The 81,537-nt window shown below is 72.1% G+C and carries 74 protein-coding genes (1 of these 74 cut by a window edge); 39 read left to right on the top strand and 35 right to left on the bottom strand.

What is annotated here, in order from left to right; translation table 11 throughout:
- Positions 1-41 precede the first annotated feature (41 nt).
- Positions 42-1,031 carry a YihY/virulence factor BrkB family protein gene (locus DTB53_RS04415; protein ID WP_042498371.1) on the top strand — a complete coding sequence of 330 codons (990 nt, stop codon included), beginning with the start codon at positions 42-44 and terminating at the stop codon, positions 1,029-1,031.
- 61 nt (positions 1,032-1,092) lie between these two features.
- Here the strand turns inward: DTB53_RS04415 and DTB53_RS04410 are convergent, their stop codons facing one another.
- On the bottom strand, positions 1,093-2,508 hold the full coding sequence (locus DTB53_RS04410; protein WP_042496330.1) for a D-alanyl-D-alanine carboxypeptidase family protein: 1,416 nt from the start codon (positions 2,506-2,508) through the stop codon (positions 1,093-1,095).
- Between the two features lie 133 nt (positions 2,509-2,641).
- Here DTB53_RS04410 and DTB53_RS04405 point away from each other — a divergent pair, with 133 nt between their 5' ends.
- The 3 genes from DTB53_RS04405 to DTB53_RS04395 all read left to right on the top strand — a co-directional run bounded on the left by DTB53_RS04405 (position 2,642) and on the right by DTB53_RS04395 (position 6,165).
- Positions 2,642-2,887 (top strand): SCO4848 family membrane protein, encoded by a 246-nt coding sequence (locus DTB53_RS04405; protein WP_003966825.1) that lies wholly within the window; start codon positions 2,642-2,644, stop codon positions 2,885-2,887.
- A 33-nt stretch (positions 2,888-2,920) separates the two neighbouring features.
- A complete protein-coding gene (locus DTB53_RS04400; RefSeq protein WP_042496327.1) occupies positions 2,921-4,339 on the top strand; it encodes a metallophosphoesterase in 1,419 nt (472 codons plus the stop codon).
- Between the two features lie 272 nt (positions 4,340-4,611).
- Positions 4,612-6,165, top strand: coding sequence for an ABC transporter substrate-binding protein (locus tag DTB53_RS04395; protein WP_003966823.1), 1,554 nt, complete (start codon positions 4,612-4,614; stop codon positions 6,163-6,165).
- Positions 6,166-6,175: 10 nt separating this feature from the next.
- Here DTB53_RS04395 and DTB53_RS04390 read toward each other — a convergent pair whose 3' ends face one another.
- The 9 genes from DTB53_RS04390 to DTB53_RS04350 all read right to left on the bottom strand — a co-directional run bounded on the left by DTB53_RS04390 (position 6,176) and on the right by DTB53_RS04350 (position 12,861).
- Positions 6,176-6,922, bottom strand: coding sequence for a TetR/AcrR family transcriptional regulator (locus DTB53_RS04390; RefSeq protein ID WP_012379385.1), 747 nt, complete (start codon positions 6,920-6,922; stop codon positions 6,176-6,178).
- A 10-nt stretch (positions 6,923-6,932) separates the two neighbouring features.
- A complete protein-coding gene (locus DTB53_RS04385) occupies positions 6,933-7,367 on the bottom strand; it encodes a thiol-disulfide oxidoreductase DCC family protein (protein ID WP_012379384.1) in 435 nt (144 codons plus the stop codon).
- Positions 7,364-7,804 (bottom strand): hypothetical protein, encoded by a 441-nt coding sequence (locus DTB53_RS04380; RefSeq protein ID WP_012379383.1) that lies wholly within the window; start codon positions 7,802-7,804, stop codon positions 7,364-7,366. Before DTB53_RS04380 ends, DTB53_RS04385 begins: the two co-directional genes overlap by 4 nt.
- 123 nt (positions 7,805-7,927) lie before the next feature.
- Positions 7,928-8,527, bottom strand: coding sequence for a hypothetical protein (locus DTB53_RS04375; RefSeq protein WP_012379382.1), 600 nt, complete (start codon positions 8,525-8,527; stop codon positions 7,928-7,930).
- A gap of 141 nt (positions 8,528-8,668) precedes the next feature.
- Positions 8,669-9,436, bottom strand: a complete 768-nt coding sequence (locus DTB53_RS04370; RefSeq protein ID WP_003966818.1) for a succinate dehydrogenase iron-sulfur subunit — start codon at positions 9,434-9,436, stop codon at positions 8,669-8,671.
- Positions 9,436-11,190, bottom strand: a complete 1,755-nt coding sequence (gene sdhA, locus DTB53_RS04365) for a succinate dehydrogenase flavoprotein subunit (RefSeq protein ID WP_003966817.1) — start codon at positions 11,188-11,190, stop codon at positions 9,436-9,438. The genes DTB53_RS04370 and sdhA overlap by 1 nt, the downstream gene beginning before the upstream one ends.
- Positions 11,191-11,220: 30 nt before the next feature.
- A complete protein-coding gene (locus DTB53_RS04360) occupies positions 11,221-11,703 on the bottom strand; it encodes a succinate dehydrogenase hydrophobic membrane anchor subunit (protein ID WP_003966816.1) in 483 nt (160 codons plus the stop codon).
- Positions 11,704-11,708: 5 nt separating this feature from the next.
- Complete coding sequence (gene sdhC, locus DTB53_RS04355; protein ID WP_003966815.1) at positions 11,709-12,089, bottom strand: succinate dehydrogenase, cytochrome b556 subunit; 381 nt, start codon at positions 12,087-12,089, stop codon at positions 11,709-11,711.
- Between the two features lie 166 nt (positions 12,090-12,255).
- The gene (locus DTB53_RS04350) at positions 12,256-12,861 is read right to left on the bottom strand and encodes a 2-oxo-4-hydroxy-4-carboxy-5-ureidoimidazoline decarboxylase (protein ID WP_012379381.1); all 606 of its coding nucleotides are present in this window, start codon (positions 12,859-12,861) and stop codon (positions 12,256-12,258) included.
- Between the two features lie 459 nt (positions 12,862-13,320).
- Between DTB53_RS04350 and DTB53_RS04345 the strand changes: the two genes are divergently transcribed.
- From DTB53_RS04345 to DTB53_RS04335, 3 genes are all read left to right on the top strand, one after another.
- Positions 13,321-14,931, top strand: coding sequence for a beta-N-acetylhexosaminidase (locus DTB53_RS04345; RefSeq protein WP_003966813.1), 1,611 nt, complete (start codon positions 13,321-13,323; stop codon positions 14,929-14,931).
- A gap of 177 nt (positions 14,932-15,108) precedes the next feature.
- Positions 15,109-15,921 carry a DUF4328 domain-containing protein gene (locus DTB53_RS04340; RefSeq protein ID WP_236586419.1) on the top strand — a complete coding sequence of 271 codons (813 nt, stop codon included), beginning with the start codon at positions 15,109-15,111 and terminating at the stop codon, positions 15,919-15,921.
- Between the two features lie 160 nt (positions 15,922-16,081).
- Positions 16,082-16,660 carry a hypothetical protein gene (locus DTB53_RS04335; RefSeq protein ID WP_003966811.1) on the top strand — a complete coding sequence of 193 codons (579 nt, stop codon included), beginning with the start codon at positions 16,082-16,084 and terminating at the stop codon, positions 16,658-16,660.
- A gap of 366 nt (positions 16,661-17,026) precedes the next feature.
- Here the strand turns inward: DTB53_RS04335 and DTB53_RS04330 are convergent, their stop codons facing one another.
- The gene (locus DTB53_RS04330) at positions 17,027-17,524 is read right to left on the bottom strand and encodes a universal stress protein (protein ID WP_012379379.1); all 498 of its coding nucleotides are present in this window, start codon (positions 17,522-17,524) and stop codon (positions 17,027-17,029) included.
- 207 nt (positions 17,525-17,731) lie between these two features.
- Here DTB53_RS04330 and DTB53_RS04325 point away from each other — a divergent pair, with 207 nt between their 5' ends.
- From DTB53_RS04325 to DTB53_RS04300, 6 genes are all read left to right on the top strand, one after another.
- Positions 17,732-18,067: an SAV_915 family protein gene (locus tag DTB53_RS04325; RefSeq protein ID WP_003966809.1), complete on the top strand. Its 336-nt coding sequence runs from the start codon at positions 17,732-17,734 to the stop codon at positions 18,065-18,067.
- A 38-nt stretch (positions 18,068-18,105) separates the two neighbouring features.
- A complete protein-coding gene (lysA, locus tag DTB53_RS04320; RefSeq protein ID WP_030702567.1) occupies positions 18,106-19,440 on the top strand; it encodes a diaminopimelate decarboxylase in 1,335 nt (444 codons plus the stop codon).
- A gap of 302 nt (positions 19,441-19,742) precedes the next feature.
- A complete protein-coding gene (kdpF, locus tag DTB53_RS04315) occupies positions 19,743-19,832 on the top strand; it encodes a K(+)-transporting ATPase subunit F (RefSeq protein WP_018955984.1) in 90 nt (29 codons plus the stop codon).
- A gap of 8 nt (positions 19,833-19,840) precedes the next feature.
- Positions 19,841-21,505: a potassium-transporting ATPase subunit KdpA gene (gene kdpA, locus DTB53_RS04310; RefSeq protein ID WP_012379377.1), complete on the top strand. Its 1,665-nt coding sequence runs from the start codon at positions 19,841-19,843 to the stop codon at positions 21,503-21,505.
- A complete protein-coding gene (kdpB, locus tag DTB53_RS04305; protein ID WP_012379376.1) occupies positions 21,502-23,616 on the top strand; it encodes a potassium-transporting ATPase subunit KdpB in 2,115 nt (704 codons plus the stop codon). Before kdpA ends, kdpB begins: the two co-directional genes overlap by 4 nt.
- Positions 23,617-23,622: 6 nt before the next feature.
- A complete protein-coding gene (locus DTB53_RS04300; RefSeq protein ID WP_012379375.1) occupies positions 23,623-24,294 on the top strand; it encodes a potassium-transporting ATPase subunit C in 672 nt (223 codons plus the stop codon).
- A gap of 355 nt (positions 24,295-24,649) precedes the next feature.
- Here DTB53_RS04300 and DTB53_RS04295 read toward each other — a convergent pair whose 3' ends face one another.
- The 3 genes from DTB53_RS04295 to DTB53_RS04285 form a co-directional block, all read right to left on the bottom strand.
- On the bottom strand, positions 24,650-25,825 hold the full coding sequence (locus tag DTB53_RS04295; protein ID WP_042496319.1) for a UDP-N-acetylglucosamine--N-acetylmuramyl-(pentapeptide) pyrophosphoryl-undecaprenol N-acetylglucosamine transferase: 1,176 nt from the start codon (positions 25,823-25,825) through the stop codon (positions 24,650-24,652).
- 485 nt (positions 25,826-26,310) lie between these two features.
- On the bottom strand, positions 26,311-26,943 hold the full coding sequence (locus tag DTB53_RS04290; RefSeq protein WP_012379373.1) for a DUF4276 family protein: 633 nt from the start codon (positions 26,941-26,943) through the stop codon (positions 26,311-26,313).
- Positions 26,940-28,358, bottom strand: a complete 1,419-nt coding sequence (locus DTB53_RS04285) for an AAA family ATPase (protein ID WP_012379372.1) — start codon at positions 28,356-28,358, stop codon at positions 26,940-26,942. Before DTB53_RS04285 ends, DTB53_RS04290 begins: the two co-directional genes overlap by 4 nt.
- 552 nt (positions 28,359-28,910) lie before the next feature.
- Here DTB53_RS04285 and DTB53_RS04280 point away from each other — a divergent pair.
- Complete coding sequence (locus DTB53_RS04280; RefSeq protein WP_012379371.1) at positions 28,911-29,669, top strand: RNA polymerase sigma factor; 759 nt, start codon at positions 28,911-28,913, stop codon at positions 29,667-29,669.
- Complete coding sequence (locus tag DTB53_RS04275; RefSeq protein ID WP_012379370.1) at positions 29,669-30,787, top strand: hypothetical protein; 1,119 nt, start codon at positions 29,669-29,671, stop codon at positions 30,785-30,787. The genes DTB53_RS04280 and DTB53_RS04275 overlap by 1 nt, the downstream gene beginning before the upstream one ends.
- A 304-nt stretch (positions 30,788-31,091) precedes the next feature.
- Here DTB53_RS04275 and DTB53_RS04270 read toward each other — a convergent pair whose 3' ends face one another.
- The gene (locus DTB53_RS04270) at positions 31,092-32,123 is read right to left on the bottom strand and encodes a L,D-transpeptidase family protein (RefSeq protein ID WP_075025233.1); all 1,032 of its coding nucleotides are present in this window, start codon (positions 32,121-32,123) and stop codon (positions 31,092-31,094) included.
- A gap of 241 nt (positions 32,124-32,364) precedes the next feature.
- On the opposite strand from DTB53_RS04270, the gene leuE reads away from it, so the two are divergent.
- Positions 32,365-33,057: a leucine efflux protein LeuE gene (gene leuE / locus DTB53_RS04265; RefSeq protein WP_012379368.1), complete on the top strand. Its 693-nt coding sequence runs from the start codon at positions 32,365-32,367 to the stop codon at positions 33,055-33,057.
- Between the two features lie 29 nt (positions 33,058-33,086).
- Here the strand turns inward: leuE and DTB53_RS04260 are convergent, their stop codons facing one another.
- A complete protein-coding gene (locus DTB53_RS04260) occupies positions 33,087-33,548 on the bottom strand; it encodes a MarR family winged helix-turn-helix transcriptional regulator (protein WP_003966800.1) in 462 nt (153 codons plus the stop codon).
- 179 nt (positions 33,549-33,727) lie between these two features.
- Between DTB53_RS04260 and DTB53_RS04255 the strand changes: the two genes are divergently transcribed.
- From DTB53_RS04255 to DTB53_RS04235, 5 genes are read left to right on the top strand one after another with little or no spacing between them, the layout of a single operon-like run.
- Positions 33,728-34,693: a glycosyltransferase family 2 protein gene (locus DTB53_RS04255; protein WP_012379367.1), complete on the top strand. Its 966-nt coding sequence runs from the start codon at positions 33,728-33,730 to the stop codon at positions 34,691-34,693.
- Between the two features lie 3 nt (positions 34,694-34,696).
- Entirely contained in the window at positions 34,697-36,091 is a 1,395-nt protein-coding gene (locus DTB53_RS04250; protein WP_042496315.1) for a polysialyltransferase family glycosyltransferase, read from the top strand.
- Between the two features lie 58 nt (positions 36,092-36,149).
- Positions 36,150-37,559 (top strand): tetratricopeptide repeat protein, encoded by a 1,410-nt coding sequence (locus DTB53_RS04245; protein WP_012379365.1) that lies wholly within the window; start codon positions 36,150-36,152, stop codon positions 37,557-37,559.
- The gene (locus DTB53_RS04240) at positions 37,556-39,961 is read left to right on the top strand and encodes a tetratricopeptide repeat protein (RefSeq protein WP_012379364.1); all 2,406 of its coding nucleotides are present in this window, start codon (positions 37,556-37,558) and stop codon (positions 39,959-39,961) included. Before DTB53_RS04245 ends, DTB53_RS04240 begins: the two co-directional genes overlap by 4 nt.
- Positions 39,962-39,994: 33 nt before the next feature.
- Positions 39,995-41,074 carry an acyltransferase gene (locus DTB53_RS04235; protein WP_012379363.1) on the top strand — a complete coding sequence of 360 codons (1,080 nt, stop codon included), beginning with the start codon at positions 39,995-39,997 and terminating at the stop codon, positions 41,072-41,074.
- 130 nt (positions 41,075-41,204) lie between these two features.
- On the opposite strand, the gene DTB53_RS04230 is transcribed toward DTB53_RS04235, so the two are convergent.
- Complete coding sequence (locus tag DTB53_RS04230; RefSeq protein WP_075025234.1) at positions 41,205-42,542, bottom strand: polysialyltransferase family glycosyltransferase; 1,338 nt, start codon at positions 42,540-42,542, stop codon at positions 41,205-41,207.
- Entirely contained in the window at positions 42,539-43,522 is a 984-nt protein-coding gene (locus DTB53_RS04225; RefSeq protein WP_012379361.1) for a glycosyltransferase family 2 protein, read from the bottom strand. The genes DTB53_RS04230 and DTB53_RS04225 overlap by 4 nt, the downstream gene beginning before the upstream one ends.
- 208 nt (positions 43,523-43,730) lie before the next feature.
- Here DTB53_RS04225 and DTB53_RS04220 point away from each other — a divergent pair, with 208 nt between their 5' ends.
- The 4 genes from DTB53_RS04220 to DTB53_RS04205 are packed head-to-tail and all read left to right on the top strand — an operon-like array spanning position 43,731 to position 48,395.
- The gene (locus tag DTB53_RS04220) at positions 43,731-45,116 is read left to right on the top strand and encodes a DUF6716 putative glycosyltransferase (RefSeq protein ID WP_012379360.1); all 1,386 of its coding nucleotides are present in this window, start codon (positions 43,731-43,733) and stop codon (positions 45,114-45,116) included.
- A 38-nt stretch (positions 45,117-45,154) separates the two neighbouring features.
- Complete coding sequence (locus DTB53_RS04215; RefSeq protein ID WP_042496309.1) at positions 45,155-46,405, top strand: N-acylneuraminate cytidylyltransferase; 1,251 nt, start codon at positions 45,155-45,157, stop codon at positions 46,403-46,405.
- 12 nt (positions 46,406-46,417) lie between these two features.
- On the top strand, positions 46,418-47,350 hold the full coding sequence (locus tag DTB53_RS04210) for an N-acetylneuraminate synthase family protein (RefSeq protein WP_003966790.1): 933 nt from the start codon (positions 46,418-46,420) through the stop codon (positions 47,348-47,350).
- 10 nt (positions 47,351-47,360) lie between these two features.
- A complete protein-coding gene (locus DTB53_RS04205) occupies positions 47,361-48,395 on the top strand; it encodes a hypothetical protein (protein ID WP_003966789.1) in 1,035 nt (344 codons plus the stop codon).
- Between the two features lie 18 nt (positions 48,396-48,413).
- On the opposite strand, the gene DTB53_RS04200 is transcribed toward DTB53_RS04205, so the two are convergent.
- Both DTB53_RS04200 and DTB53_RS04195 read right to left on the bottom strand, forming a co-directional pair.
- On the bottom strand, positions 48,414-48,851 hold the full coding sequence (locus DTB53_RS04200; RefSeq protein WP_012379358.1) for a hypothetical protein: 438 nt from the start codon (positions 48,849-48,851) through the stop codon (positions 48,414-48,416).
- Between the two features lie 43 nt (positions 48,852-48,894).
- Positions 48,895-50,001, bottom strand: coding sequence for a hypothetical protein (locus DTB53_RS04195; protein WP_012379357.1), 1,107 nt, complete (start codon positions 49,999-50,001; stop codon positions 48,895-48,897).
- A 316-nt stretch (positions 50,002-50,317) separates the two neighbouring features.
- On the opposite strand from DTB53_RS04195, the gene DTB53_RS04190 reads away from it, so the two are divergent.
- The 7 genes from DTB53_RS04190 (at position 50,318) to DTB53_RS04160 (ending at position 58,906) form a co-directional block, all read left to right on the top strand.
- Positions 50,318-51,553, top strand: coding sequence for an amidohydrolase (locus DTB53_RS04190; RefSeq protein ID WP_003966786.1), 1,236 nt, complete (start codon positions 50,318-50,320; stop codon positions 51,551-51,553).
- 174 nt (positions 51,554-51,727) lie between these two features.
- Positions 51,728-52,777: a BMP family lipoprotein gene (locus DTB53_RS04185; protein WP_012379355.1), complete on the top strand. Its 1,050-nt coding sequence runs from the start codon at positions 51,728-51,730 to the stop codon at positions 52,775-52,777.
- A gap of 353 nt (positions 52,778-53,130) precedes the next feature.
- Entirely contained in the window at positions 53,131-54,714 is a 1,584-nt protein-coding gene (locus DTB53_RS04180) for an ABC transporter ATP-binding protein (RefSeq protein ID WP_003966784.1), read from the top strand.
- Positions 54,711-55,829, top strand: a complete 1,119-nt coding sequence (locus DTB53_RS04175) for an ABC transporter permease (RefSeq protein ID WP_003966783.1) — start codon at positions 54,711-54,713, stop codon at positions 55,827-55,829. The genes DTB53_RS04180 and DTB53_RS04175 overlap by 4 nt, the downstream gene beginning before the upstream one ends.
- A complete protein-coding gene (locus DTB53_RS04170) occupies positions 55,826-57,088 on the top strand; it encodes an ABC transporter permease (RefSeq protein WP_012379353.1) in 1,263 nt (420 codons plus the stop codon). Before DTB53_RS04175 ends, DTB53_RS04170 begins: the two co-directional genes overlap by 4 nt.
- Entirely contained in the window at positions 57,085-57,513 is a 429-nt protein-coding gene (locus DTB53_RS04165; protein WP_003966781.1) for a cytidine deaminase, read from the top strand. Before DTB53_RS04170 ends, DTB53_RS04165 begins: the two co-directional genes overlap by 4 nt.
- A gap of 115 nt (positions 57,514-57,628) precedes the next feature.
- Complete coding sequence (locus tag DTB53_RS04160; RefSeq protein WP_012379352.1) at positions 57,629-58,906, top strand: thymidine phosphorylase; 1,278 nt, start codon at positions 57,629-57,631, stop codon at positions 58,904-58,906.
- 201 nt (positions 58,907-59,107) lie between these two features.
- Here the strand turns inward: DTB53_RS04160 and DTB53_RS04155 are convergent, their stop codons facing one another.
- Positions 59,108-62,461, bottom strand: a complete 3,354-nt coding sequence (locus DTB53_RS04155) for a S8 family peptidase (RefSeq protein ID WP_012379351.1) — start codon at positions 62,459-62,461, stop codon at positions 59,108-59,110.
- A gap of 201 nt (positions 62,462-62,662) precedes the next feature.
- On the opposite strand from DTB53_RS04155, the gene DTB53_RS04150 reads away from it, so the two are divergent.
- The gene (locus DTB53_RS04150; RefSeq protein WP_012379350.1) at positions 62,663-63,046 is read left to right on the top strand and encodes an STAS domain-containing protein; all 384 of its coding nucleotides are present in this window, start codon (positions 62,663-62,665) and stop codon (positions 63,044-63,046) included.
- A 50-nt stretch (positions 63,047-63,096) separates the two neighbouring features.
- Here DTB53_RS04150 and DTB53_RS04145 read toward each other — a convergent pair whose 3' ends face one another.
- The 3 genes from DTB53_RS04145 to DTB53_RS04135 all read right to left on the bottom strand — a co-directional run bounded on the left by DTB53_RS04145 (position 63,097) and on the right by DTB53_RS04135 (position 66,480).
- On the bottom strand, positions 63,097-64,125 hold the full coding sequence (locus DTB53_RS04145) for a sigma-70 family RNA polymerase sigma factor (protein ID WP_012379349.1): 1,029 nt from the start codon (positions 64,123-64,125) through the stop codon (positions 63,097-63,099).
- Positions 64,126-64,301: 176 nt separating this feature from the next.
- A complete protein-coding gene (locus tag DTB53_RS04140; RefSeq protein WP_003966776.1) occupies positions 64,302-65,018 on the bottom strand; it encodes a L,D-transpeptidase family protein in 717 nt (238 codons plus the stop codon).
- A gap of 154 nt (positions 65,019-65,172) precedes the next feature.
- On the bottom strand, positions 65,173-66,480 hold the full coding sequence (locus DTB53_RS04135) for an MFS transporter (RefSeq protein ID WP_012379348.1): 1,308 nt from the start codon (positions 66,478-66,480) through the stop codon (positions 65,173-65,175).
- 62 nt (positions 66,481-66,542) lie between these two features.
- Here DTB53_RS04135 and DTB53_RS04130 point away from each other — a divergent pair, with 62 nt between their 5' ends.
- Positions 66,543-67,496 carry a LysR family transcriptional regulator gene (locus DTB53_RS04130; RefSeq protein ID WP_012379347.1) on the top strand — a complete coding sequence of 318 codons (954 nt, stop codon included), beginning with the start codon at positions 66,543-66,545 and terminating at the stop codon, positions 67,494-67,496.
- 26 nt (positions 67,497-67,522) lie between these two features.
- On the opposite strand, the gene DTB53_RS04125 is transcribed toward DTB53_RS04130, so the two are convergent.
- Positions 67,523-68,284, bottom strand: coding sequence for an alpha/beta hydrolase (locus DTB53_RS04125; protein ID WP_012379346.1), 762 nt, complete (start codon positions 68,282-68,284; stop codon positions 67,523-67,525).
- A 103-nt stretch (positions 68,285-68,387) separates the two neighbouring features.
- Between DTB53_RS04125 and DTB53_RS04120 the strand changes: the two genes are divergently transcribed.
- Entirely contained in the window at positions 68,388-69,542 is a 1,155-nt protein-coding gene (locus DTB53_RS04120) for an adenosine deaminase (RefSeq protein WP_012379345.1), read from the top strand.
- A gap of 134 nt (positions 69,543-69,676) precedes the next feature.
- Positions 69,677-69,979 carry a hypothetical protein gene (locus DTB53_RS04115; RefSeq protein ID WP_003966771.1) on the top strand — a complete coding sequence of 101 codons (303 nt, stop codon included), beginning with the start codon at positions 69,677-69,679 and terminating at the stop codon, positions 69,977-69,979.
- Between the two features lie 147 nt (positions 69,980-70,126).
- Here DTB53_RS04115 and DTB53_RS04110 read toward each other — a convergent pair whose 3' ends face one another.
- The 5 genes from DTB53_RS04110 to afsQ1 form a co-directional block, all read right to left on the bottom strand.
- On the bottom strand, positions 70,127-70,333 hold the full coding sequence (locus tag DTB53_RS04110) for a PspC domain-containing protein (protein ID WP_012379344.1): 207 nt from the start codon (positions 70,331-70,333) through the stop codon (positions 70,127-70,129).
- 94 nt (positions 70,334-70,427) lie between these two features.
- Entirely contained in the window at positions 70,428-71,000 is a 573-nt protein-coding gene (locus tag DTB53_RS04105) for a VanZ family protein (RefSeq protein WP_012379343.1), read from the bottom strand.
- A 96-nt stretch (positions 71,001-71,096) separates the two neighbouring features.
- Positions 71,097-71,729, bottom strand: coding sequence for a GerMN domain-containing protein (locus DTB53_RS04100; protein WP_012379342.1), 633 nt, complete (start codon positions 71,727-71,729; stop codon positions 71,097-71,099).
- Positions 71,726-73,255 carry an ATP-binding protein gene (locus DTB53_RS04095; RefSeq protein ID WP_012379341.1) on the bottom strand — a complete coding sequence of 510 codons (1,530 nt, stop codon included), beginning with the start codon at positions 73,253-73,255 and terminating at the stop codon, positions 71,726-71,728. Before DTB53_RS04095 ends, DTB53_RS04100 begins: the two co-directional genes overlap by 4 nt.
- The gene (afsQ1, locus tag DTB53_RS04090) at positions 73,252-73,929 is read right to left on the bottom strand and encodes a two-component system response regulator AfsQ1 (protein WP_006127084.1); all 678 of its coding nucleotides are present in this window, start codon (positions 73,927-73,929) and stop codon (positions 73,252-73,254) included. The genes DTB53_RS04095 and afsQ1 overlap by 4 nt, the downstream gene beginning before the upstream one ends.
- Before the next feature lie 182 nt (positions 73,930-74,111).
- Between afsQ1 and DTB53_RS04085 the strand changes: the two genes are divergently transcribed.
- Entirely contained in the window at positions 74,112-74,918 is an 807-nt protein-coding gene (locus DTB53_RS04085) for a SigE family RNA polymerase sigma factor (RefSeq protein WP_003966765.1), read from the top strand.
- A 237-nt stretch (positions 74,919-75,155) separates the two neighbouring features.
- Here DTB53_RS04085 and DTB53_RS04080 read toward each other — a convergent pair whose 3' ends face one another.
- Entirely contained in the window at positions 75,156-75,866 is a 711-nt protein-coding gene (locus DTB53_RS04080) for a uridine kinase family protein (protein ID WP_003966764.1), read from the bottom strand.
- Positions 75,867-75,928: 62 nt separating this feature from the next.
- Here DTB53_RS04080 and DTB53_RS04075 point away from each other — a divergent pair, with 62 nt between their 5' ends.
- Complete coding sequence (locus DTB53_RS04075) at positions 75,929-76,348, top strand: hypothetical protein (RefSeq protein ID WP_003966763.1); 420 nt, start codon at positions 75,929-75,931, stop codon at positions 76,346-76,348.
- A 75-nt stretch (positions 76,349-76,423) separates the two neighbouring features.
- Here the strand turns inward: DTB53_RS04075 and DTB53_RS04070 are convergent, their stop codons facing one another.
- The 3 genes from DTB53_RS04070 to deoC are packed head-to-tail and all read right to left on the bottom strand — an operon-like array spanning position 76,424 to position 79,723.
- On the bottom strand, positions 76,424-77,341 hold the full coding sequence (locus tag DTB53_RS04070; protein WP_012379338.1) for an aldehyde dehydrogenase family protein: 918 nt from the start codon (positions 77,339-77,341) through the stop codon (positions 76,424-76,426).
- Positions 77,334-78,770 carry an aldehyde dehydrogenase family protein gene (locus DTB53_RS04065; RefSeq protein ID WP_003966761.1) on the bottom strand — a complete coding sequence of 479 codons (1,437 nt, stop codon included), beginning with the start codon at positions 78,768-78,770 and terminating at the stop codon, positions 77,334-77,336. Before DTB53_RS04065 ends, DTB53_RS04070 begins: the two co-directional genes overlap by 8 nt.
- 5 nt (positions 78,771-78,775) lie before the next feature.
- Positions 78,776-79,723 carry a deoxyribose-phosphate aldolase gene (deoC, locus tag DTB53_RS04060; RefSeq protein ID WP_003966760.1) on the bottom strand — a complete coding sequence of 316 codons (948 nt, stop codon included), beginning with the start codon at positions 79,721-79,723 and terminating at the stop codon, positions 78,776-78,778.
- 134 nt (positions 79,724-79,857) lie between these two features.
- On the opposite strand from deoC, the gene DTB53_RS04055 reads away from it, so the two are divergent.
- Positions 79,858-80,496 carry a PH domain-containing protein gene (locus DTB53_RS04055; RefSeq protein ID WP_012379337.1) on the top strand — a complete coding sequence of 213 codons (639 nt, stop codon included), beginning with the start codon at positions 79,858-79,860 and terminating at the stop codon, positions 80,494-80,496.
- 79 nt (positions 80,497-80,575) lie between these two features.
- Here the strand turns inward: DTB53_RS04055 and DTB53_RS04050 are convergent, their stop codons facing one another.
- A protein-coding gene (locus DTB53_RS04050; protein ID WP_012379336.1) for a phospho-sugar mutase crosses the window boundary here: on the bottom strand, positions 80,576-81,537 show its 3' portion. Its footprint extends 682 nt past the window's final position; the window shows 962 of its 1,644 coding nt (coding positions 683-1,644); its start codon lies beyond the right edge, outside the window; the stop codon is at positions 80,576-80,578.

Raw genomic sequence — 81,537 nt, 5'->3', positions numbered from 1 at the left:
GGCCGCCGATGTTCCGGGCCCAGGAGGGTACGCGTGACGTCATGGACTGGCTGAAGAGACTCCCGGTGATCGGGCCCCTGGTCGCCCGGCTGATGGAAACGCATGTGTGGCGGTCCTACGAGCGGCTGGAACGGGTCCACTGGGCCAGGCTCGCGGCGGCGATCACCTTCATCAGTTTCCTGGCCCTGTTCCCGCTGATCGCGGTCGGCGCCGCCGTCGCCGCCGCGCTGCTGAGCGACGAGCAGGTCGACACGATCAAGGACAAGCTCGCCGACCAGGTGCCCGGCATCTCCGACCAGTTGGGCGTCGACGGGCTGATCGCCAACGCGGGCACGGTCGGTCTGGTGGCCGGTGCGCTGCTGCTGTTCACCGGCGTCGGCTGGGTCGGCTCCCTGCGGGAGTGCCTGCGCGCGGTCTGGGAGCTGGACGAGGTCCAGGAGGCCAACCCCGTCGTCGCCAAGGTGAAGGACGCCGTGCTGCTGGTCGGCCTCGGCGGCGCGGGGCTCGCGACCCTGGCGGTCTCCACCGTCGGTTCGACGGCGGTCGGCTGGACCGCCGACCAGATCGGCATCCCCGAGAACGGGGCCGGCGGCGTTCTGCTGCGGGTGGCCGCCCTGGCCGTCGCGGTGGTCGCGGACTTCCTGCTGCTGCTCTACCTGCTGACGCTGCTGCCCGGGGTCGAGCCGCCCCGGCGGCGGCTGATGGTCGCGGCCCTGCTCGGGGCGGTCGGCTTCGAACTGCTCAAGCTGCTGCTAGGCAGCTACATGCGGGAGGTCGCGGGCAAGAGCATGTACGGCGCGTTCGGGGTGCCGATCGCGCTGCTGCTGTGGATCAACTTCACCGCGAAGCTGCTGCTGTTCTGCGCCGCCTGGACGGCGACCGGGAGCAAGGACGAGGAGGTCCGCGCGGACACCGAACAGGACCCCGGCCCGGCCCGCGCGGACGACACCGGGAAGGCCGGGACGGCCGGGGAGGCCGGGCGGGGACCGGGTGGAGCCGCCCCGGAGCCCGGCGGCTCCACCCGCGTCTAGGGAGTGTCCGCACCGTGTCGTCGGCCGCCCTTCGGGCGACGACGGCAGTCCGACGACGGACCTAGGACTTGTCGGTCGCCGCGCCCGGCGTGCTCGGGGAAGCCGGAGCGCCCGGTGCGGCGGACGCCGCCGAGGCGGCCGGCTCGGACTGTTCGGCCGGCTCGGACTGTTCGGCCGGTGCGGCCGGATCGGCGGGTTCCACCGGGTCCGCCGCCGACGCGGTGCGGCGGGCCCGGCCGGTCAGCGGCCAGCGACGGTTGACGAGGAACACCCCGCCGGCCAGGAACACCAGCAGGCCGCCGATGATCGCCAGGGCGATCCCGACCCCGCTGGATCCGTCCGAGGCCGGCGACGCGTGCGAGGCCTCCGCCTGACCGCCCGAGCCCTGGTCGGCCCCGGCGGCGGGCGCCGCGCCCTTGCCGCCGGTCGCGGCGCCGACGCCGGTGTCCACGGACTTCGGCGGCACCAGCTCGCCGACCGGGGCCACCTTGCCGCTCGCCGCGAAGCCCCAGTCGAGCAGGTGGGCGGCCTCCTTGTAGACGGCGTGGCTCTCCTCCGCCGACGGGTTCATGACCGTGACCAGCAGGACCTTGCCGTTGCGCTCGGCGACGCCGGTGAACGTGTTGCCCGCGTGGGTGGTGTAGCCGTTCTTGACGCCCGCGATGCCCTGGTACGGGTCCACACCGATGTCGCCGGTGATCAGCCGGTTGGTGTTCTGGATCTCGAAGGATTCGCGCTTCTTCCCCTTCTTCTCCTCGCCGGGGAAGTCCGCCGACGCGGTCGCCGCGTACTCCCGGAAGTCCTTCTTCTGGAGTCCGCTGCGGGCGATCAGGGTCAGGTCGTAGGCGCTGGAGACCTGGCCCGGCGCGTCGTACCCGTCCGGCGAGACCACCCGGGTGTCCAGGGCCTGGAGCTCCTCGGCGTGCTTCTGCATCGCCGACACCGTCTGCGGGACGCCGCCGTACATCTCCGACAGCACGTGCACCGCGTCGTTGCCCGACCGCAGGAACACCCCGAGCCACAGGTCGTGCACCGTGTAGGTGTGGTCCTCCTTGATCCCGACCAGGCTGCTCCCCTCACCGACCCCGGACAGTTCGCCCTCCGTCACCTTGTGGGTCAGGGTGGTGGGCTGGAGGGCGGGCAGGACGGTGTCCGCGAAGAGCATCTTCAGGGTGGAGGCGGGCGGCAGCCGCCAGTGCGCGTTGTGCGCCGCCAGGACGTCCCCGTTCTCCGCGTCCGCGACGATCCAGGACCGGCCGGTCAGCTCCTTGGGCAGCACCGGCGCCCCCGGGCCCAGATTGACCTGGGTGCCGGCCTTGCCGAGCTGCTCCCCGCCGAGGCTGGACATCGTGCTGGGCGGCTTGGGCTGTTTGTCGTCGCTCTTGTCCTTGTCGGCCGCCGCGGCGGGACTCAGGACGAAACCGGACAACAAGGCGGCGGAGGCGACCGTGAGGGCGATCTTTTTCAGAGCAGGCACGGTCGGAAACGTACAGGGCGAAGGTGTGGATGCGGACCCGGACCGGCTGACCCGCCGCAGGGAACGCCGGGACGGCCCTGTTCGGACGCCACCCCGGGGAAGGGGGCGGGGAGGCGGCGGCGATACTGGACCCATGAAGCTCAGCCGCCGCGTGTCCTGGTTCCTGCTCGCGTTCGGGGTGTGGAGCTGGTTCATCTGGATCACTTTCGTCAAGAACCTGTGGCAGGACGGCAGCGGGCTCGCCTTCGACGACGCGGGCGAACCGACCGGGTACTTCTGGGTGCACCTGCTGCTCGCCATCACGTCCTTTTCTCTGGGGACGGCGGTCGGCGTGATCGGGTTGCGCGGAGTCCGGGCTTTGCGCGACACGCGCGCATGACGACGGGAACGTGGGGAAGCTCGGATGGCAGCAGTGGTCTTCGCTCTGGTGGGGCTCGTGGTGCTGGCGCTGCTCGGCGCCGTGCACCGGTACCTGTGGCGTCGCTTCGTCGGTGACACGACGGCCCCGGGCAGCGCGCTGCGCCGGGCGGGCACGGTCGCGGCCTTCGTGCTGCCCCTGCTGAGCGTCGGGGCCATGACGTCCGGCCGGGTGGGAGCCCCCTTCTGGCTCCAGCAGGTGCTGGCCTGGCCGGGCTTCCTCTGGCTGGCCTGCCTGCTCTACCTGACGCTGGCGCTGCTCGTGGGCGAGGTCGTACGCCCCCTCCTTCTGCGGGGCCTCGCCCGGCGCGACGGAAGGCCGGGCACGGCGGAAAGCGGAACGGCCTCCGGAGCACCCGCCGGCCTCCCGGGCGAACCCCGTCCGCTTGCCGGGGAACTGGTTCCGTCCGGTTCGGCCGGTGCCCCCACCCGCTCGGAGGCCGTGACGCGTACGGCCGCGGACCCGGTGACGGAACCGGAAACGGAACCCACCGCCACCGCTCCGGCCACCTCCGCCGAAGCCCCTGTCCCGGCCGCGGTCGCCGAAGCTCCGGCCCCCGCCACGGACGCCCAGGCCCAGGCCCCCGGACCCTCCCGCCGCCTCTTCGTCTCCCGGGTCGTCGGCGGCGCGGCGGCCGCCGCCGGACTCGCCACCGTCGGGTACGGCACGTACGGCGTGCTGCGCGGGCCCAGCGTCCGGCGGGTCACCGTCCCGCTGGCCAAACTGCCCCGCTCCGCCCACGGCTTCCGGATCGCCGTGGTCAGCGACATCCACATCGGGCCGATCCTCGGCCGCGCCCACACCCGCAGGATCGTCGACACCATCAACGCGACCTCGCCCGACCTGGTCGCCGTCGTCGGCGACCTCGTCGACGGGTCCGTCGCGGACCTGGGCTCCGCCGCCGAACCGCTGGCCGCCCTGCGCGCCCGGCACGGCAGCTACTTCGTCACCGGCAACCACGAGTACTTCTCCGGCGCCGAGCAGTGGGTCGACCACGTCCGCGAACTGGGCCTGATCCCGCTGGAGAACGCCCGGGTCGAGATCGGGGGCTTCGACCTCGCGGGCGTCAACGACATCGCGGGCGAGACCGAGGGGCAGGGGCCCGACTTCGGCCGGGCGCTGGGCGACCGGGACCGCGGCAGGGCCGCCGTCCTCCTCGCCCACCAGCCCGTCGTCATCCACGACGCCGTCGAGCACGGCGTCGACCTCCAGCTCTCCGGCCACACCCACGGCGGACAGCTCTGGCCGGGCAACCTCCTCGCCGGGCTGGCCAACCCCACCGTCGACGGACTCGAACGCTACGGCGACACCCAGCTGTTCGTCTCGCGCGGAGCGGGCGCCTGGGGCCCGCCGGTCCGGGTGGGCGCCCCCTCCGACATCACCGTCGTGGAGCTGGCCTCCCGTCAGGCGTAGCCGCGTTGCGGGTGCGACGGCCCGGAAGCCTCGCTTCCGTCGTCATGAAATCCACACCGAAGAGTCACCGTCAGCTACGGAAACCCGCAGGTAGGAAGCGCGAAACAGCCTTTTCGGACAGAGGTTCGGGGGCGTGTCCAATAAAAGGCTGTGAGTGCCCCATTTACTCTTCCAGATGTGAAAATCGTGTGATTGGGTAAGCGCGAACATGCGGCGATGTGCGCGTCACAAACGCGACCGCCGAGGTGGGGCTGGTAAGGGAGAGCACGGCAATGCGGTCGGTCCGGGTGCGGATTCTCGCGATTCTCGCGGTATTGGTGATAGCGGGCGTCGGTGCCTGGCAACTGCTCCCGTCGGGGGAGGCGAAGACCGACGCGATCACGGTCGGGACGTCGGACGTCGTCACCAGCCTCGACCCGGCCGGCGCGTACGACGCGGGTTCCTGGGCGATCTACAGCAACATCTACCAGTCCCTGATGACCTTCAAGCCGGGTGCGGTCACGCCGGAGCCGGACGCCGCCGAGAGCTGCGGATTCGTCGGACAGAAGCTCCAGACGTACCAGTGCAAGCTCCGCGACGACCTGACCTTCTCCAACGGTCGCAAGATCACTGCCGAGGACGTCAAGCACTCCTTCGACCGGATCTTCACGATCAAGTCGGACGTCGGTCCCGCGGGTCTCTTCCCCACGCTCGACTCGGTCTCGACCGAGGGCCGCACGATCACCTTCAACCTGTCCGGCAAGGACGCGACCTTCCCGCAGAAGATCGCCACCGGTGCCGCCGCGATCGTCGACCCGACCAAGTACCCGAAGGACAAGCTCCGCCAGGGGAACCAGGTCGACGGCTCCGGCCCGTACGTCCTGAAGTCGTACGAGTCGGGGAACAGCGCCGAACTGGTGCCCAACCTGAAGTACAAGGGCGCGCTCAAGAAGACCGGTGAAGCGGTCACGATCCGCTACTTCAAGACCTCCGAGGACCTCCAGACGTCCTGGGACAGCGGCGACGTGGACATCGCCCACCGCCAGCTCCCGTCCGAGACGCTCGCCGAGCTGAACGTGAACGACCCGGACGTGCGGGTCACCGAGGCGGCCAGCGCCGAGATCCGCAACATCATCTTCAACGTCCGCGACGACTCGCCGTTCGCGGACAAGAAGGTCCGCCAGGCCGTCGCCACGCTCCTCGACCGGGGCCCGCTGGTCCGGAAGGTCTACCAGGGCACGGTCGACCCGCTGTACTCGCTGATCCCCACCGGCTACATCGGGCACAGCACCCCCTTCTTCGACACCTACCCCTCCTCCGACCCCAAGCGCGCGGCGCAACTGCTGGAGCAGGCCGGGGTGGAGACGCCGGTCCCCGTCAAGTTCGCCTACCGCGAGGGCGACATGTACACCAAGGAGACCGCCGAGCTGCGCCGTCAGATGGAGAAGGACGGGCTGTTCGACGTCTCGGTCGAGGCCGTGGAGTGGACGAAGTACCAGAAGGGCTACGCGGCCGGTAAGTACGACATGTACACCGTCGGCTGGTTCCCCGACTTCCCGGACCCCGACACCTTCAGCCAGCCGCTCGTCGGCACCGGGAACGTCCTGCACAGCGGTTACTCCAGCAAGAAGATGGACCAGCTGATCGCCGCCACGCAGCAGTTCAGCGACCGCAGCCGGACCTCGAACGACTTCAAGGACATGCAGTCGCTGGTCGGCGAGGACGTCCCCCTGCTGCCGCTCTGGCAGAAGAAGGACTACGTCGTCGCCAAGTCCGATGTCGCCGGCTCCCAGTACCTCTCCGACGGCACCGGCACCTGGCGCCTGTGGGAACTGAGCTGGATCTGATCCGGACGGATCAGTCGGACGGATCGGCCGGCCGGGGCTTCGCCCCGGCCGTCTCCGTGCCCGGCAGGAACTCCACCAGCAGGCCGTGGATCTGGCGCACCAGCGGTCGCAGCACCCGGAACCGGGAGAGCGAGATCGCCCGGGCGGCGATCGGCGCGGTGCGCTCGACCAGCCGGCGGCTGCGCTCGGCGCCCTCGCTGCGGTCGTACACCCAGAACAGCACCAGCCCCATCTGCATCAGCCACATCAACTGCGGCAGCAGCGGCGCCAGCTCCGGATCGCTCTTGACGTCCGCCCCGGCGATGCAGCGCTCGTGGATGGAGATCGCCGCGTCGCGGGCGGCCGCCGAGTCCTCGGAGAACGGGGAGAGCGGGCTGTCCGGATCGGCGGCGTTCTTGAAGAACTGGGCGGCGAAGCGGTGGTACGGCTCCGCCACGTCCAGCCAGCCGAGCAGGACGCCCCTGATGCGCCGGGTCAGATCTCCGTCGCCCTCCAGCACGGGCAGGACCGCCGCCGCGTGTTCCCCGGCGATCCGGTCGTAGAAGCCCTGGACCAGGTGCTCCTTCGAGGAGAAGTAGTAGTAGGCGTTCCCGACCGAGACGCCCGCCTCCTGGGCGATGGCCCGCATGGTCGTCCGGTCGTAGCCGCGCTCCGCGAAGAGCCGGAGCGCCGTTTCGAGAATCAGCGTGCGGGTCTGCTCGCTCTTGGCGGCCTTCGCCGGCCTCTTCTCCTGCACGTTCTTCTCTTCCTTCACCACGGGCCCAAGGTTATCGGGGGCCCCACGCGCCACCGGGCGGGGCCGCGCATTCGACGGCCCCGGGTGCGCAGGGCGGGATGACCCGGGAGCGGTAGCGGGCGGCGGCCAGTACGGTGCCCCGGGCGAAGGGACGCCCCGCGGGGGTGGTCAGCCAGTGGGCCCTGGAGCGGTACTCGGCCAGCGCCCACAGGCAGACGATCCAGGCGGAGGTCTCCCGGTAGACCTGCCCCAGGTCGCCGACCGCGGTGATCTCGGTGAGCGTCGCCGCGTGGTCCAGCTCCGGGAACCGCCGCCGCGCCTCGGCCGACCCGGCCGGTACGAGATCCAGCGGTACGAGCTGCCGCTGGCGCTGGAGCCAGTGCCGCAGGTGCACGCAGAGCGGGCACCGCGCGTCGTAGAGCACGGTGAGCCGGCGCACGGGGGCGGTCGCGGTCACCGGACTCACCGCCCCGGCGCGGGTGCGGGCGCGGCCCACGGTCCCTGGGGCCCGGGAGGCGTCCAGGCCCCGGGCGGCACGGGCGGGGTCTGCTCGCGCTCCAGGGCGCTGCGGCGGCGGATGCGGCTGAGCACCCACACATTGCCCAGGTGCATGACGCCGAGCACCAGCAGCACCACGCCCACCTTGACCGAGAGCGCCTCGAACAGCTCACGGGCGTCGGCCACTCCGTCGGCGTATCTCAGGTAGAGGGTGACGAACCCCAGGTTGACCAGGTAGAAGCCGACCACCAGCAGATGGTTGACGGCGTCGGCGAGCTTCTCGTTGCCGCGCAGCACGTCGGCGAGGAAGATCCGCCCGTGGCGGCTGAGCGTGCGCGCGACCCACACGGTGAGCGCCACGCTGATCAGCAGGTAGATGACGTACGCGACCACAGTGAGGTCCATGCCCCACCCTCCCTTGAACGCGTTCAAAAGTGCTTGCGGGCATGACTGTAGACCCCTTCTTGAACATGTTCAAGAAGGGGTCTGCAGGGGTGTGGCCCGAAGGGGCCGGGTCAGCCCGGGGGCTCAGGCGCTCAGGGAACGGGCCTGGTTGAGCTGGCCCATGACCGCGGGGAAGGTGTGCGGACCCATGGCCGGGATCATCGTCGAGTGGTGCCGGCCGCCACTGGTCACCGTGACCTGGACGAAGCCGGTGGTCCGCTTCTCCTTCATCAGCAGGAACAGCAGGCCGATCAGGCAGAACAGCGCGAAGACGATCGCCAGCACGACCGCGTGCGTCGGGATCTTCTCCTCCGTGCGCGACATGTCCGTGGCCGTCCAGACCGCGCCCTTGAGCGGCATCACTCCGGACGGGGTGACGATCGTGTCGCTCATCACCGTGATGTCGCCGATCGTCAGCATCGGGACACCGCCCTGGCCGGGCGCTCCCTGGGGCACCGGGAAGAACTGGCCGGGCATCGTCGGCTGGGCGTGCTGCGGGTATCCGTAACCGGGACCTGGCTGCGCCGCGGACTCCGGCAGCGGCTGCGGATAGCCGTACGCCGGCGGGGCGCCCGGCGCGGGGAATCCGTACCCCTGCCCGTCGGCCACCGTCGGCTGGTGGCCCGGCTGCTGGGGCGGGCCCCACTTGTACGCGTCGTCCGCGTACGGATTCGGCTCGCTCACGACGATCCCCGTTCTCTGTCGGTCTTCAGCTCCGCTGAACCGTACCGCCCGTGCGGCCCCGGCGCAGCAACAGGCCCCGCCCCCGGCAGCGGTGAGGCTGCGGGGACGGGGCCTGTCGGCGTAACCGGCGCTACGGGCGGGTCAGAAGCGACGCGTGATGAGCGCGCGCTTCACCTCCTGGATCGCCTTGGTGACCTCGATGCCACGCGGGCAGGCGTCCGTGCAGTTGAACGTGGTGCGGCAACGCCACACGCCGTCGCGGTCGTTGAGGATCTCCAGGCGCTGCTCGCCGGCCTCGTCGCGCGAGTCGAAGATGAAGCGGTGCGCGTTGACGATCGCCGCCGGGCCGAAGTACTGGCCGTCGTTCCAGAACACCGGGCACGAGGACGTGCACGCGGCGCACAGGATGCACTTGGTGGTGTCGTCGAACCGCTCGCGGTCCTCGGGGGACTGCAGGCGCTCGCGGGTCGGCTCGTTCCCCTTGGTGATGAGGAAGGGCATGACGTCGTGGTACGCCTGGAAGAACGGGTCCATGTCGACCACGAGGTCCTTGAGGACCGTGAGGCCCTTGATGGCCTCCACCGTGATCGGCTTGTCCGGGTTGATGTCCTTGATCAGCGTCTTGCAGGCGAGCCTGTTCTTGCCGTTGATCCGCATCGCGTCGGAGCCGCAGATCCCGTGGGCGCAGGAACGGCGGAACGTCAGGGTTCCGTCGATCTCCCACTTGATCTTGTGAAGGGCGTCGAGGACACGCTCCTTCGGGTCGATCTCGATCTGGAAGTCCTGCCACTGGACCTCGTCCGACACCTCGGGGTTGAAGCGGCGGATCCGGAACGTGGCCGTGATGAACGGCGAGTCGGCGAAGCCGGCCTCGGCGTTGTCGGTCTTGTCCAGGGTCGGGGTAGCCATCAGTACTTACGCTCCATCGGCTGGTAGCGGGTCGTCACGACCGGCTTGTAGTCGAGCCGGATCGACTCGGCGCCGTCGGCGGCCACCTCGCGGTACGCCATGGTGTGGCGCATGAAGTTGACGTCGTCGCGGTTGGGGTAGTCCTCGCGGTAGTGACCGCCGCGGGACTCCTTGCGGGCGAGCGCGGAGACCGCCATGACCTCGGCCAGGTCGAGCAGGTTGCCCAGCTCGATGGCCTCCAGCAGGTCGGTGTTGAACCGCTTGCCCTTGTCCTGGATCGACACGTCTCGGTAGCGCTCGCGCAGCTCGGCGATCTTGGCGACCGCCGTCTTGATGGTCTGCTCGGTGCGGAACACCATCACGTTGGCGTCCATGCACTCCTGGAGCTCCGTGCGCAGGTCGGCGACCCGCTCGGTGCCCGTCGAGTTGCGCAGCCGCTCGACCTGGTCCTGGACCAGCTGGGCCGGGTTCTCGGGAAGCTCGACGAAGTCGTTCTTCACGGAGTACTCGGCCGCGGCGATGCCCGAACGCCGCCCGAAGACGTTGATGTCGAGCAGCGAGTTGGTGCCCAGGCGGTTGGCGCCGTGCACCGAGACGCAGGCGACCTCGCCGGCGGCGTACAGGCCCGGGACGACGGTGGTGTTGTCGGCCAGCACCTCGCCCTCGACGTTGGTCGGGATGCCGCCCATGGCGTAGTGCGCGGTCGGCTGGATCGGGATCGGGTCCGTGTAGGGCTCGATGCCGAGGTACGTACGCGCGAACTCCGTGATGTCCGGGAGCTTGGCGTCCAGCTGCTCCGGCGGCAGGTGCGTCAGGTCCAGGTACACGTGGTCACCGGCCGGACCGCAGCCGCGGCCCTCGCGGATCTCCGTGTAGATGGAGCGCGAGACGACGTCACGGGACGCGAGGTCCTTCATGACCGGCGCGTACTTCTCCATGAAGCGCTCGCCGTCCTTGTTGCGGAGGATGCCGCCCTCACCGCGGGCGCCCTCCGTCAGCAGGATGCCCATGCGCCAGATGCCCGTCGGGTGGAACTGGAAGAACTCCATGTCCTCCAGCGGCAGACCGCGCCGGTAGCAGGCGGCCTGGCCGTCACCGGTCAGGGTGTGGGCGTTCGACGTCACCTTGAAGAACTTGCCGGTGCCGCCGGAGGCGTAGACGACCGACTTCGCCTGGAAGACGTGGATCTCGCCGGTCGCCAGCTCGTACGCGACGACGCCGGCGGACTTCTTGACCCCGTCGACCTCGGTGATCAGCTGGTCCAGGACGTAGAACTCGTTGAAGAACTCCACGCCCTCCTTGACGCAGTTCTGGTACAGCGTCTGGAGGATCATGTGGCCGGTGCGGTCGCCCGAGTAGCAGGCGCGGCGGACCGGGGCCTCACCGTGGCTGCGGGTGTGACCGCCGAAGCGGCGCTGGTCGATCTTGCCCTCGGGCGTGCGGCCGAACGGCAGGCCCATCTTCTCCAGGTCGAGGACGGCGTCGATGGCCTCCTTCGCCAGGATCTCGGCGGCGTCCTGGTCGACCAGGTAGTCGCCGCCCTTGATCGTGTCGAAGGTGTGCCACTCCCAGTTGTCCTCCTCCACGTTGGCGAGCGCGGCGGCCATACCGCCCTGCGCGGCGCCCGTGTGGGAGCGGGTGGGGTAGAGCTTCGTGAGCACGGCGGTGCGGCTGCGCTTGGTCGACTCGATGGCCGCGCGCATGCCGGCGCCGCCGGCGCCGACGATGACGGTGTCGTACTTGTGGATCTGCATGGTTTTCCTCTGGTCCCTCTGTCCCGGCGCCTAGCGGATGTTCGGGTCGAAGGTGAAGATCACCAGCGTGCCCAGCAGGACGGTGAACACCGTGGCGGTGTACAGGAGCATCTTCAGCCAGAAGCGGGTGTTGTCCCGTTCGGCGTAGTCGTTGATGACCGTGCGCAGGCCGTTGCCGCCGTGGAGCATGGCGAGCCACAGCATCGTCAGGTCCCAGACCTGCCAGAACGGCGAGGCCCAGCGGCCCGCCACGAAGGCGAAGCCGATCTTGGAGACGCCGCCGTCGAGCACCAGCTGGATCAGCAGGTGGCCGATGACGAGGACGGTCAGGAGGATGCCCGACAGGCGCATGAAGAGCCAGGCGTACATCTCGAAGTTGCCGCGCGAGGCCTTGGGCGTCTTGGCCGTCCGCTTGCGCGGGGGCTCGATCACCGGGGCCGGGTGGTCGACGTCGTACAGGCTCACGCCCTCGACATCGCCGATCGCGGCTGCGGAAGAAGTCTCGCTGGACATGGGCCTCAGCTCCCGAAGACGTCGCGTACGGCGTGACCGAGGACGGGGTACAGGGCCCCGACCATCAGCACGATCCAGATGCCCAGCACGGTCCAGAGCATCTGCTTCTGGAAGCGCGGGCCCTTGGCCCAGAAGTCCACGGCGATGATCCTCAGACCGTTCAGCGCGTGGAAGAGAATCGCGGCCACCAGGCCGTATTCGAGGAGCGCGACGATCGGCGTCTTGTACGTGGCCACGACTTCGTCGTAGGCCTCGGGGGAGACGCGGACGAGAGCGGTGTCCAGGACATGTACGAACAGGAAGAAGAAAATGAGGACACCGGTGACTCGATGAGCCACCCACGACCACATGCCTTCCCGGCCGCGGTACAGCGTTCCAGCCGGCACGGAAGAACCCTCCGGGAGCGGGGATTGGGGTCGGCCGGCTTGACTGTCGGTCTGACCCGGCCGGGTACGGTCCACCGGCCCTGGCCATCGTAGCGACGCATTGTCGGTTCGTTCGCGCCGGGGCCTCTCGTGTGATCAAAGTGGCAATCAAACAGGCACGTACGGGCTAGAGCGTCCCGTTCGGCCGGGGGTCCGCGGCCAGCAGTTCGACGATCCGGCTCCGGGCGAGTCGCCGGAGCTCCTCGGCGGTCACGGCCCGCTCCTCGTCCGTGTCGTGCGCCAGCCGGACCCGGATCCCGGCCAGCACCTGGTCCACGTGCTGGGAGGGCAGGTGGGCGTCCAGGCAGATCACGAAGGCGTGGCCGAACCGGCTCTCGTACGCCGCGTGCGCGGCCCGCAGGGCCAGGTGGGCGGCGCGGGGTGCGTCGTCGTGCAGGCAGGTGGCCGGCTCCGCGGCCAGGGCCTCCGCGATGTCCCGGGGCGCGAGGTCGTAGCCCGCCTCGTCGGACGCGGCCAGTAGAGCGCCGAGATCCGGGTAGGGGCGGTGGGCGGCCATCCGGTGGGCCCAGCGGAGACTGCCGCAGCACTCCAGGAAGGCCGCCTCGGCTGCGGCGAAGGGCAGGTTGTTGAAATGGGCCAGACCGACGGCGTGATCGGTCGGCGGTGCGACGGTGGGCGGCGCTCCCGGGCCTCCCGGGCCTCCCGGGTCTCCGTGGCTCCCGGGGTCTCCGGGGGCGTCGGCGGGGACCGGGAGGCGCGGCTGCGTGGGCACGGCGGGACGGCCGGCCGGGGGCGCGGATCGCTTCGGCAGGCCGGCGGGGGACTCGCTGGACCTGGACAGCGTGGACTCCTCGTATCAACGACGGCTATGACTCCGTGGCCCCGAAAGGAACCCTCTGCCCTGGGAAGACAGACCAGGACGTATCGAGGTTGCCCGGCGCGGGAGTGAGTTCCCGCGGGGCGGGAGTGAAGGGAGAGACGAATGTGTCGCAACGCTAGCGAGATCGGTCGGCGGCCGTCCGGTGGACCGCGGAAGAATCACCCGAACGGGAGAGTTTCGAAACGTGTGATGGACGCCTGACCTGCGTCGACCGGGGTTCTGTTCGATCCACCGGGGCTCCCGATGGGCGAGCCTCCGCCAAAAATGCCAACCTTGCACCCTCTTCACTGGTTTTGTCGTCTCTTCACTCGTTTCACCCGTTCTTGCCCCCTCAACGGAGGAATCTGCCCGATGTCGCCCACGCGTGGTGCCCTCGTCACCGGCGCGGCTGTCACGGCCGCGGCCGCCGTCGCCCTCACCGTCGTCGTCTGGCCGGAGGGGTCCGGCAGCGGACCGTCCGGCGAAACCGCGTCGCCCTCCGGCACCTCGGCCGAGGCCGTCGCCCCGTCGCCCTCCCGCAGCTACCCGATGTCCAGCACACCGAGCACGATCCCCGCGGTGCGCGAGCACACCCCGGCCCGGGGGCCCGGCTGGCAGCCGGGCAAGGACAGCACCGTCGTCATCGCCAGGGGCAGCCAGGTGCTCGCCGACGAGGCGGAGCTGCTCGCCAAGGAGCTGAAGATCCGCTACCGGGGCGCGGAACCGGCGAAGGCGGGAGACGTCGAGCTGGCGCTCGGCGACAAGGACGCGGGCCCCGCCGAGTCGTACACGCTCACCGTGCGCGACCGGAAGGCGAGGATCACCGGACCCGACGAATCGGGCGTCTTCTACGGCACCCGTACGCTCAAGCAGTCCCTCAAGGCGGACGGCACGCTCCCCGAGGGCGTCGTCAACGACCGGCCGGACCGGCCGCAGCGCGGACTCAACCTCGACATCGCCCGCAAGCACTACAGCGCGGAGTGGATAGAGGACCGCATACGCGAGATGGGCGACCTCAAGCTCAACCAGCTCGGCCTGCACTTCTCCGACGACCAGGCCTTCCGGATCGAGTCGAAGTCGCACCCCGAGGTGGTCTCCGACGAGGCCCTCACCCAGGACGAGGTCCGCCGCATCGTCGCCCTCGCCAACAGCCGGCACATCGAGGTCGTCCCCGAGATCGACTCGCCCGGACACCTCGGCGCGGTGCTGGCCGCCCACCCGGACCTCCAGCTGCGCAACACCGCGGGCGTGGAGTCGAAGGGCTCCATCGACATCTCGAAGCCGGGCGCGGCCAAGCTGATCGACGAACTCCTCGACGAGTACACCGAGCTGTTCCCCGGGCGCTTCTGGCACCTGGGCGCGGACGAGTACCAGGCGCTGACCGTCCGGAACCCGGCCGCCTCCTATCCGCAGCTCCAGCGCGCGGCGGAGAAGAAGTACGGGGCCGGGGCCTCGATCGAGGACCTGGCCACCGGCTGGCTGAACGACCGCGCGGACGTCGTCGTCCCGAAGGGCCGGACGGCCAAGGCCTGGAACGACGGACTGTTCCGCGACACCGAGGTCAAGGCCGACGAGAACATCGAGATCGAGTACTGGACCGGCAAGGAGATCGGCGCCCGCCCGCCGCAGGAGTACCTCGCCGCGGGCTACAAGATGCTGAACCTCAACGACGAGTTCCTCTACTACGTGCTCGGCGAGCCCAACGAGTTCGTCTACCCGACCGGCGAGCGCATCTACGAGCAGTGGACCCCGCTGGTCCTGCGCGGCACCGAACCCGTGGCGGAGCGCTACTCGCGGCAGATCCTCGGCGGCCGGTTCGCCGTCTGGGGCGACCTGCCGAACGCGCAGACCACCCAGCAGGTGGCGGACGGCATCAGGATGCCGCTGGTGGCGACCTCGCAGAAGCTGTGGGATCCCCGGAAACCGGCGCTGAGCTGGGCACAGTTCCAGGAACTGGCGGAGCGGACCGGCAGCGCGGGCTGAGGCCGGGGGGCGTTCCCCGACGGCGGACCGCAGCTCGTGGACAGCGCCACTGATCACGAGCTACGGTCCGCCGACCGCGCGCTCCGGGGGAGGACGTGAGGTCGCACACCGCCGACCCGTCCTTGGGGGGACTTCTCCGTGTCCGTGCTCTGTACCCGTTGCCGTACCAGAACGGCCGTGACCGACGGCAGACTGTGCACCTTCTGCTCGGGCACCCGGCCCCCGCCGCCCGGTGGTGCGACGATCCCGGCCCCCGCCGGCGCCCCTCTCCCCGGGCCCGTGCCCGCAGGCCGGGGCGCCGGTACCCGGCCGCGTTCGCCGGTCGGCCTGTCGTGGGCGGTGACCGCCCTGCTGGGCTGCGTCGTCGCGAGCGACCTGTTCGTCATCGGCGCCGGCCTGCACCTGCGCAGCCTGTGGGAGGAGGTGGCGGCGGACGAGACCCTCAACATCTACGCCGGGCCGGGCCTGCGCGCCCAGGAGCTGCACGACCTCGCGGGGACGGTCCAGACGGCGGCGTTCCTGGCCACCGCCGTCCTCTTCATCGTCTGGTTCCACCGGACCCGCCGGAACGCCGAGATCTTCGAGGCCGGCGTGCAGCGGATGGGCCCGGGCTGGGCGGTGGGCGGCTGGTTCGTCCCGGTCGCCAACCTCTGGTTCCCCTACCGCGTCGCGGCCGGCATCTGGGAGGCGAGCGTCCGGCCCCACCCCGACGGCGGATGGCGCACGGTTCCGAAGACGGTGCTGAACCTGTGGTGGGGCGGCTGGGTCGTCTCCCTCCTCGCCTCCCGGATCGCCGTGGGCCAGTGGAACCGGGCCCGGGAGCCGCAGCAGATCGCCGACGCGGCGGCCCTCGTCGCGGCCGCCGACGCGCTGGACCTCGTGGCCGCGGTGCTCGCCGTCCTCTTCGTACGCACGGTGACCCGGATGCAGGGGGAACGGGCCGCGCACGGCCCGGCCCCGGCCCCGGCGCTCTCCGGCGCTCACCGCTGACGGATGGGGCGGTGGGCTCCGGAGCCCACCGCCCCCCTGGGTCCTGTCGTCGAACTGCCGCCTGCCCCGCCCTTCGGGCGACGACGGCAGTTCGACGACAGGACCTAGTGACGATATTCAGCCATTCGGCGCAGTATCCGGTAGACCGAGGGAGACGTCGATGAGTCTGCTGGAACTGATCGAACGAGCCGACGAGCGTGCACTGGCCGCCGGGGCGCTGGCCTGCCTGGACCGGTGCCTGCCGCTGCTCGCGGAGCCCGGGGCGGAGCCGCTGCGCCCGCTCTGGGCGAGCTGCGAGAACGGACAGGATTGGGCCATTCGGCTGGCGGCGGCGAGGACGGGAATGGAGCACGAGCCCGTCACCGACGGCCCGGCCGCGCTCGTGCGGAGCATGCTCGGCGCCGCTCCTTCCGACTTCGACGCCGTACCGCTGCGGGAGTGGGCGGACGCCTGCTCGCTGGTCGCCCTGCGGATCCACGGGCGGCTCGACGCCCCGGACGGGGAGACGCCTCCGGACGAGGAGCAACTGCTCAAGGCGGCCCGCGGCGGTGAACCGGCCGCCCTGGGGCCGCTGGTCGCCGGGGAGCTGGAACGGCAGGTCCGCATTCTGGAGATCCTGGCGGAGACCACCGGCACGGCGGGCAGCGGCGCCGGACTCCGCAAGGCGCTGGACCTGTCCACGGAGGGCCGCCGGGTGCTGCGCGCCGTGATGTCACGACGGGCCCGCGGCCGGGGCTGACGACCCGCGCCCCGTGGAGCGGTCGCGCCGCGGACCGGAGGCGCCGCGGACCGGACACGCTGCGGCCCGAACGCCTCCAGGGCGGGGCGCTGCCCGCGGCCGGGGGGTCCGGCCCGGGGCGCTGCGTCCTCACGGCCCGGTGTCGCGTACGCCAGGGGCGTTGCGCTTCGGGCCCCGGTGTTCCGTGCCGCCCGTTCGTTCCGTTCTCACGGCCCCGGTGTTCCGTGCCGCCCGTTCGTTCCGTTCTCACGGCCCCGGTGTTCCGTGCCGCCCGTTCGTTCCGTTCTCACGGCCTCGGCGTTCCGTGCCGCCCGTTCGTTCCGTTCCCACGGCCCCGGCGTTCCGTGCCGCCCCCGTGTTCCGTTCTCACGGCCCGAGCGGCAGGGGCCAGTCGTCGCCCAGCACGGCGGCCAGTTCGGCTTCGAGCGGGTTCGGGGGGACCGCGAGCACGGGGCAGGCCGCGTGCTCCAGGCAGTAGCGCGCCACCGACGGGCGCAGGGCGCGCAGCCATCTGCCGCGCGTGCCCGCCCCGACGACCAGGAGGCCGTCGGCCGACTCGGCCGCCTCGACGAGCACCGCGCCGGGCTCGCCCCGTACCGCGAACCCCGACAGCGCGACGCCCGGCCCCCTGACGGCGAACGCGCCGTCGAGAAGCGTGCGCAGGTGCTCGACAGCGGCCTCCCGGTACTCGCGGAGCGCGGCGGTGCCGTAGGTGGCACGGCCGCCCAGCCCCCCGCCGGGCAGTTGCCAGGCCAGCACGGCGCAGAGATCCGCGTCGCGTTCCCGCGCCTCGGCGGTGGCCCGGTGCAGGGCTGCCAGGCTCCCCGGGGAGCCGCTCACGCCGACCACGATTCTCTGCCGCACCGTCCGGCCTCCCAGCCTCGTCCCGTTCCGTTCCGGAATTCCATTGAAGGGCGGCCCGGGGGAGTTGCGCGTCAGTGATGCGTATGAACCCGGCGATGCCCGTCAACATCGCGTCAGGCGGGAGGACTTCCCGCGCCGGGGCGGGCATAGCTTCGACGTCGTGCGGCCGGACGACGGCCGATCGTGGCTCCACCCGGAGGAAACCTCATGTGCCTCTTCTCGTACGACGACGACCCCGACCCCGATGAACGGGCCCGGGCCGTGCTCCTGTACGTGCCCGTCCGCCCGGAAGCCGCGGGACCCGCGCTGCGGATGTTCCGCACTCCGCTGGGCGAGCGCACCGCCGTCGGCTTCACCGGCCTCGACCTGCTGACCGCGGCCCTCGGCGCCGGCCAGAGCGCGATCAGGCTCGCCGAGCCCGCCCTGCGCGCCCTCACGGAGCCCCTCGGTGTCGACCGGCTCGTCGTCGACCCGGTCCTCTCGGCCCCGGCCGTCACCGCCGTGCCGGTGCGCGCGGCCCAAGAACCCGCCCGCGCCCGGTGACCCGCGCCCCGTCCCACGCCTCCCGAGGAGACGCCGCCATGCCCGCTCCCCTGCTCACGGAACCCCCGGCGGAACTCGACGATCTGTCCGTCTTCCCCGCCTCCACCGCCCGGCTCCCGCACGGCGACCTGAGCGTCGGCGGAGTCGCGCTGGCCGGGCTCGCCGGCCGCTTCGGCACGCCCGTGTACGTCCTGGACGAGGACGAGGTGCGCTCACGCTGCCGGACCTACCGGGCCGCCTTCCCCGACGCCCGGGTGCTCTACGCCGCCAAGGCGTTCCTCTCCCGGGCGATGGCGCGGTGGATCGACGAGGAGGGCCTCGGGCTGGACGTCTGCTCCGTCGGGGAGCTCGAACTCGCCCACGCCGCCGGCTTCCCGCCGGAGCGGATGGTGCTGCACGGCAACGCGAAGACACCGCACGACATCGAGACGGCGCTCCGGCTCGGGGTCGGGCGGATCGTCGTCGACAGCCCGTCGGAGATCGCCCGGATCGCCGCGCTGACCGGCCCCGGGGGGCGGCAGAAGGTGATGGTGCGGGTGGTGCCCGGGGTGTCGGCGGGCGGCCACGAGAAGATCCGTACCGGTACCGACGGGCAGAAGTTCGGCCTGTCCCTCACCGACGGGTCAGCCCAGCACGCCATCGCCCGGGTGCTGGGGCAGCCGCAGCTCGAACTGACCGGCCTGCACTGCCACATAGGCTCCCAGATCACCGACGCCAAGCCGTACGCGGTGGCCGTGCGGCGCCTGGTCGGACTCATGGCCCGGATCAAGGACAACCACGGCGTCACCTTCCCCGAGCTCGACCTGGGCGGCGGGCACGGGGTCGCCCACCGGCCGGGGGACCCCGCCCTCGACCTGACGGCCCTCGCGCGCCGCCTCGGCGCGGAACTCGCCACCAGCTGCGCGGCGGCCGGCCTGCCCGTGCCGAGGACGGTCATCGAACCCGGGCGGGCGATCGTGGCCCCGGCCGGGGTGGCGCTCTACCGCGTCCTCGCCGTCAAGCACACCGGGCCGAACCTGTTCGTGGCCGTCGACGGGGGCATGAGCGACAACCCCCGGCCCGCCCTGTACGGGGCCCGCTACGCGCCGCGCCTGATCGGCCGCTCCACCACGGCCGGGCCGGTCGCCGCCACGGTGGTGGGCCGGCACTGCGAGGCCGGCGACGTCCTCGCGAACGATGTCCTCCTGCCCGGTGACATCCGCTCCGGCGACCTGCTCGCGGTGCCGGTGGCGGGCGCCTACCAGGTCTCCATGGCCTCCTCCTACAACCTCGTCGGCCGCCCGCCGGTCGTCGCGGTGCACGACGGCACGGCGCGTCTGCTGATCCGGCGCGAGACACAGGAGGACCTGCGGCGCCGCGACGTCGGCGCCTGAGGGCCGCCCCAGTCCGGCGCGCGGCCGGCCCCCGGAGCACGGGGCCCGGCCGCGCGCCCGCCTGCCCGGCCGCGCGCCGACCGGCCGCGTCAGATCGGCGTCAAGGCTTTCCCGGTATTCGTATGGACCCCGTCAAGGCGGCTTATCGCCCCGACGAAGCCGGGGTTTGCTCGTATCGGCCGAACGGCCGATTCCCTTCCTCACGTCAATCAGGAGTTCGCGATGGCCGACCTGGCCTTCGTCGCCACCACGATCGCGGTGTTCGCGCTGGTGGCTCTCATAGCCCGGGGGGTGACCAAGCTGTGACCGTCGAAAACGTCGTCGGCCTCGTCGTGGCCGTGTCCCTGCTCGGATATCTCATTCTCGCTCTCCTTTACCCGGAGAGGTTCTGAGTACGGAAATGTCTTCCCAGGTCGCTGGTCTGCTCCAGCTCACAGCCCTGATCGCCGCCCTCGCCCTCGCCTACCGTCCGCTGGGCGATTACATGGCCAGGGTCTACTCCTCCGAGAAGCACTATCGGCCGGAGAAGTGGATGTACAAGGCGATCGGCGCCAATCCCGCCGCCGAGATGCGCTGGCCCGCCTATCTGCGCGGAGTGCTCGCCTTTTCGGCGATGAGCGTTCTCTTCCTGTATCTGATGCAGCGGGTGCAGGGCTCGCTGCCCGGCTCGCTCGGATTCTCCTCCATCGACCCGGACCAGGCGTTCAACACCGCCGCGTCCTTCGTCGCCAACACCAACTGGCAGTCCTACTACGGCGAACAGGCCATGGGCCACGTCGTGCAGACCGGCGGCCTCGCGGTGCAGAACTTCCTGTCCGCCGCCGTCGGCATGGCCGTGGCGGTGGCACTCGTCCGGGGCTTCGCCCGCTCCCGCACCGGGGAACTCGGCAACTTCTGGGCCGACCTGGTGCGCGGCACCGTCCGCATCCTGGTCCCCATCTCGGTGATCGGCGCGATCGTCCTCGTCGCCGCCGGGGCGATCCAGAACTTCTCCGGCATCCACCAGGTCGGACAGTTCGCGGGCGGTACGCAGGAGTGGAACGGCGGCGCGGTCGCCTCCCAGGAGGCGATCAAGGAGCTGGGCACCAACGGCGGCGGCTACTTCAACGCCAACTCCGCCCACCCCTTCGAGAACCCCAACCCGCTCTCCAACCTCTTCGAGGTCTTCCTCATCCTGCTGATCCCGTTCGCCCTGACGCGGACCTTCGGCCGGATGGCCGGATCGCTGAAGCAGGGGTACGCGATCCTCGGCGCGATGGCCGTCATCTGGATCGGCTTCACCGCCCTGATGATGTGGACCGAGTTCGCCCACCGCGGGCCCGCGTTCGAGATCGCCGGCGGGGCCATGGAGGGCAAGGAGGCCCGCTTCGGGATCGCCGGCTCGTCGATCTTCGCCGTCGCCACGACGCTGACCTCGACCGGCGCGGTGAACTCGTTCCACTCCTCGTACACCGGCTTCGGCGGCGGCATCACCCTGCTCGGCATGCAGCTCGGCGAGATCGCCCCCGGCGGTGTCGGCTCCGGCCTCTACGGCATGCTGATCATGGCGATCATCGCGGTGTTCATCGCCGGGCTGATGGTCGGACGCACCCCGGAGTACCTCGGCAAGAAGATCGGCACCCGGCAGATCAAGTTCGCCGCCTGCTACATCCTCATCACCCCGGCGCTCGTGCTCGGCTTCACCGCGGTCGCCATGGCCCTGCCGACCCCTGCCGACTCGATGACCAACTCCGGCGCGCACGGCTTCTCCGAGATCCTGTACGCCTACACCTCCGGCGCCAACAACAACGGCTCCGCCTTCGCCGGGCTCAACGCCGACACCCAGTGGTTCAACACGACCATCGGCATCGCCATGCTGCTCGGCCGGTTCCTCCCGATGGTGTTCGTCCTGGCCCTCGCCGGCTCGCTCGCCGAGCAGCAGCCGGTGCCGGAGACGGCGGGCACGCTGCGCACCGACAAGCCGCTCTACTCGGGGCTGCTCGTCGGCACGATCCTCATCATCACCGGACTCACCTACTTCCCGGCCCTGGCGCTGGGTCCGCTCGCCGAAGGGCTCGCCTCATGAGCACCGCCACCCCCACCCCCACACGCACGCCGCACGGAGACCTACCGCCGGCGGACGGCCACGGGACCGCCAACCGGGTCGGCAGCGGGCTGTTCGACCCCCAGCAGCTGCTGAAGTCCCTCCCGGACGCGCTGCGCAAGCTCGATCCGCGCGTGATGGTCAGGTCGCCGGTGATGTTCGTCGTGCTCGTCGGCTCGGTGGTCACCACCGTGCTGGCGCTCACCGACCCGACCGACTGGTTCGGTTGGGCGATCACCGCCTGGCTCTGGCTGACCACCGTCTTCGCCAACCTCGCCGAGGCCGTCGCCGAAGGCCGGGGCAAGGCCCAGGCCGACACCCTGCGCAAGGCCAAGACCGGCACCATCGCCCGCCGCGTCATCGGCCCCGACGAGGAGCGGGTCGCGGGGACGGACCTGCGGATCGGGGACCTGGTGGTCTGCGAGGCCGGCGACACCATCCCCGGTGACGGGGACGTGGTCGAGGGCGTCGCCTCCGTCGACGAGTCCGCGATCACCGGCGAGTCCGCCCCGGTCATCCGGGAGTCCGGTGGCGACCGCTCGGCCGTCACCGGCGGTACGAAGGTGCTGTCCGACCGCGTCGTCATCAGGATCACGACGAAGCCCGGCGAGACCTTCATCGACCGCATGATCAATCTCGTGGAGGGCGCCTCGCGGCAGAAGACGCCCAACGAGATCGCCCTGAACATCCTGCTGGCGTCCCTGACCGTCGTCTTCCTGCTGGCCGTCGTCACCCTCAAGCCCTTCGCGATCTACGCGGGTGCGGACGACCAGACCTCGCTGATCGTGCTCGCCGCGCTGCTGGTGTGCCTGATCCCCACCACGATCGGGGCCCTGCTGTCCGCGATCGGCATCGCGGGCATGGACCGCCTGGTGCAGCGCAACGTCCTGGCCATGTCGGGGCGTGCGGTCGAGGCCGCGGGCGACGTGTCGACCCTGCTCCTCGACAAGACCGGAACCATCACCCTGGGCAACCGGCAGGCGGCCGAGTTCCTCGCGGTCGAAGGCGTCACCGAGAGCGTGCTCGCGGACGCCGCGCAGCTCTCCTCGCTCGCCGACGAGACCCCGGAGGGCCGGTCGATCGTCGTCCTCGCCAAGGAGACGTACGGGCTGCGGGAGCGGACCCAGGGGGAGCTGACGGGCGCCGCCTGGGTGGAGTTCACCGCGCAGACCCGGATGTCCGGCGTCGACCTGGACGGGCGGAAGGTCCGCAAGGGCGCCACCGGCTCCGTCGTGGCGTGGGTGAGGGAGCGGGGCGGGAGCGTCTCCGAGGACGCACAGGAACTCACGGACCGGATCGCCCAGGCCGGCGGCACACCGCTGCTGGTGGCCGTGGAGGACGCGGACGGGGCACGGGTGCTCGGCGTCGTCCACCTCAAGGACGTGGTGAAGGAGGGCATGCGGGAGCGGTTCGCCGAACTGCGCCGGATGGGCATCCGTACGGTCATGATCACGGGCGACAACCCGCTGACCGCGAAGGCGATCGCCGAGGAGGCCGGGGTCGACGACTTCCTGGCCGAGGCGACGCCCGAGGACAAGATGGCCCTCATCAAGCGGGAACAGGCCGGCGGCAAGCTCGTCGCGATGACCGGCGACGGCACCAACGACGCGCCCGCCCTGGCCCAGGCCGACGTCGGCGTCGCGATGAACACCGGAACCTCGGCCGCCAAGGAGGCCGGGAACATGGTGGACCTCGACTCCAACCCCACCAAACTCATCGAGATCGTCGAGATCGGCAAACAACTCCTCATCACCCGGGGGGCGTTGACGACCTTCTCCATCGCCAACGACGTCGCGAAGTACTTCGCGATCATCCCCGCCATGTTCGCCGTGGCGTACCCGTCGCTGGACAGGCTGAACATCATGGGGCTCACCTCGCCCGAGTCCGCGATCCTCTCCGCCGTCATCTTCAACGCCCTGGTCATCGTGGCCCTGGTGCCGCTCGCCCTCAGGGGCGTCCGCTACCGCCCCGCGAGCGCCGACCGGATGCTCCGGCGCAACCTGGGCGTCTACGGGCTCGGCGGCATCGTCGCCCCGTTCATCGGCATCAAGATCATCGACCTGCTCCTCTCCCTCCTTCCCGGAATCGGCTGATCCGCCATGACCAACAACTCCGTCGGCAGCACCGCGCGCGTACTCGGGGCCGGACTGCGAGCCCTCCTCGTCCTCACCCTGGTCTGCGGGGTGGTCTACCCCCTCGCCGTCACCGGCGTCGCCCAGGCCCTGTTCCACGACAACGCCAACGGCTCCCGGATCGAGGACGAGAACGGGCAGGTCGTCGGCTCCTCCCTCATCGGCCAGCGGTACGACCTCCCGCCGAAGGACGGCGAGGAGTCACCCGCCCCGGACCTGAAGTGGTTCCAGCCGCGCCCCTCCAACGGCCTCGGGACCAACAGCGTCAACACCCAGTACTCCCTGATCCTCTCCGGGGCCACCAACCGCTCCGGCGACAACGAGGAACTGGTCCAGTGGGTGAAGGACGCCAAGGCAGCCGTGGTCGAGGACAACGCGACCGCGACGTACGAGGTGAACCCCGCCGACATCCCGCCCGACGCCGTCACCTCCTCCGGCTCCGGCCTGGACCCCGACATCTCACCCGCGTACGCCGCGCTCCAGGTGCACCGGGTCGCCGAGAGGAACAACCTGAACGTCAAACAGGTCGAGGACCTCGTCGCCGACCACACCACCGGTCGACTGCTCGGCTTCATGGGCGAGCCCCGGGTGAACGTCCTGGAGCTGAACACCGCGCTCAGGGACCTGACCCGGGGGTGAGGGGCCGGTGGGTGCCGGAGCGCCCCCGACCTGGCGAACGCGTGGGACACCCGGCGAGAAGTCCGGCATTCGCTTCCGGGGCCCGGACACGACGACCTGCTCGCGTGCCCGGGTGACATCCGGTGGCTCAACCAGGTGGTACGGCCTCTCCGGCCGGCGGTGCCATGTTGCCTCGCCGTCCTGCTCCTGTTTCCTCCTCGCGTGGTCGTGAGTCCGGCCGTGCAGCCGCCGGCCCGAGGCGCAATGGTGTCCGTTGACGCGTACGGGGAGTAAAGGAGTCGGCGCTGCCGTCTGAAGCCGGCACCACCCTCCACACCGGTGGACGGATCACGTAGCCCGCAAAGGGCCCGCGCTGTTACCGGGACGCTGCGGACAGGATCACGTCCACGAGCCTTTCCGCGGCGTCCGGGCGTCCGTGGGCCCTGGCCGCCGCGGCCATCGTGGCCCGGCGCTCCTGATCGTCGAGGAGCGGGCCGACCGCCTCGCGCAGGTGCCCGCCGGTGACCTCGCCGAGGAGGGCGACCGCCGCCCCGGACTCCTCCAGGTGGCGGGCGTTGTGCGCCTGTTCGTTCCCGGCCGCCGTGGCGAGCGGGATGAACACGGCGGGCTTGCCGAGGGCGGTCAGCTCGGCCAGGGTGCCCGCGCCGCTGCGGGAGATCACGAGATCGACCAGGGCCAGGACGTCCGGCAGCTCCGGTCCGACGAAGGCAGTGAGGTGGTACCGGGCGGCCAGGGAGACGGGGAGTCCCGCTGCGCGCGCGGACAGCGCCTCTTGGTGGGCGGGTCCGCACTGGTGCACCACGTTGGCGCGCTCCAGCAGCCACGGCAGTTCGCTGCCGACCACGTCGTTGATCTGCTGAGAGCCCTGCGCGCCCCCGGTGACGTACACCGTCGGAAGCCGCCGGTCGAACGCGTGCAGACCCAGTGCCGTCACGGCCTTGTCCGGGTGGCCGGTCAGGACCTCCGGTCGTACGGGGTTGCCGGTGACCACCGCCGCCGACCGGACGCTCTCCGGCAGGAGCGGCAGGGTCGACTCCGAGGACACGGCGATCCGCGTGGCGGAGCCGGCCAGCTTCCGGTTGGCGAGGCCGAGGCGGACGGTCTGCTCGTGGAGGACCAGCGGGACCCGGCACACCTTGGCGGCGAGCCCGGCCGGCACGGCTACGTAACCGCCCGTAGCGAGCACGACGTCCGGCCGGAAGGCGGAGACAGCGCTGCGTGCCTGGGCGACCCCGAGCGGCACGCGCGCCATGTCCCGGACGTTGGCGGGCGACACCATCTTCAGCGGGTTCGCGTGACGCCGGATCTTGCCCGTGGCCACGGTCGTGAACGGGATGCCCTCTGCGCTCGTGACCCGGGCCTCCAGGCCCTCCGCCGTGCCGATCCACAGGACGTCGAGGGTGCGGCCGGAAGCGGCCAGCCGCGCCTGCAAGGTGCGGATCGCGGTGAGAGCAGGGTAGGTGTGGCCGCCGGTGCCGCCTCCCGTCACGATCAGGCGCAAGGCAGAGGTCTGCTGAGGCGCGCTGTTCACGCTCGGCACTCTAGTGGCTGCTGTCCGGTGATCGTTCACCATGGTTCTAGGTCACGCGGTGACTGAGCGCAGACAGGTCGGGTGAGCACCGGAAAGCGCTGTTCACTGGGGGTATCTGGCGTTGCAGAACGCGTACACCCGGAGGAATTCCCTGCCGCGTTGGTCACGCCGTTGATCGTGGACAGGCTGGCTGATCCGTGAAGCGCCTGGTCAAGCGGCCAGGTGGTGGAGCGACGACCGGGGCCGCCACCCCTGGCCGTACCTCATCGAAGCACCCCTCTGGCCTGCATTTCTGCTATCCGGGTTCTCGTTCATGACTTCCGACTGCCTCGGCCTGTTCTCAGGTGCTTCTGTCTGTTCCCAGGCGCTGTTGGTCATGCGATCCGCCCGGCTTGTCCGGGGCACGGGCAGGCTGTGAACCATGGCTCCTGCGCCGGGTCGGCGCGCTCCGACGGCCGCGGTACGGCGGAGCGAGCTTGCGTAGGTCACCCGTTGAGGGCCTCGAATGCAGCGTCGAGGTCCTCAACGAAAGCGCGCCATGAGGGAAGGCAGGCGACCGGGCCCTCCGGGTCGAGGAGTTCCAGCATGCGCAGCCGGTGCTGCGAGAATCGCTTTTGGAACTGGGCTAGGCGGCGCCCCTTGTACTCGCTCGCCCGCGCGAGCGACTCCTTGAGGAGCTGTTTCGGGTCGGCGACAGTCTCCGCCGCAACACCTTTGGGGAGATTGAGGCCGACGCGGCCGCGAGGGTTCTCGGCGACCTGGCGCAGGCACACTTCGTCCAGGAGGAGCCAGGCTTCCAGCATGCGGACGGGCACAACGGCGACGTGCCGAAGTTCGGGCCACTCGGCGCCCATCGCTTTCTCGATCTCATCTTTGCGGGCCTGGGCAGGGCCTCGGTCGGCATCCCGTTGCACCACTGCCAGGTCGTAAGTCCCTCCGAGTGCGCGGGCGGCCCGGAGTTTGTCTGGTACGGAGTGCCCGGTCGGCGGTCGGAGCAGGCCGAAGTCGGGGACTGTGACCGAGACGTCGAGCCCCTTACGCACGGCAATCGATTCGATATGCGGGACGAGGCCGTTGTCGCTGGTGCCTTCACCGATGAACAGGACGCGAGCAGTCACGCGGCGTCCCCGCTCAGCGTGAGCTGCGCCCCGACGGGCGTAGTGAGATACGGAAGGATGTCGGCTTTGGTTACGAAACTTCCATTCGTCGCCTTATTGGCCCGCCAGGTGTCGACGAGCGGACGCAGGCGCAGGGCGCGGTTCAGGGAGCCGTTCTCGCTTCTGTGCATTGCGGTATCGGCGAACAGGAGATCCTCATTGCCGACGAGTTGTACGACACCGGGTGAGTGCGTATTGATCAGCACCTGCCGGAATGGATTGTCCGTGCCGGGTTCTTCCGACGGGTCCACGGCAAGATCCTGTACCAAGTCGACCATGGCGTTGAGGTTCGCTGGGTGGATGCCGTTCTCGGGTTCTTCCATGCAGATCAGTCCACGCACGGAGGAGTCTTCGAGCAGAACGCAGAGTGCCAGGAAGCGCAGGGTGCCTTCGGAGAGGCTGCGGGCGGGCAGTGTCATGCCAGCCACCTCGTGCACGTTGACCGTGAGGAGTTGCCGAACCTCGTCCTGATCGACGTCCAGATCCCGGACATGGATGCCGGTCAGGTCCGAGAGGCGTCCCGCAACCCGGGCGTATACCTGACTGGGGTCCGCGCCGGGAGTGTCGTGGGCCACACGGAAGAGAGTCGCCGGCAGATGGGAGCCGTCGGCGCCCATCACGTGAGGGTCCACGTATCGGTCGGACCGGCGCAGGGCGGATGGCTCCAGAGCAAGCCGTCGCCAGGACTGCATCTCACGGCGAGCCGCAAGGATAGTCGGGTCATCGCTGCTAGTGATCGTGGAGACCACTGTTGCCGGCGCCCGGGATGCTGCGGCTGGCTTGGGCTGGCCTCGGCTGCCACCGTCCTGGTGAATTCTGACGATCGACTCGTCTGCTTCCGTGGTCGTCGAGATGAAAGGCGCGCCGCTGCGGTGGCCCTGGATGACGGTGTCGCGGAACTGCTTCGCACTGTGGCGGAAGCGAAGGTGCTGCGCAGCCTTGCCCTTGGTGATGTGTGCCAGCGTCTCGTGGAGGAGCGTGAGGCGCCCGAAGCGGTCGAGTCCGGACGGCTCCTGGTAGCCGATCTCCAATTCGTACCGCAAGAAGGTGCTGCTGGCCTTCGCGGCCCGGCCGAAGTCGTCCTCTACGTGCAGCGGAACGATCATCTCGGCAGCAAACCGCATCCGGTGGTTGCCGGGCTCGAAACCCTTCCAGAAGAGGTCGCGCGGGTCACCTTGGCGCTCGCCATGCACGCCCCGAACCTCCTGGGCTGCCTCCATCATCGACTGGTCGGCGAGGAGCGAGAGGAACTGGATGGCGTCGAAAACGTTCGACTTGCCGGTGCCGTTCTCCCCTGCGATGCAGGTGAACGGCCCGAAGTCGATGGACAGGTTCAAGAGGTTCTTGAACCCATGGACTTCGATGCGCGTCAGCATGCGGTCTCCGGAAGTTCGTCGAGCGGATCCAGCAAGCCTACTGGCGGGGAAGGCTGCTATCCCCGCCCACGCGTCTGCGGTTTCTCGCGCTTGGTCCCTATCTGACTACTCACGTTCCGGGCATGCCTGGCTTCACGGTTTGCGATGGCCCAGCACACAGAGCGTTCAAGAGGGAGGGCCCGGAACACGTATCCAGGACGTTGTGCGGCGAGTTGACCGGGGCCGATCGGGTGAACGCCTGGATGCGTTGGTCACGGAGTAGACCTGAGACCCGCATATCGCCTGGTCAGAAGGGTGAAATGGAGCGACGACCGGGGCCGCCACCCCCCACAGGAGAGGCCCCGGCCGTCTTCCACGGGGTCGCAGCACGACCCCGTACTCCTCTCAGCGCCATGACTGCGTTTTCTGTCACACCGTGCGCCGGCCGACGAATTGTTGCGGGTTGTACAAGTCATGGACGCGGCCCCCGCCGAGCACGTAGCGTGCTGGTTCGCGCAGGGTTGCGCCGCAGTTGACCAGCTGCGATCGAGGACGGCAGAGCGGGTTGAGGGAGTGCTGGGGGACGACGCGGAGCTGACTGCCGCGGTGCTTGCGGCACAGGACGGGGACGAGGACGCCTTCCGTGCTGTGTACCGCGCGGTGCAGCCACGGTTGCTGGGCTACATACGGACGCTGGTCGGAGAGCCGGACGCCGAGGACGTGGCGTCCGAGGCGTGGCTGCAGATAGCGCGCGACCTCGACCGGTTCAGCGGTGACGCCGACCGGTTCCGGGGCTGGGCCGCCCGGATCGCGCGCAACCGCTCGCTGGACCACCTGCGGATGCGCAGCCGCCGCCCCGCGATCGGCGGCGACGAGACCGAGCTGACCGCGCGGGCCGCCGAGTCCGACACCGCGGGCGACGCCATCGAGGCGCTCGACACCGACCGCACCATGTCGCTCATCGCCCAGCTGCCGCAGGACCAGGCCGAGGCGGTCGTGCTCCGGGTGGTCGTCGGGCTCGACGCGAAGAGTGCGGCGCAGACCCTCGGCAAGCGGCCCGGCGCCGTACGCACCGCCGCCCACCGGGGCCTCAAACGGCTGGCCGAACTCCTCGGCGCCGAGCACCCCGGGACGCACCGGGGCGACGCCCCCGTGGACGGCGTTCCGGAGCCGGCACAGGGCGGTGACGACGGCGCGGGCCAAGGGGCGGCCGGGGGCGCCGGGCTCGGTGCCGTGCCCGCGCAGCGCCCCGGGCGGGGCGGTCCGGCGGCGCCCGCCGGGGTCACTCCCGGTGTGACGCATTCGCGACCGTGGACGCAGAAGGACATGTGATGGCCGACGAGCACTACGAGTGGCTTGACAAGGACGCGGCGGAGAGATTGCTCCGCGGCGAACCGGTCGTCCCCGTCGGCGACGAGGCCCGCACCGACGCCTTCCGGCTCGCCGAAGCACTCGGCGCGGCGCGCGGGGGACACCGGTCCCCGGCAGGCGAACTCCCCGGCGAGGACGCGGTTCTCGCCGCGTTCCGGCAGGCCGGTCACGGCAACGGCGTGGACCGGCTCGGCGGTCTGTCCGCCGGTGCCGCCGTCCCCGGCCGGCCCGGTCAGCTGCACGCCGTCCACATCGGCCGCGGACCCGAGACCCCGCCCCGCCGCCCGCGCTGGAGCCGGCCGGTCCGTTTCGGCCTGGTCGCCTCGCTGGCGGGCTGCGCGCTCGGCGGGGTGGCGGTCGCCGCCGGCACCGGTGTGTTCACCGGGGCCTTCGGCGGGCAGGGCTCGCCCGCGCCCGCCACCTCCGTGTCGGCCGCCGTCACCCCGGGGCCGCTGATCTCCGACGGCCCGGCGGTCGACCCGTCGTCCCCGGCGGACCCGGCCTCGCCCGACGCGTCGGAGGAGTCCTCCTCGCCGGGGACCAGGGAGTCCGAAGGGCCCGCGCGACCCGACGGCGCGCGGACCGGCGAAACCGGCCGGGAGCCCGGCGAGGACCGCCCGGGCGGCAAGGACAAGCCGGGCGGCGGCCATGAGGAGACGGCCGCGGGCGGCACCGGCCAGGAGGAGAAGCCCGGCGGATCCGGCGGCGACACGGACTCGGGCAACTGGTACGAGAAGTCCGTCAAGGCCTGCAAGGCCTTCCGCGAGGGCACGCTGGACGACCGCAGCCGACGCCAACTGGTCGAGTTCGCCAAGGGCGAGAAGAACCTGGAACGTTTCTGCGACCGCCTCCTCGACGGCGGCGGCCCGGGCGGCGGAGGCGGGGGGAACGGCGGCTCCGGCGGCGGTGACGGTGACGACGACGATGACGACGACGGCCAGAACGGGCCGGGCGACGGCGGCTCGCTGCCGCCCGTCTCCTTCCATCCCGTACCTCGCTCCGGCGTGGCACCGGATACGGACACCGGGACCTCGCCGCTCCCGAGGAGCTCCGGCCCGGACTCCGTACCGGCCCGTTGACGGGACGTGCGGATCGACGCGCTCGCTCATGGACGACCGGAATCGCCCGTGGGTGACCGGAACCGCTCGCTGACGGCCCGACCGCCGCTGACCTGCGGTTCCAGACCTCCCGCGAGCGGTCCGTGCGGCCGGGTGTGACGTTTTTCGGAGGCCGGGCGCAGTACAGAGTGAGCCGACTGGTCATCGGCCGCGCAACGAGCCGGGGTTCCCCCCGTACCTTCGGCTCAGCGCATCGGCGCGGGCGGGACACGTTCCCCCGGTCCCGTCCGCGCCCTCTCCTCCCTCGTGCCGGCCGTGCGCCGGATCACGAGTAGACGACGACCTTGTCGCCGTTCTTCACCTGGTCGAACAGGGCCGCGACCTTCTTCTTGTCCCGTACGTTGACGCAGCCGTGCGAGGCGCCGCCGTAACCGTTGGCCGCGAAGTCGGCGGAGTAGTGGACCGCCTGGCCGCCGCTGAAGAACAGGGCGTACGGCATCGGGGTGTCGTAGAGCGTCGACACATGGTCCCGGGACTTCCAGAACACCTCGAACACGCCCTCCCTGGTGGGCGTGTACTCCGAGCCGAAGCGCACGTCCATGGCGGAGAGGACCTTGCCGTCCCTCATCCACGCCAGGGTCCGGCTCTCCTTGCTGATGCACAGGACCCGGCCCTTCAGGCACCGTTCGTCCGGCGCGGCCAACGGCCGCTCGGTCGGCGGGTCCAGCTCCTCGGCCGTCGGCACCCGGGTCATGGCCAGCAGCCGCTGCCAGGTGACCGCGTCGGTGCTGCCGGTGACGGGCAGCCGCCGCTTGGCCTGAAAGGACCGTACGGCGTCGGCGGTGACGGAGCCGTAGTAGCCGGTGGGATTGCGCCCGAAGTGGCCGATCTGGCGGAGCCGGGCCTGGAGTTCCCGTACCCGGTCGCTCTCGGACCCCGTACGCATCAGGACGCGCGGCGGCGGCGCGGTGCTCGGCGCAGGTGGCTTCGGACGGGCCCTCGTCGGAGCCGGGGCGGCGGTGGACGCCGACGGGCCGGGCGGCGGCGCGGCGCTCGGCTTCGCGTCCTCGGCCGCGGGGGTGGGGGCGGGGGCCGTGAGGAAGGGGCTCGGGGCGGGTGGGGCCGCCCGCGTGGCCCGCGCCGGCGGCGCCACCTCCTGCGCCCCCTCGGCGGTCCCGGGCTCGCACCCCGTCGCGAGGGCGGCCAGCGCGACGAGGGAGGCGGCGACGGCGCGACGCCCCCGGGGCCTTCCGCCCGCACACCGCCCGGCGACCGGGCCCGGCCCCGCTGCCGGGCCCGGCGCCCCGCCCGGGCCGCTCGTTCCCCGGCCGTCCCACCCGCTGTTCGTGTCCGCCATGTTCGGTCCCCCTGGATCACCCGCCGGTCCGGCGCCTCCTGTACGGATTCCCGTCCGGCCCGGTCACCGAATCCTCCGCCGGACCTCGGCCGCGCGTCCAGCCCCCCGAGGGGGCGCCCGGTGGATCATGGCCGGGTCCGGCCCGCCCGGAACAGCTCTCCTCCGGGCGGCGCCGGGCCGTCGATATCGCCTGGTGAAACCCCCTGGACGCCACCCCGTACGGGCGTGCGAGACTCCGTCCATGCTGGGTGTCACCGATCTTCCGACCTATCTCGCCGGTCTGGCGCTGATCGTTCTCCTTCCGGGGCCGAACTCGCTGTACGTGCTCTCCGTCGCGGCCCGTCGCGGCGTGCGCACCGGCTATTCGGCCGCCGCGGGCGTCTGGACCGGGGACGCCATCCTGATGACGCTCTCCGCGCTGGGCGCGGCGTCCCTGCTCCAGACCACGCCCCTGCTTTTCGCGGTCGTCAAGTACGCGGGCGCGGCCTATCTGACCTGGATGGCCATCGGGATGCTGCGCGCCGCCGCGGCCCTCTGGCGCGAGCGGCACCGCCGTACCGCCGAGCTCGTGGAGACGGTGGACGCCTCCGGGACGGCTGACGCGGCCGGGGCCTCCGGAGCGGCGGCCCCCGTGGAGCGGCCCTATCGGCGGGCCCTGGTGGTCAGCCTGATCAACCCGAAGGCGATCCTGTTCCTGATCTCCTTCTTCGTCCAGTTCGTCGACCCGGGCTACGCCTACCCGGCGCTGTCGTTCCTGGTGCTCGGTACGCTGCTCCAGCTCGCCAGCTTCGCGTATCTCTCGGTGCTGATCTTCGGCGGCACCCGCCTGGCCGCCGCCTTCCGCCGCCGCAAGCGGCTGTCGGCGGGGGCCACTTCCGCCGCGGGTGTGCTGTTCCTCGGGTTCGCTGCCAAGCTCTCCTTCAGCAGCGTGTAGACGCCGTCCGGGAGGCGGGCCGGGCGCCCTCAGTGGTGCCAGGCCTTCCCCCCGACGTTGTGGATCATCCGCTGGAGCACCTTCAGCGCGGCGACGAACTCCGCCTCGGGGATGCCCTCGTGGATCTCCGCGCTCGCCCGCGAGACCCGGGCGTACGCCTTCTCGCGCAGTGCCCGCCCCTCGGGGGTGCTCCGCAGCCGGGCCCCGGAGTCCTCGGTGACCAGGCCCCGTTCGAGGAGGCCCTCGACGGCCTCCTCCATGCCGTCCGCCCCGGTGTCGAGGTAGCCGCTGAGCATGGTGACCAGCTCGGCCCGGCCCCGTCCCTCCTCGCCCGCGCCCTCCAGTTGGTTGAGCACCCACCAGGGCGGCTGGGTGAGTCCGTGTTCGGCCAGCGCGGCCCGGATGTGGGTGACCGTCGCCTCGTGCGCGGCCCAGCTCCAGTAGCCGATCGGCTGGCGGGCGAGTCCCGCGTCGTCGTGTGAGTAGTCCATGGCTCAGAACGTAGGACCTCAAGCGGAGTTGAGGTCAAGCCCCGTTCGCGGGGACTTCCCCGCCGCGTGCCCGGTCATGCCGCGGACGCGCAGAGTTCACCCGCTGTCGTGGCGGCCGTCACCCGATCCTTCCGCCGTCTCACTAGGTTGTCGGGACCATGATCGAAGGCGAGGCGCGCGTGCCGAAACTGTCCGTTGTCGTACCGCTCCACAATGTCGCGGCCTACGCTCCGACCACGCTGGGCAGCCTGGCCCGCAACGCGGACCCGGACATCGAGTTCCTGCTGGTCGACGACGCGTCCACCGACGGCACGCGGGACATCGTCGACCACTGGGCCGAGCGCCTGCCGCGCGCCCGGGTGATCAGACACGGTACGAACGTCGGGATCGCCGCCGCCCGCAACAGCGGCATCGACGCCGCCGAGGGCGACTACCTCACCTTCCTCGACGGCGACGACTGGTACGCCCCCGGCCATCTGGACCGGCTGGTGCGCGCCGCCCAGGAACTCGACTGCGACTTCGCCCGCACCGACCACGTCCAGTCCACCGGCACCACCCGCGTCGTGCGGCGCGCCCCCGCGCCGCTGCGGGACACCCTGCTCGACCCCCGCGACGGCATCGGGGTGCCCGAGCGCGAGACCATGGTCGACTACCCGTTCGTCTGGGCCGGGATCTACCACCGGCGCCTCTTCGCGGACGGCGCCCAGCGCTTCGCCACGGAACTGCGCACCGCCGAGGACCGGCTGTGGATCTGGCAGCTGCATCTGCGCGCCCGCAGCTACGCGGCGCTCGGGCTGTACGGCGTCTTCTACCGGCGCGGGGTCACCACCTCCCTGACCCAGATCAAGGACGCCCGCCAGCTCGACTTCTTCCCCGCCTACGACGCGCTGCTCGACCAGCTGCGCACCGACCGGGACGCGAAGACGCTGCTGCCCAAGGCCGTCCGCACCTACTGCGCGATGATCGCCTTCCACAACGAGAAGGCCGACGACTACGAGCCCGCCACCGCCCGGAAGCTGCGCGCCGAGTCCACCGCCGCGCTGGGCCGGATGCCGCAGGACGTGCTCGACCGCACCCTGACGATGATCGACGACAAGCGCGGCACGCTGCTGAGCCGTCTGCGCACCAAGCAGAAGGCCGCCTGACCCATGCCCGTACCGCAGTCCGCAGCCACGCCCGCATCCACGTCCGGGCGCAAGCCCGTGCGCGCCCAGATCTTCCAGGTGTCCACCCTCTACGGGGCGGCCACCCTCGCCGCGGCGCTCGACGCCGGACAGTTCGGCCGGGCCCTCGACAGCCACCGCATCCTGCTGGTCTCCAACAACGCGGCCGTCCCCGAAACCGCCCTGCGCCTGGAGGAGATGCGCGGCTACGGCTCCCTCGCCGCCCGCTTCGACGCCGTCGTCGACTGGAACGAGGCGATCAGCCCGCACCACCCCAGCGGCTGGGGCCCCCGTTCCGAGGAGACCGTCCTGTGGCAGCGGGCCTTCCGCCTGGCCTGGGACATCGCCCCCGACGCCCCCGTCGACCTGGCCGTCGAGTCCATCCAGGTCAACCCGGCCCGCGCACTGGCCGCGATCTTCTCCGAGAGCGCCGTCCACGTCTACGCCGACGGCCTGATGAGCTACGGCCCGACCCGCAACCGGCTGCCCCAGTCCATCGCCTGCCGCATCCGGCGCGTCCTCCACCTCGACCTGGTCACCGGGCTGCGCCCGCTCCTCCTCGCCGAGGCCGGCGTCGAGCCGGAGCTCGTCCCCGACGACGCCTTCCGCGCCGTCCTCTCCGAGATCGCCGAGGCCGCCGAGGGCGACAGGGGGCTCGCCGCCGCCGAGGCCGCCGCCCCCACCGCCATGCTGCTGGGCCAGTACCTCGCCGCCCTCACCATCCTCACCCCACAGGAGGAGGAGGAGCTGCACATCCGGATGCTGCGCGGAGCCGCCCGCGCCGGGCACACCTCCCTCCTCTTCAAGCCGCACCCCACCGCCCCGGCCCGCTACTCCCGCGCCCTGGACGAGGCCGCCGCCGAACTCGGCGTACGGCTCACCACGCTGGACAGCCCGCTGCTCGCCGAGACGCTGTACGAACGGTGCGCGCCCGCCCTCGTCGTCGGCTGCTTCTCCACCGCGATGTTCACCGCCGCCGTCTACTACGGCATCCCCGTCGCCCGCGTCGGCACCCGGCTGGTCCTCGACCGGATCACCCCCTACGAGAACAGCAACCGCGTCCCGCTGACGATCACCGACCACCTCGTGCCCGACCTGGACGCGCAGGGCACCGAAGCCGTGCCCCCGCTGCCGCGCACCGCGCCGGACACCCTCGCCCCGCTGGTACGGACCGTCGGCTACTGCATGCAGGCCAAGCTCAACCCCGGGCTGCGCCCCGACGCCGAAGCCTGGCTGCGGGAGCGGCTCGACCCCACGACCCAGCACTACTTCAAGCGCCGCCGCCTGCAGAGCCTCACCCTGCCCGGCGGCGGCCCCCGGGGAGCGGCGGTCCGGCTGCGCCGCACCGTACGGCGCACCCGCAGCACCCTGGGCCTCTGACCCGGGGCCGGGGCGTGCGCCCCGGCCGGCGTCCGACTCACAGAACGGCGGAACCAGCATGGGCCAGACCCTCACCGGGCTGCTCACGTCAGTACGTGCGCTGGCGGGACGGCCCGGAACACCGGCCCCGGGACGCCCCGGCGGCGGACCGGACCCGGAGCTCCGGGCCGCGCTGCGGCTCTGCGGCGACCACCTCTCGGCCCTCGCGGCCGAAGGCCCCCTCACCGACGCCCGCCGCACCCGCCTGATCGCGTCGATCGGCGCCCTGACCACCGCGTGCTCCACCCCGGGCGCCGACGTGTTCGACGCGCTGCTGCGGACCGGGCAGCAGGCGTTGGACGGCGGGGGCGACGCGGAGGCCCGCCTCGCCCTGGCCCTCGCCGACGAGGCGACCGGCCTGCGCGCCCGCTCCAAGGGCGCCTGGCGGCTGCGCGGCAACGCCCTGGACGCGCTCGGCCGCGGCGAGGAGGCGGTCACCGCGTACGAACGCCACCTCGCGCTCCAGCGGAACACCGCCGCCTCCCGTGACGTCGAACGCCGGATCGCCACCCTCCGCGCCGCCGGGGACCGCATCGACGAGGCGCTGGCGCTGTCGTGGGGGACGCCGGGGGACCGTGCGGAGCAGCCCGGGGCGGCGGCCCGTGCGCCGGGGGGTGCGGAGGGGACCCGTCTCGCGCGGGGTGCGGAGGGGTCCGGGGCGGCGGCCCGTCTGTCGCGCCACCTGCCCGCCGCCGAGGCCCGCGCCGCCTTCACCGACCTCGTCCGGCTCCGTACCGCCGCACACGGGGCCGGGGACCCGTCGGTGCGCCGGCTCGCCGCGCTCTACGCCGAGCACCGCCGGCTCTCGGACCGCGACCCGATGGCCGACCCGCTGCTGGGCGGGGCCGAACCCATCGGCGTGCCCGGGCTGCGCCGGCTCGTCGCGGGCCGCACGGTGTGCCTGGTCGCCGACACCCCGCGCACCGCCGAGCAGGAGCGGCGGCCCGGCAGCTCGTTGGCCGCCCTGATCGAGGGCTACGACCTCGTCGTGCGCTGCGACGAGACACGCCACACCGCACCCACCGCCCGCACCGATCTCCACGCCTGCACCCTGCGCGGCGACACCCCGTGGAAGGGACCCCGCTGGGACCGGCGGGCGGGCGTCCGGCTGGTCTTCGGCGACCCGCTCCCGCACTGGCGGCTCGCCCTGCGCGGCCGGCTCGTGCCCGGCGCCCAGGACCGCGTGGGCGACGCCACATTGCGCCGCCCGCTGCACGACCCGGCGCTGCTCGGCGAGGAGCCGGGCGGCGCGGGACCCGCGAGCACCGCGTACACCGTGCTGCGGCTCCTCGACTTCCTGGGCACCCCGGCCCGGGTGGACCTCCTCGGCTTCGAAGGACCTGCGGCCCTGGCCCCGCGCGAGCGGGAGTGGATCGGATCGCGGACCGGGACCACGGACGACACCGCAGTGAGGATCACCCTCGGATGACCCACCCCGACCCCTCGACGACGCCCGACCCCGCGTCGGCGCCCGGCTCCGTGGCGGCTTCCGGGTCCGTCGCGACGCCCGGCTCGGCGCCGGCGCCCGGCTCCGCGACCGAGGCCGCCGACGACCGCCGCGCCGTCACCGGCAAGCGCCGGATCGCCTTCGCCGTGTACGTCGCCGACGCGGGCGAACTGCCCGGACTCCGGGCCCTCCTGCGCAGCCTCGCGCTGAGCGACCCGACCCTCTGCGAGGACGTCGTCGTCCTGCACCCCGGTCTGCCGGACGACGCCTTCGACGCCGCGCGCCGACTGCACCCCCGGCTGATTCCGCGCCCGGCCGGCGGACGCGACGACGTGTTCCGCCTCGACGGGTACGACACCGTCGTCGCCCTCACCCCCGCCATGGTCGTGCTCGGCCGGCTCGACGCCCTGCTGGGACTCCGTACGGGCGTGGCCGCCGTGCCGCGCCCCGGGCCCGACGGCGCCCCGGACCCGCGCGGCGGCCTCCCCGACGACGGGCTGATGGTGATCCAGCGCCAGGACCTCGGTCCCGCGGGGCCCACCGCGAAGGACGTCCCGGAAGGTCTCCTCGTCCCCCTGGACTCCCGTGCCGACTTCCGGGCGCGACGGCTGCACGACGACCTGCCGGTCCCCGAGGGCGTCGTCGTCCTGAACTTCGCCGGGGTCCCCGCGGCCCCGGCCGGTCTCGCCCCCGCCCGGGCGGCCAGGGACCGCTTCGAGCTGGGGGACGAGGAGTTCCGGGCCGCGTACCTCGCGCTCCCCGGTGCCAAGCACCCCGATCTGCTGCTGCACCTCGCGCTCCCGTACCCCGGCCGGCCCCGGCCGCCGATCGACCTGGTCCGGCAGCTCGCCGAGATCCACCGGGGGCGCGGCCGGCACGACGAGGCCGTGGCGCTGCTGGGCGAGGCCGTCGCGGACCGCCCCGACCTGCCGCGCTGCCACGAGACGCTCGGCGTCTGCCTGATGGCGCTGTCCCGGTACGAGGAGGCCGAGACGCACCTGCTGCTGGCGACCGCCTCACCGGATTTCGCACCCCGCGCCTTCGGCCAACTGGCGCGCCTGGCCTGGCTGCTGGGCCGCACCGAGGACGCCCGGGGCTATGCGCTCGCGGGCCTGGAGGCCGACCCGACCGACGCCAACTGCCGTGCCTGGTACGCCCGTACGACCCAACTGGCCGCGGCCTCCCGGAAGCCGGTCAGCGCCCGGCCGGACGAACAGCTGGCCCATGTGGCCCTGTTCGCGGACGGCGAGGAGAACGCGGGGGACAAGGTGCTGCCCGAGGCGGTCCGCGCCTGCTTCACCTCCGACACCGGCCCGGAGGCTTGGCACCAGCAGCACGCGCACCTGCTGGTCGACGACGCCTCCCTCGAACGCCTCAACGCCCGGCGGGCCGTGATCGTCGGCGGCGGGGGACTCTTCCTCCCCGACACCGCGCCCAACGGCAACAGCGGCTGGCAGTGGAACATCCCCGACGACGTCCTGGCCCGGATCACCGCCCCGCTGGCGGTCTTCGCCGTCGGCTACAACGTCTTCGACGGCCAGCGCTACCGCCGCGAACGCTTCGCGGCCTCCCTGCGGGCCCTGGTCGAGCGGTCCGCGTTCTTCGGGCTGCGCAACCACGGCTCCGTCGCCCGGGTCAGGGAACTGCTGCCCGCCTCACTGCGCGAGAGGGTGCGCTACCAGCCCTGCCCCACCACGGTCGCCCGCCACCTCGACCCCCGCCTCGACGAACCGGGCCCGCGGGAGGACACCGTGCTGATCAACTGCGCCTACGACCGCGCCGGGCTCCGCTTCGGCCACGACTACGGGCACTTCCTCGCGGAGATGGCCGCGGCGGTCCGGGCCGTCTCCGCGTCGGCGGAGGTCCGTTACGCCGCGCACATGCCCGCCGACGAACGCTTCGTCGACGATCTGCGGCGGGAGCACGGCCTCAGGCTCCCCGTCGAGCCCCTGTACCTGCTCTCCAACGACGGCATCCGCGACCTCTACCGGCGCACCCGGCTGGTGATCGGGATGCGCGGGCACGCCGGGATGATCCCCTTCGGCTGCGGCACCCCCGTCGTCAGCCTGGTCTCGCACCCCAAACTGGCCTACTTCCTGGCCGACATCGACCGGCCCGACTGGGGCGTCTCCGTCCATGAGCGCGACCTCGGCGCCCGGCTCGCGGAACGGGCCCTCGCCGTGCTGGCCGACCATCCGGCGGCGGTGGCCGACGTCCACGACCGGCAGCAGCGGCTGTGGTCGGTGACCCGGGACAACCTCGCCCGGCTGCGTGAACTGACGGGCCTGCCCGATCCGTTCGGCGACCCGGGAGCGGGACCCGTGGTCCCCGTGCCCCGGCCCGCCGCCGAGGACCACGTCACCCGCCCACGGGACCGCGCGTGACGCCCGCCCCGCCCCGTCCACCCCCTGAGGACCATGCCGACCACACCCCCCGCCCCCGCCCCGGCGCAGGCGGCCCCCGAGACGCCGCGTCCCGTCCGCGAGCACCGCTACGACATCGACCTGATCCGGCTGCTCTGTTCGTTCGGCGTGATCGGTCTGCACGCCGGATCGGCCTTCGTGAACGCCGTGGACCGGACGGCCTCGCAGGGGCCCGGGACCTACTGGGCCGGGCTGACCGCCGACTCCCTGGGCCGCTTCGCCGTGCCCCTCTTCTTCGCCATCGCCGGCTGGGTGGTCCTGGTCGGGGCCCCGCCGAAGGACGGCGCACGGCTGCGGCGGCGCATCGTGCGGATCGTGGTCCCCCTCGCCGTCTGGACGGCGCTCTACCTCGCCTGGGGCAGGCTGCGCGGAACCAACGACGGTCCGGTGGGCGAGCTGGCGCTGGACTCCGTGTTCGCCTCGGTCCGCCCCGCCTACCACCTCTGGTACCTCTACGCCTACCTCCCCGTGATCATGGTCCTGGGGCTGGTGGTGCTGGTCAGGTCGGGCAGGCGGCCCTGGGGCCTCGGCGCGGTGCTGCTGGTCCTGGCGTCCGCGCCCTCGCTGTTCGGTGACCTGGCCGAGGCCACCGGACGCGAACTGCCCCGTTTCGGCTGGGCGTTCGGACCGTACCAGCTGATCTACGCGGTGCTCGGGGCGCTGCTGCTCGCCGCCCCCGCCGGTACGTTCGGCCGGCGGCGGTTCCCCTGGCTGCTGCTCGCCGCGGCCGGACTGGCGGGGGTGATCGCCTACCAGCACGAGGTGCACTACGCGATCCCGTACGCCCACGTCCTGGTGGCCCTGTTCAGCTGCGGCGTCCTGCTCTCCCTGCACGGCCTGCGCGTCCCGGAGCGGCTGCGCCCGGCGCTGGCCCGGCTGGCCGACGCCTCGTTCGGGGCCTACCTGGCGCACGTACTCGTGCTGGGCGTCCTCACCGACGCCTTCGTCCGGGCGGACCTGGGCGGCCCCGCCGCCGCGGCGCTCGTCGTCGGGATCACGGTGGCCACGACGGCCCTGTCGTTCGGCGCGGCCATGCTGTGGGGCCGGGTCGGCGCGAGCAAGGTGCTGGGCTGAGCGCCCCGCACGCCCGCCACGCCCGAAGGGAGGGGGCCGCCTCGGCCCCCGGCCGCCCCCTCGGCCCCGCCACCCCCGGCCGCTCCGGCCGCCCCCTCGGCCCCGGCCGCCCGAGCCCGCACCGGCCCCCTCAGCCCCGGCCGCTCCGCAGCGCCCTGGCCCGCCGGGCCACCCGGCGCAGGGTCGGGTTGCCCCGCAGGAACGCCAGCCGGGCCGGGACCACGCCGGGAAGCGCGAGCGAGGCCAGGCGGCGGCGCTTGAAGTAGCGCCAGGTGCGGTCGTCCAGGTGGGTGGAGAGATAGCGCTCGGCCGCCGGGCGCAGATCGGGGCGGACCCGCGGCCGCATCGCGAAGCCGACGGCCGCGAGCAGGTCGTCCAACTCCGCCCCGGCGTCAGGCGCCCGCGCGGCCACCGCCTGCGCGTCACCGAGCCCCGGCAGCAGGGCGTCCGCGAGCGTCGCCGGTATCCGCTCGGCGTTCTCGTACGGGGTCAGCCGCTCCAGCAGCAGCCCCGTGCCGACCGCCGCCACCGGGAGCCCGTAGAAGCGGGCCGCCCCGAACAGGGCGGCCGAGGTGCAGCCGACGACCAGCGCGGGCCGCAGCCGGTGCAGCAGCACATCGGCCGGGACGGGCCGCGCGGAGTCCAGCACGGTCAGCTCCACGCCCAGCCGCTCCGCCTCGGCGCGCGGCGCCGCCGAGTCCTCCCACGGCGCGTACGGGTCCGGTGCGAACACCAGCCGGCGGTGGCCCAGGGCCGCGGCCCCGCGCACCATCTCCCGCCGCAGCCCCGCCTCCTCGGCCGCCGGGATCAGCCCGGCCCCGGCGAGATCCTGCCCCAGCAGCAGCGCGCACGGCCCCTCGACGGCGGGCAGATCCACCTCCGCGTCCGCCAGTTCACCGACGACCCTGGTGATCGCCTCGGCCGGCACGGTCCGCTGCTCCACCCCGTACTCGCCCAGCAACAACAGCCGCGCCCCCGGGACCAGGTCCGGATGGAGCAGCCGTCGCACCCGGACCCCGGTCAGCGGGGGGATCTTCTCCCCGGTCGGGCCGTAGCCGCCGGGCCCCTCCGCGTACACATCGACGGGGACACCGGCGAAGACCTGGGTGAGGGCCCGGGCGGGACCGGCGTGCGGGGAGTCGACGACGAGCTCCAGCTCCTCGTCGCCGAGACCCCAGGCGCGCCGGAAGTGGCGCTCCCACAACGGGGCGTCGTCCGCCCGGGGCGTCCAGCCGGCCGGGTGGAAGGGGGAGATCGCGTCGTTCCACGAGAGGACCTCGTCGAACCGGGTGCGCAGCCGCTCGAAGCCGGCGGTCTCCGCGACGTCGGCGACGGTCTCCGGGACCGGCCCCGTCCGGGACAGCAGCAGGATCCGGCGGTCGGGCTCGGTGAAGCAGCCCGCGTCGATCGCCGCGGCGAGCAGCACCGTCGCGGCGGGCGAGGAGGCGTGGAAGATCCGGATGGTCATGCGGCCGAGGCCCCCTTCGCGGCGACCGGACGGCGGCGCAGCCTGCGCACCCGGGTCGCTCGTGTCACGTCCATGGCGTCGAGCGCCTCGTCCAGGAGCCGCTGCGGCAGGCGTCCCAGGGCCGCCGCGCCGCGCGACTTCAGTTCGCGGGCCACGGCCGGTTCGCATGCGTCGAGGGCGCCCAGATGATGGGCGATGACCGCGCAATACGTGCGTACGGCCTTCGGCAGCAGAGCGTCCGCGTCACGGTCGGCGGCCGTCTCGGCGATCACCTGGTCGAAAGCGCGCAGGAAATCGAGCCGCCGCACATCGCCGATCCGGGTCAGTGACGTGGCCACTCCGCGCCGGTAGAAATGGCTGAGCAGGCCCAGGGTGGCGAAGGATTCCGCCTCCCGGTGCAGCCGCCAGATCCACGGCCGGTCCTCGGCCGTGCGCAGCCCGTCGGTGAAGTGCAGCAGCCCCCGGTCCAGCAGCCGCCGGTGGTAGAGGCCCGCCCAGGCGAACGCGTAGTCCACCGAAGTGGTGCGGTGGGCGGGCAGGATCGCCGCCCGGGGGTCGCTCACCACCCCGTGCGGCCCGTGCGGGACCCGGCGCACCGTCCGCGTCCTGCCGTCCGCCCGGACGTGGTCGGTGCGCACGAAGTCGCAGCCCAGCGCCTCGGTCCTGGCCACCAGCCGTGCGTAGTGCCCGGGGGCCAGCCAGTCGTCGCCGTCGAGGAAGGCGATGTACTCGCCGCGCGCCGCCGCCAGGCCGGTGTTGCGCGCGGTCGCGAGACCGCCGTTCACCTCGTGCCGCAGCAGTACCGCTCCGGGAATCTCGTCGGCGGCCCGGCGCAGCAGCCGGGGTGTCCCGTCGGTCGAACAGTCGTCGACGAGAAGGAACTCGAAGTCCTCGCGGGCGTTGGCCCGCAGACTTCTGAGGGTGTCGGGCGCGTAGGTCTGCACGTTGAAGAACGGCACGATGACGGAGAGCTTAACCACGCGCATCACGTTAGGTGCGGCTGTGGCCCTTTCCTTTTCCGCAATGCGCCCAGGAGGTGAACAAAGCCCGGCGCACAGGTGAATCGCCTTTTCCGTAACGGGAATTGAGGGCGTATTCGGGGCCACTCCCCAATCGTCGGCTCGCTGTTAACCATCTGTTGCCATCGCGTTGGGCCGCGCATCGAAATGCCTTCCTAACTTCTTCGACGTGCCCCCACGTACCAGCCATGAGGCCGAACCGGCCGAGACCCCCGCCGCCCGACCGGCGCTCCGGGTCGCCGTCCTCGCCGACTCCGACACCCGGTGGAAATGGGGCGCGCTCACCGCGCGCCGCCTGACCGCCGAGGCCGCCGGGGACGGACGGGGAGTGCACCCCGTCGAGGTCAGCGGGCTGCTGCTGCGCGGCCGGGCCACCCCGACCCCCCGCCAGCTCGCGGAGGTCGGCGAGGTCGGGATCGACGCCGAGCGGGTCCGCGAGGTCACCGCCGTCGAGTTCCTGCACACCGTGCGCGACGAGGGATACGACCTCGTCGTCCTCGCCCTCGTCGGCGGTGGCGTCCAGGCCATGCTGCACGGAATCGCCGCCCTCGGCCTGCCGCGCCGGCCCGTCGTCGTCACCGGATACGTCGGAGTCGTCTACGAGAAGCTCGCCGACGGCCTCCTCCTGCGGCACGGCGCGGACGTCGTCCTCGCCAACTCGGCCCACGACGCGGAACGGTTCCGCGCGGTGTACGAGGGGGTGGGCGCCGACGCCTCGGCCGTCACCGAGGCCGCCCTCCCCTTCCTGGGCGGAGCCCCGTACCGGCCCGAAGAGGGCCGCGACACGGTGGTGTTCGCCGCCCAGCCCTCCGTACCGGCCTCCCGCGCCGACCGTACGTACCTGCTGCGCAGGCTCGTCGAGCACGCCCGGCTGCACCCGCGCCGCGAGGTGCTGCTCAAGCTGCGCTCCAAGCCCGGCGAGCACACCACGCACATCGAGGAACTGCCCTACCAGAAGCTCGCGCAGCGGCTGCCCGGCGGTCTGCCGCCCAACTTCCGCCTGGTGTACGGGCACATGGGCGAGGTGCTGGACCGCACCGACCTCCTGGTCACGGTCTCCTCCACGGCCGCGCTGGAGTCCCTGCACCGCCGCATCCCGACCGCGATCCTCACCGACCTCGGCGTACGGGAGCCCCTCGGCAACCACCACTTCGTCGGCTCCGGACTCCTGACCTCCTGGGACACGCTCGACGGCGGGATCCGGCCCCGGCCCGACACGGCGTGGGTCGCCGGGCAGGGCGTCGCCGCCGACGGCTCGTACGGCACCGCCTACGACACGGCCCGCGCCAAGGTCACCGCCCTGCTCGACGCGGGCGAACCGGCGCCCCTGGCCCCCTACTACACACCCGCCACCGCCCCCGGCTACCTCCCCGGCATCCTCGGCCGCCACCACCTGGCCCCCGACGGCACCCCGCTGCCCGGCGCGGCCGCGTCGCGGGAGCCCGGCCGGGTCCGGGGCGCGGTGCGCGAGACCGTCCGCAACGCGGCCCGGGGCGCCTACCGCCAGGGCGTCCAGCGCGTCGCCCCCGTGATCCGCCGGATGGGGGAGCTGTGACCACCCCTTCAGCCACCGCCATGACACCAGGAGCAGCGATGCAGCCGCCCCCGACCCCGACCGTCCTCGCCGTGATCCCCGCCCGCGGCGGATCCAAGGGCGTCCCCGCCAAGAACCTCGCCGAGGTCGGCGGCATCCCCCTGGTCGCCCGTGCCGTCCGCGCCGCGCTCGCCGCCCCCGAGGTCACCGACGTCGTCGTCACCACCGACGACGGGGCGATCGCCGAGGCCGCCCGCACCGCCGCCGCCGACCTCCGCGCCGCCCACCGGCTGCACTGCGTCGAGCGCCCCGCCGCCATCGCGGGCGACACGGCCACCAGCGAAGCGGCCGTGCTGCACGCGATGGACGTCTACGAGGCCGAGCGCGCCCGCACCGTCGACGTGGTCCTCCTCGTCCAGTGCACCAGCCCGTTCGTCTCCCGCGACGACATCGACGGGGTCGCCAGGGCGGTGGCCCGCGAAGGGGCGGACACGGCCGTCACGGTCGCCCCGTTCCACGGATTCGTCTGGCGCGACGGGCACGCGGTCGAGGAGGGCACGTACGGCGTCAACCACGACAAGTCCGTACGCCCCCGCCGCCAGGACCGCCCCCAGGACCACCTGGAGACCGGCGCCGCCTACGCGATGGACGCCGCGGGCTTCCGCACCCACCGCCACCGCTTCTTCGGCCACACCGCCCTGGTCCCCACCGACCCGGCCCGGGTGCTGGAGATCGACGACCCGCACGACCTGGCCCGCGCCCGCGCGCTCGCCCCGCTCCTCGACCCCTCCCCGCTGCCCTCCCTCGGGGACGTGGACGCGGTCGTCCTCGACTTCGACGGCACCCAGACCGACGACCGGGTCATGATCGACTCCGACGGCCGCGAGACCGTCGCCGTGCACCGGGGCGACGGGCTCGGCATCGCCGCGCTGCGCAAGGCCGGGGTCCCCCTCCTGATCCTCTCCACCGAGCAGAACCCGGTCGTCGCCGCCCGCGCCCGCAAGCTCCGGATCCCCGTCCTGCACGGCATCGACCGCAAGGACGAGGCGCTGAAGCGCTGGTGCGACGAGCACTCCATCGCCCCCGACCGGGTCCTCTACGTCGGCAACGACGTCAACGACCTGCCCTGCTTCTCGCTGGCCGGCTGGCCCGTCGCCGTCGCGAGCGCCCACGACTCGGTACGCGCCGCCGCGCGCGCCGTCACGACCACCCCCGGCGGCTACGGCGCCATCCGCGAGATCGCGGCCTGGCTGCTGGGCCCCACCCTCACCACCACCAACACCCCTGACCCCACAGTCCCCACCACGTAAGGAAGCACCACCATGAGCACCTCCCGCCTGCGCACCTTCGGCACCCGCACCGCCGGCCCCGGCAACCCCGTCTACATCACCGGCGAGATCGGCATCAACCACAACGGCGACCTCGACAACGCCATCGCGCTGATCGACGCCGCCGCCGAAGCCGGCTGCGACGCCGTCAAGTTCCAGAAGCGCACCCCGGAGATCTGCACCCCGCGCGACCAGTGGGACATCGAGCGCGACACCCCCTGGGGCCGGATGACGTACATCGACTACCGCCACCGCGTCGAGTTCGGCGAGGCCGAGTACACCGCCATCGCCGAGCACTGCGCCGAGCGCGGCATCGACTGGTTCGCCTCCCCGTGGGACACCGAGGCCGTCGCCTTCCTGGAGAAGTTCGACGTCCCCGCCCACAAGGTGGCGTCCGCGTCCCTCACCGACGACGAGCTGCTGCGCGCCCTGCGCGCCACCGGCCGCACGGTCATCCTCTCCACGGGCATGTCGACCCCGAAGCAGATCCGCCACGCGGTCGAGGTCCTCGGTTCGGACAACATCCTGCTCTGCCACGCCACGTCCACGTACCCGGCGAAGGCCGAGGAGCTGAACCTGCGGGTCATCAACACCCTCCAGCAGGAGTACCCGAACGTCCCGATCGGCTACTCCGGCCACGAGACGGGCCTCCAGACCACGCTGGCCGCCGTCGCGCTCGGCGCCACGTTCGTCGAGCGCCACATCACCCTGGACCGCGCCATGTGGGGCTCCGACCAGGCCGCCTCCGTCGAGCCGCAGGGCCTGACCCGCCTGGTCCGCGACATCCGCACCATCGAGCAGTCGCTCGGCGACGGCGTCAAGAAGGTGTACGAGTCCGAGCTCGGCCCGATGAAGAAGCTCCGCCGCGTCGCGGGCGTCGTCGCCGAGACCGAGAACGCGCCGGCCCCCGAGCCGGTCGCGGTCTGAGCGCCGACCGGTGAACCTCGCCTTCGTCGAGAGCCCGGTCCAGCTCCTGAACGTCCTGGAGTGGGTTCACACCCAGGGGGGAGACGATCCGGCCGGCACCACGGTCGTCGTCCTCCCCCCGGTCGACCCGATGTCGCGCGGTCAGCTGCGCCGGATGGCGGAGCTGGCCCGCGACGAGGGCATCACGGTCCGCTGGCAGGAGGCGCGCGGCGAGTCCGGCGCCCCCCTGAAGGCCCTGCGCGCCCTGGCCGGCCTGGTCCGGCGCGCGGACCACATCGTGATCGGCGACCCGTTCTCCCGCTATGTGCAGCTCCTGCTGACCCTGGTCCGCGCCGATCACCTCACGGTGGTCGACGACGGCACGGCCACCATGGAGTTCGTCGCCCAGCTGGCCCGGGGCGAACGGCTGGCGCGCTGGCACCGCCGGGGCCGCACGGGACCGCGTGAACTGGTCCTGGCCCCGGTGACGGCGACGGCCCGCCGCCGCTTCACCCCGACGGAGCACCACACGGTCCAGGTGTTCACCGCCATGCCGGTCGAGGCTCCGCCCGGCATCGCGGTCACCCCGAACACCTTCGCCTGGACCCGGGCCCGCTTCGGCCCGCCCAGCATCGGCAGGGGCGCGGACCTGGTCGGCACCTCCCTGGTCGAGACGGGCGTCGTCGACCCCGTCCCGTACCAGGAGGCCGTCACGGCCCTGGCCCGCGCCCACGGAGCCACCCGCTACTTCGCCCACCGCCGCGAGTCCGCCGAGAAGCTCCACGCCCTGGAAGCCGCCACCGGCCTGGAGATCGTCCGCCCGGACCTCCCCCTGGAGCTCATCGCCCGCCGCGGCCCCATCGGCCGCACGATCGTCAGCTTCCCCTCCACGGTCGTCCACACCCTCCCGCTGGCCCTGGCCGGCACGGGCGTGAACGTCGCGGTCTGCGACATCGCCCCGGAGTGGCTCCGCGCCACGGCCTCGCCGCGCGCGCAGGGCTTCCTGAGCGGGGTCACGGAGACGGCGCGGGGGGTGCAGCGGCTGACCTCGACGGCCCACGCGTAGGGCCCCCGCCGCGGTGGGTCAGGGCGAGGACGGAGGCACGGGACCACCGGGCCGCAGACTCCAGACCACGTCCCGGGGACCGGGCGGATCCTCTCCGTCGCACGTCCGCCCCTCCCGGCGGTCCAGGACCACGCGCCCGCACTGCACGTACCCCGTGCCGGTGCGGGAGCGCAGCCCGACGACGAGCTGCGTGTGCCGCCGGACGGGCGGAACACCCGACTCCGCGAAGACGCGCGAGAACTCGCCCGCGTCGACGGAGACGACGCGGAGCGCCTCGTAGCGGGTGACGAGCCGCATGGCGCGGACCATCTCGAAGCGCAGGTCGAGCTGCGTGGTGTCCTCGCCGTCCGGCAGGGAGCGGAGCAGCAGGTGCGAGTGCCCGACCCCGTACCGCCAGACACGGAACGTGCGCTCGGACGCGTAGAGGACGGACGGGCTGTCGTCGGGACCGCTCACGGGTGCCGCCTCTCTCCCGGGGACGGGGTGCCGGCCGTCCGCATCAGATGACGGAGCCCTGGCCCCGGGGGGCCGGGCCCGTCCCGGACAGCTTCGCCGCGGTGCCCCGGGCGAGCTCGAAGGCCCTCACCGGGTCGTCGCCCTCGCGCCAGGGGCGGGCCCCGCACCACGGGCCTATCAGCCGGAACTGCTCCAGCGCGGCGGCGTACATCTTCGTCCGGACCATGTGGTGCGCCAGCAGGTGACGCAGCGCGGGCAGGTGCTCGTTGTCGGGGGCGACCTCGGCGAGGGAAGCCGCGACCTCGGTGAGGAGCCCCTTCGCCCTGCGGCCGGCGGGCAGCGCGGAAGACCCCGTCCGCTCGGCCAGTTCTTCCAGCGCGTGGAGGTGCAGACCGGCGAGCGGGCTGCCGGGCGGAGCCTGCCGCACGGCCGCCTCGGCGAACGCCCTCATCAGCCTGTCGCTGCCGAGCCACTTGGCGCACCAGTACTGGAGGCCCTGCCAGTGACCCGCGTAGTGGTGCGGAGCCCGGGCGACCAGGCCGTCCCAGAGCGGCTGGAACTGTTCGCGCCGGTACCCCGCTCCGCGGGCGGCGGTGACCATGACGACCCAGGGGCCCGGGTTCTCGGGGTCGAGCCCGGCGGCCTGACGCGCCTGTTCGATCGCGGCAGGCAGGAGGGCACGGAAGGTGTTCATCCGTTCCCGCGGGACCGCGTCGGCGTACGCGGTGCCACGGATCTCCCAGGCCCGGTGCACCATCAGCCCGGCGTGGACGGTCGCCGCGTCACCGTTCGAGGGCCTGGCCGCGCGCCACGCGTCGAGCCAGGCGTCGTCCTCCGAGGCCACCTGCTGGAGGAACTCGGTCCGCGACCACCGCTCGTCCCAGTCCCGGCCGGCCGCCTCGACGTACGCCTCGGCCACCTGCCAGTGCCCCTCCCAGGCGGCGTCGGCCACCGCCTGCATCTCCTTGATCCGATACGGCGCAGGGGGCGGGCCGGAGCGCTGTGCGTCGAGCTCCTCGCGGGGTACGAGACCGTAGTCGGCGGCCACGAAGCTCTCGTCGACCCAACGGGCGAGGCGCCGGGGGGAGACGAGGACTCTGTGGAGCACGAGGAGGAGCGCGCCGAGCACGGCGGCGAGGAAGATCGTCACGGCCGAGAATCATCCGACATCCCCCAACCGTCCGCAATAGTCCAGGCCAACCCGACCGGGCCGCGGGGCGCGCGTCGGCGGCCGGCCGGCCCGCCCGCCGTACGCGCCGGTCACCGGGGCCGCCGAGGGGGCCGCACCCCGCGCGCGACGGTGCAGGCGCCTCCGTTCCCGCCCGGCCGAAAAGCGAACGGGTATACCCGCAACCACCCTGCGTCACACGCGCGCACGGGAAATTTGTACGCCTGAGCGGCTGAAGTTTTGTTGATCTGTGGCCAGTTGAGGGGGGAAGGGGCCTACGCTTCATAAGGTGAACCAGTTGAAGTCCCGCGCCTCCCGCCCCCACCACCCGGCCGGCCAGCCCGGGGGAGGTGCGCTGCCCGGCAGACTCTCCGACGAACTGCGTGCCGAGCTGATCGCCTTCCGCCGGGATCTGCACATGCACCCCGAGCTGGGCAACCAGGAGTTCCGCACCACCGCGGCCATCAAGGACCGGCTGGAGAAGGCCGGGCTCGAACCGAAGGTGCTCGCCGTCGGGACCGGGCTCATGTGCGACGTGGGGGAGTGGGACGGGGTGACGCCCATGCTGGCGTTGCGGGCGGACATCGACGCGCTGCCGATCCCGGACACCAAGGCGGGCGTGCCCTACCGGTCCACCGTGCCCGACCGGGCGCACGCCTGCGGCCACGACGTGCACACCACCACCGTGCTCGGGGCGGGGCTGGTGCTCGCGGACCTCGACCGGGAGGGGCTGCTGCCCAACGCCGTGCGGCTGATCTTCCAGCCCGCCGAGGAGGTCCTGCCCGGCGGCGCGCTCGACGCCATCGAGTCCGGGGTGCTGGAAGGCGTCGGGCGGATCATCGGCGTGCACTGCGACCCGAAGGTCGACGTCGGGCGGATCGGGCTGCGGGTCGGGGCCATCACCTCGGCCTGCGACCGGCTGGAGGTCACGCTCGACGGGCCCGGCGGGCACACCGCCCGGCCGCACCTGACCACCGACCTGGTCACCGCCGCCGCCCGGATCGCCGTCGACGTGCCCGCGCTGCTCGCCCGCCGGGTCGACGCCCGCTCCGGGCTCGCGGTGACGTGGGGGCGGCTGGAGACCGGGCACGCCCCCAATGTCATCCCGCAGCACGCCGAGCTCTCCGGCACGGTCCGCTGCCTGGACCTGGACGCCTGGCGCACGGCTCCCGACCTGGTGCACGACGCCATCGACGAGGTGGCCGGAATGCACCGGGCCAAGACCGTCATCAACTACGTGCGCGGGGTGCCGCCCGTGGTGAACGACGCCGAGTCCATCGGGCTGCTGGACGCCGCGATGACCGAGCGCCGCGGATCGTACGCGATCGAGGACACCGAGCAGAGCCTGGGCGGCGAGGACTTCTCCTGGTACCTGGAGCGGGTGCCCGGCGCGATGGCCCGCCTCGGCGTCCGGACCCCCGGCGACACGCGCGGCCTCGACCTGCACCGCGGCAACTTCGACGTGGACGAGGAAGCCATCACCGTCGGGGTCGAGCTGTTCACCGCCGCGGCGCTGTTCGACGGGAACCGTTAGCGGAGCGTTGACACAGTCTTCGTGGGCCGTTCGTGGACCCGCGGGGGGCCCTCTGTTCACGACGATCCGATAACGGCTTCCGTACGTGCTCTTATCTGACATCTACGCGCGTTACGATCGCCGCGAAACCAGCGCCGGAAGAGGCGCTTCGGTCAGGTTTGAAGGAGCCTTCCCTTGCGCCGGATCACCAGGATCACCACCGTGGGCATCGCGTCCGCGGCGCTTGCTCTCAGTGTCACCGCCTGTGGCGGAAAATCGTCGTCGGACGCCGGTTCCGACTCGGGCGGCGACAAGGCCGCCATCGCCTACGACATCGGCGGCCGCGGCGACCAGTCGTTCAACGACGCCGCCTACGCCGGACTCGCCAAGGCGGAGAAGGAACTCGACGTCAAGGGCAGCGAGGCCGAGCCCTCCGACGGTGAGGGCGACGCGGACAAGGTCCAGCGCCTCACCGAGCTGGCCCGCGCCGGCAACAACCCGGTGATCGGCGTCGGCTTCGCCTACGCGCCCGCCATCAAGAAGGTCGCGCCGAAGTTCCCGAAGACCACCTTCGGCATCATCGACGACGCCTCGGTGACCGGCGACAACATCGCCAACATCGTCTTCAACGAGGAGCAGGGCTCCTACCTCGCCGGCGTCGCCGCCGCCAAGGTCACCAAGACGAAGACGATCGGCTTCATCGGCGGTGTCGAGACCCCGCTGATCAAGAAGTTCGAGGCGGGCTACATCCAGGGCGCCAAGGACACCGACCCCTCGGTCAAGGTCCTCCCGCAGTACCTGACGCAGCCGCCGAACTTCGACGGCTTCTCCAAGCCCGACCTCGGCAAGGCCGCGGCCCAGGGCCAGCTCGACAAGAAGGCCGACGTGATCTACTCGGCCGCCGGTCTGGCCGGTTCCGGTGCCATCGAGGCCGCCTCCAAGGCCGGCAAGTGGAACATCGGCGTCGACTCCGACCAGTACCAGCAGAAGGGCCTCGCGGCCTACAAGGAGTCCATCCTGACCTCGGTCACCAAGGACGTCGAGGACTCGGTGTTCAACCTGATCAAGTCGGTCCAGGACGGCAAGCCGACCACCGGCGAGATCCGCTACGGCCTGGACAAGGACGGCGTCGGCCTGTCGATGTCCAACCCGGCGTTCGCCAAGATGACCGACGTCATCGCGGCCGTCGACAAGGCCAAGCAGGAGATCATCGACGGCAAGATCACCGTCAAGACCGCTCCGTAACGAGCAGCCCGGAGCCCCTGCCGTACAGCTGGTTTCCCCAGGCCCTGTCCGTCCCCGCGCCGCATCCGCGGCCGGTGGGCGGACAGGGCCGCGGGACCGTTCCCGCCGTACGGGCGGGCTCCCCGCCGCGGAACGCGAACCTCCCGCGGCGCCCCGGGGTCCCGCCGCCCCACCCGAAGAAGATCCGCCTCTCGCAGTGCTCTCCCACCCGGCCCGGACCCGTGTCCCGACCGTGACGTGCACCTGTGTTTCACGATTCGGCAGCGCTACGCGTGTAGACAGCCCTCCGGCGCGATAACTTCACCCCGCCCCCCGGGGGGTCTCCGACACCCCCAGCCCCTCCGCCCCCGCTCCTGTCCGGCCAAGGAGAGTGCGTCATCAACGCGTCCAGCAGCCCCCCTGCCGTAGAACTGCACGGCATCACCAAGCGCTTCCCCGGCGTCGTCGCCAACCACGACATCGACATCACGATCGGCAAGGGCACGGTCCATGCCCTCGTCGGCGAGAACGGCGCCGGCAAGTCCACCCTGATGAAGATCCTCTACGGCATGCAGAAGCCGGACGAGGGCACCATCGCGATCAACGGCGAGCAGGTCTCGTTCTCCAACCCGGGTGACGCCATCGAGCGGGGCATCGGCATGGTGCACCAGCACTTCATGCTCGCCGACAACTTCACCGTCCTGGAGAACGTCGTCCTGGGCGGCGAGAAGCTGTACGGCATCGGCTCCGGCGCCCGGAAGAAGATCAAGGAGATCTCCGACGCGTACGGCCTGGGCATCCGGCCCGACGCGCTCGTGGAGGACCTCGGGGTCGCCGACCGGCAGCGCGTGGAGATCCTCAAGGTCCTCTACCGGGGCGCCCGCATCCTGATCCTGGACGAGCCGACCGCGGTCCTCGTGCCGCAGGAGGTCGACGCGCTCTTCGCCAACCTGCGCGAGCTCAAGGCCGAGGGCCTGACCGTCATCTTCATCTCGCACAAGCTGGGCGAGGTGCTCTCCGTCGCCGACGACATCACGGTGATCCGCCGCGGCACGACCGTGGGCACCGCCGACCCGGCGTCCACCACGACCAAGCAGCTCGCCGAGCTGATGGTCGGCAGCGAGCTGCCCTCGCCGGAGACCCGCGAGTCCACCGTCACCGACGTGCCCATGCTGCGCGTCCAGGACCTCGCGCTCACGGTCACCGACCCCGACGGCACCGTCCGCGACGTGCTCGCCGGCATCGACCTCACCATCCACCAGGGCGAGGTCCTCGGCATCGCCGGGGTGGAGGGCAACGGGCAGACCGAGCTGATCGAGGCCCTGATCGGCATGCGCGACCCGGACGGCGGGGTGATCACCCTCGACCAGGACGACATCAGCCACGTCCCCACCCGCAAGCGGCGCGAGTCGGGCATCGGCTACATCCCCGAGGACCGCCACCGCCACGGCGTCCTGCTGGACGCCCCGCTGTGGGAGAACCGCATCCTCGGCCACGTCACCGAGAAGCCCAACAGCCGCGGCTGGCTGCTGGACAACAAGGCGGCCCGCGCCGACACCGAGCGGATCGTGCGCGAGTACGACGTGCGCACCCCCGGCATCGAGGTCACCGCGGCCTCCCTCTCCGGCGGCAACCAGCAGAAGCTGATCGTCGGCCGCGAGATGAGCCACGCACCCAAGCTCCTGATCGCCGCCCACCCCACCCGCGGTGTGGACGTCGGCGCCCAGGCGCAGATCTGGGACCAGATCCGCGAGGCCCGCCGCGAGGGCCTCGCCGTCCTGCTGATCTCGGCCGACCTGGACGAGCTGATCGGGCTCTCCGACACCCTGCGCGTCATGTACCGCGGCCGGCTGGTCGCCGACGCCGACCCGGCCACCATCACCCCGGAGGAACTGGGCTCGGCCATGACCGGCGCCGCCACCGGTCACCTCGAAAGCCCGGAGGACGAGGCCCGATGAAGAAATTCGACAAGGACCGGCTGATCCTGGCCTTCGCCGGCCCGGTGCTCGCCCTGGTCGTCGCCCTCGCGCTGACGACCGTGGTGCTGCTCGCCTCCGGCCGGAACCCCTTCGAGCCGTACCGGATCATGTTCGAGTCGGCCAGCTACGTCGACGTACAGGTCCTGATCGTCAACCAGGCCGGTACGTACTACCTCGCCGCACTCGCCGTGGCCGTCGGCTTCCGGATGAACCTGTTCAACATCGGCGTCGACGGGCAGTACCGCCTCGCCGCCATGATGGCCGCGCTGGTCGGCGCGAGCGTCAACCTGCCGGGCCCCCTGCACATCGCGCTGATCGTGATCGTCGCGATGCTGGTCGGCGCGTTCTGGTCGGGCATCGCGGGCTTCCTCAAGACCACCCGCGGGGTGAGCGAGGTCGTCTCCACGATCATGCTCAACTCGATCGCCACCGCGCTGGTCGCCTGGATGATCCTGCCGAAGAACTTCGGCGAGCAGCCGGCCGGCTCCAACAACCTGACCACCGGCGAGATCCCCGAGTCCGGCTGGTTCCCGGGGCTGCCGATGGGCGACCAGGCCGGGGAGATCTACGGCTTCACGTTCGTCGCCGCCGGCTGCGGCCTCCTGTACTGGTTCGTGCTGAACCGCACCCGGTTCGGCTTCGACCTGCGCGCCACCGGCGCCAGCGAGAGCGCCGCCCAGGCGTCCGGCGTGGACGCCAAGAAGATGATCCTCACCTCGATGCTGATCTCCGGTGCGGTCGCGGGCCTGGCCGGCATGCCGACCCTGCTCGGCGACACCCACACCTACAGCCTCGACTTCCCCACCGGTATCGGCTTCACCGGCATCACCATCGCGCTGCTGGGCCGCAACAACCCGCTCGGCATCGCCTTCAGCGCCCTGCTGATCGCCTTCCTGGACAAGTCGTCGGCCTCGCTCGACCAGTACGGGTTCGAGAAGGAGATCGCCACGATCATGCAGGGCCTGATCGTGATCTCGGTCGTCGTCTCCTACGAGCTGGTCCGCCGGTACGGCATCCGCCGCCAGCAGCAGAAGGTCGGCGAGGAGCTCGCCGCCGGCCATGCCATCAAGACCGAGAAGGAGGCGGCCCTGTGAGCACGAGCACGTCCATCGCCGCACGGCCCACCCCCCTCAAGGGCGGCCGCCGCAAGCTCTCCCTGCCCGTCGTCCTCCTGATCATCGCGGGTGCGCTCGCCCTGGTCTCCCTCGTGCGCCTCATCAGCGGCGCCAACGACGTCACCTCGGTCGGCCAGGTCGCCGGCGCCCTGGAACTGGCCGTCCCGATCGGCCTCGCCGGACTCGGCGGCCTGTGGGCCGAGCGCGCGGGCGTCGTCAACATCGGCCTCGAAGGCATGATGGTCCTGGGCACCTGGTTCGGCGCCTGGGCCGGATTCCAGTGGGGTCCCTGGGTGGGCGTCCTCTTCGGCGTCCTCGGCGGCTGCCTCGGCGGCCTGCTGCACGCGGTCATCACCGTCACCTTCGGCGTGAACCACATCGTCTCCGGTGTGGCCATCAACATCCTCGCCGTCGGCGTCACCCGCTACCTCTCCAACTTCGCCTTCGACGGCATCCAGGGCGGCTCCTCCAAGCAGTCCCCGCGCATCGATCCGATCGACAAGATCACCATTCCGGGCCTCTCGGACTGGTTGCAGGACCTGCAACAACAGCACTGGTTCCTGATCTCCGACATCGCGGGCATCCTCGGCGGCCTGGTCACCGGACTCTCCCTGCTGACCGTCGTCGCCCTGCTGCTGATCCCCGCCACCTGGTGGATCCTGTGGCGCACCCCGTTCGGGCTGCGGCTGCGCTCCTGCGGCGAGTCCCCGGTGGCCGCCGAGACCCTCGGCGTCAACGTGTACAAGTACAAGTACATCGCCGTCACCGTCTCCGGCGGTCTGGCGGGCCTCGGCGGAGCGTTCCTCGCGATCGTCGCCACCGGCATCTACCAGGAGGGCCAGACCGGCGGTCGCGGCTACATCGGTCTCGCCGCCATGATCTTCGGCAACTGGATGCCGGGCGGCATGGCGCTGGGCGCCGGACTCTTCGGCTTCACCGACAGCCTCAAGCTGCGCGGCGGCGCGGAGAACGTCCACGCGATGCTGCTCCTGCTGGCGATCCTGCTGGTCATCGCGGTGTTCTGGCAGCTGTACCGGAAGAAGTACGTCGCCGCGGCGATCTCGGCGGTCGTCTCGGCGCTGCTGTTCACCTGGTACCTCCTGACCGACCAGGTGCCGAGCCAGTTCGTCGACGCCGCCCCGTACGTCACGACGCTGCTGGTCCTCTCGCTCTCCGCGCAACGGCTGCGGATGCCCAAGGCGGACGGCGTGCCGTACCGCAAGGGCGAGGGCAAGTGACGCCGCCCGCCGCCGGAGGCCCGTCCGCCGAGCCGTTCGGCGAGGCCGACTGGGAGGCCCTGCGGGCCGCGGCCCGGGACGCCATGTCCCGGGCGTACGCCCCCTACTCGGGCTTCCCGGTCGGGGTCGCCGCCCGGGTGGACGACGGCCGCACGATCACGGGCTGCAACGTGGAGAACGCCAGCTACGGGCTCTCGCTCTGCGCCGAGTGCGGTCTGGTCTCCACGCTCCAGGCCACCGGCGGCGGTCGGCTGACCCACTTCACCTGTGTGGACGGCACCGGGGCGATCCTCGTGCCGTGCGGCAGGTGCCGGCAGCTGCTGTACGAGTTCGGCGGCCCGGAACTCCTCCTGGAGACGCCCGACGGGCGGCGCACGCTGGACGCGATGCTGCCGCAGTCGTTCGGCCCGCAGCACCTCGGCTGAACCCCGTATCTCCCGGCGGTGGCCCTTCCTCCCGGAAGGGCCACCGCTCTTTCCCCTCTCTATGCGCGTAGAGTCACCGAGGACTCTTGCGTACGTACCGGCCGGAAGGATTCCCATGGACGCCATCTCCGTCATCCGCACCAAGCGGGACCGAGGCGAACTGACCCCCGAGCAGATCGACTGGGTCATCGACGCCTACACCCGCGGCGAGGTCGCCGACGAGCAGATGTCCGCCCTCGCCATGGCGATCCTGCTCAACGGCATGAACCGCACCGAGATCGCCCGCTGGACCGCCGCGATGATCGCCTCGGGCGAGCGGATGAACTTCCGAGCGCTCTCCCGGCCCACCACCGACAAGCACTCCACCGGCGGCGTCGGCGACAAGATCACCCTGCCGCTCGCCCCGCTGGTCGCCGCCTGCGGCGCGGCCGTGCCGCAGCTCAGCGGACGCGGCCTCGGCCACACCGGCGGCACCCTGGACAAGCTGGAGTCCATCCCCGGCTGGCGGGCCCATATCTCCAACGAGGAGATGCTGAACGTCCTGGACTCCACCGGCGCGGTCATCTGCGCGGCGGGCGACGGACTCGCCCCCGCCGACAAGAAGCTGTACGCGCTGCGCGATGTCACCGGCACCGTCGAGGCGATCCCGCTGATCGCCAGCTCGATCATGTCCAAGAAGATCGCCGAGGGCACCGGGGCGCTGGTCCTGGACGTCAAGGTCGGCTCCGGCGCCTTCATGAAGACCATCGAGGACGCCCGCGAACTGGCCTCCACCATGGTCGCGCTCGGCACCGACAGCGGGGTGCGCACGGTCGCCCTGCTCACCGACATGTCGACCCCGCTCGGCCTCACCGCGGGCAACGCCCTGGAGGTCCGCGAGTCCGTCGAGGTCCTCGCCGGCGGAGGCCCCCAGGACGTCGTCGACCTGACCCTCGCCCTGGCCCGCGAGATGCTGGACGCGGCGGGCCTCAAGGACGCCGACCCGGAGAAGGCCCTGGCCGACGGCTCCGCGATGGACGTCTGGCGCCGGATGATCTCCGCCCAGGGCGGCGACCCGGACGCCACGCTCCCCACCGCGCGCGAGCAGCACGTGGTCACCGCCCCCGCCTCCGGCGTCCTGACCCGGCTGGACGCCTACGACGTCGGCGTCGCCGCCTGGCGCCTCGGCGCGGGCCGCGCCCGCAAGGAGGACCCGGTGCAGGCGGGCGCGGGCGTCGAACTCCACGCCAAGCCCGGCGACACGGTCACCGAGGGCCAGCCCCTGATGACGCTGCACACGGACACCCCGGAGAAGTTCGACTACGCCCTCAAGGCCCTGCCGGAGGCGTACGACATCGCCCCGGCCGGCACGTCGTTCGCGCCGCTGCCGGTGGTGCGGGAACGTATCGCCTGACCTGCGGTTTCCTCGTACGGGTGAACGGGACCGGTGGACTGCCACCGGTCCCGTTCGGCATGCTGGACGCGGTGACGCACCGATAGGGGAGACCGCCATGAGCGCACTCACCGTCGGCCCTCCGCCGAGCGGCCCGCCGCACGGAATGCCTCCGTGCTGCGGGCCGCCGTCGTGCGGGTGTGAACTACCCTGCGTGCCGGCTCACTTGCCGAAGTACGCGCTGTAGATCTTCACCGACGAGGTGTTGCCCTTCTTGTCGGTGACCTTGGCGGAGAAGGAGATCGCCTTGCCCTTGGCCGGGTTCTTGACGGTGATCTTCCCCTTCTTGACGGTGACCTTCTTCCAGGTCTTGCCGCCGTTGTAACTGACGTACGTCTTCAGCGACTTCAGGTTCTTGCCCGCCGCCGCGCCGTGCACCTTCACCGGCACCGAGACGGTCTTGCCCGCCTTGACCCGGCCGTCGGCGCCCACGGCCGGGGTGAACCGGACCGTGGAGACGGGCAGCATCGTGAACGCGGTCTTCTTCGAGCGGAACGTCCAGGCCGCGTCCACCCGGGTGGAGAGCGGGTTGACCTTCGCGCTGTGCCGGACCGTGGTGGTCAGCCGGTAGTCGGCCGCGCCCGCCGGGACCCGGAAGGACTCGCCGCCGGTCACCGGGTCGCCGTTCCGGCCGAGCTTCTTGCCGTTGCGGTACAGGACGGTCTCGGCGGAGGTGAACAGCATCCCGCCCGCGTTGCCCCGGCCGTCGGCCAGCAGCGGAAGGGCGCCGGTGATGTCGTTGCCCTCACGGGCGACGCCGTAGTTCTCGTTGTCGACCAGTGGGCCGAACACCCCGGTGTTCACGGTCTTCGCATACGACTTGCCCGCCTTGTACGCGGCCTCCTCGCCGATCTGGTAGTTGGCCTCGTACGTCGGCCAGCCCTCCGCGTCGAGCGGGCCCTGCTGGTCGAAGTCGAAGCTCCACGCCACCTTGTCCGCGGTGGAGACGTACAGCGTGCGGGTGCCGGGCAGCTTCTGGTCGATCGAGGTCGCCCAGCCGCCGCCCTGCGTGGGCAGGAAGGGGAAGGCGGTGATCGACCCGGTCTTCCTCGGCGCCGCCGAGCCCATGGCGACCTTCACCCTGGCCAGCTGCGCCGTGGTGAACTTCCGCTGGAAGCCGGTCGCGAGCTGCTTGACCGGGCCGCCGACCGCGATGTCGTACTCGGTCGACGCGCCCTTGCTCCAGGTGCCCACCCAGTGCTGGGCGACCGAGCCGTCGGTGATCTTCGGGCCGGCGTGCAGCGTGCGGATACCGGCCGGCGACTCCATCAGCCAACCGAAGGAGACCGCGTCGTTCGCCTCCTCCACCACGTAGTCCGGGGAGAACAGCCGGGCCTTCGCCTTCGCGTCCGGCACCGTGACGTTCACGGGCTTCGCCTTGCGGGCGTCGAACGTCAGCGAGGTGTTCTTCGTGATCGCGAGCTTGGGCTGCGCGATCCAGTCGGCGCCCTTGGTGACGTCGTCCGGGTCGTTGTAGACCGTGGAGTTGACCACGTACGTGCCCTTGGGCACCCGGATCTTCGCGGTGCCGTCGACGACCCGCGGGCTCAGGAACGGGTCGCCGGACTCCACGCCGAAGCGGTAGAGCGTGCTGTCCGCGTAGGCGGCCGGACGGCCGTCCCGCCCGAGGTGCTTGACCGTGACCTCGTAGCTCTCCACCTCGCGCTCGACCGCAGCGGCCGTGCGCACGGTCTGCCCGCCGCCGGTGGCCACCAGGTACGCGGAGTACGTCCCGTCGGCGGTGCCGCCGAGCCGGGTGTCGGCGGTGAGCGTCACGTCCGCCGTGCCGCCCGCCGGGACGGTCACCCGGTCCGCGCCGAGCGTGAAGAAGCCGGCCGGGGCGGGCTTGCCCGTCGGGCCGGTGCCCGTCACCTTCAGATCGAGGGTGACATCGGTCGTGCCGAGGTTGCGGTACGTCACCTTCTCGCCGACCGGGACGTCATCGGTGTGCGGCCACTGCTGCACCCCGAAGCTCACCGAGACCGGCTCCGCGACGACGCTCTGGGCGATCGCGCGGTCCACCGCGATCCGGCCGGAGCCCTGCTGGAACGGGTTGTACGCCCCGGGCTTCGTCGAAGCGGTCAGCGCGCCCTTCAGCTCGCGGTACTTCCAGTCGGGGTGCTGCTGCTTGAGCAGGGCCGCCGCGCCCGCGACGTGCGGGGTGGCCATCGACGTACCCGAGATCGTCGCGTAGCCGGCCGGGTTCTCGCCCACCTCCTTCGCGATCTGCGAGCCGGACGGGATGGCCGCCGTGGTGTCCACGCCGGGGGCCGTCACATCCGGCTTGACCGCCCCGTCGCCGACCCGCGGTCCACGGCTGGAGAAGTCCGCCAGCTTGTCCTGGTCGTCGACCGCGCCCACGGTCAGCGCGGCGTCCGCGCTGCCCGGCGAGCCCACCGTGCCCGCGCCGTCGCCCTCGTTGCCCGCGGCGATGGCGAACAGGACGCCCTTCTCGGCCGACAGCTTGTCGACCGCGGCCTCCAGCGGGTCCACCTCGGGGGTGTCCGTGCCGCCGAGGCTCAGGTTGACGATGTCGGCGCCCTGGGCGACCGCCCACTCCATTCCGGCCAGGATGCCGGAGTCCTCGCCGTAGCCGTCGTCGTCGAGCACCTTGCCCGCGAGCAGTTCGGCGTCCGGCGCCACGCCCTTGAACTTCCCGCCCGACCTGGCCCCGGTGCCCGCCGCGATCGAGGCGACGTGCGTGCCGTGGCCCACCCGGTCCTTGGTGTCCGGGGAGGCGCTGAAGTTCTTCTCCGCGAGGATCCGGCCCTTGAGGTCGGGGTGGGTGGCGTCCGTCCCGGTGTCCAGGACCGCGATCTTGACGCCCTTGCCGGTGAACCCGGCCTGCCACGCCGCCGGGGCGCCGATCTGCGGGACGCTCCTGTCGAGGCTCGCCCTCCGTACCCCGTCCAGCCAGACCCGGTCGATGCCGGCCGCCGTGGTGAGCCGCTCACCGCCCGCGCGCCGGTCGGTGAGCGCCTTCCAGATGGCCGGCGCGTCGGCGGTCGGCGTGGTCACCGACTCGGCGTTCAGCGAGGTGAGACTCCGGCCGACCTCGGTGCCGCCCGCACCGCGGACCTGAGCCTTCGCGGTGGCGGTCTGCTTCCCCCGGTAGCCGACGATCAGTTTCAGGCCGTCCCGCTGGGCCCGGAGGTTCTCCGGGCGGCTCAGCTCGGTGACGTCGAACAGCCGCCGGTCGAGCTTGCCGGAGGTGATCAGCCGATGGGCGTCGGCCGGGACGACGAGCGTGTGCCCCTGGTCGCTCATCCGCTGCACCGGGATGTTCTCCCGGCCCTTCGCGGGCCGGAAGGCGACCGGCTTGCCCTGGGCGTCGACGGTCACCCGGTCACCCGTGACGAGGGTCAGCCGACGCAGCTCCCTGTCCTGGGAACGGTCCTGGGCCCGGGTGTCCGACGACGCCCCCGGGCCCGGCCGGGCGACGGCGGACGAGGTCATGCCCGCCGCCAGGGCCACGGCCACGGCGGTGGCGACCGCCGGTATGCACGCGGTTCTCACGTGTCTGCGCAACTCTCCCCCTGGAGAAACTCGATGGCTTCAGGTCCCGCCGGTCCGCAGAGGCGCAGGAACGACGGCTGCGGCCCGTCGGTTCACCGAACTAGAGGTGATGCCGGGAGAGTTGGTTCACGCGAGGCGCGGAATGAGCTCATGGTTGTCGCAAAACGGCCCTTCCGCCGCGGGGCCGCGCGGCGGGGGCCGATGACTTTCGCCCGCCGGTCCGGTCTCCCTGGTGTGAATACCGAGAATCCGATCGCCCTGACGGTGACCGGCCGGGTCAGCCGGGCCGTCGTGGCCGACCTCTGCGTCGAGCTGGAGCGTGCCCTCGCCGACCCCGGCGGGGCCGCCCCCGCCCCCGGCGCGGCGGTGGACTGCGATGTGGGCGGAGTGACCCGGCCCGATCTGACCCTGGTCGAGGCGGTGGCCCGCCTCGCGCTCGTCGCCCGCCGGTCCGGACGCACGCTGCGGCTGCGTCGGGTGCCCCCCGAACTCCGGTCGCTGCTGGACCTGGTGGGGCTGGCCGACGTGGTGGCCCTGGAAGAGGGGCCGGAGGAGCCGGAGAGACGGGTGCCCGACCCGCGCTGACTCCGGGGCCGGCACTCCGGTGTGCCCCGGAGCGCCGGCCGGTGAGACTCCTACGCGTCGGCCGGGAGCCGGTCCGGCAGCTCGAACAGCGGGAACCAGCGCGGGACGTCCAGGAAACAGTGCATCCCGGTGATCGCCCCGTCCTGGACGTCGATGACCTGGACCGCCCACGGCACGAAGCCGTCCCCGTCCTCGGCGGGCTTGTAGTGCGCGAAGCCGGGGGAGCCGTTGGCCAGGACGGGCACCAGCTTGGAGCCCGCGCACGCCGCGCCGATGGAGGTCATGAAGCCCGTGATGTCCCCGGCGCCCCGGAGCCACAGGTCGAACGGCGGCATCGTCATGACCGCGTCCTCGTGGAGCAGCGCGGTCAGGGCGGCCATGTCGTACCCCTCGAACGCCTTCACATAGCGCTCCAGGAGCTTGAGCTGCTGCTCGTCGAGGGGGTCGGACACATCGCCCGCCCGGCCCTCCGTCTCGGTGAGCGTGGCGCGGGCGCGCTGCAGGGCGCTGTTGACCGAGGCGACGGAGGTCCCCAGCAGCTCGGCGACCTCGGCGGCCTTCCAGGCGAGGACCTCGCGCAGGATCAGCACGGCGCGCTGCTTGGGCGGCAGGTGCTGGAGGGCGGCGACGAACGCCAGGCGCACCGACTCGCGGGCCACGGCCGCCTCCGCCGGGTCCTGGACCGAGGGCAGGACCCGGCCGTCGGGCATCGGCTCCAGCCAGACGTTCTCCGGTCGGGGGCTCAGCGCGGCCTGGGCGAGCGGTGTGGGGCCCGTCAGATCGACCGGGCGGGCCCGCTTGTTGCCCGCGTTCAGCATGTCCAGGCAGACGTTGGTGGCGATCCGGTAGAGCCAGGAGCGCAGCGAGGAGCGGCCCTCGAACTTGTCGAAGTTGCGCCAGGCCCGGACCAGGGTGTCCTGCACCGCGTCCTCGGCCTCGAAGGCGGAGCCGAGCATCCGGTAGCAGTAGCCCGTCAGCTCGACCCGGTGCCCCTCCAGACGGCTGTCGATCCCGGCGGCGTCGGCGCTCCCGGCGCCCGCCGCCGCTCCTGTGGCCGTCGTCGTGGTCAGATCGCTCATCGCTCCACCCCTGTTGCGCGCAGCCGCGCCGTGGCATCCGTCACCCGGTACGTCGGAAGCTACCGCAGGCCACTGACAGTCGGTGCGGAAGGAGGACGAGGGGCGCCGGCGGCCGTGGCCGCGGCCACGATCCGTCCGGCGCCCCTCGGGAGTCCTGCCGCCGCCGAGCGCGTCGCTCAGGTTCCGGGCTTGCGCCCGTACACGTACACGTCGTCGCCGTTCTTCAGCAGTTTCCAGTATGCCTTCGCGTCGGCGGGGCGCATGTTGACGCAGCCGCCGGAGCCCGGCGGGTTGTACATGGACTTGGTGACCGAGTGGAACGCCTGGCCGCCGTCGAAGAACTGGGAGTGCGGCATCCAGACCTTGTAGATGGTCGACCAGTGCTTGATGTTGCGCCAGTAGATCTTCTTGGACCCGGTCCGGGTCTCGGCGCCGTTCCGGCCGGTCCGCACGGGCACCGGCCCGTACGTCAGCTTCTTGCCGTCCTGGATCCAGCTCAGCTGCCGCGTCAGGTCGACACAGGCGATGCGCCCCTTGTCGGTCGGGCACTTCTTCGCCTTGTTGGGGTTCTTCCCGGCCGCCTTCTGGGCGAGCATCGTGTTCATCGTGCGCCAGGTCAGCGGGCCGGCGTAGCCGATGGTGGGGGTGATCCCGTGGGCCTTCTGGAACTTCTGGATCGCCTTGCAGTCCGCGGTCGACTGCTTGCCGTCCACGGGCCGCTTGAGGAACTTCTCGACCTGCTTCTGGTGGGGCCCCGCCGACGTCGTGCAGGACGCCGCCTGGGCGGCGGTGCCGCTGCCCAGGACCAGGGCCGGAGCGGCCACCAGCCCGGCCACGGACAGGGCCACTCCTCGTCGCAGACGTTTTCCGGATGTCTTGACCGTGACTCGCATGCGCGCCAACTCCCCTTCGCCCACAGTGCGTTGCTGGTTACGCCTGGTAGACGTGCGAAGAGGTGCGGTGGTTGCGCGCTGGTATGTCTCGGTTGCGTCCCGGTCGGGCGGCGGGGCCGTTCCGCGTGCCGTCGGGCGGGCCCGGGAGAGCGGTTCAGCGGGTGGCGGGAACGAGCGCCCGCCGCTCCGCACGCGCCACCCGGGTCCCGTACAGGGTGATCGAGACGACCCCGAGGACCGCGAGCAGCCCCAGGGCCACCGTCGCCGCCCAGCCACCGGCGTGGAAGGCGACCGCGCCGAGCGTGCCGCCCGCGCTGGAGCCCAGGTAGTACGCCGACTGGTAGAGCGCCGATGCCTGCGCCCGGCCCGTCGTCGCGGTGCGGCTCACCGACGACGAGGCGACGGCGTGCCCGGCGAAGAAGCCGGCCGTGATCAGCACCAGGCCCAGCAGTACGGCGGCCAGCCGGTCCGCGAGCGACAGCAGCAGCCCGGCGGCGGTCGTGGTGACCGCCAGGTAGAGCGCGCCACGGCGGCCGAGGCGGGCCACCAGGCGTCCGGCGGCGGCCGAGGAGACCGTACCGACCAGGTAGACCAGGAAGATCGAGCCGATCACGCCCTGCGGCAGGCTGAACGGCTCCTCGACCAGCCGGTAGCCGATCACCGTGTAGACCGCGCCGAACACCGTCATGAACAGCGCGCCGATCGCGTACAGCCGCACCAGCAGCGGATCGGCCAGATGCGTGGCGACGGTCTTCGCCAGGGCCTTCGGGTTCAGCGAACCGGGGCGGAAGTTCCTCGCCTTCGGGATGAGGAAGTGGAACGCGACGGCGCACGCGAGCGCGAGCAGCCCGACCGCCGCGAGCGCGGCCCGCCAGCCCCAGGCCTGGGCGACCCAGCCGGTGAGGATGCGCCCGCTCATCCCGCCGATGCTGTTTCCCGCGACGAACAGCCCGATCGCGGCGATCAGCGCCTTGGGCCGCACCTCCTCCGCGAGATACGCCATCGCGGAGGCCGGGAGCCCGGCGAGCGCCGCACCCTGGACGGCGCGCAGCGCGATCAGCGCGCCCATCGACGGGGCGAGGGGAACGAGCAGCCCGACGAATACCGCGATCGCCAGCGAAGCGGTCATCATCTGCCGCCGCCCGAACCGCTCGGAGAGCGCGCTCAGCGGCAGCACGAACAGGGCCAGTGCCCCGGTCGCCGCCGAGACCGTCCAGCTCGCCTGCCCGGCGGTGGCGTCGAACGAGGCGGAGACGGCGGGCAGCAGCGCCTGGGTGGAGTAGAGGAGGGCGAAGGCCGCGACACCGGCGGCGAAGAGGGCGAAGCTCATCCGGCGGTAGCCGGGGCGGCCGGGCTCCAGGCGCTCATGGGTGGAGGCCGGCGCGGCGGTGGTGGTGACGGGGGACTGCGGGGCAGAGGCACCCACCACGACGGTGGATGCCCCGGTATCGGCGGGAGGCATACGTCGAAAGTAGACCCGCGGGTTTCATGCGTCCAATGCACAGAACGGCGATAATCAATCCCATGGCGCATGAACGCAGCTCAGGGCATCGGCTGTCACCGAGCAGTTACGAAGAAGGCATCCGGGCCGTGCTCGCCCCCCGCCTCGCGTACTTCGAGGCGGTCGCCCGGCACGAGCACGTGACCCGCGCCGCACAGGAGCTGGGGGTCCCGCAGTCCACGCTCTCGCGGGCCATGGTCCGGCTCGAAGCGGACCTGGGCGTCGCCCTGTTCGCCCGCAGGGGCCGCACGGTCTCGCTCACCCCGGCGGGCCGCACCTTCCTCGGCTCGGCGGAACGCGCCCTGGCCGAGGTGGAGCGGGCCGCCGACTCGGTCCGCGCGGACGCCGACCCGACGGCGGGCCGGGTCTCCTTCGGCTTCCTGCACACCATGGGCTCGGAGACCGTGCCCGCCCTGATCCGGGCCTTCCGGGTCGACCACCCGAGGGTGCGCTTCCAGCTCGTGCAGAACTACGGCGAGGCGATGATCGAACGGCTCCGCGCGGGCGGACTCGACCTCTGCCTCACCTCACCCGTGCCCGACGCACCCGACCTGGTCGCCCGCCGCCTCGACGAACAGCGGCTGCGCCTCGTGGTCCCCGACGACCACCGGCTCGCCTCCCGCCGCCGGATCCGCCTCGCCGAGGCCGCCGACGAGACGTTCGTGACGCTGGAGCCCGGTTACGGGCTGCGCCGGATCACCGACGACCTCTGCGCCGAGGCGGGCTTCACCCCGCGCGTCGCCTTCGAGGGCGAGGAGGCGGAGACCCTGCGCGGGCTGGTCGCCGCCGGGCTCGGGGTGGCGCTGCTGCCGCCGCCGGCGGTCGCCCGTCCCGGCGTCGTCGAGCTGACGGTCACCGCGCCGCGCGCCGCCCGGGAGATCGGGGTCGCCTGGCTGGACGGCCACCCCGACACCCCTCCGGTCGCCGCCTTCAAGCGCTTCCTGCTCTCGCGCCGGGGCCATCTGCTGCCGGACTGAGCGCAAGGAGTGCGGGGGCCGCGCGGTCAGTGCCGCAGCGAACGGCCGAACCCGGCGGCCAGCGGCATCCGCAGCCCCAGCGGCGGCGGCGCGGCGAGCGCGTCCGCGACCGGGCGGGCGTAGGACCGGGCGAAGAGGGAGCCGCGCACGAAGTCGGCGGCCAGCGCCATCACTTCGGAGCGGTGCTGGCGCAACGCATGGCCGTCGGAGTGGACTTCGAAGCGGCAGGTGTCCCGGTTGGACTTCTTCGCCCGCTCCGCCAGCCGGTACGACAGCTCCGGATCGGTGCGCTCGTCGTTGGTGCCGTGCACGATCAGCACCCGCCGCCCCACCAGCTGCCTCACCGGCTCGGCTCCGCCCGCCGCCGGCTCCGGCAGCCACGGGGCCAGGGCCAGGACCGAGGTGACCGAGCCGTGCCCGGCGGCCCGCAGCGCGGCCCGCCCGCCCATCCCGTGGCCGGCCAGGCAGACCGGCACGTCCCCGTACCGGCGCTGGACCTCGTCGGCCGCCCACGCGGCGTCCTCGACGGGATGCGCCTCGTCCGCGTTCCAGCCCCGGCGGCGGTAGCGCAGCACGTGCACCGCGAGACCGTCGCCCACCCCGGCGCGGGCCAGGGAGCGCGCGAAGGGCAGCTGCGCGGCGTACGAGAGAGGGGAGGGGCGACGGTGCGAGTCGGCCCGGCCGTCCGGAAGCAGCAGCACCACGCCGCTGACCTCGTCCATTGTTCCGGCCGTCCGAACGGCCCGTCCCAGCCTGGGGTCAGACAGGGGGAGTGCGCGCTGTCCCATGACAGAACAGTGTCAGAAGGAGAGGTGTACTCCACCCGACTTCGCGGTCACTGTTACGCATCGACACCGGGCGCTCTACGCGCGTAGGCGCTAGAGTGCCCAGATGACGAGCCAGACCCCGAATGTCCCTGATTCCGACCAGATCCGGCGCGCCCCCAAGGTGCTGCTCCACGACCACCTCGACGGCGGCCTGCGGCCGGGCACCATCGTCGAGCTGGCCCGCGCGCAGGGTTACGACTCCCTCCCCGAGACCGAGGCCGACAAGCTCGGCATCTGGTTCCGCGAGGCCGCCGACTCCGGTTCGCTGGAGCGCTACCTGGAGACGTTCGCCCACACCTGCGCCGTCATGCAGACCCGTGACGCGCTGTTCCGGGTGGCCGCCGAGTGCGCCGAGGACCTCGCCGAGGACGGCGTCGTCTACGCCGAGATCCGTTACGCCCCCGAGCAGCACCTGGAGGGCGGCCTGACCCTCGAAGAGGTCGTCGAGGCCGTCAACGAGGGCTTCCGCGAGGGCGAGCGCGTCGCCCGCGCCAACGGCCACCGCATCCGCGTCGGCGCCCTCCTCACCGCGATGCGGCACGCGGCCCGCGCGCTGGAGATCGCCGAACTCGCCAACAGCTACCGCGACCAGGGCGTCGTCGGGTTCGACATCGCGGGCGCCGAGGCCGGGTTCCCGCCCACCCGCCACCTCGACGCGTTCGAGTACCTCAAGCGCGAGAACAACCACTTCACCATCCACGCGGGCGAGGCCTTCGGCCTGCCCTCGATCTGGCAGGCCCTCCAGTGGTGCGGCGCCGACCGCCTCGGCCACGGGGTGCGGATCATCGACGACATCGAGGTCGCCGAGGACGGCTCGGTCTCCCTCGGCCGCCTCGCCTCCTACGTACGGGACAAGCGCGTCCCGCTGGAGATGTGCCCGACCTCCAACCTCCAGACCGGCGCCGCCGCCTCGTACGCCGAGCACCCGATCGGACTGCTGCGCAAGCTGCACTTCCGGATCACCGTGAACACGGACAACCGGCTGATGAGCGGCACGAGCATGACCGGGGAATTCGAGCGGCTGACCGAGGCCTTCGGATACACGCTCGACGACATGCAGTGGTTCACAGTCAATGCGATGAAATCAGCGTTCATTCCTTTCGACGAACGTCTCGCCATGATCAATGACGTCGTCAAGCCCGGATACGCGGCGCTGAAGTCCGAGTGGCTCTTTCGCCAGACCGCTGTGACCAGCGGTTCCGCGGTCTCCGCGGGCTGATTCCCGCGACAGGGGAAGGGGCCGGGAAGCGAAATCCCGGCCCTTTTCCGCGTGTCGGGATGTTTGCGGCAGGGGCATCGGAATGGCTAGCTTGCAGAGCCGCTCACATCCCCTTCCCCAAGGATGAATTCTCCATGAAGAAGTCTGCTGCCAAGACTCTCGGTGTCGCCGCTCTCGGCGCCGCTTTCGCCGCTGCCGCCGCCGGCAGCGCCTCCGCCGCCCCCTCGCTGCCGCTGGACGCCGCGGCCGGGGCGCTCCCCGTCTCCACGATGGCGCTCGACACCGTCGCCAAGTCGGCCCAGAACGCGCCCGTCCAGGAGACCGTCGGCAAGGTCCTCGGCGGCGACGCCACCGACGCGGCCGCCCCGGTCACCGGCCTGCTCGGCGGTCTGCCCACCAAGGGCCTCACCGCCAACGGGATCCCGCTCGGCGGCTGAGAGGCTCCCGGCTGACCCCGGGCGGGGCGGCCACGCCCCGGCCCGCGCGCCGGGCACCGGCAGCACCCGTACGACGCCCGTGGGGCGCACACCCTGGATCAGGGTGTGCGCCCCACTGTGCGTTTCCGCTCCCCGTGGTCCGGCGCGTCACCAGGCCGTCGCGGAGGAAGCGGACTTCTCCGTCGGCAGCAGCGCCCACAGCGCCAGGTAGAGCAGGAACTGCGGGCCGGGCAGCAGACAGGAGACGACGAAGATGACGCGCATCGTGTTGGCGGAGATACCGAAGCGCCGGGCGAGGCCCGCGCACACTCCGCCGATCATGCGGCCTTCGCGGGGGCGGACAAGTGCGGCCATGGTGGGCTCCTTCGCGAACCGTTGCGTGAGGAGCGGCCTTGTGCGCTCCCCGATGTACTCCATGGTGCGCCGCGAAGGGGGACAAAGCATCGCTCTACGGGGCGAGACCGACCCCGGTAATCGTCGGGGTCGATCCCCCAGGGGCCTCGTCCCTGAGACGGGTCTCCGGCCGGTGGTGGGGCAGGTCCCGCACCCCCGGCACGCCCCGGCGGCGCAGCCGCGCCCGGCAGACCGGGACGACCAGCAGATGGGCCAGCACCACCCCGGTGGTGTTCAGCAGCAGCGAGTCGATGTCGACGACCTGACCGGGCACCCCGGTCTGGCCCAGTTCGATGGCGAGCGAGATCAGCGCGCCGGCGGCGACCGTACGCAGCAGGGAGACCCAGGGCGAGACGAAGATCCGGCCCCCGGCCATGGGCAGCAGCACCCCGAGCGGGGCCAGCAGCAGCAACGCCCCGCCGATCCGGCGGACCGCCTCGGCCGGTCCGAGCGCGAGATCCGCCCTGATTCCGGCGAGCGGCTCGAAGTTCGCCGCCGTGATCCAGGGGACGTCCAGCGGGCGCAGCGTCAGCCACCCGACGAACAGCAGATGCGCGGCAAGGAGAGTGACCCCCGCCGCGCGGAAGTGGATGACGGTCTCGCCGTCCGAACAGTGACGCACGTCCACCAAGACGCCGCGACCGGCAGGATCGGTTCCGCGCGGTCGCCCGCCGCCTCCCGGACGGCTCTCCCGGACGGTCCCGCGGCCCGCGCGGGCGCCGCCTCAGTCCAGCCGGATGCTGTCCGGTGTGGTCAGGTCGCCCGGCCGGGACTTCGTCTGCGACGTGCACAGACGGCCGCGCGGCGGGTAGTCCCCGGGCCCGCCCAGCACCACCGCCCCTTCGGTGACCAGCGTCTCGCTCTCCGCGTACGTGCACACCAGCTGGGCCAGCGCCTCCGCCGACAGGTCCTCCGGCTGGCTGCTGAGGCGCACGGCGCCCGCCGGATCGCCGTCCCGGGCCGGGAGCACCCGCAGCCCCGCCGGAACCGCGGTGGTGAAGCCGGCCCGCCGCTCGTTCGCCGGGGGCGCCTGCTGGACCTCCTTGAGCAGCGCCCGGGCCACCACCAGGGGGTCGGTGTCCGTGGCGTCCGCCACCGCACGTTCCGCGGTGACCAGCTGCGAGGTGCACACCAGGTACACCGTGGTGCTCGCGCCGTCCGGCGACCGGCCGGCGGCGTCCGAGGCGGACAGCCGGCACGGGACCCGGGAGGGCGCGGCTCCCGCGTCCACCGGCACCGAGGTCGTACGGATCCCGCACCCGGAGACCAGCGCCGCGGTCGCCAGCACGGCCGCCAGCGAGGCTGCCGTACGCCGCCGGAGCGGGCCCCGCCGGTACGTGACATCGCCGCGCTTCACGTCGCCCCGTTCCCGTCCGGGGCGTCCGCTCCCGGTTCGTCGTGGTGCGCGAGCTTCTCGGCGTCGCGCGGCAGCCGCAGTTCGAAGACGGCGCCGCCGTCCGGCGAGTTCGCCGCCGTGATGTCACCGCCGTGGATGTGCGCGTTCTCCAGGGCGATGGAGAGGCCGAGCCCGCTGCCCTCCGACCGCGGCCGGGAGGCGCTGGCCTTGTAGAACCGGTCGAAGACGTGCGGCAGCACGTCCTCGGGGATGCCCGGACCGTGGTCCCGTACCTCGATGACCAGTTCCTCGCCCTCGGTCCGCACCCGCACGTCCACCGGCGAGCCCCCGTGCTTGAGGGCGTTGCCGATCAGATTGGCCAGGATCACGTCCAGCCGGCGCGGATCGAGCCGGACCATCATGCCGCGCTCCGCGTCCAGGTTCACCGCGTCCAGCCAGGCCCGCGCGTCGATGCACGCGGTCACCTGGTCGGCGACGTCGACCGTGTCCAGCACCAGCCGGGCCGTGCCCGCGTCGAAGCGGGTCACCTCCATCAGGTTCTCCACCAGGTCGTTGAGCCGCCGGGTCTCGCTGACCACCAGGTGCACGGCGGGCGCGATCATCGGGTCGAGGGTGTCCGCCTCGTCCTCCAGCACCTCGGCCACCGCGGTGATCGCGGTCAGCGGGGTCCGCAGCTCGTGCGACATGTCGGCGACGAACCGGCGGCTCGCCTCCTCCCGCGCGCTCATGTCCGCGACCTTCTTCTCCAGCGACCCGGCCGTCCTGTTGAACGTACGGGAGAGATCGGCGAGTTCGTCCGTGCCGGAGACCACGAGCCGGGTGTCGAGCTTGCCCTCGCCGAGCTTGCGGGCCGCGTCGCCGAGCCGCTGCACCGGACGCAGCACCGTCGTCGCGGCGGCCTGCGCGAGCAGCGCCGAGCCGACCAGCGCGAGGGCGGTGGCGATCCCCAGCGACCAGGCGAGCGAGTTGAGGTCCTGCCGCTCCTGGTCGAGGGACTTGAGCATGTAGCCGGTCGGGCCGCCGCCGATGATCCGCGTACCGGCGACGAGGTACGGCGTGCCCGCGATGCTCGTCCGCTGCCAGAACAGGTGGTACTCGTGCTCGTTGCTCGACGTCAGCGGCTGCTTGCGGGCCACCTGCTCCTGCAACGAGTCCGGTACGTCGTCCCGGGTGAAGGTGTCCAGGTCGGAGTAGCCCACGATCGGCTTGCCGCGCTCGCGTTCGGCCTCCAGCAGCACGCTGTAGCCCGGGCCGCTGGACGCCATCTCCCCGGCGGCCCGCTGGAGGTCGTCCTTGGTGGGCCGGGTCGGCAGCTCCGCCGCGGTCTCCTGCATCTGCCGCCGGAAGTCGTCGAGCGCGGTGTCCTGCGTACGGGTCAGCACGGCCTCGCGGTTGAGCCAGTACGCGATCCCCGAGGCGGAGACCGCCGCCGTCAGCGCCACCAGCGCGAACACCACGACCAGGCGCAGCCGCAGACTGGTCCAGCGCAGACCGGCGCGCAGGGACCGCTTGGCGGTTTCGGTCACTGAGGCGAGTCCAGCCGGTAGCCCACGCCCCGCACCGTACGGATCAGGGTCGGCGAGGACGGCACGTCCTCCACCTTCGCGCGCAGCCGCTGCACACAGGCGTCCACCAGACGGGAGTCGCCCAGGTAGTCGTGCTCCCACACCAGGCGCAGCAACTGCTGCCGGGAGAGGGCCTGGCCGGGCCGGCGGCTCAGCTCCAGCAGGAGCCGCAGCTCGGTGGGCGTGAGCTGGAGGTCCTCACCGTCCTTGGTGACGGTCATGGCGGAGCGGTCGATCACCACGTTGCCGAAGGTCGCCGAGTCGGTCGACTCGCGCTCCCCCCGGCGCAGCACCGCCCGGATCCGGGCGTCGAGCACCCGCCCCTGGACGGGCTTCACCACATAGTCGTCCGCGCCGGACTCCAGTCCCACCACGACGTCGATGTCGTCGCTGCGCGCGGTCAGCAGAATGATCGGCAGCTGGTCGGTGCGGCGGATCCGCCGGCACACCTCGAAACCGTCGATCCCGGGCAGCATCACATCCAGCACGACCAGGTCGGGCCGCTGCTCGCGCAGCAGTTCCAGACCGTCCTCTCCCGTCGCCGCGGTGGCCACACGGTGGCCCTGGCGTGACAGCGAGAGTTCGAGGGCCGTGCGGATGGCGTCGTCGTCCTCGATCAGCAACAGGAAAGGCACGGACGTCATTCTGGCCCATGGTGGCGCTTCAGTTCGACCTGCGGCCCCCTCCGATTGTCCGGGCACGGCCCCGGCCACCCCTGTGACAGCCCTGTGACAGTCGGGGGACAGCGCCATGAAACTGCCCCGGCAAGCTCTTGGTCAGCAGGGAACGAACGGACTCCACCGATAGGGGGCGCGAGATGAACGCACTGCACAGCACCAGCTCAAGCGCAGTTGTCACGCGTCTCCACGACGTCGGCCGGAGCATGGAGAAGTCCGGTGCCGCGGGGGGTACCTCCCTGCTCGAACGCAGCCGGGAGCTCGGGGGAGTCCGCGGGTGTGCTCGGAGCGCCGGGCGTCAGCACCAGACGGCCGCGGAGCAGGTGCGCGTGCCGTACATGGCGGTGGTCGACGCACCCAAGGCGGCGGCCGGCGCGTACGGGGAGGCCACGGGGGATCGCGGAACCCGGACGGAGAACGCGGACGCCGAAGCGGCGTTCACGGCCTACGTCCAGGAGCGACGGGCCTCCCTGTACGCCACCGCCTACCACCTGACCGGTGACCGGTTCGAGGCCGAGGACCTGTTGCAGAGCGCCCTCTTCTCGACGTACCGGGCGTGGGACCGGATCAGCGACAAGGCGGCGGTCGGCGGCTATCTGCGCCGCACCATGACCAATCTGCACATCAGCGCCTGGCGCAGGCGCAAGCTCAACGAATACCCGACCGAGGAGCTGCCGGAGACGGTGGGCGACACGGACGCGATGCGCGGCACGGAGCTGCGGGCGGTGCTGTGGCAGGCGCTCGCCCGGCTGCCCGAACTCCAGCGCACGATGCTGGTCCTGCGGTACTACGAGGGCCGCACCGACCCGGAGATCGCGTCGATCCTCGACATCAGTGTCGGCACGGTGAAGTCCAGCATCTGGCGCTCCCTGCGCCGGCTGCGCGAGGACGAGGTCCTCAGCTTCGGACGTGACGAGCAGGAGTCCTTCGGCGAGTTGGTGGCCTGAGGCTGGGCCCTCCGTCTCGGGGGAGGCGGGGGCCACGGGGGAGTACGGGGGAGAGGGAGAAACGGGGACCGAGGGGGTTCGGGGGAACCACGGGGGAACGGCCCGTCGCTTCGGGGGAGGCGCGGGTCACGGGGGAGACGGAGCGGGGTCGTACGGGCCGGGGGGTCCTGTACGGCCCCGCTCTCCGTGGTCCCGCGGGGCCGGACGGGAAGCCTGTACGGGCCCGCCTTCCGCGGGTCACTCCGGGACCGGAGCCCCCACGCCCGCCCGGCGGCACCGCCCCGCCGCCGCGGCGGCGAACCGCCCCAGCGCCTCCTCCTTGCCGCAGGGGTGCGCCCCCAGCGCCGTCTGGCGGGCCACGATGCGGCGTTCGGCCCGCATCAGCCGCCAGCCCCGCCGCAGCAGGAACGGCACCGACTTGCGGCCCTCGCGCAGATCCCGCACCAGGCGGCGGCGGAACGTGGTGGACGGACGGCCGCGCAGGCACAGCGCGTCGGCCAGCAGGCCCAGTTCCTGGCAGCGCGCCACGATGTCCGCCGCGAAGATGCCCTCGGCCACGAACAGCGGTGACCGCTCGATGTGGAAGACCTCGTGGTCCGTACGGGAGCTGGTGGCGATGTCGTACACCGGCACGTCCGTGCGCCCGCACCGGCACAGCTCGGCGATGGCGGCCACCGCCGCGTCCGCGTCCCAGGACCCGGCGGAGTCCCAGTCGATGTCCGTGGAGCCGGGGACCCGCGGCAGCGTCGGGTCGTCGTGCTCCTTGTAGAAGTCGTCCAGGCGCAGCACCGGGAGGCCGGTGCGGGCGGCCAGGACGGACTTGCCGGAGCCGGAAGGGCCCGCGAGCAGCACGACGCGGGTCGGGATCGGTTGGGAACTCACAGAACAGAAGTGTGAGGCATTGACCCGCGCAGGGGACCCCTCGGGCCTCCTGTTGGTATCCAGCATCACACCTCAACTACTCTGCGCGCACAGACGATTACCCGACCAGGTTCGATCAGGTGGAAAACATGGCACTTCATGCACGTAAGCCCGAGCGTCGCGCCCTGCTGCGCGCCGGTCTGACCATCACCGCCCTGGGGGCCGCCCTGGGCGCCGGCGCGGGCTCCGCCGGGGCCGTTCAGCTGCCCCCGGTCGCGGAGATCCCGGACCAGGGCGCCTCGGCGCTCCAGGCGGTCGGCGAGACCGCCGGACCGGCGGTGACCAGCGCGCTCGGGACCTCGCTGGCCAGCAGTGTCGCCCCGATCACCGACCTCCAGCTGGACCCGCTGGCCAACACCGGGGTGGACCCCCTGGACAACGCCGTGGGCACCCAGATCGCGGACTTCCAGCCGCTGACCACGGCCGTCCTCACGGACCCGATCACCAGCGGCGGCTCGCTGAGCGATCTGCCCGTGGTGGGGACGGTGACCGGGCTCGTCACCGGCTGACGCCCGGCGCGGAGGAACGGCGGACGGGGCCGCCCCGGGGTGGGAGGGCGGCCCCGTCCGGGCACCGGGTGGGCGTCAGTACGAGGAGCCGGAGGCTCCCAGGGCGCCCGTCGGGTGCCACACCGTCTTGGTCTCCAGGAACGCCGTCAGGCGGTGCGTGCCGGGGGCGGCCGACCAGTCGGTGGAGTCGGACGCGCCGTCGGCCCCCGCGGGCCGCGGGCGCAGCACGCGCTTCAGGTTGTCCGCCGCCGCGATCTCCAGCTCCTTCGCCAGCGCGGCGTCCGCGCCGGTGAGGTCGATCGCGTTGACGTCCTGGTGGGCGGCGAGCGGCGCCGCGATCTCCGCCGTGACGCCCGACAGGATGTTGACCACACCGCCGGGCACGTCGGAGGTGGCCAGTACCTCGCCCAGCGACAGCGCGGGCAGGGGGGCGTCCGCCGAGGCGACGACGACGGCCGTGTTGCCGGTCGCGATCACCGGGGCGATCACCGAGACCAGGCCGAGCAGCGAGGACTTCCGCGGCGCGAGGACCGCGACCACACCGGTCGGCTCCGGGGTGGAGAGGTTGAAGAAGGGGCCCGCGACCGGGTTCGCCCCGCCGGAGATCTGCCCGATCTTGTCGGTCCAGCCCGCGTACCAGACCCAGCGGTCGATCGCCGCGTCGACGACGGCCGCCGCCTTGGACTTCGACAGCCCCTCGGACGCCGCGACCTCGCGGACGAACTGCTCCTTGCGGCCCTCCAGCATCTCGGCGACCCGGTAGAGGACCTGGCCGCGGTTGTACGCGGTCGCGCCCGACCAGCCGCCGAACGCCTTGCGCGCGGCCACGACCGCGTCGCGCGCGTCCTTGCGGGAGGACTGCGGCGCGTTGGCGAGCCACTGGCCCTTGGAGTCGGTCACCTCGTACACCCGGCCGCTCTCGGAGCGGGGGAACTTGCCCCCGACGTACAGCTTGTAGGTCTTGAAGACGCCAAGACGGTTCTGATCAGACATCGAGGTACGCCTCCAGGCCGTGGCGGCCGCCCTCGCGGCCGAAGCCCGACTCCTTGTAGCCGCCGAACGGCGACGTCGGGTCGAACTTGTTGAACGTGTTGGCCCAGACGACGCCCGCGCGGAGCTTGTTCGCCACCGCGAGGATCCGGGAGCCCTTCTCCGTCCAGATGCCGGCCGAGAGGCCGTACTGGCTGTTGTTCGCCTTGGCGACCGCCTCGTCCGGGGTGCGGAAGGAGAGGACGGAGAGCACCGGGCCGAAGATCTCGTCCCGGGCCACCGTGTGCGCCTGGGTGACGTTCGTGAACAGCGTCGGCGCGAACCAGTAGCCCGACGAGGGCAGTTCGCACGGCGCGCTCCAGCGCTCCGCGCCCTCCGCCTCGCCGGTCTCCACCAGAGCGGTGATCCGGGCGAGCTGCTCGGCGGAGTTGATCGCGCCGATGTCGGTGTTCTTGTCCAGCGGGTCGCCCAGGCGCAGCGTGGAGAGCCGGCGCTTGAGCGCGTCCAGCACCTCGTCCTGGACCGACTCCTGGACCAGCAGCCGGGAGCCCGCGCAGCAGACCTGGCCCTGGTTGAAGAAGATCCCGGTGACGATGCCCTCGACGGCCTGGTCGATCGGGGCGTCGTCGAACACGATGTTCGCGCCCTTGCCGCCCAGCTCCAGCGTGACCTTCTTGTCCGTGCCCGCGACGGAGCGCGCGATGGCCTTGCCGACGGCGGTCGAACCGGTGAAGGCGACCTTGTCGACGTCCGGGTGCGTGACGAGGGCCTCGCCCGCGTCCCCGTAACCCGTCAGGATGTTGACGACACCCTTCGGCAGCCCGGCCTGGCGGCAGATGTCCGCGAAGAACAGGGCGCTCAGCGGGGTCGTCTCGGCGGGCTTCAGGACCACCGTGTTGCCCGTGGCGAGCGCCGGGGCGATCTTCCACGCGAGCATCAGCAGCGGGAAGTTCCACGGGATGACCTGCCCGGCCACGCCCAGCGGGCGCGGGTTCGCCCCGTACCCCGCGTGGTCCAGCTTGTCGGCCCAGCCCGCGTAGTAGAAGAAGTGCGCGGCGACCAGCGGGAGGTCCGCGTCGCGGGTCTCCTTGATCGGCTTGCCGTTGTCGAGGGTCTCCAGGACGGCCAGCTCACGGCTGCGCTCCTGGATGATCCGGGCGATCCGGAACAGGTACTTCGCGCGCTCGGAGCCGGGCAGCGCCGACCACTTCTCGAACGCCTTCCGCGCCGCCTTCACGGCCCGGTCCACGTCCGCCGCGCCGGCCCGCGCGACCTCGGAGAGGACCTCCTCGCTGCTCGGCGAGACGGTCTTGAAGACCTTGCCGTCGGCGGCCTCGGTGAACTCGCCGTCGATGAACAGCCCGTAGGAGGGGGCGATGTCGACGACGGAGCGGGACTCCGGCGCCGGTGCGTACTCGAATGCGGATGCCATGGCTATCAGTCCACCGTCACGTAATCGGGGCCGGAGTAACGGCCGGTGCTGAGCTTCTGGCGCTGCATCAGCAGGTCGTTGAGCAGGCTGGAGGCGCCGAACCGGAACCAGTGCGGGTCCAGCCAGTCCTCGCCCGCCGTCTCGTTCACCAGGACCAGGAACTTCACCGCGTCCTTGGTGGTGCGGATACCGCCGGCCGGCTTCACGCCGATCTGCGTACCGGTCTGCGCCCGGAAGTCGCGGACGGCCTCCAGCATGAGGAGCGTGTTGGCGGGGGTGGCGTTGGTGGCCACCTTGCCGGTCGACGTCTTGATGAAGTCCGCGCCCGCCAGCATCCCGATCCAGGAGGCCCGGCGGATGTTGTCGTACGTGGACAGCTCGCCGGTCTCGAAGATCACCTTGAGCCGGGCGGCGCCGCACTCGGCCTTCACGGCCACGATCTCCTCGTAGACCTTCAGGAACCGGCCGGAGAGGAACGCCCCCCGGTCGATCACCATGTCGATCTCGTCGGCCCCGGCCGCCACGGCGTCGCGGACGTCCGCGAGCTTGACGTCCAGCGCCGCGCGGCCCGCCGGGAAGGCGGTCGCCACGGACGCCACCTTCACACCGGAGCCGGCCAGCGCGGCGGCGGCGGTGGCCGCCATGTCGGGGTAGACGCAGACCGCGGCGGTGCGCGGGGTCGTTCGGTCGGTCGGATCGGGGTTGACGGCCTTGGCGGCGAGAGCCCGGACCTTGCCCGGGGTGTCCGCGCCTTCCAGCGTCGTCAGGTCGATCATCGAGATGGCGAGATCGATGGCGTACGCCTTGGCCGTCGTCTTGATCGAACGGGTTCCGAGGGAGGCGGCGCGCGCTTCGAGGCCGACGGCGTCGACGCCGGGCAGCCCGAACAGGAAGCGGCGCAGCGCACTGTCGGACGCCGTCGCGTCGGAAAATGCGGGAGCAGTGGTGGGCATGGTCACCAGGGGAGCATATCTACGCGCGTAGCGACCTGTACAGGGGGCCGGGCCGTCCGCGCGATCCGACCCTGGCGCGCGAGCGCGGGCGGGCGCTCCGCCGGGCCGGACGCCCATCGGGCACAATCGGCCCCATGACGAGCCCCACACCCCCCGCAGAGCCGCCCCACGCCGACCGGACCTACCGTTCCGTGGCCGCGCTGGTCTGCGGGTCGCTGCTGCTCCTGCTGATCGCCTGGATGGGCGGGGACGCCATGATCCGGGGCGAGGGGCGGACGCCGTGGCTCGCGGTGGCGGCGCTGCTCCTCGTGGTGCCGCTCGTCGTGGCGTTCACCCTGCGGCCCGCCGTCTTCGCGAACGACGAGCGCATCCGGGTCCGCAACCCGTTCCGGACGATCCGGCTGCCCTGGACCGAGGTCGCCGACGTACGGGCCTCGTACTCCTCCGAACTGCTCGCCCGGGACGGCACGAAGTACCAGCTGTGGGCGATCCCGGTCTCCCTGCGCGCCCGCAAGCGCGCGGCGCGCAGCGCGGCCCGCGCGGCGCACGACGACCCCTACGGCCGCACGTCGGTCAGTGCCGACGTCCGCGACGCGGCCGCGCGCACCGCGTCCGCCGACCAGACCGTCCGCGATCTGCGGGACATCGCCGAGCGGGCCGGCGACACGACCCCGGAGGGCGCGGACCGGGGCTCGGTGCGCTGGGCGTACGAGGTGATGGCCCCGGCCGTCGCGGGGGCCATCCTGCTGGTGGTGCTGGTGGCGGTGGGCTGAGGCCACGCCACCGGACGCGCCGAAGGGCCGGCACCCCACGCGGGGCGCCGGCCCTTCGGCCTTCCGGCCGTTCTGCCGGTCAGATGCCCGCGGCCGTCGCCAGGTCCCGCTTGATCCCGGCGAGCAGTTCGGCGCCCCGGGCCCGCGCTGCGGGCAGCCCGGCCGCGTCCGCCACCGGGACGACGACCTCCAGGTAGCACTTCAGCTTCGGCTCGGTGCCGCTCGGGCGGACGATCACCCGGGCCCCCTCCAGCCGGTAGCGCAGCCCGTCGGTGGGCGGCAGCCGGTCCGTGCCCTGCGACAGGTCCTCGGCCGAGGTGACCGCGAGACCGGCCAGGGCGGTCGGCGGCCGCTCGCGGAGCCGGGTCATGGCGTCCGCGATGACGGAGAGGTCCTCCACCCGCACCGAGAGCTGGTCGGTGGCGTGCAGGCCGTGCGCGAGCGCCAGGTCGTCCAGCAGGTCCAGGAGCGTACGGCCCCCCTGCTCCTTGAGTACGGAGGCGAGCTCGGCGACGAGCAGGGCGGCGGTGATGCCGTCCTTGTCGCGGACGCCCTCGGGGTCGACGCAGTAGCCGAGCGCCTCCTCGTAGCCGTACCGCAGGCCGTCCACCCGGGCGATCCACTTGAAGCCCGTCAGCGTCTCCTCGTAGCCCAGGCCCGCCTTCTCCGCGATCCGGCCCAGCAGCGACGACGAGACGATCGACTCGGCGAAGACCCCCGTCGCGCCCCGCTCCACCAGGTGCGCGGCGAGCAGCGCGCCCACCTCGTCGCCGCGCAGCATCCGCCAGCCGCCCTCGACGGAGCTGTCGGGCACGGCCACGGCGCAGCGGTCCGCGTCCGGGTCGTTGGCGATGATCAGGTCCGGTGCCGCCCGGCGTGCGGTGGCGAAGGCGAGATCCATCGCGCCGGGCTCCTCCGGGTTGGGGAAGGCCACGGTGGGGAACGCGGGGTCGGGCTCCGCCTGCTCGGCGACGAGGACCGGCTCCGGGAAACCGGCCCGGGCGAACGCGGCGGTCAGCACGGAGGTGCCGACGCCGTGCA

This window comes from Streptomyces griseus (assembly GCF_900460065.1).
Taxonomy (GTDB): Bacteria; Actinomycetota; Actinomycetes; order Streptomycetales; family Streptomycetaceae; genus Streptomyces; species Streptomyces griseus.
This window is presented reverse-complemented; position numbering and strand designations above follow the sequence as displayed.

Coding starts and splice junctions, on each gene's coding strand:
- DTB53_RS04135 (WP_012379348.1), bottom strand. CDS start 66,480: ATGCCTCCCGCCGATACCGGGGCATCCACCGTCGTGGTGGGTGCCTCT.
- DTB53_RS04130 (WP_012379347.1), top strand. CDS start 66,543: ATGGCGCATGAACGCAGCTCAGGGCATCGGCTGTCACCGAGCAGTTAC.
- DTB53_RS04415 (WP_042498371.1), top strand. CDS start 42: ATGGACTGGCTGAAGAGACTCCCGGTGATCGGGCCCCTGGTCGCCCGG.
- DTB53_RS04070 (WP_012379338.1), bottom strand. CDS start 77,341: ATGTCTGATCAGAACCGTCTTGGCGTCTTCAAGACCTACAAGCTGTAC.
- kdpA (WP_012379377.1), top strand. CDS start 19,841: ATGTCTTCCCAGGTCGCTGGTCTGCTCCAGCTCACAGCCCTGATCGCC.
- DTB53_RS04325 (WP_003966809.1), top strand. CDS start 17,732: ATGTGCCTCTTCTCGTACGACGACGACCCCGACCCCGATGAACGGGCC.
- DTB53_RS04260 (WP_003966800.1), bottom strand. CDS start 33,548: ATGGACTACTCACACGACGACGCGGGACTCGCCCGCCAGCCGATCGGC.
- DTB53_RS04345 (WP_003966813.1), top strand. CDS start 13,321: ATGTCGCCCACGCGTGGTGCCCTCGTCACCGGCGCGGCTGTCACGGCC.
- DTB53_RS04230 (WP_075025234.1), bottom strand. CDS start 42,542: ATGACCATCCGGATCTTCCACGCCTCCTCGCCCGCCGCGACGGTGCTG.
- DTB53_RS04140 (WP_003966776.1), bottom strand. CDS start 65,018: ATGCGAGTCACGGTCAAGACATCCGGAAAACGTCTGCGACGAGGAGTG.
- DTB53_RS04360 (WP_003966816.1), bottom strand. CDS start 11,703: ATGTCCAGCGAGACTTCTTCCGCAGCCGCGATCGGCGATGTCGAGGGC.
- DTB53_RS04125 (WP_012379346.1), bottom strand. CDS start 68,284: ATGGGACAGCGCGCACTCCCCCTGTCTGACCCCAGGCTGGGACGGGCC.
- DTB53_RS04245 (WP_012379365.1), top strand. CDS start 36,150: ATGGGCCAGACCCTCACCGGGCTGCTCACGTCAGTACGTGCGCTGGCG.
- DTB53_RS04335 (WP_003966811.1), top strand. CDS start 16,082: ATGAGTCTGCTGGAACTGATCGAACGAGCCGACGAGCGTGCACTGGCC.
- DTB53_RS04145 (WP_012379349.1), bottom strand. CDS start 64,125: ATGAGCGATCTGACCACGACGACGGCCACAGGAGCGGCGGCGGGCGCC.
- lysA (WP_030702567.1), top strand. CDS start 18,106: ATGCCCGCTCCCCTGCTCACGGAACCCCCGGCGGAACTCGACGATCTG.
- DTB53_RS04370 (WP_003966818.1), bottom strand. CDS start 9,436: ATGGCTACCCCGACCCTGGACAAGACCGACAACGCCGAGGCCGGCTTC.
- deoC (WP_003966760.1), bottom strand. CDS start 79,723: ATGCCCACCACTGCTCCCGCATTTTCCGACGCGACGGCGTCCGACAGT.
- DTB53_RS04115 (WP_003966771.1), top strand. CDS start 69,677: ATGAAGAAGTCTGCTGCCAAGACTCTCGGTGTCGCCGCTCTCGGCGCC.
- sdhA (WP_003966817.1), bottom strand. CDS start 11,190: ATGCAGATCCACAAGTACGACACCGTCATCGTCGGCGCCGGCGGCGCC.
- DTB53_RS04405 (WP_003966825.1), top strand. CDS start 2,642: ATGAAGCTCAGCCGCCGCGTGTCCTGGTTCCTGCTCGCGTTCGGGGTG.
- DTB53_RS04110 (WP_012379344.1), bottom strand. CDS start 70,333: ATGGCCGCACTTGTCCGCCCCCGCGAAGGCCGCATGATCGGCGGAGTG.
- leuE (WP_012379368.1), top strand. CDS start 32,365: ATGCTGGGTGTCACCGATCTTCCGACCTATCTCGCCGGTCTGGCGCTG.
- kdpB (WP_012379376.1), top strand. CDS start 21,502: ATGAGCACCGCCACCCCCACCCCCACACGCACGCCGCACGGAGACCTA.
- DTB53_RS04395 (WP_003966823.1), top strand. CDS start 4,612: ATGCGGTCGGTCCGGGTGCGGATTCTCGCGATTCTCGCGGTATTGGTG.
- DTB53_RS04080 (WP_003966764.1), bottom strand. CDS start 75,866: ATGCTGGATACCAACAGGAGGCCCGAGGGGTCCCCTGCGCGGGTCAAT.
- DTB53_RS04150 (WP_012379350.1), top strand. CDS start 62,663: ATGACTTTCGCCCGCCGGTCCGGTCTCCCTGGTGTGAATACCGAGAAT.
- DTB53_RS04235 (WP_012379363.1), top strand. CDS start 39,995: ATGCCGACCACACCCCCCGCCCCCGCCCCGGCGCAGGCGGCCCCCGAG.
- DTB53_RS04300 (WP_012379375.1), top strand. CDS start 23,623: ATGACCAACAACTCCGTCGGCAGCACCGCGCGCGTACTCGGGGCCGGA.
- DTB53_RS04215 (WP_042496309.1), top strand. CDS start 45,155: ATGCAGCCGCCCCCGACCCCGACCGTCCTCGCCGTGATCCCCGCCCGC.
- DTB53_RS04270 (WP_075025233.1), bottom strand. CDS start 32,123: ATGGCGGACACGAACAGCGGGTGGGACGGCCGGGGAACGAGCGGCCCG.
- DTB53_RS04285 (WP_012379372.1), bottom strand. CDS start 28,358: ATGCTGACGCGCATCGAAGTCCATGGGTTCAAGAACCTCTTGAACCTG.
- DTB53_RS04380 (WP_012379383.1), bottom strand. CDS start 7,804: ATGGACCTCACTGTGGTCGCGTACGTCATCTACCTGCTGATCAGCGTG.
- DTB53_RS04055 (WP_012379337.1), top strand. CDS start 79,858: ATGACGAGCCCCACACCCCCCGCAGAGCCGCCCCACGCCGACCGGACC.
- DTB53_RS04240 (WP_012379364.1), top strand. CDS start 37,556: ATGACCCACCCCGACCCCTCGACGACGCCCGACCCCGCGTCGGCGCCC.
- DTB53_RS04210 (WP_003966790.1), top strand. CDS start 46,418: ATGAGCACCTCCCGCCTGCGCACCTTCGGCACCCGCACCGCCGGCCCC.
- DTB53_RS04160 (WP_012379352.1), top strand. CDS start 57,629: ATGGACGCCATCTCCGTCATCCGCACCAAGCGGGACCGAGGCGAACTG.
- DTB53_RS04075 (WP_003966763.1), top strand. CDS start 75,929: ATGGCACTTCATGCACGTAAGCCCGAGCGTCGCGCCCTGCTGCGCGCC.
- DTB53_RS04085 (WP_003966765.1), top strand. CDS start 74,112: ATGAACGCACTGCACAGCACCAGCTCAAGCGCAGTTGTCACGCGTCTC.
- DTB53_RS04250 (WP_042496315.1), top strand. CDS start 34,697: ATGCCCGTACCGCAGTCCGCAGCCACGCCCGCATCCACGTCCGGGCGC.
- DTB53_RS04065 (WP_003966761.1), bottom strand. CDS start 78,770: ATGGCATCCGCATTCGAGTACGCACCGGCGCCGGAGTCCCGCTCCGTC.
- DTB53_RS04175 (WP_003966783.1), top strand. CDS start 54,711: ATGAAGAAATTCGACAAGGACCGGCTGATCCTGGCCTTCGCCGGCCCG.
- DTB53_RS04120 (WP_012379345.1), top strand. CDS start 68,388: ATGACGAGCCAGACCCCGAATGTCCCTGATTCCGACCAGATCCGGCGC.
- DTB53_RS04275 (WP_012379370.1), top strand. CDS start 29,669: ATGGCCGACGAGCACTACGAGTGGCTTGACAAGGACGCGGCGGAGAGA.